This is a genomic window from Catenulispora sp. EB89 (assembly GCF_041261445.1).
Taxonomy (GTDB): Bacteria; Actinomycetota; Actinomycetes; order Streptomycetales; family Catenulisporaceae; genus Catenulispora.
Window position 1 is genome coordinate 1 of the sequence record NZ_JBGCCU010000039.1, and the last position, 92,813, is coordinate 92,813.

Genomic DNA, 92,813 nt, shown 5'->3' on the forward strand with positions numbered 1-92,813 from the left:
GCTGCACCGGCCTGGGTAGCCGCGCCAGCCTGGGCAGCTGCACCGGCCTGGGTAGCCGCGCCAGCCTGGGCAGCTGCACCGGCCTGGGTAGCCGCACCAACCTGGCCAGCTGCACCAGCCTGGCCAGCCGCGCCAACCTGGGTAGCCGCGCCAACCTGGGTAGCCGCGCCGGCCTGGGCAGCCGCACCAGCCTGGCCAGCCCTACCAACCCGGCCAACCCGACCGGCCCGGCCGGGGCGCCAGCACTCCCACGTCGGGCTCGTGGGCAGCGCACCGATCGCCTCGGTCCCGGTCAGCAGCCTGAAGTAGAGCTGCTCGAGTTCCGCCTGGCGCGCCGCATCCGCCGACCGCCAGTGTCCGCCGAAGCCCGGGACGGCCATGTCGGCGTGGAATCCGACCAGACCCGTGCGCGCGTACAGCGCCAAGTGCAGCAGCGAGACGTCGCTGTAGCCGAGGATCGGTTTGGGGTCGGCCCTGATCGCGTCGAGGTCGATCAGGTCGAGGTAGCCGAACACCGTCTGGCCGCCGTCGCTGGCGACGATCGCGCGTACCTCGGGATCCCGCAGCAGGCCGTTGAGTTCTTCGGCGATCTCCGCCGGCGAGGCCGCGCTCCACCAGTGGTTCCGTCCCACTTCGTTGAGCGGAGCTCGGCGCACGCGGAATCCCATCCGCTCGAACACCGCTACCGTCTGCTCGACGTTGGGCTCGTACTCGGCCGGTAGCGGACCGGACAACGCTGCGATGACGACCAGGTCTCCGGGTCTCAGGGCACGTGGTCGAAGCAGGCGGGGCAGTGCGGAGACGGTCATCGCGCCAGTGTTGCCGGTGTGATCTGTGGGGTCACCTGACTTTCGCCGGTGTTGATGCCCGGGCTGACACGGGACTTGACACCAGAGTTAAGACTGGAGCTAAGAACAAGCCGAAAAGCCGAGGCCACCGCGAGAAAATCCCCGCGGCGGCCTCGGCTCTGAGCCGCTGTCGACTAGCTCAGCGTCCACTGCTGGAGCGCGGAGCCGGTGTCCGTCTCCTGCGTCACCGGCGCGCTGGCGGCGGTCGACGCCGTCGTCAGCAGCAGTCCGGTGTGGTTGTTCTTCAACGTCCACGAGCCTGACGGCAGCTGCGTCGCCGTCCAGCGCTGATTCACCGCCCCGGAGCACGACCACTGGATCACCGCGGTCCCCGGCGCCGTGTTCCCGCCGTTGTCGTCCGCGCACAGGCCCGAGTCGCCGTTCGTCAGCGTGTAGCTGCCGTCGGTCTGGCGTGCGAACGTCCACTGGCTCGTGGTGCCCGAAGCGGCGCCGGTCACCAGCTGGTCGCCGCCGTTCTTCGAACCGTTCGGCGTTTCCAGTGCCTGCCCCGAATTCGTCAGCGTGTGCACGCCTGACAGGTCCACCGGCTTCGGGCTCACCGCGTAGGTGAACGTGGTGCTCGCCGAGGCGTGGCCGGAGGAGGCGGTCACGGTAACCGGGGACGTCCCCGGTTCCGTCGGCGTGCCGCTGACCAGGCCGCTGCGGGCGTCGATCGTCAGGCCCGCGGGCAGGCCGGTCGCCGAGTAGCGCAGCTGCCGGCCCTTGGAGTCGCTGCCGTTGACCTGCACGCTCGTCGCGGTCCCGACCACGCCGCTCTGGTTCCCCGGCGTCGCCACGTGCACGACCTCAGGCCCCTGCCCCGGGTGCGCCGGCGTGAACGTCAGCGTCTGCTCCGAGGGCTGACGCCCGCCGCCGACCGCGCTGCCGGAGGTGTCCGTCCACGTCCGCACCGGCGTGGTCTCCGCCGAGCGCGACGCGTCCCACGCCATCCCCAGCGCCAGCCCGCTGTCCCGGTTCACCAGCCGGAACGAGCCCGGCGAGCCGGCGTTCGGCACCGCGAACCACTCCTGGCCCACGCTCGGGCCGGACGCGCCGATCGCCGTCGCCGACGGATCCGTGCCCCAGGCGCGCGCCGCGGTCTTGGCGGAGTCCACCCCGAGCGCGTCCCCGGTCGCGGCGTTCACCACGGTGTACGACCCGTCGCCGGTCGGCGCGATCGACCACGCCGCCTGGGCCCAGCCGTAGTACGCGTCCAGCGACGTCACCTGCGAGCTGCCTGCGGTCTGCGCCAACACCCGGCCGTTGCCGCTGTTGATGACCACGTTCTGGCCCTGCGGCACCACCGGACGCGCCGGGGCCGAGCTGCCGATCGTGACGTCCGCGTACTCCCCGTCCGAGGTCGCGCAGGCGATCGAGCAGTACGAGCGGAACGTCTTGCCGACGATCGTCGGGCTCCACTGGTTCGCGCTGTCCGCGAACCACCGGTACCAGGACCCGGACACGTAGCTGCCCGAGTCGCCGATCAGGCGCCACTTCTGGGTGGCGAGGTTGTCGGTGGCGTAGAACTGTTGCGGCTCTTTGCCGGTCTGGCCGACCGTCTCCGGCTCGCCGATGTAGAGGCCCAGGTAGGCGTCGTAGGTGATGTTCATGATGAACAGCGGCGACTTGGTCGGCAGCTTCCCGGCGGCCATCTGCTGGTCGGCGGTGCCGGTGTTGGCCGGGTTGTAGTCGTGCGCCGGGTCGGTGTAGCCGGTCGGGTTCGCGGCGTCCGCCGGCTCCATGTTGCTCTCCAGCCCGCCGATGCCGGGCTGCGACCAGCTGCCGTTGTACCACTTCTGCCAGGTCCCGGCCGCCATCTTGCCGCTGATCGGGGCGCGCGCGACGTGCGCCAGGCCGCCGTTCTGCTTGCCGCCGGTGCCCGGCTTGTTGACGATGCGAGAGCCGTAGAACACGTAGAAGTAGCCGGACGCCGGGTCCACGAACAGGCGCTGGTCGCCGTCGCCGTAGTCGTACGTCTGGTTCGGGAAGGCCTTGGTGTCGTTGCGGGCGGTGCTGTACGGCGAGGTGATCGCGTGCCCGAGGATCGACCAGGTCTTGCCGTGGTCGTGCGAGACCGCGTAGTCGATGGCGTCGTAGTGCAGGCCGTCGCCGAAGGGCTGCGGGGTGAACTCGTTGTGCACCAGGCCGTACCAGTCGCCGGTGTCCGGGTCGACCCACGTCCCGGACAGGTCGCAGTAGTTGCGCTGCGAGTAGTAGCCGGTGCCGTTGTTCATGTAGGTCGACTCAAGCCCGGTCGGGCTGTTGTTGCAGCGCCAGGTGGTGTCCTTGTTCGAGTCCTGGGCGTTGGCCGGGTTCACCGCGTTGCTCAGGCCGGTGTCCAGCGTCGCGTCGTCGAAGCTCGTGCCGCTGTAGAACTCCCACGAGCGCGGGTCGGTCTTGGCGTACAGCGAGTACGACTCCTGGAAGTGGAACGAGCCGTCGGCGTCGAGGTAGGCCGACGCCGGGGTGTCGTCCGGGTACGCGAAGCTGTTCACGGCACCGATCGAGATCTGGTACGTGGGCTTGGCGCCGGACGCCGCCGACGCCGCCGACGCTTGGCCCGAAGGCAGCAACGCCATGGCGGCGACCGCTGCCACAGCGGTCGTCACGGCGAGGGATTTGCGCGGGTGTCGCACAGGTACTCCGTTCAGTCCCCTACCAACCCCCGGTACGGGTCCTGCGGACCCTTGATCCGGGGGCGCGGCGTGGGCCCATGAGTTCATCCGATTGTCCAGATGGTTATCTCGCAAGATCGAGCAGACAGTCGAGCATTCTCAAGCAGAATCCAAGTCGGCGCGGAGAAAAGTGCAGGCGCCCGGACCGTTGTCGATCCGGGCGCCTGACGCGTTTCGTAACTACTTCACCGTTAGTTGACGGTCCACTGCTGAAGCGCCGACCCGCTGTTCGTCTGCTGCGTGACCAGCGCCCCGTTCGACGTCGAAGCCGTCGTCACCAGCAGCCCGCTGTTCACGTTCGTCAACGTGTACGCACCGCTGCTCAGACGCGTCGCCGTCCAGTGCTGGTTGGCGTTCCCGGTGCAGGTCCACTGGATCACCGACGTCCCCGGCGTCGTGAACCCGCCGTTGTCGTCCATGCACAGCTGCGACTGCTGGTTCTGGATCTGGTACGAGCCGTCCGACTGCTGTGTGAACACCCACTTCTGGTTCGATCCGCCGTTCGGCGACCAGGTGATCAGCTGCGTGCCGGCGGTCGTGGAGTGGTTCGGGTCGTCCAGCGCCTGGCCCGACGCGGTCAGCGTGTGCGTGCCGGTCAGGTTCGGCGGCGCCGACCCGACGGTCCAGGTGAACGTCGTCGATCCGCTCGCGGTCCCCGACGAGGCGGTCACCGTCACGTTCGACGAACCGGCCGTGGTCGCCGTGCCGGAGATCAGTCCGGAGGAGCTGATCGACAGCCCGGCCGGCAGCCCGGTCGCGGAGTACGTCAGGGCGTTGTTCTTGCTGTCCGAGGCGGTGATCTGCAGCGAGGCCGTGGTGTTCACGGTCGTGGTCTGCGTTCCCGGGTTCGCCACCGTCACCGTCTCGGCGCCCGACGACGTCACCGGCGTGAGCGCCAGCGCCTGCTCCGCCGCGGTCCGGCCGCCGCCGACGCTGCTGCCCGAGGTGTCGGTCCAGGCGCGCGTCGGGGTGGTCTCGGCGAGCCGCGAGGTGTTCGACGACAGTGCCAGCACCAGGCCGCTGTACCTGTTGACCAGCTTGTAGCTGCCGCTCGCGCCGGTCACCGGCACGATCCACCACTGCTGCCCGACGCTGCCGGTCCCGCCGGACAGCGTCGTCGCGGTCGGCGCGGTGCCCCAGGCCCGGCTGGAGGTCGTCGACGAGTCGACGCCGAGGGCCTGGCCGGTCGAGGAGTTGGTGATGCGGTAGGAGCCGTCGCCGTTGGCGGTGAACTGCCACGCCTCCAGCGTCGAGCCGGTCGCGGCGGCGTCGGAGGTGGTCGCCGTACTGCTCGCGACCTGCGCCAGCACGCGGCCCGCGGAGGTGCCGATCGTGTAGGACTTGGTGGTGTCCACCGGCGGCTGCGCCGGCGCGGTGGAGCCGATCGTCTCGTTGGTGTACAGCGAGCCGGCGTTGTTCACGCAGGCCACCGAGCAGTACGCGCGGAACGACTTGCCGACGATGGTCGGGTTCCACTTGTCGCCGCTGTCGGCGAACCACCGGTACCAGGACCCCTGGGTGTAGGAGGACCCCGAGTCGCCGACGTAGTACCACTTCTGTGTCGACAGGTCGTCGGTGACGTAGTACTGCTGCGGCTGCGTGCCGGACACGACCTCGGGCGTGCCGAGGTACAGGCCCAGGTAGGCGTTGTAGGTGATGTTCATGATGAACAGCGGCGACTTCGAGGGCAGCTGCCCGGCCGACACCTGCTGGTCCACGGTCCCGGTGTTGGCCGGGTCGTAGTCGTTGGCCGGGGCGGTGTAGCCGGTCGGGTTGCTGGAGTCGACCGGCTCCATGTTGCTCTCCAGGCCGCCGACACCGGGCTGCGTCCAGGCGCCGTTGTACCACTTCTGCCAGGTCCCGGTCGCCATCTTGCCGCTGATCGGGGCGCGCGCGACGTGCGCCAGCCCGCCGGTGCTGCCGCCGACGCCGCCCTTGGGGACCACGCGGGAGCCGTAGTAGACGTAGAAGTAGCCGGACGCGGTGTCCACGTACAGCCGCTGGTCGCCGTCGCCGTAGTAGTACGTCTGGTTCGGGAACGCCGTCGTGTCGTTGCGGGTGGTGCTGTACGGCGAGGTGATCGCGTGGCCCTCGATCTTCCAGGTCATACCCCGGTCGGTGGACACGGCGTAGTCGATGGCGTCGTAGTGCAGGCCGTCGCCGAAGGGCTGCGGCGTGAACTCGTTGTGCACCAGACCGACCCAGTTGCCGGTGTCGGGGTCGACCCACATCCCGATCAGGTCGCAGAAGTTCGGCTGGGTGTAGCCCGAGCCGGACCCGGCGCTGGTGCTGGACAGGCCGGTCGGGCTGTTGTCGCAGCGCCAGGTGGTGTTGTTGTTCGCGTCCTGGGAGTTGGCCGGGTTGACCGAGTTGCTGATCGTCGTGTTCAGGCCGGCGCTGTCGAAGTCGGTGCCGGAGTAGAACTGCCAGACCCGGCTGTCGGTCGACCCGTAGCCCGAGTAGGACTCCTGGAAGTAGAACGTGCCGTCGCGGTCGACGAACGCCCCGGCCGGGGAGTCGGACTGCGCCGAGAAGGTGCCGTTCGAGCCGATGGTGACGGTGTACGTGGCGTTCGGCGGCGTCGCCGAGGCGCTGCCCGGCGTCAGCGCGCCGACGCCGGCCAACGCGCCGGCGGCGAGGGACGCCAGGAGGGTTTTGCGGAGTCTCACAGGTACTCCTTCCGAGGGGTGGGGATTGCCCGAGAGTTATCTCTCACCGGCGGGCGCGAGTCGAGCTTTTCCGAGCAGAATCCAAGGCCGCGCGGAGAAAAACACAGCGGTGCGACGCTCGAAATGTAAGGTGTGAGACGTGACTTTGGATGTGACGATTCGCCAGGCCCGACCCGAGGAAGCCGCCGTGCTGACCGAGCTGGTCATGCGCTCCAAGGCCCATTGGGGCTACAGCGAGGAGTTCATGGAGAGCTGCCGGGAGGAGCTCAGGGTCCACGCTGACGAGATGGTTCCGGCGCGCATGACGGTCGCCGAGACCGCCGGCCGCGTCGTGGCCGTCTCGACGCTGGAAGGGGAGCCGCCGGAGGCTGAGCTCGGGAGCCTGTTCGTCGATCCGGACATGATCGGCAAGGGCGTGGGACGCCGGTTGCTCCAGCACATGCTCGAAACCGCGCGCGGCATCGGGGTCCGCACTGTCGTTCTCGATGCGGACCCCAACGCCGAGCCGTTCTACGAGGCGAGGGGCTTCATCCGGGTGGGAGTCGTGCCTTCAGGCTCGATTCCCGGGCGGACGCTCAACCGGTACGCCCTCGACCTCTGATCCGAGTGATCCAAGTGGTCCGAGTGGTCCGAGTGGTCCGAGTGGTCCGAGTGCTGCGTCGCCCGCTCAGATGATCGACCAGTGCTGCAACGCGCTGCCGCTGTCGTTCTGCTGCGTCACCAGCGCGTTGTTCGCCGTGGAAGCCGTGGTCAGCAGCAGGCCGCTGTTCACCGAGGCGATCGTGTAGCCGCCGCCGGTCAGTGGTTTGACACTCCAGTGCTGATTCGCGTTCCCGGTGCAGGTCCACTGGATCACGGCCGCGCCGGCCGCCGCGGAGCTGCCGGTCACGTCCAGGCACAGCCCGGACGCGCCGTTGGTGAGCTGGTAGGAGCCGTCGGGCTGCTCGGCGAACGTCCACTGCTGGTTGCTGCCGCCGTGCAGGACCCAGGTGATGAGCTGGGTGCCGGTCGCGGTGGAGGATCCGGGGTCGTCCAGGGCCTGGCCGCCGGTGGTGATGGTGTGGGTGCCGTTCAGTGACGCGCTCGTGTCGTCGAAGACCTCGAACTCCCACAGCGAGTAGCCCCACTGCGTGCCGCGCGCTGTGCCGTCCATGCGGATGTAGCGGCCGGTGGCGTTCGGGAAGGTGAGGGTCTCCGTGCCGCCGGTGCCTTTGGTGCGGGTGGCGACGGTGGTCCAGGTCGTACCGTCGTTCGACAGCTGGATCTGGTAGTTCTTGCCGTACGCGGCCTCCCAGGCCAGCACCACGCGGTTCACGGTCTGCACCGAGCCCAGGTCCACCTGCAGCCACGTCGGGTCGACGTACTGGCTGGACCAGCGGGTGCTCAGGTCGGCGTCGGTGGCGTCGGACGCCGGGAAGTTCGGCGTCTCGATGCTGGAGGCGGTGGTCGGCTTGCCCTGCGCCAGGTCGCCGGCGATGGAGGGCTTCGGGTAGAGCGGGTTGCGGCCGACGGCGTCCATGATCGGGACGAAGGCGGCATAGGTGGCGACCAGCTTGGGGGAGTTCCACGTCATCTGCGCGAGGTCGCGCATCGGGTACTTGATGCCGTCGGCGGTCTGGTCCTCGGTCTCGGAGCCCGGGTTGTCACACCAGACGTGGATCAGGGACCCGAGGTTGGCGGCGGCGTTGCTGATGGTGGTCGAGCCGTCGAACAGGTCCGGGTTCCAGGACTCGTACATGAACGTGGTGTCCGGCTTCGGGCCGCCGTAGACGTAGTACGTCGGGGTGTACGCCTCGTTGGCGATGCTGTGGCCGGCGTCGACGACCTGCTGCGGGGACAGGCCGGTGTTGCTCCAGTACTCGACGACGACGTCCGGGTTCACGGTGATCGTGCCGTCGCCGGACTTCAGGCCGTCGTTCCACATCCGCATCGTCTTGCCGCCGGCCCGGACGATGCCGTCGGCCCAGTTCACGAAGCCGTAGAAGGTGTCCTTCGCGGTGGCGTTGGCGCCGTAGTTCTGCTGGGCGTACGTGAGCAGCTGCGGGTAGGAGCTGTAGTTCGTGACGTACTCGTCGGCGCCCAGGTGCCAGTACGGGCTGTTGGTGAACAAGGGTTCGTACTCGGTGATCAGGTCGCTGATCAGCTGCCGGGCGCCGGGGATGGTCAGGTCGATGAAGCTGCTGCTGGCGTTGCCGCTGCTGTCCTTGAGCCGGTAGTCGTGGCCGATGCCCAGCTCGGCGGACAGGATCGCGTCCATGTGGCCCGGCATGTCGATCTCCGGGACGACGGTCACGTGGTACTGGTTCGCCAACGCGATGATGTTCGCGATGTCCTGCTTGGAGTAGTGCTGCGCGGAGGTGATCTCCGGGTGCGTGGTGCTCTCCAGCCGGAAGCCGTAGGTGTCGGACAGATGCAGGTGCAGGTAGTTCATCTTGAGGTAGGACATCTCGCGGATCTGGTTCTCCACGAACGCCACGTCGAAGAAGCGGCGGCCGGTGTCCAGCATCAGCCCGCGCTCGGACTTGTCGGGAGAGTCGGTCGCGGTGCCGGCCGCGATCGTCGGGCCCTGGTGCAGGAGCTGCAGCACGGTGCGGGTGCCCCAGAACTCGCCGGTGGTGGTGCTGCCCTGGATCGAGATGCCGGCGCCGACGGTCATGGTGTAGCCCTCGGAGGGCTGGCTGCCGCCGAGGGTCAGGGCGATGTCGCCCGGGCCTGCGGTGCCCTGTGCGACGCCGACGGTGCGGCCTTCCAGGGCGGACAGGTCGGCGGCGAAGGTACTGGCGTCGCCTTGGAGCTGCGCGGCGTACGCGGGGTCGATGACGACGCGGCTCGCCGAGGTCCACGTGTAGGAGGTGGAGCCGGAGCCTGCGGACCAGGCGCGGACCGCCGGGATGGTCTGCGGCGGGCCGGAGGCGGTGGCGGCGCGCGCGGTGTGCGGCGCGGTGACCAGGGAGACGGGGACGACGGCGGCGATGAGGGCGGCCGCCGGGAGGATACGGAGGGATCGCATGGGTCGCATGGACCTGCCAGGTTCACTAGGTGGGAGCGGTGCATGGTTTTGAGCGAAAGGTGCGTGGTCTAGACCGCTGGCGCGCGCTAGTGCGCAGTATTGAACAGGGATCAGCGCTTGGCAAGCGTCTCCACGAACTCCGACAAGAAGTCGGCGACCGGTTCGGGCCCGGTGAAGACGGCGAGGTGGTCGGCGTCCAGGCGGGTCGTGGGCCAGCCGAGGGCTGCGGCGCGGTCGGCCTGCTCGCGGTAGCCCTCGCTGAGTTGGAGGTACGTGCACTGCGTTGCGGACCAGGACTCGGTGGGCGGAGCCGGCTCCTGGAAGTACGCGAGCGCGATGGGATGGAGCTCGGCCAGGAAGGCTTTTCGTTGCTCCGTATGCGGAATCAGCTCTGTCATGAGCTCCGGTGCGAACCACTGGTTCCAGGGCGGGAGCATGCCGTCGTCGGCCATCGCGGTCAGGGCTTCGCGGAAGTCCGGCGGGGAGGCGTCGAAGTCGCTCAGGCCGGGGCGGGGGAGCTGGGCGTCGACGAAGGCGATGCCGGTCACGCGACCGTCTACGGCGTCGACGATCGCGGGCAGGTAGGCGCCGGCGCCGCTGTGGCCGACGAGGACGATCTCGTCGAAGTGCGCGTTTCGCGCCACCTCCCTGGCGATTCGGCGCGCGTACGGCCCGGGACCGGTGGCGATGCCGTGCAGACTCGGCACAAGTACGTCGTAGCGGTCGCGCAGCAGTCGTGCGACCGGCTGCCAGGTCGCGGGTCCCACCAACGGGCTGTGAACCAGGATCAGGAGTGGCGCGTGTGACATGAGGCGATTCTCGCCGAGCCCGCTTCCGCGGACCTTCCGGTGCTTGTCAGAGGCGCCGCGTAATCTCTAAACCATGCGCCCTCTGTCCGAACTCACCCGCACCGTCGCGCCGATCGAGGTCGTCAGCGACTACCAGCCCGCCGGCGACCAGCCGGCGGCCATCGCCGAGCTGGCCCGGCGGATCGAGGCCGGGGAGAAGGACGTGGTGCTGCTGGGTGCCACCGGCACCGGCAAGTCGGCCACCACCGCGTGGCTGATCGAGAAGGTCCAGCGCCCGACCCTGGTCATGGCGCCGAACAAGACGCTGGCCGCGCAGCTGGCGAACGAGTTCCGCGAGCTGCTGCCGAACAACGCGGTCGAGTACTTCGTCTCCTACTACGACTACTACCAGCCCGAGGCGTACGTCCCGCAGACCGACACCTACATCGAGAAGGACTCCTCGATCAACGAGGAGGTCGAGCGGCTGCGGCACTCCACCACCAACTCGCTGCTGACCCGGCGCGACGTGGTCGTGGTCTCGACCGTGTCCTGCATCTACGGCCTGGGCACGCCGGAGGAGTACCTGAAGGCCTCGGTGCGGCTGCGGGTCGGCGAGGAGCACGACCGCGACAAGATGCTGCGCCGCTTCGTGGACATGCAGTACGCGCGCAACGACCTGGCCTTCACCCGCGGCACGTTCCGGGTGCGCGGCGACACCGTCGAGATCTTCCCGGTCTACGAGGAGCACCCGGTCCGCATCGAGATGTTCGGCGACGAGGTCGAGCGCCTGATGACGCTGCACCCGGTCACCGGCGAGATCCTGACCGTCGACGAGGAGCTGCGGGTCTTCCCGGCCACGCACTACGTCGCGGGGTCGGACCGGATGGAGCGCGCGCTGGGCAACATCGAGATCGAACTCGCCGACCGGCTGGCCGAGCTGGAGAAGCAGGGCAAGCTGCTGGAGGCGCAGCGGCTGCGCATGCGCACCACTTACGACCTGGAGATGATGCGCCAGGTCGGCTTCACCTCCGGCATCGAGAACTACTCCCGGCACATCGACGGCCGCGAGTCCGGATCCCCGCCGTCCACCCTGATCGACTTCTTCCCCGAGGACTTCCTGCTGGTCATCGACGAGTCGCATGTCACCGTCCCGCAGATCGGCGCGATGCACGAGGGTGACGCCTCCCGCAAGCGCACGCTGGTCGAGCACGGCTTCCGGCTGCCCTCGGCGATCGACAACCGCCCCCTGCGCTGGGAGGAGTTCGAGGAGCGGGTCGGGCAGACGGTGTACCTGTCGGCGACGCCGGGCCCGTACGAGTTGGCCAAGCAGGCCGACGAGCTCTCCAAGACCCCGGTCGAGCAGATCATCCGGCCCACCGGCCTGGTCGACCCGCAGGTGGTGCTCAAGCCGACGCACGGCCAGATCGACGACCTGGTCGCCGAGGTCCAGGCGCGGGCGGCGCGCGACGAGCGCTCGCTCGTCACGACGCTGACGAAGAAGATGTCCGAGGACCTGACCGACTACCTCCTGGAACGCGGCGTCCGCACCCGCTACCTGCACTCCGAGGTCGACACGCTGCGCCGCGTCGAGCTGCTGCGCGAGCTGCGGATGGGCGAGTACGACGTCCTGGTCGGCATCAACCTGCTGCGGGAGGGCCTGGACCTGCCCGAGGTGTCCCTGGTGGCGATCCTCGACGCGGACAAGGAAGGCTTCCTGCGCAGCGGGCGCTCGCTGATCCAGACCATCGGCCGCGCGGCCCGCAACGTCTCCGGCGAAGTGCACATGTACGCGGACACGATCACCCCGTCGATGCGGCTGGCGATCGACGAGACCAACCGCCGCCGGGACAAGCAGATCGCGTACAACGAGGCCCACGGCGTCGACCCGCAGCCGCTGCGCAAGCGCATCGCGGACATCACCGACCTGCTGGCCCGCGAGGACGCCGACACCGCCGAGCTGCTGGGCGGCTCCGGTCGGCAGCAGTCGCGGGGCAAGGCCCCGGTGCCGGGCGTCGCGTCGAAGGGGACCATGCGGTCCCTGGACGTGGCCGGGAAGCCGGCGGAGGAGCTGCTGGGGCTGATCGAGGACCTGTCGCAGCAGATGCACGCGGCGGCGGCGGAGCTGCAGTTCGAGCTGGCGGCTCGGTTCCGGGACGAGATCGGGGAGCTGAAGAAGGAGCTGCGGGCCATGCAGGCGGCTATGGGGTAGGGGCCGGCGGTTGGGCTCTGGGAGCTGGACGGCATGTCGGCGCGCTGGGGCGGTCTGCGGCGGGAGGTTGCTGCGGGCCGCCTTTGGCGTGTCGGGCGGGTGGTTGGGGCTGGGCTGGGCTGCTTCGGTGTGGCGATGCTCGAGGGAGACCGGCAAGGTCGCCAGGCGGTGCGGCGGTGCGGCGGTGCGGCGGTGGCGGTGCCTGATGCTCGGCTTTGAGCAGCGGCTCGGCGTGGCTGATGGGGTGGTGGTTGCGGTGAGCGACCATGGCGACCGCGGCGACGGCGACCGCGGCGGCCAGGTGTGTCGGTGATATCCCCGCCTCTCCACCGGGCATTACTCTGGAAGAGAGGAGCGAAACATCGCGATGGCCAAGTTCGATCCGCACCGGATCCGCAGCGGCGACGAGCCCATGCACGCGCGCAGCCCGCTGCGCATGCGGCTGGCGATGGCTCTGATCGGGCTGGCCAGTGCGATCGGCGGGGTGGTCTTCTTCATCACCCAGCACGCCGTCGGCTTCGTCGTCTTCTGTGCCGTCGTCGGGCTCGCCGCGCTGGTCGACGCGGTGGTCGTGGCACGCCACATCCGGCAGGGGCCGCACTGGCAGCCGGGGCGCGACATCCCGCCGTACCGTCCCGTCGAGGAGCCCGAGGACTGGCCGGAGGACCGCTCGCCGCTGTCACAGCGGACGCGTGAGCAGGTCTACCTGATCATGATGGGGACCTGCCTGGTGCTCGTCATCCTCGCGTGGACCGTCGTCCGGCTGTTCTCGCCGGGGCTGGCGATCGCGATGAGCGTCGTGGCGGCGTTCATCCCGCCGTTCGCGGTGATGGTGGCGAACGCGCGGGGGCGCAATTGGTGAGCTTGGCGGCGCTGGGGATGGCCGGCGTCCCGGCCCTGGACCCGCTCAGCTATCCCGGCCGGACGATCGGCGGGCCCGCGTTGCTCAGCGGTTCGCAGTTGTTTGCGATGACGCCGGTGGCACGGCAGTACCTCGGCAACTGGTTCGTTGACGGCGGCGCGACTCTCGACGACACACTCGACCAGGCCGGCAGACCGTCGACCGGCAAACGCCATCCGGTGATCGCGGTCGGCTCCAACGCCGCACCCGGCCAGCTGCACCACAAGCTGAGCCGCCTGGGCCTGCCCGCAGTCGTCCCGATGACGACGCTGCGCGTATCAGGGCTCGGCGTCGGCGTCTCAGCACATGTCGCGCGGAACGGCTATGTGGCCAACTCCCCGTTCGTCGACCCCGCCGGTCCCGGCAGCGAGGCGGAAGTGGTCCTGACCCTCCTGGACGCCGACCAGCTCCAAGCCGTGGACGCCACCGAGCTGCCCCGCTACCGCAGGGTCCTGCTGTCCGGCGCGGACGCGGACTTCCCGATGACGCTGCCGTCGGGGGAGCGGCTGGACGCTGCGTACCTGTACGCCAACGCCACAGGCGTGCTCGCCGACGCGGCCGGAAAGCCGCGCCTCCCCGGCGCCCAGACCGCGCTGCTTGCCGAGCTCCTGCAACGCTCAGCGCGTCTACGCCGGCTGTTCGACTCCCCGCAGGACTGGGTCACCAAGGCGCGCGCCGACTCCGGCCTTCGCGATGCCGTGAAGCGGATCTTCCACGAGTCCGGCTGGGTCCTCCCGCAGGACGCCTTCATCCGCGACGTCCACGAAGGCAGCGCTCCTCCCGTGTTCACCTACGACGAGCTCTCGCCTCTGGCAAGCAGCAGCGAGCGCACGTAGGCTGCACTCTGCTGCCCCATTACTGTAACGTGTTCTAGTTCCGTCCCAGCCCCCGGCGAGGAGCCCCCATGACCGCGGACCTCAAGCTCGGCCTCCAACTCGGCTACTGGGCCTCCACCCCGCCCACGTACGACTGGGTCGGCCTAGCGCGCCAGGCCGAGGACCTCGGCTACGACTCCGTCTGGACCGCGGAGTCGTGGGGCTCCGACGTGTTCACCCCCCTGGCGTACCTGGCGGCCAGCACCAGCCGCATCCGCCTGGGCACCGGCATCGCGCAGATGGCGGCCCGCACGCCCACCGCCACGGCCATGCACGCCATCACGCTCGACCACCTCTCCGGCGGCCGCGTGATCCTCGGCCTGGGCCTGAGCGGCCCGCAGGTGGTCGAGGGCTGGTACGGCCGGCCGTACCCGAAGCCGCTGGCGCGCACCCGCGAATACGTCGAGGTGATCCGCAAGGTCCTGCGCCGCGAGACGGTCGCCAACGACGGCGAGTACTACCCCCTGCCGTATCAGGGCCCGGACTCGATGGGCCTGGGCAAGCCCCTGCGCACCAACCTGCGCCCGCTGCGCAAGGACCTCCCCCTCTTCCTCGGCGCCGAAGGCCCCAAGAACGTCGCGCTGACCGCCGAGATCGCCGACGGCTGGCTGCCCCTGTACTACGTCCCGGAACGCCCCGAGGTCTACGCCGACCAGATCGCCGGCGCCAAGGCCGGCTTCGAGATCACCGCCATGGTCCACCTGGCCTTCACCGGCGCCGCCGCCGACGACATCGAGCAGGCCCTGTGGCCCATCAAGGGCGCCCTGGCCTTCTACATCGGCGGCATGGGCGCCAAGGGCGCGAACTTCCACAAGAACCTGATGGTCCGCATGGGCTACGAAGCCGAGGCGGACCGCATCCAGGAACTGTTCCTCGACGGCAAGCGCGACGAGGCCGTGATGGCGGTCCCGAGCGCCTTCGCCGACGAGATCTCGCTGGTCGGGCCGCCCGAGCGCATCAAGGAGCGGCTGGTGGCGTGGCGGGAGTCTCCGGTGACGACGCTGCTGGTGACGGCTCGGGAGGGGGAGACGCTGCGGGGGTTGGCGGAGCTGGTTTTTTAGCCTTAAGGGCGGCGAGGCGGCTGTAGAGCTTGCGGATTCGTCGCGAGTCACCCCACGTCTTGTACATCTCGATCGCCAGCGCCTCCAGCCGATCACGGGTGTCGGCCGACACCCTGTTCAGCTCAACCGCGTTGATGAACAGGCCGAGGCAGAGTGCGTTGAAGGTGAACGCCTCGTTCTGCGGCAGCCGCAACGGGACGTCCGGAAGCGCGTTCGCGAGATCGAGGAGCGCGTCGTCGGCGGGTTTGGAGGTGTACGGCGCCACGAGCGCTGCGGTCAACAGCGCGCTCGCTGTCACGAGCCGGCCGTCCGCTGTGTTGTAGAGGGTGTTCGCCAGAGTCGGCAGTGCGTCGGCTATCGGCATCATGTTGTGCATCGCCATGTCCAGGCGCCGGTCCGCGAGGAAGTTCGCCCGCAGCGTCAATGCGCCGTGGGAGTGCGAATTCCATCGTCCGCCGTTCTGCCACTGTGATCCCGCGAAGTGGTACGGCCACTTCATGTCGGGCCTGCCCCCGACGACGCCGGGAAGTCCGAAGCGGATGACGATGTCCTGGTGCTCGTCGATCCATGCACGCTCCACGGTCAGGCAGTCGGCGAGGCCGTTCCACCCCTCGCCGCGTACGCAGCTTCGCCACAGGTTCACGAACCGGCGCCATTGGTTGACCGCGCCGTAGCCCTGGTCGGGATACATCTCGCGCATGCTGATGCGGCCCCGGGTCATGGCCATGAGGAGGAACAGGTTCGCGTGCCAGCTTCCGGCGCGCGTCACCACTTCCGTGACGACCGGCTGGTAGCCGGCAAAGGTGTGGTCGGTCCGCTCCATGAGGCTGTTGTGGAACAGTGTCGTGACCACCTCGGCCATGGCCTGGCGGACCTCCGGGTCGCGCTGGGCCGTCAGCTCGGCCAGGAAGTCGACGATCGGCGCCCGGGCCGCCAGGGCGTCGAATGATAACAACGTGTAGAGCAGCGTGTCGTTGATCGTGGCGGACATCGCGTAGGCCGAGGCGAGGTGCTGCGCGGCGAGCTCGTCGAGCAGGAGGACGACGAGCCGCGCGATGAGGTATTCGCTGAAGGTCGCGTGCAGGAACTCATACGTCTGCATCTCCTCGCCGTCACGCGTCGCGCGCACGTCGTGGATGAAGAAGAACCTGCCGATCATCTGCTGGCCCGCGGTGAGCGTCGAACGTATGGTGTTCGGGGTGCGCTCGGCCTTCCAGATGTTCAGACTGCCCAGGTCCGCGGTGACGCTTTCCGCGTCGATCCACTGGGTGCCCCGGTTGAACATCGCGAAGGCGACGATCGACAGCCGCAGCAGCTCCTGCTCGACCCGGCGGTCCAGGTCGGTCACGTCCGGGTCCTTCATCAGCTCGCGGCGGGCGAAGTCCTTGAGCAGCTGTTCGTAGACCGTGCTCAGGCTGACGCCGGGATCCAGTGCGCTCAACGCGTTGTCCGAGGCGTCGTACAGAGCCAGCATCAGCAGCAGGAGCGGCTGCTCGGCGAGCGTGCGGTAGCGGAGTACCGTTGTGAGGGACAACGGCTGCACGCCGCGGTCCATGAGTGAGGGCTCGTTCGACCGATTCCAGACGTCGACCCACGCGGCGATCTGCTCGTCGTCGAAGGGCTCCAGGCGGATGATCGGAGTGTGGGCCGGAATCGTCGCCCGATCGGCGACTGCCGTCCGGCTGGTGACGATCACCGCGACCGAGCGGCCCTGGTCGCGTTCGCGTTCCTGGAAACGCTCGATCCGGAACAGGAAGTCGGTCTGGGCGACGCCAGTGGCCTGGAGGAGTTCGTCGAAGCCGTCCAGGATCACCACCGGGGTCAGGTTCGGGTCGGCGGCCGCGAACCGGGGCCACTGCACGCGCTCACCGGTCTGTTCGCGGATCGCGGACTCGATGTAGTCCTGCAGATCGCCTTCGGCGTCGACACGCCGCAGCTCGACCCGGATCGGCAGGAAGTACTCGGTCGGCAGGCGGGCCGCGAGGATGCGCGAGAGGACGGACTTGCCGGAGCCCGGTTGGCCGAGGATCAGCATCGGCGTGCTCAGGGCGTCCTCGGACATCAGGTAAGAACTCAGCAGCGAGGGCAGGTCTTGGCGGAGCTTGTGCTCGTGCCAGCTCCGGCCCTTGGGAAGGCCGGCGAACGCGAGTCGGAAGCTGTGGTCGATGTACCCCTCGCCGAGCGATGGTAGCGTGAGGTGGGAGTCCGGACCGTCGGTGACGATGATCGGCTTGGCAAGAGCCGCGCGGTAGCTGCGGGCGACGGACTCCTGGTGGTGTGCCGCGGATTCGGCGGCGAGCGGTGCCAGCAGTGCTTCCAGATCGGCCAGACCGGCGCCCAGCTGTTCGCGGGTCGTGGCGTGGGCTTGGAGGTTGACCCAGACTCCGAACTCGGGGCAGTCCGTCGACAGGCGCCTCAAGCTCTCCTCATAGCGCGCCGCCGCCTCGCGAGGCACTCGATCCGCCAGGAGCCCGGCGAGACGGTCTTGCTCGGTTTCGTCGAGCGCGTCCCAGAACGCCAATCCCACCAGGTGCTTGTGTAAGTATTCGGAGAGGTTCGCGAAGATCCTCACCGAGGTGTTGTCCCACAGCGGTAATGAGAAGAGATTCCGTTCGCTCAGTTCCACATAGAGATCGCGCCAGCCGAGGTTGGCATCGGTGGTGAGAGCCAGCGATGTCTGCTCGGCGGCTGAGAACCGCGGCGCTTCAGCCCGCTGGAACTCGCCCATCGCCTCGCCGAGGGCATCAAAGTACGCAGTAGTCCGTATGATCTCGTGCGCCGCGTGAATCCGCTCGGTCCGCGTCAGCCGATCGACCCCGCGCAGCTTCTCCCCGAACTTGTCGAGCACCTTCGCCAGCAGCCGCAGCGCCTGCTCACGCGCCTCGAAGAGGTCGAAGACCCCGGCGCCGAGCAGCATCGTGGCGCTCGCCTCGTCGAGCAGCTTGACCAGCTGGTTCTCGCCGCCGGCCAAGAGCTTGACCGCGTCCATGTACCGCAAAGACCGCCGCATCCGACCATCATGTCGGGCGCGGCGGCCTCTCATCCACTTGAATCAGGGTTCTGGCTGCTGCCTGAAGCCCACCGCCTCACGGGCTCGGCGGCGGCCCGTCCTGGTCGGCCAGGAACCGCTCGAACTCCGCCGCCAGCTCATCGGCGGTCGGCATCTTGCCGTCGTTGTCGCTCAGCAGGTTCTTGCGATCCGTCACGTTGAACGCGTCGTACTGCCGCTCCAGTGCTCGCACCACGTCCTCGACCTCCGAGGACTCCTGGACCTGGCGGTCGATGTCCTCCGAGGCGCGGCGGGCCGCGTCGCGGAGTTCGACGTCCGGCAGGACCAGGCCGGTCGCCTCCGAGACCGCGCGCAGGAGGCGGATCGCAGCCTGCGGATACAGGGACGAGGCCAGGTAGTGCGGGACGTGGACCGCGAAGCCGGCGGCGTCGTGGCCCCACTCGCCGAGGCGGTACTCCAGCAGGGATGCCGCGCTGCTGGGGACCTGGAGGCGGTCCAGGACCGGCTGGTCCGTGGTGTCGACCAGGCCGGGGTTGGTGGCGTGCGCGGTGATGCCCAGGGGGCGGGTATGGGGGATGCCCATGGGGATGCCGTGCATGCCGACGGTGATGCTCACGTCGAAGTGCTCGACCAGGCTGCGGACCGCCAGCGCGAACAGCTCCCACTCGCGGTCCGGTTCCAGGCCGTCCAGGAGCAGGAAGCGCTTGCCCGCCCCGTCGGTGAGCAGGTGCAGGTCCAGGGCCGGGTCTTCGTAGTGGTCGTAGTGGTCCTTGTCGAAGGTCATCGTGGGGCGCCGGCTGCGGTAGTCGATGAGCCGGTCCACGTCGAAGGACGCCACCAGGCGGTGGTCGAACTGGTCCAGCAGGTGCTCGGAGGCCAGGCGGCCGGCGCCGCCGGCGTCCATGAAGCCCTCCATCTGGTGCAGCAACACGACGCCGGCCAGGCCCGGAGTGCCGGGCGCCAGCTCGTAGAGAGCCTTCGGATCCTTGCGCGCGACCACTGTGAAGCACCCCATCCGTCTTGTCGTGGCTGTCCGGCGGTTCACGTCCAGCCTAACGAAGAGCGGCGAACCGGTGGTGATCTATTCCATCCCAATGCGATTGTGACGCGAAGCGTCTCCATAACGGGTGGTGGTGGGAGACGGGTGGGCGCACAAAGTTGCGGCTATTGGTGCGATGCCAGTGGTGCGTCGCTGCCGCTTTCAGGACGCCGAGCGCCGGATCCGCCCCGCGTACCGAGCCTCCAAGGCGTCGTTGTGGCCGTCGCTGCCGGTGGCGTTCGCCGAAAGGTACATCGGCGCCTCGACACCGCGCTCGGCCAGCAGGCGCACCGATTCGGCGATCACCATCTGCGCCAGCACCGCGTTGCCCACCGAGGAGATCCCGCACACGTTCGCGCCGAACGACGGCAGCGGCAGCACCGCGTCCCCGTACGGCGCGCCGTTGTCCAGCACCACGTCCGCGAAGTCCTTGAGCACCTTGCCGGAGGAGTGGCGCGACGTGATGCGCGACGTGTGCTCCAGGGAGGTGATGGCGATCAGCTTGTGACCCAGGGAGGTGACGTGCTCGGCCATCTCCACGATCACCCCGTTGCCGCCGGAGTTCGACGCGATCACGAACACGTCCTGCGGCTCGACCGGCGCCAGCTCGTAGATCCGCTTCGCCAGCCCCTCCCGCCGCTCGACCTTGGGGTCGTCGAGCAGGTCCACCGGCTCCCCGCCGAACAGGATCAGGTCGCGCAGCGCCAGCTTGTTGCTCGGCACGAACCCGCCCGCACGCCCGGAGACCTCCATCGCCAGCGCCTCGGAGTGCCCGGTCCCGAAGGCCTGCAGCACGCCCTCGGCGGCGATCGAGTCCGCGATCAGGGCTCCGGCCGCCACCACCGCGTCGGCCTGGGTCTTCTCGATGTGCTCCAGGACCCGGCGCACCTCGGCGAGGTATCCGGTCGGCGACAGCTCCGGCGGCAGGGACTCCATGGGCTTCTCCCTCGATGCGGTGCGGCGTGGTGCAGTTCGGCCATGTGGTCTACACCACAAAGATCCGGCTCCATCAAAGCAGATCGGCGCCCGCCGGACGAGGGGTCGGGCCGTCGGTTTGCACGATCGGCCCGCCAGCTGGGAGCATGGAAGCATCGAAGGGGAGTACTCCTCAATCGGACGGGTCGTCATCACGGAGCCCCCGGCTCCCGGCCCCCCGGCCTGACCTGCGGTTTCGCGGGTTCCAGGTGGAGAAGACTTTCGGCGCTTGTGCACGCCCTGACAACGCCGGAGGAGTCCCGCCATGCACGTCACCCTGACCGTCTGGATCGCCACGATCGCCGTCCTGGCCGTGGCCGTCGGCCTGGACCTGTGGCACGGCATCCGGTACCCGCACGCCATCAAGACCCGCGAGGCCGCGGTCTGGGTCGCCGGCATCGTCGCGGCCAGCATCCTGTTCGGCGTCGGAGTCTGGTACTTCACCGGCCACCGCTACGGCAGCGAGTTCTTCGCCGGCTGGATCACCGAGTACAGCCTCAGCGTCGACAACCTGTTCGTCTTCGTCATCATCCTGACCAAACTCCGCGTCCCGCGCGCCTACCAGTCCCAGGTGCTGCTGTGGGGCGTGGTGATGGCGCTGGTGCTGCGCGGCATCTTCATCGGCGTCGGCAGCGCCGTGATCAACCAGTTCAGCTGGATCTTCTACGTCTTCGGCGCCTTCCTGGTCTACACCGCGGTGAAGCTGGCCACCGGGCACGGCGGCGAGGAGGAGTTCAAGGAGAACCGGCTGCTGCGCCGGGTCCGCACCGCCGTGCGCACCACCGACGACTACGACGGCGCGCGGCTGGTCAGCCACGTCGACGGCCACCGCCGCTTCACCCCGATGCTGATCGTCATGGTCGCCATCGGCTCCACCGACCTGCTCTTCGCCCTGGACTCGATCCCGGCCATCTTCGGTCTGACCAAGGAGCCGTACATCGTCTTCACCGCCAACGCCTTCGCGCTGCTGGGCCTGCGCCAGCTGTACTTCCTGCTCGGCGCGCTGATGGACCGGCTGGTGCACCTGTCCTACGGCCTGTCGGTGATCCTGGGCTTCATCGGCGTGAAGATGGTCTTCGAGGCGCTGCACGGCTCCGGGGTCGAGCACGTCGGACCGGTCACCGTGCCGACCATCGGCATCGCCACCTCGCTCGGCGTCATCATCGGCGTGCTGGCGATCACCACGGTGACCAGCCTGTGGAGCACGCGGCGCGCGCAGGACGCGGAAGGGGCCGCGGAGGAGCCCGAGGCAGGCACTGTGGCGGCGTCCATGGAGGGGCCCGCGGCGGAGTCCGAGGAGCTGCCCGAGCAGCAGTCGGAGCAGCAGTCGGAGCAGCGGCCGGAGCAGCAGCCGCAGGGGTGAAAACCCCTGCTGGCGTCCCGGTTTTCACAGGTGTCCACTGAATGTGGCATGCTGCCGCGCGCACGTTTCGTCAGGATCCTGTCCAGACCCAGGGGGGTCAATGAACGGCTTCGTGAAATTCGTCGTGCGCGGCAACGTCGTCGGGCTCGCCGTCGGCGTGGTCATCGGCGCCGCGTTCGCGACACTGGTCACCGCGTTCACCGGCGCGTTCCTCACACCGCTGATCGGCTGGGCGACCGGCGGCATCGGCGACTACAGCAAGAAGGTGTTCACGCTCGGCAAGACGACGTTCCCCTACGGGACGTTCATCAACGCCGGCATCAGCTTCCTGCTCACCGCCGCGACGCTGTACTTCCTCATCGTGCTGCCGGTCAACAAGATCACCGAGGAGCTGAACCCGCACCACGACCTGTCGCATGCCAAGCGCGCCTGCCCGGAGTGCCTGCAGCAGATACCGGCGCGGGCCCGGCGTTGCAGCTTCTGCACCTCGGCTGTCTCCCCGATCCTCGACGAGGACTCCCCGGCGCTCACCGATGAGATCCCCGGTGAGATCCCGTTGCACACCGACCTGCCGGAGATGAAGCTGCCGGAAGCCGCCCCGGCGTCGTCCTCGGCCGCCGGATCCTCCGGGGGCACCGGGACGAGCGGGACGAGCGACGCCAAGCCGGCCTCCGGCGCCGTGGCCGCCGGGGCGTAAAGAGCCCCTCCCTCATGCGGCGACCAATAAGGTCGCCGCATGAGCTACTTGCAGGGGCCGCTGTTCGTCCTCACGTGGATCCTGACGGTGGTCGTGCTGGCCTCGGTCGTGCGCCGCCTGCTCGGCGTCCGGTTCTCGGCCACCCGGCTGGTCCTGGCCGCCGGGATCTCCTGGGCCATGTCGGGGCCGATCCTGACCGCGATGCTCGGGCCCAAGCTGCCCGACGGCAGCCTCGCGGACTCCAAGAAGCCGCTGCTGCTGGTCCTGTCGCTGCTGGTGATCCTGTTGCCCAGCATGGTGTTCCTGGTGGTCGCCGAGGCGCTGGCGCCCAGCGGCAGCCTGCCGACGCCGCTGGAGTGGATCAGCGGCCTGCGACAGCGGGTGGCGCGCTCGCGCCGCTACTGGCGCTTCACCATGATCCTGATGCGGCACGGCCTCGGGCCGTACCTGCGGGGCCGACGTCCGCAGGCGAACATCGGCCGGTCGTTGCGCGGCGCGCTGAACGAGGGCGGGCTGACGTTCATCAAGTTCGGGCAGATCCTGTCCACCCGGCGCGACCTGCTGCCGGCTGAGGTGGTCGAGGAGCTGTCGCTGTTGCAGCACGAGGCCGCATTCGTGCCCTGGCCGGAGATAGAGGCCGTCCTGGTCGCCGAGTACGGCACGGTCGCGTCGGTCTTCGCCCGCTTCGACCGGGAGCCGATGGCGGCGGCGTCGGTGGCGCAGGTGCACTCGGCGCGGCTGGTCTCCGGCGAGGAGGTGGTGGTCAAGGTGCGCCGGCCCGGCGTGACCACCGTCGTGGAGCGGGACCTGGACATCATCCGGCGGCTGGCCCGGACGCTGGAGCGGCGCACGTCGTGGGCCCGGTCGCTGGGCGCGGTGGCGCTCGCCTCGGGGTTCGCGGCCGCGCTGCGCGAGGAGTTGGACTTCCGCATCGAGGCGCGGAACCTGGCGGCCGTCGCGGTGACGCGGGTCGAGGGCGTGGCGGTGCCGAAGGCGTTCACGGAGCATTCGTCCAAGCGGGTGCTGGTGATGGAGCGGTTCGAGGGCGTGCCGCTGCGGCGCGCGATGCCGCAGCTGGCCGAGCGCGGGATCTCGTCGCGGGAGCTGGCCGAGCGGCTGCTGGACTACCTGCTGCGGCAGGTGATGATCGACGGCGTCTTCCACGCCGATCCGCACCCCGGCAACATCCTGCTGCTGACCGACGGCCGGCTCGGGATGCTCGACTTCGGCTCCGTGGGGCGGCTGGACTCCTCGCTGCGGTCGTCGATGCAGCGGCTGCTGGCCGCCGTCGACGCCGGGGACCCGCTGTATCTGTGCGATGCGGTGCTGGAGGTCATGACGGCGCCGGAGGAGATCGACGAGGCCGCGCTGGAGCGGGACCTGGGGCGGTTCACCGCGCGGCATCTGCGCGGCGACTCAGGGTTCGACGTCGCGATGTTCACCGATCTGTTCCGGATCGTCAGCTCATATGGTTTGGCGGTCCCGGCCGAGGTCGCGGCGGTGTTCCGGGCGCTGGGGACGTTGGAGGGGACGCTCACCGAGCTGGCGCGCGACTTCGACATCGTCACCGAGGCGCGCAAGCTGGCCGGCGGGTACGCGGCCGAGCGGCTGACGCCGTCGGCGCTGAAGCGGGAGGCGGTCACCGAGCTGGCGGCGCTGGTGCCGATGCTGCGGCGGTTTCCGCGCCGGATGGACCGGCTGGTCGGGGCGCTGGAGAGCGGGAAGCTGAGTGTGAACGTGCGGTTGTTCGCCGATCGGCGGGACCGGGATGTGGTGACCGGGCTGGTGCACCAGGTGCTGATCACGGTGATCGCGGCGACGTCGGGGTTGATGGGGGTGTTGTTGGTCGGGCGGCAGAACGGGCCGATGGTGGGGAAGGCGGTGAGCCTGTACCAGTTCCTTGGGTACAGCTTCCTGGCAGTGGCGAGCGTGTTGGCTTTGCGGGTGCTGGTGGTGGTTTTCCGGCGTCCGGAGGAGTGAGGGGATTCTCTTCCTTATCGCTGACAGTTGATGTCAGCGATGCTGCCGACACTGGTCGGTATGGAACTCGCAAGCGCCACGCGGCGGGCCGAGCGGCTGCTCGTGCCCGCCGCTTTCGTGACCGCCCTGGGGAACAACGTGCAGTTGATCGCCGGGGCGCTGCTGATGATCCGTAGCGACAGGACGATGCTGTCGGTCGGGCTGCTGTTCGTCGCGGTCGCGGTGCCGCAGGCGGTGCTTTCGCCGTACTTCGGGCGGCTGGCGGACCGGTACGACCGGCGTCGGCTGTGGATCGGGTGCGACGCGACGTCGGCGGTGCTGGCGTTGGCGCTGCCGGTGTGGCTGACGTTCGGGGGTGCGAAGGGGCCGGGGGTGTACGCGGCGAACTTCGCGCTGGCGGTGGTGGCGGCGCTGTTCTTTCCGGTGAGCAACGCGATGGTCAAGGAGCGGGTGCGGGCTTCGCAGGTGCGGCGCTTCAACGCGAACTACGAGATGGCGACGCAGGCCGGGATGTTGTTGTCGGCGACGGTCGGTGGGTTGTTGGTGCAGCGGTTGGGGGCTTCGCCGTTGTTGGTGTTCAACGCTGGAACGTTCGTGGTGTCGGCGGGGTTGGTGGCTGCTGTGGGGCGGCGTCCTGTGCTCGGGCTGGAGGTAGAGACAGGCGCTGATTCGGTTGTGGGCGCTCGGATTCCTGTCGGGTCGGGTGGCTCGGGATCGGTCTCGCACCCTCCGCTCGTTCGGCTGATCGTGCTGTACGCGCAGGGCAGCGTGGTGGTGACGGTGTTCAACGCGCTGCTGCCGAAGCTGGTCATGGGGGAGTGGGGGCGCGGGGCGGGGTTGTTCGGGCTCGTCGATGCCGTCGGGAGTCTGGGGTTTCTGGCGGCGACGGTGTTCTACAAGGCTGTGGGGCGGCGGTTCGGGGATCTGCCGATCGCGGTCGGCGGGTTCTTGGCGTGCAACACGGTGTTCGTGCTGGAGCCGCAGTTCGGGCCGGGGTTTTTGGCGGCGGGGGTGACGATCGGGGCGTTCACGTTCGGGACGGCGCGGATCGCTTCGCGGTCGTTGGTGCTGACGAGCGTGGACGAGGCGCACGTCGGGCGGGCGTTCGGGCTGGCGAACGGCGGCGGGTTGGCGGCCACGGTGGTGGTGATGCTCGGGGTCGCGGAGCTCACCGATCACACCGACAGCCGGTGGGGGTTCGCGGCGACGGCTGCGGTGAGCGTGGTGGCGGCGGTCGTGGCGGGGGTGCTGCTGCGGGGGACGGGGGTCGGCGGGGTGCATGGGTCTGATGGGGCTCCTGCCTCTGAGGGTGTCTGTGAGCCTGATCGGGCTTCTGAGCCTGGCATGGTTGATGATGTTGGTGGTATCAGTGACCCGGAACCCTCCGACGGCTGTCACATTCCCGCGAACGCTGACGTCAGAGTGGTGACCGCCTGAACCTGACCGCAGAATGTGGAGCCATGACCGACGCCGATCAGCTCGCTCAGTTCTTCCAGTCGCAGCGTCCGCACCTGAAGGCGGTGGCGTACCGCATGCTCGGGTCGCTGGCCGAGGCGGACGACGCCGTGCAGGAGGCGTACCTGCGGCTGAACCGTTCGGACGTGGCGGAGGTGGAGAACCTGGCCGGGTGGCTCACCACGGTGACCGGCCGGGTGTGCCTGGACGTGCTGCGGGCACGCCGCAACCACGGCGAGGAGGACCTGGAGGGGCCGGCCGGCGCCGAGGCGGTCGAGGCGTCGGAGCGTGACGCGCTGGCCGACCCGGAGCTGGCCGCGGAGCTGTCGGACTCGGTCGGGCTGGCCCTGCTGGTGGTGATGGACACGCTGAGCCCGGCGGAGCGGCTGGCATTCGTACTGCACGACATGTTCGCGGTCCCGTTCGAGGAGATCGCCCCGATCGTCGGCAAGTCCACGGCCGCGGTACGCCAACTCGCGAGCCGAGCCCGCCGCCGCGTCCAAGGCCAGGCCGAAGAGGAATCGGAAGCCGACCGCGCCCGCCAGCGCGAAGTGGTGAGCGCCTTCCTGGCGGCCTCCCGCGGCGGCAACTTCGCCGGCCTACTGAAGCTCCTCGACCCGGACGTGGTCCTCCGCACCGACCTGACCGCCGCCGGCTTCGGCGCAACCGACGCCCGCGGCGCCCGCGACGTCGCCGAGGTCTTCTCCGGCCGCGCCCAAGCCGCCCAGCTGGCCCTCCTCGACGGCAGCGCGGGCCTGGTGTGGGCGGTGGCCGGAACGCCGCGCGTGGTCTTCGACTTCACGATCATCGGCGGCCGCATCGCCGGCATCGAGATGCTCGCGGACGCCGGCTTGCTGGGGGAGATGGTGGTGGAGGTCGTGGGCGCGGTGGGGGAGTAGATAACTGGCCCCATGAGACTGGGCGCGGAACCGCTTCAGCTGCCGATAGGCGACCGCTGCTGTCTAGCGAAGGCAACGACCGGATGGCAGTAGTGCCGGGTTGGCGAGTGCTGCGGAGGTGAAGGAAACGACCGCATGGTGCTAGTGCCGGATTGGTCGGTACGACGGTCGCAGAGCCCGAGTGCCTAGTCGCGGTGCCGTTGCGGTGCTTGAGCACATAGTGCCGGACCGTTTGGCAGCCGTGCCGAGCGATTGCGGTGCTCGAGCGCTGGGCGGCAGTGCCGGGCATGCCCGACTGTTCGACACTGGTATTGCGGCGGCTGCCGGGCCCGCCGTGGTGTCTCGCTGCCGGGCGTTTGCGGCGCCTGACCGCTGGGCGGCAGTGCCCGGCCTACCGCATGCCCGACTGTTTGGCGCAGGTACCGCCCGATCGTTTAGCCGTGATGGCGGGTCGGTCGCTGTGCCTCGCTGCTTGGCAGAGGTGCCGGGTGATTGCGGTGCCTGACCGCTTGGTGGCAGTGCCCGGCCGACGGTATGCCCGGCTGTTCGGCACTGGTATTGCGGCGGTGCCGGGCCCGCCGTGGTGTCTCGCTGCCCGGCAGCGGTGCCGCGCGATTGCGGCGCCTGACCGCTGGGCGGCAGTGCCCGGCCTACCGCATGCCCGACTGTTTGGCGCAGGTACTGCCCGATCGCTCAGCGGTAGTGGCGGGTCGGTCGCTGTGCCGTGCCTGATAGCGCGGCGGCGGGTGCCGGGCCCGCCGTGGTGTCTCGCTGCCTGGCAGCGGTGCCGAGCGATTGCGGTGCTCGACCGCCGCGCGGCGGTGCCGAGCTGTTTGGCGCAAATGCTGCGCGATCGTTTAGTGGCGGGGGGTTGGTCGCCGTGCTCGAACCGTTGGTGGCCGCGCCGAGTGGTCTCGGTGCTAGGTGCTGGCGCTGCTGCCGTGCCGGCGGTGGCCCCAAACCAGCCCCCTAACTCCCTAACTCCCGTCCGCGCCGTCCACCGACACCACCACCGTCCGCGACCATCCGCTGGCGCTGTCTGGCGGGCACGGCCGCAGCAGCGTCGCGCCCGATACCGCCAGGAGCGCGACCGGTAACACTGTGGCCACTGTTGTTGTGGCGATGACCAGGGCGTGGCCGCGGCGGGTGAGGGGGTGGTCCAGGCGGAGGAGGCGGCGGATGCGGCGGAGGGTGGGGGAGGAGTCGATTGCCAGGGCTGTCTCTGGGACCGGGTCGTAGTGCGGCGCCGGGTCGGTGCCTTGGGCTGTGCCGATGACGGCGAGGGCTGCGGCGACGGTGGGTGCTCCGGTGTGGGCGACGGCGGCGTCGTCGGCGATGAGTTCGACCAGGCGGCGGGTTTCGCGTTCGGCGTAGGCCAGGAGTCTGATGTGGGGGATGGTGCGGCGGATGGCGGTGGCCAGGGCGATGATCAGGTGGTGGCGGCCTGACAGGTGGGCGCGTTCGTGCAGGAGGACGGCTTCGACCTGCTTGGCGCTCAGGCGCTCCAGTGCTCCGGTGGTGATCACCACGTCGCCGGGGAGGCAGTAGCAGGCCGGGGCGGGGTGGTCCAGGATCAGGACGCCGAGTTCGTCGTCGCGGGTGGCGAGTATGCGGAGCATTTCGCTGTGTGTTCGGCGGCGACGGCGGGCTGTGCCGAAGGTGGCGGCCAGGCAGTAGAGCAGCCGGGCGGAGAGCAGGACCGCTGAGATCCAGCCGAGGTGGCCTAGGACCGTGCCGACGGAGCCGTGGTCGGTCACCGGGAGTTGGTCGGCGCACGAGTCCAGGGCCGGCGACAGCTCCGACAGCCCCTCGACCAGCGTGAACGCCAGCGCCAGGCCGACCGCGACCGCTGCCACCAGGAACGAGCACGTCAGGATCTGCAGCAGCGCCACCGTCAGCCGGGGAGCGCGGTCCGACGGCCAGTGCCGGGCGAGGAGCGGCGGTGCGAATACCGCCACGGAGAGCGCGTAGACGACCAGGATGAGCGCGGCCGTCACTGCGTCTGCTCTTCCTCCGGGGCCGGGGGGGACGACGCCGGGGGACAGATCTCCAGCGCCGCGCGCAGCGCCTTGGCTTCCTCGTCGGACAGCTGCTCCAGGAAGTGGACGAACGCCACCGCCTGGTTGTCGCTCGTCGCCCACGCGTCCCGCATCAGCCGCGCCGTGTACGACTCGCGCGAGGCGACCGCTTCGTAGACGTACGCCCGCCCCTGTGGCTGGCGGCGCAGCCAGCCCTTGCGGTGCAGCTTGTCCATGACGGTCATGACCGTGGTGTAGGCGAGGGACCGGTCGGTGTTCAGGTCGTCGAGGATGTCCCTGACCAGCACCGGGCGGTTGCGCCGCCATATGCGGTCCATGACCGCCGCTTCGAGGTCCCCGAGTTGTCGCATCGCCACGGCCGTCAGCCTAGACGTTCTTCAGGGGTACAGACCAGCAGAGACGCTGCCGGAATCAGTGCTTCGGCGGGTGGGCCGGTGGAGGTGCGGGTTCCGGCGGCAGCACCGAAACCACATGCCGGCCATGCGACCGCGGCTTCGAATGGGTCTTGGCTCCGACACCCGGCACGCCGGCCGGAACCGGCACCGGCACCGGCATCGGAACCCGAGGCGCGAAGCGCACCAACGGCGCCGCCGGAACCGTACCGCCCGCACCGCCCGCCGCCCCGCTGCTCCCGCCGCTCCCGCTCACCACACTGTCCGCGGTCCGTCCCAGCACCGGCGCCGTCCGCGCCGCGCTCCGTTCCCCGGAGTTCCCCGCCGCGATGAGGATGACGCCGGTCACGGTCATCCCCACCGACAGCGCGAGGTGCACGCGGCGCGTGGGCCGTGCCCACGCCATGTACGAGCCGTCGACGGTCATGCGGCCACCATCGCCGACGCCGGTGCGGATTCCTGCCCTCCGCACCGTGGGGTGCGGCGTGGCGTCATGCATTCGGCGTATTCGTCCGATCTTCCGCGCTCTCGGAGTGTTGGGTCGGAGCGTGCTGAGATGTCGGTCTTGACAAGGGTCCGGCACGGGGCGGCCGATGCTCAGTGAGCCGTTTCTTCCGCCCCTGGTGGGGAGGGTCGACTTGAGGATGCGTTGAGAAAATCCACACGCGCGGTATTGCCTTCCGGCACGCTGGGTGAGCAGAATGGCAGGACCCTGGTAAACATTGTTAATAAATTGCCGGATTTTTGCTGGTTTTTGGTCGTAACGGGCGCACTTCGGCGCTGTGAGGTGACGGGCGAATGAGGCTAGTGGTGGCCGGCCGCAGGGACGACCGGGTGCAACCGGCGTTGGACAACGCACTGCGCCTGGACGGGTTCGCGGTCCGGCGGCTGCGCGCCGACGACCTGCCGGGCATGGCGGCGTTCTCGCCGCACGCGGTGCTGCTGGATCTGGGCCTGCTCGACGAGGAGGCGCTGGCGCTGTGCGAGCGCATCCGCCGCCAGACCGAGGCCGCGCTGGTGGCGATCACCGCGCGCGCCGACCGCGGGCTGTGGATCGAGGGCCGGCGGATCGGCGTGGACGACTTCGTGGTGAAGCCGTACGGCCTGACGGAGCTCTCGACGCGAATACGCGCGGCGGTGCGCACCCCGACGGAACGCCCGGACCACCTGGGCGTCGGCCCGGTGGTGGTGGACGCCGACGAGCGCCGGGTGAACGTGCACGGCCAGCCGGTGGTGCTCACGCGCAAGGAGTTCGACCTGCTGCACCTGCTGGCGAGCACGCCGGGCGCGGTGCTGTGCAGGGAGCTGATACTGCGCAAGGTCTGGCACACGACGGAGAAGTCGGCGAACCGCACGCTGGAGGTGCACATCGCGACGCTGCGCGCGAAGCTCGGCGTGCCGGATCTGATCCGGACGGTGCGGGGGATCGGCTACGTGGCGGACGCGGAGCTGCCGCGGAGTATTCGCGTGTGAGGCGTCCGCCGTGTTCTCAGCCGCCCGTGCTCTCAGCCGCCCGTGAGGCGGGTCGCCATCCGTTGTGCCACGGTGTCGATCCACGTCGTGCCGGCCTGGCCGGCAGGGATGAGGCTGACGACGGCCGAAGCCACTCGATCGCCGCTCCGGACCAGGATGTTGCGCGAGTCTCCGCCCACGGTGAACACGATCGCCTCGTCGGCGACGGTCGGTGGGGAGTCGAGCAGCTTGATCTCCTGAGGCCGTCCGCAGCCGGTCTTGAGCGCTGTGCGTGCGTCCGCCATCATCGTCGGCGCGTTGCCCGGGGCGTAGGTGTATACGGCTTCGAGCATCGAGTTCCCGGACGCGGTGTACGAGTAGTTCGGGGCGGGCTTGATGGGCATCGGCGGCTTGAAGGCACCTGAGAGCCCGCATTGGGAGCTGCCGAGAATCGGCGCGGGCCGAGTCCCGGCGCCGACCGGAGCGTGCCATCCGGGTCCCAGGTCCGAGGCCTGCAGGTAGTTGGCGATCGAGGTAGTGGGCGCCGATGTGGTGGGTGCCGACGTGTGCGTCGGTGCGGGCGTGAACGAAGTCGCCGGCCCGGGGCTGCTGTCGGCACCCCGGCTCGGCGACAGGGCGATGACTCCGGCGACCACCGCACAGGTGGCCGTCACACCGGACAGGCCCTGGACCAACCGGCGCCGCTTCCGGCGCTTTTGCGCTCCCTGCCGCACTTCGGCGATCGGCGGCCGAGAGATGGTGACGAGGTCGGCGCGGGCGTGCAGTCCCGCCTGGAGTGCGTCGGTCTGGTATCCGGTGGTGTCGTCGATGGTCATGCCACTCCCTCCCGCGTTCCCGATGTTTTCGCCGGCGTCGGTGCGAAATCCGTGATCTGGCCGTGCCGCCGGAGTCGGGCCAGGGCCTTGGCCGTCTGGCTCTTGACGTTCCCGACCGAGCAGCCGAGGACGTCCGCCGCCTGTGCCTCGGTCAGGTCTTCGAAGTACCGCAGGACGATGACGGCCCGCTGGCCGGGCGCGAGGTCGGCCAGCGCCGTCAGCAGCGCGTCGCGCCGGCCGTGCGCCTCGGCGTGGTCGCCGACCAGCCGGAGCCCCTCCGGGACGACGGCGACCGGGTGCTCGGCCACCCGGCGCTTGCGGAACCGTCCGCGATGGCAGTTCACGAGCACGCGCTGCAGGTAGGCCTCCGGGTTGTCCGCGCGCCGGACCTTGTTCCACGCGGCGCACGCTCGCTCGAACGTGGCTTGGGCGAGGTCCTCGGCGTCGTGCCGGTCGCCGGTGAGCAGGAACGCCGAGCGCAGGATGTGCGGCCAGCGTTCGGCCATGAAGCGATCGAAGCCGTCGTCGGACGGTTTCTGTCTTTGAAGCATGCCAACCCCCTTCACCCCCGCACGATGCGGGTGGCGGGCGGATGGTTGCCGTCCGGGCGATCCGGTGCCGTCACATCGGCGCTACCGGCCGCGATGCCGCCTAGTTCGCTCCCGCGCCCGACCCTGATTCCGACTCAGCCCTTGGCCCTGATTCCGGCTCGGCCCTTGACCCTGATTCCGACTCGGCCCCCGACCCCAGCGCCCGAGCCACCGCCGCAGCTCGATCCCCCTCGGCGCGCAGCTCCGCGCGCCGCACCTGCCACCGCTCCAGCATCCCCGAGAGCTCCCCGCGCAGGAACTGGAACATCATCACCGACTCGGTCAGCCGCCGCCCGGCCGGCGTCTCCGCGCCGACCACCGCGACCCCCTCGGCCAGGCTGCCTTCCCACCGCGCCATGATCGTGTCCCGTTCGAACAGCGCGTCCTGCCACACCTCGTCCAGGACGCGGTAGCGGTCGCGGCGGGTTCCGGGCTGACGTTCGCGGGTGGCCAGGTTGATCTGTGTCAGGTAGCGGATGGCGCCGGAGACGGCGGCCGGGGAGATGTCGAGCATCTCGGACAGTTCCTGGGAGGTCAGACGGCCGTCGTCCTGGGTGATCAGCGCGGCGAAGACGCGGGAGGGCATGCGCGGGATGCCGCTGTCGGTCAGGACGCTGGCGAGGCGGTCGATGTAGACCAGCAGCGGGTCCGGGGCTCGCCGGGCGTCGTGGTCGGCGTCGGGCCCGGCGGGGCGGTCGTCCTTGCGCATCTGTCCACGGTAGCGGTTCCGCTTGCACTTTCATAACATTCACAAAACTCTGAAAGTTCGGAGTAGGATCGACCCCATGACGACTGCGATCAGCGCGTCCGGCCTGGTGAAGACCTTCGGCCGGACCCGCGCGCTCGACGGGCTGGACCTCACCGTCGCCGAGGGCGAGGTCCTGGGGTTCCTCGGGCCCAACGGGGCCGGCAAGTCGACGACCATCCGGGTGCTGCTGGGCCTGATCCGGGCCGACGCCGGCGCCGCGACCCTGCTCGGCGGCGACCCCTGGCGCGACCGGGTGGCCCTGCACAAGCGCCTGGCCTACGTGCCCGGCGACGTCACGCTGTGGCGGAACCTGTCCGGCGGGGAGGTGATCGACCTGCTCGGCGGCCTGCACGGCGGGGTCGACGCCCGGCGCCGCGCCGATCTGCTGGAGCGCTTCGAGCTGGACCCGACCAAGAAGGGCGGCCAGTACTCCAAGGGCAACCGCCAGAAGGTGGCGCTGATCGCCGCCCTGGCCTCCGACGTGGAACTGCTGGTCTTCGACGAGCCGACCTCCGGCCTGGACCCGCTGATGGAGGACGTCTTCCGCCAGTGCGTGGCCGACGAGCGCGAACGCGGCCGCACCATCCTGCTCTCCAGCCACATCCTGTCCGAGGTCGAGGCGCTGTGCGACCGGGTGAACATCATCCGCGCCGGCAAGACCGTGGAGACCGGCTCGCTGGCCGAGCTGCGGCACCTGACCCGTACCACCGTCGAGGCCGAACTCGCCGGACCCCCGACCGGCCTGGCCGACCTGCCCGGCGTGCACGACCCCAAGGTCGAGGCCAGGGCCGGCGCCGAGAAGTTCACCGCCCAGGTCGACACCGACCACCTCGACGGCGTGCTCAAGGCGCTCAGCGCGATCGGTGTGAAGACGCTCGTCAGCCGGCCGCCGACGCTGGAGGAGCTGTTCCTGCGGCACTACGAGCCCGAAGGGGCGCAGCAGTGAGCACCGCGACGACCTCGGAGGCCTCGAAGAACGCTCCGAAGAAGAACTCGAAGAAAAACCCGAACAAGACCTCGAAGTTCGCCACCGAACCCGGCACCCAGAAGAACTCCGACGACGGTCTCCGCACCCTGATCAAACTCGCGTCCCACCGCGACCGCATCATGCTCCCGGTGTGGATCTACGCGCTCCTGGCGACCGTCGGCAGCACCGCGTACTCGCTCAAGAAGCTCTACCCGGCGCAGTCCGATCGCGACAAACTCGCCAGCAGCATCGGCACCAACCCCTCGCTGCGCGCCCTCTACGGCCCGCTCTACGACACCCACAGCCTCGGCGCCCTGACCGCCTGGCGCACGCTCGGCTTCGGCGGCCTGCTGATCGGCATCATGGTGGTCCTGCTGATCACCCGCCACACCCGGGCCGAGGAGGAGTCCGGGCGGCTGGAGCTGCTGGGATCGGGCGCCGTGGGACGCAACGCGCCGTTGACCGCGGCGCTGTCGATCGCCGTCGGCGCGTGCTTCGGCATCGGGCTGCTCTCGGCCGTGGTGATGCTGGCGCTGGGCCAGAGCGTGGGCGGCGCGCTGGCGTTCGGCGCGTGCCTGTTCGCCGTCGGCGTGGCGTTCGCCGGGACGCAGGCGGTCGCGGTGCAGCTGACCGAGACCGGCCGCGCGGCCAACGGGATCGGCGCGCTGATCCTCGGCGTGGCGTACCTGCTGCGGACGGTCGGGGACGCGGCCGGGAACAGCGGCGGCGCCGGGTGGGTGGCGTGGCTGTCGCCGTTCGGCTGGATCGAGCGCGTGCACCCGTGGGCCGGGAACCGGTGGTGGGTCGTCGGCGTGGCGCTGGCCGCCGGGGTGGTGGCCGCCGCCGTCGGCTACCGCGTGCAGAACGCCCGAGACCTGGGCAGCGGGCTGTTGCCGCAGCGTCCGGGGCCGGCGAGCGCGGGGCCGGGGCTGCGCGGCGTGTTCGGCCTGGGACGGCGGCTGCAGCAGCCGACGCTGCTGGGCTGGATGGCCGGGATGTTCGTGTTCGGGATCGTCATGGGCTCCATCGCCAAGGGCATCGACCAGCTGCTCAACGACAACCAGCAGGTCGAGAAGATCATCGGCCGGTACGGCGGGGCCAAGGGCCTGACCGACTCCTATCTGGCGACCGCGGTGAGCTTCCTCGGGATGGCCGCCGCCCTCTACGCGGTGCAGGCGGTGCTGCGGCTGCGCGGGGAGGAGACCTCCGGACGTGCCGAGCCGGTGCTGTCGGGGTCCGTCGGGCGGGTGGCGTGGGCCGGCAGCCATCTGGTGTTCCCGGCGGTCGGCAGCGCGCTGGTGATGGCCGCCGGCGGGCTCGGGGTGGGGGTCGGCGCCGGGGCGGTGCTGGGCGACTTCTGGGGCTACGTCGGGCAGATGGTGAAGGCCGGGCTGGTCACCACGCCGGCGCTGTGGATCATCGCGGCGGCCGCGGTGGCGCTGTTCGGGCTGGTGCCGAAGTGGACGTCGGCGGCGTACGGGGTGTTCGGCGCGCTGGTGTTCATCGCGTATCTGGGGCCGTTGATCGACGCCGGGCAGTGGTTCCTGGACCTGACGCCGTACACGCACATCCCGAAGGTGCCCGGCGGGGTGTTCCACTGGGCGCCGCTGGTGTGGATGACGGCGGTGGCCGCGGTGCTGACCGTCGCGGGGCTGGTCGGCGTGCGACGCAGGGATGTGTCGTCGGCGTGAGATCTGCTACCGTTGATCACATGAAGCGCGCCATGCAGACGACGACGCCGGACACCGTCCCGGCGCGCTGATTCCTGAACCAGCTACGAAGCCCCGGGGCGAGTGCCCCGGGGCTTCGTCGTTCTCCCGGGACCCTCGCCCCTCCCTGATCCGATGCGAGCGAGGAGAGGTCCCATGAACGAGGTCCAGCACGAGATCCAGCACGACCACCGCAGGCTCGGCCGCGAGCTCGAACTGTTCGACACCGACCCGCTGATCGGGGCCGGGCTGCCGTACTGGCTCCCGGACGGCGCGGTCGTGCGCCACACCGTCGAGGAGTACATCCGCTCCGTCGAGCGCCGCGCCGGATATCAGCACGTGTACTCCCCGGTGCTCGGCAAGCGCGAGCTCTACGAGATCTCCGGCCACTGGCAGCACTACAGCGACGACATGTTCCCGCCGATGGACCTGGGCGCCGAGCAGGTGGTGCTGCGGCCGAGCCTGTGCCCGACCCACGCGCTGATCTACCGCTCCCGCGCGCACAGCTACCGCGAACTGCCGTTGCGGATGGCCGAGATCGGCGGCATGTACCGCTCGGAGATGTCCGGGGCGCTCGGCGGGCTGACCCGGGTGCGGGCCATCACTCTGAACGACGCACACATCTTCTGCACCCTGGACCAGGTCCCGGCCGAGGCACAGGCCGCGTTGCAGCTGATCCGGGACGCCTACGCGGCGCTGGGGATCGAGGCCGCGCGGTTCCGGCTGTCGCTGCCGGGGCCGGGCGGGAAGTACGTCGACAAGCCCGAGATGTGGGAGCGGGCCACCCGCATGCTGCGCGAGGTGCTGGACGCCTCGGGGCTGGAGTACGAGGAGGCCGAGGGCGAGGCGGCGTTCTACGGGCCGAAGATCGACGTGCAGATCGCCGACCCGGCCGGGCGCGAGTCGACCCTGTCGACCGTGCAGATCGACTTCCACCAGCCCGAGCAGTTCGGGCTGGAGTACATCGGCGCCGACGGGGCCCGGCACCGGCCGGTGATGGTGCACCGGAGCATCGTGGGCAGCCTGGAGCGGGTGATGGCGCACCTGATCGAGCAGCACGGCGGGGCGTTCCCGGCGTGGCTGGCCCCGGTGCAGGTGGCGGTGCTGCCGGTCGGGGAGGACGAGGCGGGCGCGGCGCGGGCGTTCCACGAGCTGTGCCTGGACCTCGGGCTGCGCTCGGAGGTGCGCGACCCGGAGCGCGGCAGCCTCGGGGCGCGGATCCGGGAGGCGCGGCTGGTGCCGTACCAGGCGGTGATCGGGGGCCGGGAGGCGGCCGCGGGGGCGGTCGCGATCCGGCTGCGGGACGGCCGGAAGCTGGAGCCGATGTCGGTCGCCGAGGCCGGGAAGCGGATCGGGGAGCGGGTGGCGGCTCGGGGGAGGGGGCTGTGGGACGAGTAGGCGGGGCGGCTTTTCGCGCGCTAAGAAACCTGCGCGGCCGGGGTCGGCGCCTCGTCGGGCTCCTCCAGGGTGCTGCCCCCGGTGTCGTTCTGAGCCTCGACCTGAGCTTCGACCTGAGCTCCGACCCGGGCCTCGACCCCCGCCGCGATCAGCACCTGGTCCGGCAGCACGATCACCAGCGACGCCGGGTCGGCGTCCGCGGCGGCCAGCGCGGCCTCCCGCCACAGGTCGGCGGCCGGCAGCACCTGATGCGTGGTCAGGGTCAGGGCGCTGCCGTCCCAGCCGAGGTAGCGCGCGCCGTCCACCCAGGGCAGCGCCGCCTCCTCGCCGAGGACCACCAGGTACTCGGGGTCGGCCACCAGGCGCAGCGCCGCGCCGTCGGCCACGAGCGCCCGCGCCGCCTCGGCCAGCGCGTCCGCCGCCGGGCCTATGCCCAGCACCGCGACCGCCGGGAGCGCCGGCTCGCGCCGCTGCCAGGACTCGACCGTGTGCCGGTCCGCCGCCTGCCGCACTTCGCAGATCGTCATCGTCCCGCCCCCGTCGCTCGGTTGTTCACCGCAAAAGGATACGCAGCGCGGCGGCGCCGCGGCGGTGTCCGACCGGCATGCGAGCATGGTCACATGCTGCTGCGCATCGAAGCACGCGACCTGCCCGGGACGCCGGGCGTCGTGGTCGCGGTCCAGGCCAGGGCCAAGCCGTACGCGATGCTGGACCCGGTGCCGGCCGACGCCGCCGAGGCGTCCTGGGACCTGGCGGTCGAGCTGTTCACGAACAAGCGCGGCGAGCGCACGTTGCGTGGCCGCCACGTGCAGGACGGCATCGGCGGACGCTTCGTGTACCTGTCGTGGTACCGGCTCGGTGAGGACGGCGGGTACGCGATGTACTGCCGGTCGAAGCTGATGCTGTTCGGGATCCCGCAGGACGTGTTCGAGGCCGGCGTCGCCTCCGGCCGGCTGCTGGCCCGGTTCGGGCTGACCGACGCCAAGGGGAACCCGGTCGTGGCCCGGCTGCTGCCACCGGCGGTGGAGTGGACCGCGGGCTGACCGGCGCCGGTATTAGACTCCTGACACGTTGTTGCCGCGCGGCGGACTGGCGGACTGGGAGTGGGTTGTGACGGACGAGCCGATCGAGTCGATACCGCCGCCGCGACCTGGGACGGTACCGGGCTCGGGGCACGCCGCCGGGTTGTCGATGAGCGGCAGTCCGTTCGTCACGCCGATGCGGTCGATCCCGCCGGAGATCCGGGCGATCCCCGCGCGCACGCCCGGCTTCGCGCCGCGTCAGCGATCCGCGGTGGCCGAGCCGGCCGCTCTGCGACCGGCCGAGGCGCCGACGCCGACGCCGCCGCCGACGCAGTGGATCGCGGCGGAGGTCCCGGAAATCTCCTGGGAACCGGCGTGGGAGGGCCCTGAGATACCCGACGGCGGCCGGCGGCGGAACAACCTCATCATCGGAGCCAGCGCCGCCGCGGCGGTGGCAGTGGCGATCGGCGCGATATCCCTGACCCACGGATCCTCCCCGCCGACCTCCGCCGCCGCCGACGGGAAGTCCAACGCGGCCTTCGGGCCCGGCGCCGGCGATCCCACCGCGGGTGCGCAGAACGGTGGCCGGCCGTTGGACGGTGTCACCTCGGCGCCCGGCGGTCAGAGCGCCACCAGCAGCGGCATGCAGGGCAGCGCCTTCGGGAATCAGGATGCGAATCCACCCGCCACGTCCGCGCCGCCGCCGAAGCCGAGCTCCTCGGCGCCGAAGCCGCCGCCGCCCGCCAAGCCTCCCGCGGTCTGCACCGGCTGGCACACCACGCACGTTCCGGCCCAGGACGGCAAGGGCTACGCGGCCGGCGCGTCCGTACTGCGTGCGGGCCCTTACGACACCTGCGGCAGCCTCGGAGCGTTCCGCAGCGGTCAGCACATGTACATCTGGTGCCACGCCGTGAACGCCTACGGCGCCACGTGGGTCTACGGCCGCATCGACAACGCCAGTCCCCCCGGATGGCAGGCGCTCACCACGTTCAAGCCCGGCGCCAAGCCCGGCCCGGTCTGCTGACGCTCAGAAACCCCGAGGTCCCGCCCCGCGCTGGAGCACCACCCGAGCACCACCCGAGCAGCCTCCAAGCGGCGGCCGGCCGGCCCGGCGGACGGGCGGCCGACCGCCACGGCCGACGCCGGCGGCCGCGCAAACCTGCGCCCCGCCCGCATCGACGCCGCCGGACAGTACCTGCAGGACACCCGGCGGCAGTCCATCCTCTTCGAATATACGCGCGAATGAGGCCTCTTCGGCGGATGTCCCCCCGGCATATTGCGTACCGTTCTGGCCTCCGTCCCCCATCCGGTGGCAGGAGTTCCCCCCGTGCGGAAAAATGCCCCATATGTACGACTGGGACGAAGTCCTGCGCGACGCCGAGCGCCAGCCCGGGGCCGGCCCCGGCGGCGAGGACCGGATCATCGTCAACATGGGCCCGCAGCACCCCTCGACCCACGGCGTGCTGCGGCTGATCCTGGAGATCGAGGGCGAGAGCGTGGTCGAGGCCCGCTGCGGCATCGGCTACCTGCACACCGGGATCGAGAAGAACCTGGAGTACCGGAACTGGACCCAGGCGGTGACGTTCCTGACCCGCGCCGACTACCTGATGCCGCTGTTCAACGAGACCGTGTACTGCCGCGCGGTCGAGGCGCTGCTCGGGGTCGAGGACGAGGTGCCGCCGCGCGCCAACGTCATCAGGGTCCTGCTGATGGAGCTGAACCGCATCTCCTCGCACCTGGTGGCGCTGGCCACCGGCGGCATGGAGCTCGGCGCGATGACCGTGATGACCAACGGTTTCCGGGACCGCGAGCCGATCCTGGACATCCTGGAGGCGGTCACCGGCAACCGGATGAACCACGCCTACGTCCGGCCCGGCGGTCTGGCGCAGGACCTGCCCGACGGGGTCGTCGACGACATCAGGACGCTGATAGCCGAGTTCCCGAAGCGGCTGCTGGACTACGAGCGCCTGCTGAACGCCAACCCGATCTTCATGGGCCGGACCAAGGGCGTCGGGTACCTCGATCTGGCCGGGTGCATGGCCCTGGGCGCCACCGGCCCGGTCCTACGAGCCACCGGCCTGCCGCACGACCTGCGCAAGTCCGAGCCGTATCTGGGCTATGACACGTACGACTTCGAGGTGCCGACCGAGACCGGTTGCGACGCCTACGGCCGCTACCTGGTCCGCCTGCACGAGATGGCCGAGTCGCTGCGCATCGTCGAGCAGGCCCTGGACCGCCTGGAACCGGGCCCGGTGATGCTCGCCGACCCGAAGATCGCCTGGCCGGCCCGGCTGGCGCTCGGCGCCGACGGCCTGGGCAACTCCGAGCAGTGGATCCAGCACATCATGGCGCAGTCGATGGAGGCGCTGATCCACCACTTCAAGCTGGTCACCGAGGGCTTCGCGGTGCCCGCCGGGCAGGTGTACTCCTGCGTGGAGTCCCCGCGCGGCGAACTCGGCGCGCACGTGGTCAGCGACGGCGGCACCCGGCCGTTCCGCGTACACCTGCGCGACCCGTCCTTCACACACCTGCAGGCGGTGTCGGCGATGGCCGAGGGCGGGATGCTGGCCGACGTCGTGGCGGTGGTGGCGTCGGTGGATCCGGTGCTGGGCGGGGCCGACCGCTGACCGGCTCCCGCGACGACTTCACACAGGTATTGACTGCGCACGTCCCGTGACTAGGTTCGAACCAATCGGACTCTGCAAAGGGGACGCACATGAACCAGAAGCACAAGTTGCGGCGACGCCACGGCAAAATCCGCCGCCATCGTACGATCGCCCACATCCGCCACCACCACCTGCAGGGCAGGCACCTCGGTTAGCGACGCGCCGGAATCTTCTTTACACAAACCCTTGTCGCGTAAAGCATCGTCGGCCACACTGAGGGACATGGAGCATTTCGACGTGGTCGTAGTCGGCGCGGGCCTTTCCGGGATCGGCGCCGGGTACCGGCTGCAGACCGAATGCCCGGAGCGCAGCTACGTGATCCTGGAGGCGCGCGCCGCGATCGGCGGTACCTGGGACCTGTTCCGGTACCCCGGCGTGCGGTCCGACTCGGACATGTTCACGCTGGGATACCCGTTCCAGCCCTGGCGCGGCGCCGATTCGCTGGCCGACGGCGCCGTGGTGCTGGACTACGTCCGGGAAACCGCGCGGCGGTACCGGATCGAGGAGAAGATCCGGTTCCGGACCAAGGTGGTCGGCGCCGACTGGTCGAGCGAGCAGGCGCGCTGGACCGTCGCCGTCGAGCAGACCGGGGACGACGGATCCGTCGAGCGCCGCACGCTGACCTGCGACTTCCTCTACTCCTGCGCCGGCTACTACAACTACGACAGCGGCTACACCCCCGACTTCCCGGGCGTCGAGGACTACCAGGGCACGGTCGTGCATCCGCAGCTCTGGCCGGAGGACCTGGACTACGCCGGCAAGCGGGTCGTGGTCATCGGCAGCGGCGCGACGGCCGTCACCCTGGTCCCCGCCCTGGCCGCGGACGCCGGGCACGTCACCATGCTCCAGCGCTCCCCGACCTGGATCAGCCCGCTGCCGGGCCGGGACAAGGTCGCCGACCAGCTGCGCGCCGTGCTGCCGTCGAAGGTCGCGCACCGGATCATCCGCGCCAAGAACATCGGGCTCACCGTCGCCGTCAACCAGTTCTGCCGCCGGCGTCCCCAGGCCGCGCGCAAGCTGTTCACCAAGCTGGTCTCCCGGGTCGTGAAGGACGACGAGATGGTGCGCGAGCACTTCACGCCGAGCTACAACCCGTGGGAGCAGCGCGTGTGCGCGGCGCGCGACGCGGACTTCTTCCGCGCGATCCGCTCCGGCAAAGCCGACGTGGTGACCGACCACATCGAGGCGTTCGTGCCCGAGGGCATCCGGCTGAAGTCGGGCCGGGTGCTGGCGGCGGACGTCGTCGTCACCGCCACCGGCCTGCGGCTGCTGGCCTTCGGCGGGATCGCGCCGAGCGTGGACGGCGTCGAGGTGCCGCTGGCCGAGCAGTTCGTGTGGCGCGGGGCGATGGTCACCGGGATCCCGAACTTCGCGGTCTGCGTCGGCTACACCAACGCCTCCTGGACGCTGCGCGGAGACCTGAGCTCGCGGCTGGTGTGCAAGATACTGAACCACATGGCGGCGCGCGGGTACTCCTCGGTGGTCCCGGTGCCCGACGGCACGCTGCGCGAGCGGCCGCTGCTGGATCTGAGCTCGGGCTACATCCAGCGCTCGATCCAGGAGTTCCCGCGAGCCGGGCACCGCAGCCCGTGGCGGGTGCGGCAGAACTACATCCTGGACGCGGCGACCACACTGCGGAACGACCTGGACCGGACGCTGCGGCCGACGCGGCGGGAGAAGGCGGGAGTGGGTTCCTGATGGCCGACGGCGGTGCTTCCGGTTCGGGCTCTGGTTCTGGTTCTGGTTCTGGTTCGGGTTCCGGTTCTAGCTCTAGCTCTAGTTCGGGCTCTGGTTCCGGTTCTCGTTCTAGCTCTAGTCCTAGTCCTAGTTCGGGCTCTGGTTCCGGTTCTCGTTCTAGCTCTAGCTCTAGTCCTAGTGCTAGCTCGGGCTCCGGTTCTAGCTCTAGCTCTAGCTCTAGTGCTAGCTCGGGCTCCGGTTCCGGTTCTCGTTCGAGTGCTAGTTCGGGCGCCGGTTCCGACCAGGCGGCGCTGGGAGCCCTACCCGGCGTCCGCGTGACGCCCAAACTCACGCCGTTCCGCTTCAACGGCGCGGTCGCGGTGGTCACCGGCGCGGCCGGCGGGATGGGGGAGCAGCTCGCCTACGGCCTGGCGCTGCGCGGCTCGCACCTGGTGCTGGTCGACCGGGACGCCGACCGGCTGGACGGCGTCGCCGCCACCCTGGCTCGGCGGCGTCCGGAGACGAGGGTGCGGACCTTCGTCGCGGACCTGTCTGACGCCGGCTCGGTCGCCAAGCTCGCCGCCGCTGTCCTGGACGCCGAACCGGTCCTCAACCTGCTGATCAACAACGCCGGCGTGGCGCTCGCCGGGACGTTCGCCGAGACCACGGCCGAGGAGTTCGACTGGGTGATGGCGGTCAACTTCGCCGCGCCGGTGGCTCTGACCCGGGCATTGCTGCCGCGGCTGCGGGAGTCGGCCGGCAGCCACATCGTCAACACCTCCAGCCTGTTCGGGCTGATCGCGCCGCCCGGTCAGACCGCCTACTCGGCGAGCAAGTTCGCGCTGCGCGGCTTCACCGAGGCGCTGCGGCACGAGCTGGCCGGCGAGGTCGGGGTGACCAGCGTGCATCCCGGCGGCATCAAGACCCGCATCGCCCTGGACGCGCGGGTGGCCTCCGGGGCCGACAAGGAGCAGAGCGAGAAGGCCATGCGCGCCTTCAACAAAGTTCTGACGTACCCGGCCGACCGCGCCGCCGCCCGGATCATCGAGGGCGTGCGGCACCGGCGCGGCCGCGTGCTGATCGCGTTGTCGGCGCGGGTGCCGGACGTGCTGGCCCGGTTGTTCCCGGCAACGTACTGGGAGTTCTTCGTGCGGCTGAACCCGCGTGCGGGCCGGCGTCGCTAGTGGCGCCGGTCCTGGCGCGGCCGCTGGTCGCGGCGCGGGCGTCCGCTCAGCGGTCCGAGCGTGCGTCGATCAGACAGATGAACGCCAGCGCGACGGCCACGATGGCGGCGATGAGGATGACCAAGCCCATGGGGAACATGTGCGACTCCTCGGATCGGTGCGGTTTTCATTAGAGCTTCGATCCGGCGCGGCGGATCGTCCAGAGCTGAATACCTGGCGATCCGCGGGAATTGATCGACGCCCGAAAACCTATCAACAGCTGAATACGTAGTCGGTGAAGTACCGACCCTGATTCGCTCCGTGTCGCCGCCCCCGTACGGTGTGCTTATGCCGCTTCGGTTGATGTGGTCCTGGACGCGGGCGCGTGGTGAACTACGGGCCATGCTGCGATCGAGGGGACATATCCACGCCGCCGTGCACGCCGCCGCGCTGTGGTTCTGGGCCCCGGTGGCGGCCTTCGGCTCCTGGGCGCTGTACCGGGCCCTGGGCTGGGGTACCGGCGGCATGGGCGGGGACGTGCGCGGTGCGGTGCTGGGCTGGGTCGGCGCGAGCCTGGTCGTGCTGGCCGTGCAGGGGGCCCGGCGGGGGGAGGTGGCCGACCGCGAGTTCGAGGCGGCCGCGCCGCCGCATCCGGTGCGCTACACCGTGCGGTACGCGGCGATCTTCAGCGGCTACCTCGTCCTGGTCGTGACATTGGTCCTGGTACCACTGGCACTTATCCTCAGCATCTGATCGGCCGCTGATCTATCCTCGACGCATGCGCGCGGCCATCCTCGTCGAGGGAGTGAGCGACCAGGCGGCGCTGTGCGCACTGGCCCGCCGCCGGGGCCGCGACCTGGACGCCGAGGGCGTCGAGGTGGTCGCGATGGACGGCGCCACCAACGCCGCCCGCTACCTGCACGATTACGGGCCCGAGGGGCGCGCTGTGTTGCTGGCCGGGCTGTTCGACGAGGCCGAGGAGCGCTTCTTCCGCCTGGGCCTGGAGCGCGCCGGCCTGGAGCCCGGCCCCAAGACCGAGGACCTGGAGGAGTTCGGCTTCTTCGTCTGCCGCGCGGACCTGGAGGACGAGCTCATCCGCGCGGTCGGCGCGGCCGAGGTGCTGCGCCTGGTGGCCGCCGAGGGGGAGGAGCGCTCGTTCCGGACGCTGCAGCGGCAGCCGGCGATGCGCGACAAGAGCCTGATCCACCAGCTGCGGCGGATGATGGGCGGCCGCAGCGGGGGCAAGGAGCGGTGGGCGCGGTTGTTGGTGGAGCGGGTGCCTTTGGAAGCGGTGCCTTATCCGCTTGATGCGGTGCTTGCTTGGGTGTGAGCTTGGCCGGCTGTGAGCCTTGGCTGGCTGTGAGCCTTGGCCGGCTGTGAGCCTGGCTGGCTGTGAGCTTGCCCGGTGGTGACTTTGCTCGGCTGTGGCGGAAAGCCTGATGCCCCGCAGCGGGGTCAGCGAGGCGGGGCATCAGGGTTCTCGAACGGGCCGGATCAGCCGGACCGGCGGCCGGACCGGCCGGGTCGGGCCCGGATCAGCCGGACTGTCGCGACCTCAGCAGGGCCCGTCGTCCGTCCACACGCCGGCCGCGCCACCGGGGATGTCATTCTCGGTCCACCACTTCGCCGTCCACTGGTGGCCGTTGTAAGACACCACTGCGCCGTTGGTGTACACGGACTGCGAGTTCCACGCCGCCGCGGTGCACGTTCCGCCGCCGCCCGAGGACGAGGAGGACGACGTGGGCGGGGTGGTGCTCGGCGTGCTGGACGTCGGGGGCGGCGGGGGCGGGGTCGCCACGCCGGCGAACTGCGCCGTGTACTTCGTGAAGTCCCAGTCGTTCTGCGGGACCGAGGAGCAGCTGCCCGACAGCGTGCCGTTGTTGTCCGGCGGGTTGCACTGCCGGTCGCGGTTCACCGACCAGTAGGTGTAGCGCGCCAGGCCGTGGCTGGTCGCGTAGTTCAGCACCGTCTGGAAGTCCGACTGGTAGAAGAACTCCGCGGAGTCGGTGCGGCCGTTCATCATCGACACGCCCTCGTGCTGGTAGGCGGTCGTGGAGTCCCAGCCCATGTGCGTCTGCAGCAGGCCGTGGAACGCCTCCAGTGCGGAGATCTGGGACGCCGCCCCGCTGAAGCCGCCGTCGAACGGCATGATGGAGAAGTTGTTCGGCGTGAACCCGATCGAGTGCGACTGGTCCAGCAGCTGCGTGCCGAACCAGCCGGTGCCGGCGCTGGTGCCCGGCATCGTCACCGAGACGTAGAGGCCCGGGTTGTTCTGCTGCAGGGTCTTCGCCGCGCCGAGCTCGTTGGCGATGGCCGAGGTGTTCTCGTACTCCGGCTCTTCGAGGTCGAAGTCGATGGCGTGCAGCCCGTAGGTGGTGATGACCTGCTGGTACGCCGCCGCCGTGGCCGCGACGCTGCCGCAGGTCTGGCCCAGCTTCGTGCCGCCGTAGCCGCCGACCGAGACCGAGACGTCGCCGCCCTTGGCGCGGATGGTGTTGATGACCGCCGGGATGGTGGTGTCCGAGCCGATCGGGCTGGTGCCGCCCCAGGTCGCGGAGCAGCCGCCGCCGTTGGGCGCCAGGATGAACGCCAGCTGGAAGGCCTTCTGGCCGGTCGCGTCCATGACCGCCGAGATGTCCGGCGGCGAGTTGTCCTCGGGCATCAGATAGGGCGCCGAGGCGTACCAGGTGCTGCTGAGCGGGGCCGTGCCGGGCGCGGCGTGGCCGGTGGCGGCGAGTGCCATGGTGGTGCCGGCGGCGATGGCCAGTGCCGCTGTGGGCAAGGCTATTTGCCGCTTCAAGCTCGCGGTTGCCATGGGGTCTCCGAACGGGTGGCGGGGGAGGGAAAATGCTGACTCCGGAGTCGCGAATCATGATTGGACTAGACCAGCTTCCCGTCAAGGGTTACGGGTAAAGGCCCGGCAAATAAGGGTCAAGCGTGGGTGATCGCTCGGCTGACCTGCGAGAAAAGATCAGTGGTGTAGACCCTTGACAGAACTCATTGGTCTAATCCACTTTGTGTGTCAGGGCGATTACATCGCCTCATGCTGTCACCTTCCTGTCCCCACACGGAAAGGTACGACCCTCCCATGACGACTCCAGCCCCGGGCCGTCGCCGCATGGCGATCCGGACCGGCGCACTGCTGGCCGCGGCGATAGCCGCGACCGGGACGGCGCTCGTGCACAGCGCCTCGGCCGCGCCGAAGGCGGCTTCCGGCGCCAGTGTTTACTCGGTCGCCCCGTACGTGGACATGTCCAACGGCCAGGAACCGGTTCTGGACACCGCGATCACCGGGCACGGCCTGAAGGCCTACACCGCGGCCTTCATCATCGGCGTCGGCTGCAACCAGGAGTGGGGCGACACGCTCCCGGTCGGCAACGACTCCTATACGGACCCTGAGATAGCCCGGGCCAAGTCCGAGGGCGCCTCGGTGATCATCTCCTCCGGCGGTGCCGCAGGCGAGGCGTTGGCCTGGACCTGCACCGACCAGTCCACGATCCAGGCCGGCTACCAGGCGATCATCAGCGACTACGGCGTGAACCGGCTCGACTTCGACGTCGAGGGCGCCGCGGTCGCCGACCAGGCGGCGGCCACGCGGAACTTCACCGCGATGAAGGCGCTGGAGGCCGCCAACCCGGGCCTGCAGTTCTCGATGACGATCCCGGTGCTGCCCTCGGGCCTGACCCAGGACGGCGTCAACCTCTTGCAGAGCGCCAAGAACGTCGGCGTGAAGATCGACGTGGTCAACATCATGACCATGGACTACTACCAGGGCCAGCAGGACATGGGCGCGGCGGCGATCAAGGCCGCGCAGAGCACCCTGGCGCAGATGCAGTCCGTCGACCCGAGCTACACCTACGCCAACCTCGGCATCACCCCGATGATCGGCGTGAACGACGACGGCTCGGTGTTCACCACCGCCAACGCCGCCAGCGTCGAGCAGTTCGCCGCCTCCAACGGCGTCGGCCGGCTCGCGTACTGGTCGGTGGACCGCGACCAGCCGTGCCCCGGCGGCGCGGGCGGCGGCGCTTCGTCGACCTGCTCAGGGGTCGGCGACGCGAAGCTGGCGTTCGCGGACGCGTTCGTGCCCTACACGGGCAGCGGCGGCGGGACCGGCGGGACGACTGGCGGCACGACCGGTGGTACGACCGGCGGGACCACTGGTGGGACCACCGGCGGCACGACGGGAGGCACCACCGGCGGGACGACCGGCGGCGGTGGCTGCACGGCGGCGCCGTGGAGCGCGAGCACGTCGTACGTGCCGAACGACGTCGTGTCGTACAACGGGCACAGCTGGACGGCGACGTACTGGTCGACCGGTGTCACGCCGGGCTCTGCCATCGCCTGGAACATCTGGAAGGACGACGGCGCCTGCTGAGACGCTTCGCGCTGTCTTTCGCACGTCTGTAGCGCCGTTTTTCGACTGCTGCCGCCGCCCGGTGTGGGTCACACCGGGCGGCGGTGGCTTTTGCGCGTGGCTGTGACCAGGCGACCTCACATTTCGGGGCCCTGCGGTGTCGTATCTATAAGCCGGTTTCACGAGCCGGACGGACGAGCCGGCTTCACGAGCCGGACGACGGACACCTGGAGGACGACATGACCACCGCGACGCGAATACCCGCAGCCGACATCACCGGTCTGTACGGGGCCCTGGTGAAGATCATGACCCGCAAGATGCTCGGGCGGGTCCCGGACTCGGTCGGGGTGATGTGGCACCAGCCGAAGGCGTTCAAGGCGCTGATGGGGTTCGGACGCAAGGTCGACAAGTGGCGCGCGTTGTCGGAGCCGCTGGCGACGTACGCGACGATGGCCGCCGTGGCGTGCGTCGGGTGCGGCTTCTGCCTGGACTTCGCGTACTTCATGGCACACAGCCGACATCTGGACGAGGCGAAGGCGCGCGAGGTGCCGCGCTGGCGCGAGTCCGACGTCTTCAGCGTGCTGGAGTGCCAGGTCATGGAGTACGCCGAGGCGATGAGCCAGACCCCGCCGACGGTCACCGACGAGCTGTCGGACGTGCTGCTCGCCCAACTGGGGCCGGCGGCGATGGTGGAGCTGGCGGCGCGGGTAGGGGCGGCGAACCTGACGGCGCGGGCGAACATCGCGCTGGGGATACGGTCGCAGGAGTTCTCGGCGGCCTGCGGCCTGGCGCCGCTGGCCAGGCCGTCGGCGGACATAGCCTCGGCTTCGTGAGCGAGGCGGTATGAAGACGGCTGCTACCAGAGGCGCCGCGAACCAGGGCGTTGCGCGCGAAGGTGCCCCCAGCGCCGGCGATGGCGCCGGTACCGGGACTGGCACCGCGACTGGCACCGTCGGCGACTCCGATCCCTTCCTCTCCCACCGGGGCCTGTTGTTCACCGTCGCCTACGAGATGCTCGGCTCGGCCGCCGACGCCGAGGACGTGGTGCAGGAAACGTGGCTGCGGTGGGCCGAGGTGGACGCCGGGCTGCGCGCGACGGTCGCGGACCCGCGTGCCTACCTGGTGCGCATCGTGACCCGGCTGGCGCTGAACCGGCTGCGCACGCTGTCCCGCCGACGCGAGGACTACGTCGGGTCCTGGCTTCCCGAGCCGCTGCTGACGAGCCCCGACGTGGCCGAGGACGTGGAGCTGGCCGAAAGCGTGTCGGTCGCGATGCTCACGGTGCTGGAGACGCTGAAGCCGGTCGAGCGCGCGGTGTTCGTTCTGCGGGAGGTGTTCGACACGCCGTACGCCGAGATCGCCCGAGCACTCGGCAAGACCCCGGCCTCGGTACGCCAGACCGCGAAGCGCGCCCGGGAACACGTCGCGGCGCGCCGGCCGCGCATGCGCGTCGACCGCGCCGAGCAGCGCCGCGTCGTCGAACGCTTCCTCGCCGCCCTCGGCGACGGCGACCTGCGCGCCCTGATGGCGGTACTGGCTCCGGACGTGGTGGTCGTCGCCGACGGCGGCGGAGTGGTGCCCACGGTGAGCCACCCGGTCACCGGTGCGGAGGCGGCGGCGGCCTACCTGGTCGCGGCGGTCACGTGGGCGGGGGAGCGCTTCGCGGTCGCGACGATGTGGCTGAACGGGGCGCCGGCCGCGCGGATCGAGGTCGACGTGACGACGGCGCTGAGCTTCGCGGTCGAGGACGGGCTGATCAGCCGGATCTACGCGGTGCGCAACCCGGCGAAGCTGGCTCGGCTGGAGGCCGAGACGGTGTTGGTGCGGTGAGCCGGGAGGCGCTCCGGGGCCGGCCCGGCCCGGCCAACTCACACCGGCGCCCTGAGTCCTCAGCCCTCACGCACTCGCGACACCGTCCCGCAACCGCCCCCGCCGCTCCGACCACACCGCGACCGCCACCAGCCCCACCGCCGCCGCGGCCAAGCCGTGCACCGTCCCGATCGACCAGGTCAGCCCGGCCGCCGCGCCGCCCCAGGCGCCGACCGTGTAGGCGAGCCACACCAGCGTCAGCAGCGCGATGCCTTTGCGCGCGCGCCGTCCCGGCTCCTCGGCGAAGGCCGAGATCAGCGCGACGAGGGTGCCGGTCAGCGTCGTGGTCGAGATCCCGCGGATCGCGACCTTCGCCGCGTACACGCTCTGCACCCCCATCGCCGCGGCCGCCACGCCGAGGCGCAGTTCGCGCGGGGCCGCGGCCAGCACGATCACCGATGCGAGCAGCAGCGCCTCGATCACCAGCAGGACCCACGGCGGCTCCCGGTCGCCGCTGCGGCGCGAGCGGCGCAGCGGCAGCACCGACACCGCGACGCCCACACAGAAACCGAGCAGCGACGAGAACGGGCCGTACGTGTCCGCCTCCGCCACCACCCCCGCGTGGTGCACCCCCGGCACCCAGCGCTCGGCCACCTGCACCGCGAGGAACACCGCGTTGCCGGTCTGGTTGGCGACGAACACCGACCCCGAGCGCACGTACGAGACCGAGTCCACCCACCCCGCGACCGCCGTCAGCAGCACCACCAACCCCGCAGTCCCGCGCACCTCCCGCAACCCCGCGGTGCCGTGCACCTTCCGCCCTCGCGCCACGGCTACCAGGATGGCGCGGCGAAGCGCGCGGACGTCGCAGGCGCGCCAGCCCGACCAGAGCAGGTCACGACGTCGGCACCCAGAATCGCAGCTTGTGATCCTGCTCGTCGGCGAACCGGCCGCCGCAGGCCTCGATCACCCGCCGCGAGCCCACATTGGTGTCGTCACACGTCACCAACGCCTCGGCGACACCCAACCCGGCCGCGACCGGCAGCGCCGCCCGCAGCATCGCCGTCGCGTGCCCCCGCCGCCGCGCACTCGGACGGACGTCGTACCCGATGTGCCCGCCGACGCGCTCCAGCTCCGGGATCAGCCGGTGGCGGATCGCCAGCCGCCCGAGCATCTCCTCGCCCTCGGTCCACCACAGCGTGGTCATCGGCACGAACCCGGGCTTGGCCCCGGCCTCGGTACCCTCGGCGATCACGCGCGCGACGTACACCTCGAACGCCGCCTCGTCGGAGTCGGACAACGCCGCGTCATCGACATCGGTGATGAACCACGAGGGCTCATACTCGGTGTCGGCGTGGAACTCCTTCACGGCCTCCAGGAACGAGCGCCGGAAACGTATCGAAGGATCTGTCAGCACAGGCATGCGCCCATGATTCCAAAATCCCGCGCCGGCCCGACAGAAATAACCGGCCACACAACCGGCCGAGCAGCGCGATCCGACGCGCCTCAACCAGCCGTCGCGACAGCCCGCCGCGCCAGCTCGATCATGCCGTGCATGACCGCGACCGGGATGGCAGGGTTCTGAGCGGCGGCGCGCGCATGGCGCCCGTCGAGCAGCAGCCTGACGAGCGCGGCGGGGGAGATGCGGGGGTCGACGGCGGCCGCATTGCGGACCTGGGGATCCGGGTCGTCCGCGAACCGATCGACCAGCTCGGGGGTCGAGGCCTTGTCGGTCAGCGCGAGCAGCCGCAGGCGCGGATCGGGGTCGTCGACGAACCGGAGCAGACCGTCCTTCGGGAAGTTCGGGTGGTTGCGGGGGCGGCCCGGGAACGTGAAGCTGCCGGACCACCAGGTCCAGACGCTGAGCAGCGTCTCGGCGGGCGTGTCGTCGCAGGATTCCGCCAAGAACAGGTGCACCACGCGGTCCTCGTCGCGTGCGAGCCGGTCCAGGACGTCCGGCGGCAGGTGCCGAGCCCGCGCGACACTGCGCCGGACCACCAGCTTGGGGGACGCGGCAAGCTGGCGCATGGCGTCGGGATCGTCATGGAGCGCGCCGACCCACCACAGGGCCTTGGGTGTGGTGGTTCGCTGATGCCCTGGCCTTCGAGCGGCCACGGCCGCCTTGTCGCCAGCTCGCTGCGCGCCTCGGCCAGCATGGTCCGGGTCTGGTCGTCGGCGGTGGCGGCGATCAGCCGATCCCACTGCGCGGCGGTCAGGTTCCCGCTCTCCGCCGCAGTCAACCTGACCCGGCGGTCCGCATGGCCTATGGCCGCATCGACGATACCGCTCGACACGTCCCGCCCGTAGAGAAAGGAGAGCTGGTGCGGTGAACGTCGCGCCCCTGGCCGCCGCGTCGAGCGCGGACCACTCACCGCTCACCGGGCCCGCCACCCCTACCAGCCCCGAGCCCGCCACTCCGCCAGCTGCGGACGCTCCGCGCCCAGCGTCGTGTCCTTGCCGTGGCCGGGGTAGACCCACGTCTCGTCGGGCAGCCGGTCGAAGATCTTCGTGACCACGCCCTCGTAGAGCGAGTCGAACGCCTCCTTGTCCCCGAACGTGCCGCCGACGCCGCCGGGGAACAGGCAGTCGCCGGTGAACAGGTGCGGGGTGCCGGTGGGGTCCCGGTAGAGCAGGGCGATGCTGCCGGGCGTGTGCCCGACCAGGTGGATGGCGGTGAGTTCGATGTCGTCGAAGCGCAGGACGTCGCCGTCGTCCACGGGGACGTCGGTCTCGACCGGGATGCCCCCGGCGTCGGCGCGGCCGGCGTGGGTGCGGGCCGCGGTGGCGGCGACGACGGCTTCCAGGGCCTGCCAGTGGTCGCCGTGCTGGTGGGTGGTGATGACTGCCTGGAGGCCGTCGGGCACCAGGGCCAGGAGGGTCGGGGCCTCGTTGGCGGCATCGATCAGGACCTGGGTGCCGGTGCTCTTGCTGCGCAGGAGGTAGGCGTTGTTGTCCGTGGGGCCGACCGAGACCTTGGTGATGGTCAGGTCGGGCAGGTCGCGGACGGCGGGCGGTCCGCCCTGGGTGACGTCGCCGGTGTAGTCGGGCATGGGTTCCTCCGGGGTCTGAGACGGGTCTGGATCGGATCAGGAGGCCGATGCACCTCGGCGCCGAGATACATCGATGGCGAGGTACATCGATGGCGAGGTACCTCGGCACCGAGGTATATCGAATCGAGGCGGCCATGTTGGTTCTGGTCTGCGTCGGTGCCGAGTACATCGATGGCGAGGTACCTCGGCGTCGAGGTATATCGATCGAGGTGGGCGTGTCGGCTTTGGTTCGCGTCGGTGTCTGTCGGCGCTGAGATGCATCGATGGCGAGGTACCTCGGCGTCGAGGTATATCGAATCGAGGTACGCGCTACGCCCCGATCCCGGCCCGCTCCGCGCCCAGCGTGGAGTCGTTCCCCCGAGCCGGGTACACCCACGTCTCGTCCGGCAGCGCGGCCAGCGCCCCGGTCAGCAGCTCGGCCGGCGTCGGGCCGGCCCCCACCCCCGCCCCCGACAACAAGTCCCCCGTGAACAAGTGCGGATGCCCCTTCGGATCGTCATACACCAGCGCCACCGCCCCCGGCGCGTCGCCGGCCAGGTGCATCGCCGTCAGCAGGGAGCGCCCGAGCCGGATCTCGTCGCCGTCGTGCAGCGCCACCTTTGTCGGGACCTCGATCGCGCCCGCGTCGTGGGCGCCGGCCATCGTCACCGCGCCGGTGGCGGCTACCAACTCGGCCAGTGCGCGCCAGTGGTCGCGGTGTGGGTGCGTGGTCACCACTGCGGCCAGTTCGCCGTTGACGAGTTGGATCAGGGCCGGGGCGTCGTCGGCGGCGTCGATGAGGACCTGGTCGCCGGTGAGGCGGTCGCGCAGGAGGTAGCAGTTCGCCGCCTTCGGGCCGACCGCGATCTTGGTGACGATCAGCTGTGCCAGTTCGTGGACGGCCGGCGGGCCGCCGACGTGGACGATGCCGTGGTACGTCATCGGCTCTCCTTCAGGCCCAGGCCGGCAGCTTCGGCAGCGGGCCGCGGCCGCCGGCCGGGATCACCGCGACCAGTCCGTCGCCGGAGGCGCGGCCGAGGAGCCAGGCCAGTAGGGCGCGCTTCGGGCCGCGGACGATCACCACGCCGGGGTCCTGCGGGTCCGCCTTCACGCCGTAGACCTGGTCCTCCTCCTCGACGTCCAGGCGTAGTGCCGGGAACTCCGGTCGGGTCTGGAAGCGGGCCAGTGCGTCGGTGAACCAGCGGTCGGTGAACGGGTCCGACCAGTGCGCCGGCGTGAAATCCAGGTCCAGGTCGACGTGGTGGATCAGGACCTCGCCGAGGCGCTTGCCGGGCAGCTGGTGCGCCGGGTACGGGGTCGCGTCGGCCGTCCGGTACACCGGGGCGTTCCAGTGCCCGGCCGCCTGCGCCGCGGCGTAGGCTTCGACGAAGCGGCCCGCCGATTCCCGCAGGTCCGCCAGCTGCTCCTGGACCGGCCGGGAAGAGCCGGCCTCGATGTCGGCGTTGCGCTTGTCGTCGGATTCGTACATCGGCGTGACCTCACCGGTCGCCGCGGTGTTGAGCATGTTGGACAGGCCGTCGGCGTTGCGGGCGATGTGGGCCAGGACGTGCCCGCGGGTCCAGCCCTCGCACAGCGAGGGCTCGCGCAGTTCCTCCTCGGCCATGGCGGCGACGGTGGCCAGCAGGTGCGCCGTGGCCTCGGTGATCTGCTCGAGGTCCGCGGCGGCGTCGAAGGAGGCGGGGATGGTCGGTGATTCGGTCACGGCGGTAACTCTTCCGTACCGGACCCCCGTCTGCCACACGGATCTTGAAGTAGGCGGGACGGATCGTGCGCCCGGCGCCGGGTCGGCGCGCGGACCTGCGCGGCGGGGCGGAATCCGGAACTTGTCGGAGGGCCCGTCTAGCATCGGTGCGAGTCATGTCTTCAGGAAGGTTGCACTAGTGGATCGGCTGATCGTCCGCGGCGCGCGGGAGCACAACCTCAAGGACGTCTCGGTAGACCTCCCCCGGGACGCCCTTATCGTGTTCACCGGCTTGTCCGGCTCGGGCAAGTCCTCGCTGGCGTTCGACACGATCTTCGCTGAGGGCCAGCGGCGATACGTGGAGTCGCTGTCGGCTTACGCGCGCCAGTTCCTCGGGCAGATGGACAAGCCCGACGTCGACTTCATCGAGGGGCTGTCCCCGGCGGTGTCGATCGACCAGAAATCGACCTCGAAGAACCCGCGCTCGACCGTGGGCACCATCACCGAGGTCTACGACTACCTCCGTCTGCTCTACGCCCGGGCCGGCCGCCCGCACTGCCCGGTCTGCGGCCGCCCGATCGCCCGGCAGAGCCCGCAGCAGATCGTGGACCGGGTGCTGGAGCTTCAGGAGGGTACCCGCTTCCAGGTCCTGGCCCCGGTGGTCCGCGAGCGCAAGGGCGAGTACGCCGACCTGTTCGCCGAGCTCCAGACCAAGGGATACAGCCGGGCCCGGGTGGACGGCGTCGTCGTGCAGCTCACCGAGCCGCCGACGCTGAAGAAGCAGGAGAAGCACACCATCGAGGTGGTGGTCGACCGGCTCTCGGTCAAGGCCAGTGCCAAGCGCCGGCTCACCGACTCGGTCGAGACCGCGCTCCAGCTCGGCGGCGGCATGATCACGCTGGAGTTCGTCGACCTCGCCGAGGACGACCCGAACCGCGAGCGCATGTACTCCGAGCACCTGTACTGCGTCTACGACGACCTGTCGTTCGAGGAGCTGGAGCCGCGCTCGTTCTCCTTCAACTCCCCCTTCGGCGCCTGCCCGACCTGCTCGGGCCTGGGCGTGAAGCTGGAGGTGGACACCGAGCTGGTGATCCCGGACCCGGACAAGACCCTGAGCGACGGCGCGATCACCGTCTGGGCCGCCTCCGGCATGGGCGCGAGCTGGTTCGGGCACATGCTGGCCTCCCTGGGCCAGGAGATCGGCTTCGACATGGACACGCCCTGGGGGCGGATCCCGGCGAAGGCCCAGAAGGTCATCCTCGAGGGCTACAAGAAGAAGCTCACGGTCCGCTACACCAACCGGCACGGCTCCAAGCGCGCGTGGGAGACCACCTACGAGGGCGTCAAGCCGTGGATCACCCGGCGCTACGCCGAGTCCGACAGCGACAGCGCCCGCGAGCGCCTGACCGGCTACATGCGCGAGGTCCCCTGCGAGGCCTGCGACGGCACCCGCCTCAAGCCGGTCATCCGCGCCGTCACCCTGGGCGGGGAGCGCTCCGAGGGCGGCCGCTCGATCGACGAGATCGCCGCGCTGCCGGTCGGCGAGTGCGCGCAGTACCTGCGCGAGCTGGCCCTGACCGACCGCGAGGCGCAGATCGCCGCCCGGGTGCTCAAGGAGGTCAACGAGCGCCTGCAGTTCCTGGTCGACGTCGGCCTGGACTACCTGTCGCTGGACCGCGCCAGCGCCACCCTGGCCGGCGGCGAGGCCCAGCGCATCCGGCTGGCCACCCAGATCGGCTCGGGCCTGACCGGCGTGCTGTACGTGCTCGACGAGCCCTCCATCGGCCTGCACCAGCGCGACAACCACCGGCTGATCGAGACCCTGATCCGGCTGCGCGACCTGGGCAACACCCTGATCGTGGTGGAGCACGACGAGGACACCATCGCCATCGCCGACTGGGTGGTGGACATCGGCCCGGGCGCCGGCGAGCACGGCGGGCAGGTCGTGGTCTCCGGCACCGTGGAGGACCTGCTGGCCTCCGAGGACTCGCTGACCGGCCAGTACGTCTCCGGGCGGCGCCGGATCGAGATCCCGGCGACGCGCCGGCCGATCGACCCCGAGCGGCAGCTGGTGGTGCGCGGCGCGCGCGAGAACAACCTGCGCGGCATCGACGTGGCCTTCCCGCTCGGTGTCTTCGTCGCGGTCACCGGCGTCTCCGGCTCCGGCAAGTCCACGCTGGTCAACGACATCCTGTACTCGACGCTGGCGCGCGAGCTGAACGGCGCCCGCACCGTCCCGGGCCGGCACACCCGGGTGGACGGCGTGGACCTGCTGGACAAGGTCGTGCACGTCGACCAGTCGCCGATCGGCCGCACCCCGCGTTCCAACCCGGCCACCTACACCGGCGTGTTCGACCACATCCGCAAGCTGTTCGCCAACACCACCGAGGCCAAGGTCCGCGGCTACCAGCCCGGCCGGTTCTCCTTCAACGTCAAGGGCGGCCGCTGCGAGAACTGCCAGGGCGACGGCACCATCAAGATCGAGATGAACTTCCTGCCGGACGTGTACGTGCCCTGCGAGGTCTGCCACGGCGCGCGCTACAACCGGGAGACCCTGGAGGTCCACTTCAAGGGCAAGAACATCGGCGAGGTCCTGGACATGCCGATCGAGGAGGCCGCGGACTTCTTCGAGGCGGTCCCGGCGATCTCCCGGCACATGCAGACGCTGGTCGACGTGGGGCTGGGCTACGTGCGCCTGGGCCAGTCGGCGACCACGCTGTCCGGCGGCGAGGCGCAGCGCGTGAAGCTGGCCGCCGAGCTGAAGCGCCGGGCCACCGGCCGGACGGTCTACGTGCTGGACGAGCCGACCACCGGGCTGCACTTCGAGGACATCAACAAGCTGCTCGGGGTGCTCCAGCGGCTGGTCGACCAGGGCAACTCGGTGATCGTGATCGAGCACAACCTGGACGTCATCAAGACCGCCGACTGGCTGGTCGACATGGGTCCCGAGGGCGGGCGCGGCGGCGGGATCGTGGTCGCCGAGGGCACGCCGGAGGACGTGGCGAAGGTCGCGGCCAGCCACACCGGCCGGTTCCTGGAGCCGATCCTGCACGGCGAGGCGAACGCCGCGACCGCGGCGCTGACGGCGGCGCAGGCGCGCAAGCCGCAGGTCGCCGAGGCGATCGAGGCGGCGAAGCGGAGCAACGCGCCGAAGGCGGCGGCCAGGACCGCTGCTTCGAAGACCACCGCGGCGAAGGCTCCGACGGCGGCCAAGACCGCGGCCGCCAAGACCACGGCGGCCAAGACCACGGCCGCGAAGACGGTCGCGAAGAAGGCGCCCGCCAAGAAGGCCGCCGCGAAGAAGTAGGGGTGTGGGTAGGGGTACGGGCCCGTGCCGATCGTGCTGATCGGCGCGGGCCCGCCGTATATCCAGTGCATGTTCACCACACGTCCGGGCCTCAAAGAATTCTCACAGACGGGCATGATGGACTACTCCCCATGTCTGATCATGTTGAGGTCGAGGAGTCGGGGCCGGACCGCCGGTCCGTCATGAAGGCCGCCGCCCTGGTCGTGGTGCCGGTGGCCGGGGTCGGAGCGGTCGCGGCGTGCTCCAGCTCGTCGTCCGGCGGCGCGTCCAGCGGGAACGGCACGGTGGTCGTGCCGTCCTCCTCGGTGCCGGTCGGCGGCGGCTACATCGACAAGTCGAACCAGGTCGTGGTGACGCAGCCGCAGGCCGGGGTCTTCAAGGCCTTCACGGCGGTGTGCACGCACCAGGGCTGCACGGTCGGCGGCGTCACGAACAACCGCATCGTCTGCCCCTGCCACGGCTCGGTGTTCAGTGCCCAGGACGGCTCCGTGCTGAACGGCCCCGCGGCCTCGCCGCTGGCGGCGATGACGGCCAAGGTGAACGGCGCGAACGTGGACGTCACCGGCTCCGCGAACTGATTCGGGACTGCCCGCGCCTATCGGAGAAACATCCTGTCATTGGCCCTGATCGGGCGACCCGCGGTTGTCTTCAGCGCCCGCGTCGCCCGACCGATATCCCTAGTGATCGTGCTCGCCGACCACTATTCAAGGGAGAACATCGCAGTGAGCATCCGCAGGTTCCGCAGGGTCTTCGCCGTCGGGATGACGCTGGTCGGAGCGGCATTGCTGGGCGCCGGTCCGGTGTCGGCCAGTGGCACCGGACCGGCCGCCGGCCCCGCCAGCGGCCCCGCCGCCGGCCCCACCAACGCCCCCATGGCCATCACCCTGTGCCACGGCTACGGCACCTACCTCGGCCTCGGCCTGCACCGCGTCGCCGCCGGCAAGAACCTCCTCGTCGTCGAGGTCTGCGGCGACCCGGCCAAGCGCACGATCAGCATGGTGCGCGACAGCTACATCAAGGTCGACGGCCAGCGCGCGGACAGCCTGCGCTTCCACTGGCGCTGGGCCGACAAGACCGGCGCGGTCAAGGGCGGCGGGGACGACGACAACGGCGCCTTCGCCCTCGGCCCGCAGAGCGAGAACACCTTCGCCTGGCCCTACTCCCAGCCGGTCGCGCCGCTGGCGCCGAGCGCGCGCTGCGTCGTCGGCGTCCTGAGCGAGGGGACCGCGCAGTTCGTCACCGAGCCCGTCTGCCCCTGACCCCGACGCGGGCCGGGGGGACGTCGGGAGGATGCCGGGGGACCGGCGCGACAGCCCGGGGTCGACCCCCGGCCACCGGATCGTGTCCCCCCGGCCGCGTAGGCTTTCCCTGTGGCAGACCCGGCAACCTATCGCCCGAAGACCGGCGAGATCCCGACCTCGCCCGGCGTCTACAAGTTCCGCGACCCGCACGGCCGGGTGATCTACGTCGGCAAGGCCAAGAACCTGCGCTCGCGGCTGACGAGCTACTTCCAGGACCTGGCCAACCTGCACGTCCGCACCCAGACCATGGTGACCACGGCCGCGAGCGTGGAGTGGACCACCGTCACCACCGAGGTCGAGGCGCTCCAGCTGGAGTACACCTGGATCAAGCAGTTCGACCCGCGCTTCAACGTCAAGTACCGCGACGACAAGTCCTACCCGAGCCTGGCCGTCACCGTCGGCGAGGAGTTCCCGCGCGCGCAGGTCATGCGCGGTCCCAAGCGCCCCGGCGTCCGCTACTTCGGGCCCTACTCCCACGCCTGGGCGATCCGGGAGACGCTGGACTCGCTCCTGCGCGTCTTCCCGATCCGCACCTGCTCCTCCGGCGTCTTCAAGCGCGCCGCGCAGACCGGCCGGCCGTGCCTGCTCGGCTACATCGGCAAGTGCTCCGCGCCGTGCGTCGGCCGGGTCAGCGCCGAGGAGCACCGGGAGATCGTCGAGGACTTCGTCACCTTCATGGCCGGCCGCACCGACCGGTACATCAAGGGTCTGGAAGAGGAGATGAAGGAGGCTGCGAAGGACCTGGAGTTCGAGAAGGCGGCTCGCCTTCGCGACGACCTCCAAGCCCTGCGGCAGACTCTGGAGAAGAACGCCGTCGTCTTCGGCGACGGCACCGACGCCGACGTCATCGCGCTGGCCGAGGACCCGCTGGAGGCCGCGGTCCAGGTGTTCCACGTGCGTGGCGGCCGCATCCGGGGCCAGCGCGGCTGGGTCGTGGACCGGGTCGAGGACGTCGACACCGCCGGCCTGGTCGAGCACTTCATGCAGCAGCTGTACGGCTCCGAGCAGGGCGTGCAGGGGATCGACACGGAGACCGTGCCGCGGGAGATCCTGGTCCCGGAGCTGCCGGGCAGCGTGGAGGCCATAACGGAGTGGCTGTGCGAGCGCCGCGGCTCCAAGGTCGAGGTGCGCGTCCCCCGGCGCGGCGACAAGGCCGCGCTGATGGAGACCGTCGCGCAGAACGCCAAGCAGGCGCTGGCCCTGCACAAGACCCGCCGCGCCTCGGACCTCACCACGCGCTCGGTGGCCCTGCAGGAACTGGCCGACGCCATCGGCATGGACCAGGCCCCGCTGCGCATCGAGTGCTATGACATCTCTCACCTCCAGGGCACCAACGTGGTCGCCTCGATGGTGGTCTTCGAGGACGGTCTGCCGCGCAAGAGCGAGTACCGCCGCTTCACGATCAGGGGCTCCGAGGAGACCGGCGGCGCGACCAACGACGACGTGCGCAACATGCACGAGGTCATCACCCGGCGCTTCAAGGCCTTCCTCAAGGAACAAGAGGAAGAAAAGCTCATCGACGAGACGACCGGTGAGCGCCGGAAGTTCGCCTACCCGCCGCAGCTGGTGGTCGTCGACGGCGGCCAGCCGCAGGTCGCGGCGGCCGCGCGGGCCCTGGCCGACCTGGAGATCAGCGACGTCACGCTGGTCGGCCTGGCCAAGCGCCTGGAGGAGGTCTGGCTGCCGGACGAGGACGACCCGGTCCTGCTCCCGCGCAGCAGCGAGGGCCTCTACCTGCTCCAGCGGGTCCGGGACGAGGCGCACCGCTTCGGCATCGCCTTCCACCGCCAGAAGCGGTCCAAGTCGATGGTCGCCAGCGCGCTGGACGACGTGCCGGGGTTGGGGGAAGTACGGCGTAAAGCGCTGTTGGCCCATTTCGGAACTCTTCGCAAACTGCGCGCGGCGGATGTGGCAGAAATCGCCGAAGTACCTGGTATCGGGCCCGCTACGGCGCGCCAGATCCACAGTGCTTTGGCCGAGCTTCCGGTAAGTCGTGCGGTGAACGCCGCCACAGGTGAGATCCTGGAGGGGGGAGAGAGCAGGATCGGGCCGGACGAGGAGTGACGGGCGTGAGGGAGAACAGACCGAGCGAGCAGGACGCGCACGGGGAGTCGGAGCCGGTGGCCGGCGAGCCTGAGGGCTCCCAGGCTGCTCAGGGCGCCGACGAGCCCGACGCCGCGCAGGACGGCCCGCACGCGCCGGAGCTGGTGATCGTCACCGGCATGTCCGGGGCCGGCCGCTCCACCGCCGCCAAGGTCTTCGAGGACCTCGGCTGGTACGTCGTGGACAACCTGGCGCCGACGCTGATCGCGCCGATGGTGGACCTGGTGATGCGCGAGTCGCGCAGCACCGACCGGCTGGCGTTCGTCGTCGACGTGCGCGGCCGGGCCTTCTTCGACACGCTGCGCAGCACCCTGGACGAGCTGGACTCGGCCGGGCTGAACCACCGCATCGTGTTCCTGGAGTCCGACGACGACGTGCTGGTGCGCCGCTACGAGGGCGTGCGCCGGCCGCATCCGCTGCAGGGCGAGGGCCGGGTCACCGACGGCATCGAGCGCGAGCGGGAACTGCTGCGCGAGCTGCGCGGCGAGGCCGACCTGGTGATCGACACCTCGGCGCGCAACGTGCACGAGCTGCGGACCGCCATCGAGTCCGCCTTCGGCGACACCGACGACGTGCCGCTGCGGGCCACCGTCATGAGTTTCGGATTCAAGTACGGATTGCCCGTCGACGCCGACCTCGTCGCGGATGTACGGTTCTTGCCAAACCCGCACTGGGTGCCCGAACTCCGTCCGCGCACGGGTCAGGACCCTGAGGTGAGCGGGTACGTGCTGTCCCAGCACGGTGCCAAGGAGTTCCTGGACCGGTACGCGGAGGTACTGAACATCGTCACCGAGGGATACCGCCGCGAGGGCAAGCGCTACCTGACCCTGGCGATCGGCTGCACCGGCGGCAAGCACCGCAGTGTCGCGATGTCCGAGCAGATCGCCGCGCGGCTGTCGGCCGAGGGCGTGGACACCGTGGTCGTGCACCGCGACATGGGTCGCGAGTGACGGCGGCTGATCGGGCGGCGTCCAGGCGGGTCATACAGAACGAGGTGGTTCCGACCATCTCCGGGAACCTGTTCCGGCCCGAGCCGGCGGGATCGCCGGCTCATGCGGCCCCGCCGATCCCCGGTGGGCCGATGGGTCCCGGGGGTCCCATGGCTCCCATGGCTCCGATGACTCCCGCGGCTCCGCCGGCCGGGGCGGCCGGCGACCAGCTCGGCGGCCTGGCCGCGCCGCAGGGCCCGTTCGCGGCCACCGCTCCCGCGCAGCCGGCCGTGCCGATGATCGGCGCCGCGGTGGCCGCCGCGAACTGGGTCGAGCCGCCGCTGGAGGACGCCCCGACCGTCGAGTTCAAGGCCTTCAACAACGCCGCCGACGGCCGTCCGGCGCCGCGCGTCGTCGCCCTCGGCGGCGGCCACGGCCTGTCCGCGACCCTGGCCGCGCTGCGCACCGTCACCGACGCGCTCACCGCGATCGTCACCGTCGCCGACAACGGCGGCTCCTCCGGCCGGATCCGCCGCGAACTCGGCGGCCTGCCGCCCGGCGACCTGCGGATGGCGCTGGCCGCGCTGTGCGGCGACGACGAGTGGGGCCGCACCTGGGCTGACGTCCTGCAGCACCGCTTCGGCGGCCCGGCCGAGGGCGGCCTGCACGGCCACGCCGTCGGCAACCTGCTCATCGCCGCGCTGTGGGAGCGCCTCGGCGACCCGGTCCGCGCCCTGGACTGGGTCGGACGGCTGCTCGGCGCGCGCGGCCGGGTGCTGCCGATGTCGACGGTGCCGCTGGAGATCGAGGCCCTGGTGGCCGGCGTGGACCCGGCCAACCCGGGGGCGACCGACGTCATCCGCGGCCAGCACGAGCTCGCGGTGACGCCCGGCCGGGTGCTCTCGGTGCGCCTGAGCCCGCCGGAGCCGCCGGCCGCGCCCGAGGCCGCCGCCGCGATCCGGGCCGCCGACTGGACGGTCCTGGGCCCCGGCTCCTGGTTCACCAGCGTCATCCCGCACCTGCTGGTGCCCGAGCTGTGCGCGGCCCTGGCCGAGACCAAGGCGCGCAAGCTGCTGGTCTTCAACCTGTCCCCGCAGCCCGGCGAGACCGACGGCTTCTCCGCCGAGCAGCACATCGAGGTCCTCGCCGACCACTGCCCGGGCCTGCGCCTGGACCTGGTCCTGGCCGACGAGGTGTCCTGCGGCGCGCCGCGCGTGCACGGTCCGCTGGAGAAGGCGGCCGCCGCGCTCGGGGCGCAGGTCGTGCTGGCTCCGCTGGCCGCGCCGTACCGGGCCGGGGACAAGAGCCCGCGGCACGACCACGCGCTGCTGGCGCGGGCGTTCCGCGGGGTGTTCGCAAGGGTCTGATCACGGACTCTGATCGGCGCGGGCCGATCAGGGATTCGATCATCGAGATCTGAGCTCAGGGGTATGATCACAAGAATCTGATCACCCGTCAGGGTGATTGTCGCGGCCTCGGCGCCGCAGCATACTGACTGGTCGGTAACAAAGGTGTTCCCGATCGCCTAAGGGGTCTTCCATGCTGCGCACGCCGAACCGCCGCAAGACCGTCTTCTCCGCCGCCCTCGCCCTCGCCGCCGCGAGCCTCGCCGTGGTCACCGCCCCGGCGCAGGCCACCGCCGCCGGCTTCCACAAATACGTGGCCCTCGGTGACTCCTACACGGCGGTCGGCGACCTGCTCCAGCCGGCCGGCGGTCCGCTGGGCTGCTTCCGCAGCAGCGTCAACTTCCCGCACGACCTGGCGGCCCGGCTGCACGTCGACCTCGTCGACGCCTCCTGCGGAGGCGCGGTGACCGCGGACATGACCGGCCCGCAGTCGGTCATCGGCGGCACCAACCCCGCGCAGTTCGACTCGCTGACCCCGGACACCGACCTGGTGACCGTCGGGATCGGCGGCAACGACATCGGCTTCGGCGACATCGTGACCACCTGCGGCGAGCTGTCGCTGAACGTCTTCGGCAACCCCTGCCAGCAGCACTTCACCGTCAACGGCACCGACCAGCTCGCGGCCCGGATCGACGCGCTGGCACCGACCATCGACGCCGTGATCCAGGGCATCCACCAGCGCGCGCCGCACGCCACCGTCGTCGTGGTCGGCTACCTTCCGGTGCTGCCGGCGACCGGCGGATGCTGGCCGAGTATGCCGGTGGCGATCGGGGACGTACCGTGGCTGCACGGGATCGAGCAGAAGCTGAACGACATGCTGTCCACCGAAGCCGCCGCGAACGGAGCGCTCAGTGTCAATCCCAACGGCGTCACCGGCCGTGACGCCTGCCAGTGGCCGTGGACCCGCTGGGTCGAGCCGGTGATCCCGGCGCAGCCCGCCGCGCCGGTGCATCCCAATCCGGCGGGGCAGAGTGCGGTGGCCGCCATGATCGCCAGCAGGCTCTGATCGGTCGCACTAGGCCGAACGAGCGTCATCCAACCTCGTGAATGCGCGGGTGGAAGCACACGGCGCCGGTTCGCGTTGGTTAGGGTGGACCGCTGACGGGAACGGTTCCGGCTCGGCACTCTGAGCTGCGATGACAGGCGAAAAAGGGGTAGCGGCGCGATGGCGATGACGGCGGCGGTCAAGGACGAGCTGAGCCGCCTGGCGGTGACCAAGCCCTGCTGCCGCAAGGCCGAGGTGGCCTCGGTGTTCCGGTACGGAGGCTCCCTGCACATCGTGTCGGGGCGGATCGCGATCGAGGCCGAGCTCGACACCGGGGCCGCGGCCCGGCGCCTGCGCAAGGACATCTGGGAGGTCTACTCGCACCGCGCCGAGCTGGTCATCCAGTCGCCCGGCGGCCTGCGCCGGGGCCACCGCTACCAGCTGCGGGTGACCGCCGGCGGGGAGGCGATGGCCCGGCAGATCGGCATGGTCGACGGCCAGGGCCGCCCCGCCTTCGGCTTACCGCCGTACCTGGTCAACGGCCCGCTGTGCGACTGCGAGGCGGTCTGGCGCGGCGCGTTCCTGGCGCACGGCAGCCTCACCGAGCCCGGCCGCAGCTCGGCCCTGGAGATCAACTGTCCGAACATGGAGTCGGCGATCGCGCTGGCCGGGGCCGCGCGCCGGCTCGGCATCCCCGGCGCCAAGCACCGCGAGGTGCGCGGCAGCGACCGCGTGGTGCTGCGCGACGGCGACGCGATCAGCGCGCTGCTCACCCGGCTCGGCGCGCACGAGGCGGTGCTGGCCTGGGAGGAGCGGCGGATGCGGCGCGAGGTGCGCGCCACCGCCAACCGGCTGGCCAACTTCGACGACGCCAACCTGCGCCGCAGCGCCCGCGCCGCGGTCGCCGCCGGGGCCCGGGTCTCGCGGGCCCTGGAGATCCTGGGCGAGGACGCCCCGGACCACCTGGCCGCCGCCGGCCGGCTGCGCCTGGACCACAAGCAGGCCTCGCTGGAGGAGCTGGGCACGCTGGCCGACCCGCCGCTGACCAAGGACGCGATCGCCGGCCGGATCCGCCGGCTGCTGGCGATGGCCGACCGCCGGGCGTTCGAGCTCGGTGTGGACGGTACCGACGTCCCGGCGTCCGCGGGGTCATACGGACCGCCGTCCGTTTCTTACAGGGACGACTCACTCGGCGCCCGGCTGAGCGTCCCCGCGCAGGCTGGCGCGGGTTCGGCGGAATTCGTCGGTCAGACGTCCGACGACCTACCGGCGAGTACGGATTCTGCCATCGTCTCGCAGGTCGGGCCGGGTGCGTTGTCTTCCCCGGGTTCGCGATAGGCTCGTGACCGTGCGCGGTCCGAATCGAATGATTCGGTGAATCGCCACGTTATGCGTCGACTCTCGACCGGGTGTGCACAAGAGCGCCCGGCAACCTGAAGGGAGCCCTGCGACAGTGACCGTCCGGGTAGGCATCAACGGATTCGGCCGCATCGGCCGCAACTTCTTCCACGCGATCGTCGCCTCCGGTGCTGACGTCGAGGTCGTGGGGATCAACGACCTCGCTGCCGCCCCGATCCTGGCGCACTTCCTGAAGTACGACTCGATCCTGGGCCGCTTCGACGGCACCATCGAGGCCAATGAGGGCGAGCTGGTCGTCAACGGCCGCGCCATCAAGGTGCTCTCCGAGCGCGACCCCGCGGCGCTGCCGTGGAAGGAGCTCGGCGTGGACGTGGTCGTGGAGTCCACGGGCCTGTTCACCAACGGCGACGACGCGCGCAAGCACATCGAGGCCGGTGCCAAGAAGGTCATCATCTCGGCGCCCGCCACGAACGACGACATCACCATCGTGATGGGCGTCAACCAGGACAAGTACGACGCGGCGAACCACGCGATCATCTCCAACGCGTCCTGCACCACCAACTGCCTGGCCCCGCTGGTGAAGGTGCTGCTCGACGAGTTCGGCATCGAGCGCGGCTACATGACCACGGTGCACGCGTACACCACCGAGCAGCAGCTGCTCGACCAGATCGCGCTGACCCGCAAGGGCACCATCGACCTGCGCCGCGCCCGCAGCGCCCCGCAGTCGATCATCCCCACCTCCACCGGCGCGGCCAAGGCCATCGGCCTGGTCATCCCGGAGGTCAAGGGCAAGCTCGACGGCTTCGCGATGCGCGTGCCGGTCCCCACCGGCTCGGTCACCGACCTGACCGTGGACCTGGGCCGGGAGACCACCAAGGAAGAGATCAACGCGGCGTTCAAGAAGGCCGCCGAGACCGGTGCGCTCAAGGGCTTCCTGAAGTACACCGAGGACGAGATCGTCTCCCGCGACATCGTCACCGACCCGCACAGCTGCATCTTCGACAGCAAGCTGACGATGGCCAACGGCAACCAGGTCAAGGTCGTCGGCTGGTACGACAACGAGTGGGGCTACTCCAACCGCCTCGTCGACCTCGTCGCGTACGTCGGCGCCTCGCTGTAGCCGATCGCTGTAGCCCGATCACTGATACAGATTCCGTGCCCGCACGAGCCCCGTTCCGGGTTCGTGCGGGTTTCTCGTTGACAGAGAAGAAGGACTTATGAAGACCCTCGACGACCTCGACGTCGCCGGCAAGAAGGTCCTGCTGCGCTCGGACCTGAACGTCCCGCTGGACGGGGACCGCATCACCGACGACGGCCGCATCCGGGCCTCGGTCCCGACCATCAACGCGCTGCTGGACAAGGGCGCCCGGGTGATCATCACGGCGCACCTGGGCCGCCCCAAGGGCGAGCCGGACCCGAAGTACAGCCTGGCCCCGGTGGCCAAGCGGCTCGGCGAGCTGCTGGACGTCCCGGTCACCTTCGCCTCCGACACCGTCGGGGAGTCCGCGCAGGCCGCGGTCGCCGCGATGACCGAGCGCTCGGTGGTGCTGCTGGAGAACGTCCGCTTCAACGCCGGCGAGACCGCCAAGGACGACGCCGCCCGCGGCGCGTTCGCCGCGCAGCTCGCGGCCCTGGCCGACGTGTTCGTCTCCGACGGCTTCGGCGCCGTGCACCGCAAGCACGCCTCGGTCTACGACATCGCCAAGCTCCTGCCCTCCGCCGCCGGCCTGCTGATCCAGACCGAGGTCGCGGTCCTGAAGAAGCTCACCGAGAACGTCGCGCGCCCCTACGCGGTGGTCCTGGGCGGCTCGAAGGTCTCCGACAAGCTCGCGGTCATCGAGAACCTGCTGGAGAAGGCCGACCGGATCCTGGTCGGCGGCGGCATGGTCTTCACCTTCCTGAAGGCGCAGGGCTACGAGGTCGGCCGCTCGCTGCTGGAGGAGGACCAGATCCCGACCGTGCGCGGCTACCTCCAGCGCGCGGCCGAGCGCGGCGTGGAGTTCGTGCTCCCGATCGACATCATCGCGGCCACCGAGTTCTCCGCCACCGCCGAGCACGAGGTGGTCTCGGCCTCGGAGATCCCGGCCGACCGGCTGGGCCTGGACATCGGCCCGGAGTCCGGCAAGCTGTTCGCGAACAAGCTCTCCTCGGCCAAGACCATCTTCTGGAACGGCCCGATGGGCGTGTTCGAGATGGAGCCGTACGCCGGCGGCACCCGCGCCGTCGCGCAGGGCCTGATCGACTCCGAGGCGTTCACCGTGGTCGGCGGCGGCGACTCGGCGGCCGCGGTGCGGCAGCTGGGCTTCGACGAGGCCGCGTTCGGCCACATCTCCACCGGCGGCGGCGCGAGCCTGGAGTACCTGGAGGGCAAGACCCTCCCGGGCCTGGCCGTGCTCGAGGAAGGGAAGTAGGTCTCCATGGCTGAGCGTAAGCCGCTTATGGCCGGCAACTGGAAGATGAACCTCAACCACCTGGAGGCGATGAAGCACGTCCAGGAGCTGGCGTTCTCGCTGAACGACAAGGACTTCGACGCGGTCGACGTCGCGGTCCTGGTGCCGTTCACCGACATCCGCTCCGTCCAGACCCTGGTCCAGGGCGACAAGCTGCGGATCCAGTACGGCGCGCAGGACGTCTCCGAGCACCCCTCGGGCGCCTACACCGGCGACATCTCCGCGCCGATGCTGGCCAAGCTGGACTGCCACTACGTGGTGGTCGGCCACTCCGAGCGCCGCCAGTACCACGGCGAGACCGACGCGCTGGTCGCGGCCAAGGCCGTGATGGCGCGCAAGCACGGGATCACCCCGATCATCTGCGTCGGCGAGCACCTGGACGTCCGCAAGGAAGGCGCGCACGTGGCGCACTGCGTCGAGCAGACCCGCGGCTCCCTGGCCGGCCTGACCGCCGAGCAGGTCCAGGCCTCGGTCATCGCCTACGAGCCGGTCTGGGCGATCGGCACCGGCGAGGTCGCGACCCCCGAGGACGCCCAGGAGGTCTGCGCCGCGATCCGCGCGGAGCTGGCCGTCCTGTTCGACGAGAGCGTGGCGGCCAACACCCGCATCCTGTACGGCGGCTCGGTGAAGGGCGCCAACGCCGCCGAGCTGATGGCCCAGGCGGACATCGACGGCGCACTGGTCGGCGGGGCGTCACTGGACGCCGCGGACTTCACCCGCATCGTGCGTTTCCGCGATTCCGCAGTTGCCGCTGGCTGAGCGCCGCTTCCATTGCGTAATGTAGGGGGCGGGGTGCCCTGGCATCCCGTCCCTGTCCTTATCGGAAGAGCGAGTGGACCGCCGAAGTGACTCTTTACCAGTGGATCGTCTCGGGTATCCTGACTGCGACCAGCCTGCTCCTCATCATGTCGGTGCTCCTGCACAAAGGTAAGGGCGGTGGCCTGTCCGACATGTTCGGCGGCGGCGTGTCCGGCGGCCTGCAGGGCTCCTCGGTGGTGGAGCGCAACCTGGACCGGATCAGCGTCGTCCTGTCGGTGATCTGGATCTCGTGCATCGTGGGGCTCGCGCTGCTCTACAAGCACAACGTCTGAACGGCAGCAGGGTAGGAGTACTGGCGCCCGCCCGGATTCTTTCCGGGCCGGCGCCTTTTTGACCCTCACGCCACGTCAGGGCGCACAGTAGGCGGCATGAACGGCAAGCACATCGACGAGGGCATCGACGAGCGCACCGGCGAGTACACAGTAGGCGTCGCAGCCGACCTGACCGGCATGTCGGTCCGCACCCTGCACTACTACGACCAGATCGGCCTCGCCCGCCCCAGCACCCGCAGCGCCGCCGGCTACCGCCTCTACACCGACGCCGATCTGGCGGTGCTCCAGCGCGTCGCGTTCTACCGGGAGCTGGGCTTGGAGCTCGGCGACATCGCGGAGATCTTCGCCGCCCCGGATGCCACCGACGAGGACCACCTGCGGCGGCAGCGCGAGCTGATCGAGCAGCGGATCGTCCGGTATCGCGGCATGCTCACGGTGATCGACAAGGAGCTGGCGGCGCGTGCCGTCGGCATCGCGTTGACGCCGGGGGAGCGGCGGGAGGTGTTCGGGGAGGGGCAGTTCGTCGAGCGGCTGCTGGACCACGCCGCCGACGCCGAGCGGGAGTGGGGCGGCACGCCGGAGTTCGTGCAGCGTCGGCAGCGCACCGCGCGCTACGGGGAGCAGGACTGGCTGCGGCTGCGCGCCGAGCTGGCGGCGATCAACCAGGGGTTGGCCGACGCCATGGCGCGAGGCGTTCCGGCCGCGGATCCGGCGGCGACGGAGCTGGCCGAGCGGCTTCGGCTGCACACGGATCGGTGGTTCCACGACTGCGACTACGAGACGCACCGGGAGCTGGCCGAGCACTACCGCGCGAACCGGCGCAGCGGACGGAACTACGACGACATGGTGCCGGGGCTGTCGCAGTACGTCCACGACGCCATCGTGGCGAACTGTCGGCGGGTCGGCTGAGGGGGAGTTGTCCGGCTGATCAGCGTTCGCGCTCGCTGCCGTCGCCGTCGCCGTCGCTGTCGCCGACGTCGAGGAAATCCAGCAAAGCCGCAAGAAACGCAGGCTCCGCCACCGCCCGCCCATGATCCCCAGGCACCATCACCTTCGTCGCCCGCGGTAGCGCCACGACCAACTCGTCCACCGACTCAGCCCGCTCGTCCTCACTCCCCATCACCACAAGCGTGGGCACCTGCACACGCCCGAGCTCCGCCGCCGGCGTCGCCGCGAGCGAATCCAGCGCGTGCAGCAGCGCGACGGTGTCCATGCCCCCGCTCTCCAGCCACTGCGCAGTGCGCTCGTCCGCCGAGCCCGGCTCGAACGGCTCCGTCGCCGAGACGATCCGCCGCAGCATCCGCGCCACGCCGCCGCCGAAGCCCTCCACCTGCCTGAGCCCCTGGCCGCCGACCACCGCCCGGCGCGGCGTGGCGCCGCGGACCAGCATCCGCACCACGATCCGCGCGCCGAGGGAGTACCCGCCGAGGTCGTAGTCGGCTCCCGCCAACCCGAGGTGGTCCAGCAGCGCGAGCGCGTCGTCGGTGAGGACGTCGCTCGGGTAGGCGGCGGCGTCGTGCGGCTTGTCGCTGCTGCCGTGGCCGCGGAAGTCGGGCAGGATCACGTGGTGCCCGTGGGCCGCGATCGTGGCGGCACGCTCGTCACGGAGCCACAGTGTGCTGTCGCCGAGTGCGCCGTGCAGGAGCAGCAGGGGTCTGCCCTCGCCGAGCTCGCGGTAGGCGAGGCGGACTCCGTCGTGGGCCGGGAAGAAGGACACTGTGGGGTTGGACATGTGCGGGAGCGTATACCGGCCCGCCCGACTGTTCCGCCGACGTCCGGCCAAGCGTGAAAGCGATCTGTAAGTGCCCGCATACACACTGGCTGCATGATGAGTACCAGGATCGCCGCCAGCCTCTTCGTCGCCGTCGCAAGCCTCGGCGGCGTCGCCGCGCTCGCCGCTCCCGCCTCCGCGGCTCCGGCGGCTCCAGCGGCTTCGGAGGCTTCAGCCGCCTCGGGCAGCTGCTACTTCTACGACAACCTGAACAATCAGCCGGGCGCCTGCGCCGATGAGACCACCAACTACTTCGAGGGGAACGTCGGCGTCTGGAACGACCCGAACGACCCCACCACGCAGGTCGCCACCGGCACGGCCGGGCAAGTCTTCAAGAGCATCGACTACGTCTCCAACGGCCGGTCGACGACCTGCGACAACGGCGTGACCACGACGTACTGGTACCACGGCATCGACGCGGTGAGCAGGCAGACCGGCTGGGTCCCCGACTGCTACCTCAACGGCGAGCCCAGCTGACGAAGGAGCACGCAGGAGGGCCGAAGGAACGGCCCTCCTTTCCCATCGAATTCCATCAAACCAAGTAGTACGTCCGGCTAACCCTCCGCCTACTCCGCACCCGCGAAGTAGTGCCCCGCATCGATGTCCGCGATCAGCCCCGGCTCCTGCGGCTCCCACCCCAGCAGCTCGCGCGTCGCGGCGTTCGGCATCGTGATGTCCATGGCGGCGAACGGGAACCCGGCGAAGTGCTCCGCGACCCGCTCTGCGGGCACGCTGACCGCCGGCACATCAAGGTGCCGCGCGATAGCCTCCGCGACATCCCGCACCGCGATCCCCTCCTCGGCCGCGGCGAACAGCTGCGTCCCGGCCGGGGCTTTGTCCAGGGCCAGCCGGTAGAGGCGCGCGACGTCCAGCAGGTGACCGGCCGGCCAGCGGTTCGCACCGTCGCCGACATACCCCGAGACGCCGCGTTCCCGAGCGATGCGGATCATCTGCGGGATGAACCCGTGCTTGTCGCGGGAGCTGTGAGTGGCCGACGGGATGGCCATGAAGATGGTGTGTACGCCGCGCTCGGTGTACTCCTCCAGCGCTGTGGTGACGATCGAGCGCGGGTTCGCCGCGAAGGCGGCGTCGCGCTGCGCGTCGCCGGTGCGGCGGATGCCGATGCCGACGAGGATCTTGCCGGTGCCGACCAGCGCGTCGCCGAAGGCGCGGATGACGCTCAGGTCGGTGGCGGCGGCGTCGGGGAAGCGGCCGGCCGCGATGGTGGCGTGGTCGAAGGCCAGGTGGACGACGGCGTCGGCCTCGGTGGCCGCGGCCTGGAGCAGGTCCAGGTCGGTCATGTCGCCGCGCCGGACCTCGGCGCCCATCGCGGCGACCGCGGCGGCCGAGGCGTCGGACCGCGCCAGGCCCGTGACCTGGTGTCCGGCCTGCAGAAGTTCGGGGACGACGGCGGAGCCGATGTAGCCGCTGGCGCCGGTGACGAAGATGCGCATGGGGACTCCCGGGGGAAAGTGATGTGACTCGGTAACGTCACTACGACTGTAGCGCAGTGATGTGACCAAGTCACATCAACTAGGCTGTCCCCATGGCCCGATGGGAACCGAACGCACGCGAACGCCTGGTCCGCGCCGCCGTCGACCTGTTCACGGAGCAGGGCTACGACGCGACCACCGTCACCCAGATCGCCGAGCGGGCCGGCGGCCTGACGAAGACCACCTTCTTCCGCCACTTCCCGGACAAGCGCGAGGTCCTGTTCGCCGGCCAGGAGCTCCACGCCCGCCTACTCGCCGAAGCCCTCGCCGCCGCCCCACCGGACGCCACACCCCTGACCGCGGTCGGGTCCGCCCTCGACGCACTGGCAGGCTCGTTCCACGAGGACCGCCGCGAACTCGGCGCGAAGCTGTTGGTGCTGATCGCCGGCAACACGGAGATCCAGGAACGCTCGGCGTTCAAGCACGCCATCCTCACCGCAGCCATCACCGACGGCCTGCGCAAGCGCGGCGTCGCCGACCAGATCGCGGCGCTGGCGGCGGAGGTGGGGATGCTGGCCTTCGACGAGGCCTTCGCGCGCTGGGTCGCTTCGACGGATCCGTCCGCTCCAGCCGACCGCCGCAGCCTGGTCGACTACACGCGGCAAGCCCTCGCAGAGCTGCGCGAAGCGGCAGCAGCGCTCGACTGAGTACGAGCACTGAACATCGAGCGTTAACGCCGCCGCCTCCCGAACCTCGGGAGACGGCGGCCCGCCCGGGACGAGGGATGAACCCGGGCGTGCGGCGGGCCTGCTGATGGGGGTGGGGGACCCGCCGCCGGTGGTGCCGATCGTGAAGCCCTCGCGTCGCGAGGCGGAATGCGACCGCGAACGCCCGGTTCCGGCCCCGGGCGCCAAGTCGCCGTTGCCGATTGTGAACTTTTCACGGCCGTTCAACAAGGGTGCCCGCAGATCTTTCCGGGTCGTGACCGGATCGTGATCCCAAATGCCCCAAACGTGCTCTGACCAGGCGTGAGCTAAATGAGCAGAACCCTTTCCAACGCACATATCGCGGCTTAGCGACGAAACGAAGACGTAACACAGGTCACGTCCTAGCGTCTGCATTCCGTACCCCGGAACGAAACCCCGATATGAGAAAAGGAGCGGATTCGATGGCTGCACGAAGCGCTTCCGCGACAGCCCCGGCCGCCGGCCGAACCGATCGGGAGAACGCTCGCATCGAGATCACCGGCGTCACCAAGCGGTTCCTCACACCGTCCGGCGACGCTTTCACGGCCCTGCGCGACGTCTCCTTCACCGTCGAGCCCGGCCAGTTCTGCGCCGTCGTCGGACCCACCGGCTGCGGCAAGTCCACCACGCTCGGCCTGGTCGCGGGCCTGGACAAGCCCAGCGAGGGCTCGGTCAGGGTCGGCGGCAGGGAAGTCACCGGCATCACCGACGGCACGAGCTTCATGTTCCAGGCCGACGCGCTGCTGCCGTGGAAGACGGTGCTCGGGAACGTCGCCATGGGCCCGATCTTCAAGGGCGCCAACAAGAAGGACGCGCAGGCGCTGGCCCGCGACTGGATCCGCCGCGTCGGCCTGGCCGGCTTCGAGGAGCACCACCCGCACCAGCTGTCCGGCGGTATGCGCAAGCGCGTCGCGATGGCCGCCGCGCTGATCAACGAGCCGTCGATCCTGATGATGGACGAGCCGTTCGGGGCGCTGGACGTGCAGACCAAGGCGATCATGTCGAACGAGCTGCTCGGGCTGTGGGAGCAGCTGCGCCCCTCAGTGCTCTTCATCACCCACGACCTCGAGGAGGCCGTGGCGCTGGCCGACCGCGTCGTGGTGCTGTCCGCGGGCCCCGGGACCGTCAAGGAGATCTTCGACATCGACCTGCCGCGGCCGCGCGGCTCGGTGCAGGAGATCCGCTTCGACACGCGGTTCCTCGAACTCCACCACCAGATCTGGGAGACGCTGCGCGAAGAGGTCGAGCGCTCCTACGCACGCACGACGGGAGAGAAGGCATGAGCGCGGACACCTTGGCGTCCACGTCGGTCCAGCCGGCCACCAAGCGCCGCGGGCTGAGCATCCGCCGCAAGCGCAAGCTCAAGATCCACGCGGCCCAGATCGGCTTCGCCGTCGTGATGCTCGGCGGCTGGCAGCTGTTCGCGACGAACAAGTGGCTCGGGGTGGACCCGTTCACCTACGGCAAGCCGACCCTGATCTGGGACAGCCTTTACGCCTACTTCACCAAGGGCGACCAGGCCACCGAGTTCGGCTCGTACTGGCTGCAGATCGAGACGACGCTGCGCGAGGCGGGGCTCGGCTTCCTGCTGGGCACCACGGTCGGTGTCGTGCTCGGTGTCCTGCTCGGCATGAACCGCTTCCTCGCCGAGGTCATGGACCCGTACATCAAGATCTTCAACTCCATCCCGCGCATCGTGCTCGGCGAGATCTTCCTGGTCGCGCTGGGCCTGGGCGAACTCCCGCACCTGCTGCTCGCCGCGGTCCTGGTGTTCTTCGTGGTCTTCTTCAACGCCTTCCAGGGCGTCCGCGAGGTCGACCGCAACATCCTGGCCAACGCCAAGGTGCTCGGCGCGAAGCGGTTGGCGATCGTCCGGCACGTGATCCTGCCCTCGGCGCTCACCTGGATCATCGCCAGCCTGCACAGCGCCTTCGGCTTCGCGCTCACCGGCGCGATCGTCGGCGAGGTCATCGGCGCGCAGCGCGGCCTGGGCCTGGTCATCGCCACCGACCAGGGCAAGTTCGACTCCAACGGCGTGTACGCCACGATGCTCGTCATCGCGGTCCTCGCGCTGGTCGCCGAGTGGATCATCACCCAGGTCGAACACCGGCTGCTGTCCTGGCGCCCGCCGTCGCCGTCGGAGACCGCGTCGATCTGATCCGGCGCCGGTCCTGATTCTGCTCCGGTCCTGATTTCGCACCGTTCACCACCACCGTCCGCGGGTTCCCTCGCCGGCGGATCCCCACCCCGAATCCCCACCCCGAATCCAGCGAAAGGTACGTCAGCCATGTTCAAGCGGACACTCATCGGCGCGGCGGTCTGCGCCCTCGCCGTCACCACCGTCACCGCGTGCTCGAGCTCGAAGAGCAGCGGTTCCGGTTCCTCCTCCACCGGCGCCGCCGGCGGGAGCCTGCCGACCGTGAAGCTCATGGTCGGCGGCATCGACAAGCAGATCTACCTGCCCTACAAGCTGGCCGACCAGCTGGGCTTCTACAAGAAGTACGGCGTCAACGTCGAGCTGAGCACCGAGACGCAGGGCGGTGTCGGCGCGGAGGACGCGATGATCTCCGGCAGCGTCGACATGGCCGGCGCGTGGTACAACCACACGATCGACTTCCAGGCCAAGGGCAAGGCCGTCGAGGACATCGTCAACCTTTCCGGCGCGCCGGGCGAGCGCGAGATGTGCGCCACGAACAGCGGTGTGCACTCGGCGGCCGACTTCGCCGGCAAGACCCTGGGCGTCACCGACCTGGGCTCGGGCACCGACACGCTCACCACGTTCCTCGCCGCGCAGAAGAACCTGGCCCCGAACCAGTACCACAAGCTGGCCGCCGGCGCGGGCGCGACGGCGATCGCCGCCCTGCAGCACGGCACGGCGGCCTGCGTCATGACGACGCAGCCGACGGTGCTCGCGATGGAGAAGCAGAAGATCGGCTACTCGGCGATCGACCTGGCCACCGCGCAGGGCGCGACGGCGGCGATGGGCGGCACCTGGCCCTCGGCCGGCGTCCTGGCCCAGACCAGCTGGGTCAACAGCCACAAGACCGAGGCCCAGGCCGTGGTCAACGCCCTGGTCGCGACCATGCACTGGATCGACACGCACAGCGCCGCCGACATCGCCAACGCGCTGCCCGCGACCTACGTCCAGAACAGCACCATCACCAAGGCCGACTACATCGCGGCCCTGACCCAGGACAAGGGCCAGTTCCTCCCGGACGGCATCATGCCGGCCGGCGGTCCGAAGACCGTGCTCGCGACCGAGAAGATCGTCGGCGTCGACACCTCGAAGATCAACCTGTCGGCGACCTTCACCAACGACTTCGTGACGGCCGCGAACAAGCTGGAGGGCACGCAGATCACCCAGACGCCGGCCGGCGCCGACGGCTGAGCAACCGGCTGGGCAACCGGCTGAGGCCACCGCGACCGGGGTGTCCGGAACGGTTCCACGGCAGCGGACGTCCGGGTCTGTGACCCGGGCGTCCGCCGTGCGCGAACCAGCCTGTGAAGTTCAAGAAACACTCAAGATCCTTGATCATGGCTCCCTTTCCGATCGACAATCTGAGCGTTCGCGAAATCTCTGCCGGATATGCAAAGGGGAACCAGATGGGCATTCTGAAAAAGGTGGCCGCAGTCGGCGCCGCGACGGCAGCCATTTCTGTGATATCGGCAGGAGGGGCGTTCGCCAACGGTCCGACGTACGCGTTCCAGTCCGGCGTGCACACCGTGGACCGCTGTCAGAACTCCACCAGCGGCGGCACGGCCGTCGGCGGCTGGGCGCACGGCCAGTTCGTGGCCAACTCCGACGGCGGCGGCGGGTGCAGCGTCACCTACCTGGAGCTGGTCTACGTGGACAACAGCGGGAACGAGCAGGCCAAGTACGTCCAGTCGAACTGGGGGAGCGGGTCCGACACCTGCGGTGCCTCCTGCGACCAGATCGTCTGGCCGACCAGCAGCTACCAGCGGATCGTCGAGGTCGTGGGCTCTTCGCAGTCCGGGCTGACCGGTAACAGCACCGGCGGCATCTACCTCTACTACTGATCCGATCCGCCGCGCCCCTTTCGGGGTCAGCACCCTGACGGGGCGCGGCGGCGTTCACCTGCCGAGGGCGGACAAGCCGCCGCAAGGACCGCTGATGACACTTCGTACCGACACCAGACCACTTCGACTTCAGGGACTCTCCGACCGCCGCCGACGACGTTGGTGGATCGTCGCAGCCGTCGTCCTGGCCATCGTCGGCGTGGCAACCGCGGTCGGCGTGGTCACCCATCGTGGCAGTGGGCGTTCCGTGTCGGTGCTGGCGCCGGCTCGCGGGGACGCCATGCCGTCGGACACGGCTGCTGTCGGCTGGGTTGAAGGCGGCCAAGCCTGCTACGGAAGCGCGGTTCCCGCTGACTTCGCGCGGACCGAGCGGCACCACTGCGTGGCTGAGCCACCGGCGGGCAACGGCTCGCCGTCGCTGTGGTCGAAGCCGCACTTTCTAAGCGAACCGCATCCTGCGGACGGGAAATCCATCCTGGCCGTCGGGTTCGTCACCGGAGGCGTTTCCTCGGTCGAGGTCACCATGGCCTCGGGCGACGTCGTCACCTCCCAGGTGGTGACGTTGCGCGGGGGCGGTTCCACCGGGGCCTACGCGCTCTGGCTGCCGATGACCGCGCAACACGGCATCAGCTGGACGGATATCGCGGCGGTCACGGGGCGTGACTCTGCGGGGAACGCCGTGGCCCGGCTGAGCTAGCAGTTCGGCGCTTTGTCGCAAAGCAAGGTCATGAATCACGATGCGGGCGTGCTCCACGTCCGTGGTCGACGGGGGGATCATCGTGAAGTGTCTGCTGGTCGAGGACGACGCACGGGTCGTGGCACTGGAGCGCCGACTCCTGGCAGCACACGGGATCGAGGTGATCGTCGCCGGCACGATCCCGCAGGCGGTGGCCGCGCTGTCCGCCGATCCCGGGATCATCCTGCTAGACCTGTCGCTGCCGGGCGCGGTCGGCTTCCAGTCGCTGCGCGAGATGCGGAGGGTCTCGCAGTTGCCGATCATCGTCGTCACGGGTCGGTCCGACGGCGATTCGGTGGTCCAGGGGCTGAGCCTCGGGGCGGACGACTATGTCGTCAAGCCATTCGCCACTCGTGAACTTGTCGCGCGGATGGCTGCGGTTCTGCGGCGCTGCGCGATGAGAACGGGCCTCGACGGCAGTGTCGCATTGGTGAGCGGGGATTTGCAGATGGACTATACGACTCGGTGTGTCACCGTGAAATCGGAGTCGATTCAGGTCACTCGCAAAGAATTCGAGATACTCGCGATTCTGGCGAGGCTGCCCGGCGCGGTCATTCGGCGCGAACAGCTGCTGGGCGAGATCTGGGGCGTGTTCGACCCTTCGGCGGCGCACAGCCTCGAATCACACGTCACGGCGCTGCGCCGAAAGCTCCGGCCGCACTGCGAGATCAAGGCCGCGCGGGGGATCGGGTACAAGCTGCTCGTCGCCGGCGGCGTGCCGAGCTGAGGCGCGGGGTGCCTTCGTTACGTCGACCTTTCGTGTGCGAACCGCGTTTGCCGCGTTACTCGCTGTTTTGCTCGTTTTGCTCAGCGGGCGAGCCCTTGTCTGATCTGCGGAAACGGCACACAATCTGACCAATGCGACAGGGATCGGGACGACGGCTGAGCAGCCAGATCTTCGTCAGCCAGGTGTCGATCCTGCTGGTGGTGGTGCTGGTGGGATTCGGGCTGTTCGCGGTCCAGGAGCGCAAGCAGGTCGACCGGCAGTACATGGACGAGGCGTTGCAGATCGCGCAGACCGTCGCCGACACGCCGGAGGTCAAGTCCTGCATCGGTTTCCCCTCGACGAACTGCGACGGGACGCTGCAGAACATCGCCGACCGGCTCCAGCGCGACACCAAGACCGACTACGTCGTCATCGTCGACCAGAACCGGATCCGCCACACGCACCCCAACCAGTTGCTGCGCGGCCAGCCGATCGAGGAGCCGCTGGTCACCAAGCCCGACGTCCGGTTCGACCCAGGCAGCGTCGGGGAGTCGGTGAACGGCCGGGTCCCGCTGTACGGCCCGCTCGGCAACCAGATCGGCGAGGTGTCGGTCGGGCGCAAGGTCACCTCCGTGACCTCCGTCTTCGTCGGCCAGCTCCCGGTCTACGCGGCCTGGTTCGGCGCGGCGCTCGGCGTCGGCGCGCTGGCCTCCTACGCCCTGGCCCGCCGCCTGAAGCGCCGCACCTTCGGCCTGGAGCTCGACGAGATCTCCAAGCTCCTGCAGGAGCGCGAGGCCGTCCTGCACGGCATCCGCGAGGGCATGATCGCCTTCGACCGGGCCGGCCGGGTCAGCATGGTCAACGACGAGGCGCGGCGGCTGCTGGGCCTGCCGATGTTCGGCGGGGTCGGCGGCTACCTGGAGGACGTCGTGCCGCCCGGGCGGCTGCAGGACCTGCTCTCCGGCGAGATCGAGGGCAAGGACCAGGTCGTGCTGACCGACGATTACTACCTGACGGTGAACCGGATGCCGGTGACGCTGGCCGGCCGGCCGCACGGCGCGGTGGTCACGCTGCGGGACCGCACCGAGCTGTCCGGGCTGCTGCGCGAGCTGGACAGCGTCACCAGCCTCACCGACGCGCTGCGGGCCCAGCAGCACGAGTTCTCCAACCGCATGCACACCGTCGCCGGCCTGCTGGAGCTCGGCGAGACCGACGAGGCGCTGCAGTTCCTCACCGACCTGTCCGGGGCCGAGGCCGCGTTCGCCGAGTCGGTGCGCTCCCGGATCGCGCCGTCGGTCCTGGTCGGGCTGATCCTGGCCAAGGCCGCGGTCGCCGGGGAGCGCGGCGTGGAGCTGGAGCTGACCGACGACACCTGGCTCGGCGACACCCCGGACAAGGTGCAGGCGCTGACCACGGTGCTGGGCAACCTGATCGACAACGCCTTCGACGCCGTCTCCGGGCCCGGCGTCGACCCCGGCAAGCAGGGGCGGGTGCTGGTCTCGATCGTCGAGGACGACGACGGGATCGGCGTCCGCGTCGCCGACAACGGCCCCGGCGTCCCGGCCGGGGCGGCCGAGCACGTCTTCACCGACGGCTTCACCACCAAGCCGGCAACGGGTTCGATGCGAAGGGGTCTCGGTTTGGCCCTGGTGCATCGGCTGGTGCAGCGTCTCGGGGGTAGCATCACGGCGTCGGAGGGGCCCGGCGCGGTGTTCACCGTGCGGCTGCCGAAGGCTGCCGAGAACCGGGGGACGCTGCTGAGCACCGGAGGAGGCACGAGACCACGATGAGCGCCGCCATGGCCGCTGCCGGCCCGCCTTCACCCCAGTCGTCGCACGGCGCCGTCGCCGGGACCGTGCGGGTCCTGGTCGTCGACGACGACTACCGGGTCGCGAAGATCCACGCCGCGTACGTCGACCGCACCCCCGGCTTCGCCGTCTGCGGCCAGGCGCACTCCGCCGAGGCGGCCCTGGACCTGATCGAGGTGCTGCGGCCGGACCTGGTGCTGATGGACGTGTACCTGCCCGACGGCGACGGGCTCGGGGTGATCCGCAAGCTGCTGGAGGCGCCGGAGTCGGGCGAGTCCGGCCCGCGCCCGGACTTCGTGGTGATCACGGCGGCCCGCGACGTGAGCACGGTGCGCACCGCGATGCAGCTCGGGGCCGTGCACTACCTGGTGAAGCCGTTCGGCTACCCGGCGATGGCCGAGAAGCTGACCTCCTACCTGGACCTGCGGCGCCGGATGGAGACGCTGGACGACGCGGACGCCGACCAGGCCGACGTGGACGAGCTGTTCGGGCTGCTGCGCGGCCAGCCGGCGCTCCCGGCGCTCCCGGCCAAGGGGCACTCGGCGCCGACGCTGGAGCTGGTGCGCAACGCGGTGCGGGCGGCGGGCGGCGACGTGTCGGCCTCGGAGGTGGCCGAGCGAGTGGGGATCTCACGTCCGACGGCGCAGCGCTATCTCAGCTATCTGACTCGGCACGGGGTGGTGCGGCTGCAGCTGCGCTACGGGACGACCGGGCGTCCGGAGCACCGGTACTCGGCGGTGGGGTGAGGCGGGGGTCGGGTTTTCTCCGGCCGTGTTCTCCCGCTGCGTCTCCTGACGCGTTTTCCCGACGCGTTCCCCGTCACGCCGCGCGCCGACCCGGATTCGCTCGCACAGGGTGTCCGCCAGTGCGTGCCGCGTGGTCGAAAACCCTTGCGGGCCCTCGGAAACCGCACACGCCGCGTCATCGGCGCCAGTCCGCACGGACGCCACCAGCAGTCGCGCTTCGATAACGAAACCCTGACTTCCGCCCCTATTTGTCCGTTTATCGCAGCGCCAAGGCGGCGATTTCCGGCTGGTCCTGCTGAATCGTGCATCAGCACATGCCTACACTGTCTGCACCGCATCTCCACGGGCGCTCGGGCACCCAGGGGCGGCGGGGCGTGTAGATCGGAACCCAAGGGAGACCAGACAGTGGCAAGTGGAAACGCGATCCGAGGCAGCCGCGTCGGTGCGGGACCGATGGGGGAGGCCGAGCGCGGCGAGAGCGCCCCTCGGGTGTTCGTCTCTTTCTGGTGCGTGAACAAGCACGAGACCAAGCCCTCCTTCGCCAGCGACGCGCAGATCCCCGACACCTGGGACTGCCCCCGCTGCGGCTTCCCCGCCGGCCCGGACAAGGACAACCCCCCGGCGCGCTCGCGCACCGAGCCCTACAAGACCCACCTGGCGTACGTCCGCGAACGCCGCTCCGCCGAGGACGGCGACCAGATCCTCGCCGAGGCCCTGGCCAAGCTGCGCGGCCAGATCTGAGGACCAGCCGGTCCGGGCCCCGACGCCCCGATCCGCGCGGAACCGCCCGCACCACCGCACCACCCGCGTCACCGCCCGGCCGCGCTCCACTCGGTCCTCGGGCGATGGGCGCTGGCGTGCTGCGCCGGCGGCGCTGAGCTGCTGACGTGCCGAAGCCCCGCCTTCCGGATGCGGAGGGCGGGGCTTTCGCGCGCGATGCCGGGCTGCCCGCTGTCGGTGAGCGGACAGCCGATGTGTGGTCAGGCGGGCAGGCGGCCGAGCTGGTGGGCGGGCGGCGGGCGGCGGTCGGTCGGGCAAGCGGTCAGGCAGTCGGTCGGTCGGTCAAGCGGTCAGGCAGTCGGTCGGTCGGTCAAGCGGTCAGGCCGTCGGGCCGTCGGTCGGTCGGGCGGTTGGGCAAGCAGTCAGGCGGGCGTGTGGTCGGGCGGTTGGGCAAGCGGTCAGGCGGGCGAGTGGGCGAGCGGGCGAGCGGTCGGGCGGTCGGGCGGTCGGTCAAGCGGGAAGGCAAGCAGGCGGTCGGGCGAGTGGTCGGGCCGTCGGGCAAGCGGTCAGGCGGCCGGGCAAGCGGCCGGGCGGTCGGGCGGTCGGCTTGGTGGTCGGGCAAGCAGTCAGGCGATCAGGCAAGCAGGCGGTCGGGCAGGCCATGTGGTCAGGCGGTCAGATCTCGTTTCGGCGGCTCCCACTTCAGCGCGAGCTCGATACCCTCCTCGATCCGGCCCAGCCGGAGCAAAGCCTCGGCGCACTTCAGCGATGCCCAGCGCAATCTCCCACTGAGCGGAGCGAGCACGCCGACCGCGTCCTCCCACCGCCGGGCACGCGATAGGAGCAAGGCACTGTGGAACGCCGCCGCGGTCGCGTCACCGTCGCCGCCGGGATGCGCCCGGAGCTCGGCGATCGCCTGGTCCACGCCGTCCCGGTCGGCCAACGCGGTCGCGCGCAGCGTCAGCAGCCCCATCGTCATGCCTCCGGCCCGGTCCGCGACGTCGTCGATCAGCGCCAGGGCCTCCGTGTGCCGACCGTGCTTGGCCAGGGCCCGGCACAAGGCGTGCAGCCCGAGGCCCGGGACGGGCCCACTGTCGAGAGCCGCCAGCACCTCGGTCGCCTCCTCCAGGCGACCGGCGCGGAGCAGCATCTCGCCGTAAGCGAGCTGACGGTCGTGATCGACGGTCCCGAAGGGAGCCAGTGTCGCCAGGGCCGCATCCCGGTCACCGCGGTTCTCCAGGATTTCCGCGAAGCGCACAGCGGCCCACCTTCCGGCCGGGCCCGCTATGAGCTCGCGGACCGCGTTCTCCCGACCTTGCACGACCAGGAGATCAACGAGCTTTCGCAACGGGCCGGTGTACACCAGATCGTTGATCATGACGCGCCGCCGGAGCGCCTTTTCCGCCTCGGCGGCCCGACCGCTCCGGATCAGCGCCTCGGCGAGGTCCTCGGTTTTGGCACCCGAGGGCCCCGCGGCCGTCGCGATCAGCCGCTCGGCCACCTCCGCGTCCCGGCCCAGGCCTTCGGCGGCCGTGATCCACGCTGCGGTCAGCTTCCAGTGCCCGGCATAAGGCAGAAGCAGCTCGAACGCCTCGTGCCGGCGGCCGTGCGCGACCAACAGATCGGCCTGGAGCTTCAGCGCGGTGTGCTCCAGAATCGCGGCCTTCTCCGGGTCGTCCGGCAAAGCCCGTGCCAGAGCCAGTGCCTCATCGACACGTCCGGCGGCGGCCAGTGTTCGGGCGGTCAGATCGGTCACCGACCACACCCCGGCGTCGGCGAACGGCAGCAGCATCTCCACCGCCGCGTCCGCCTCGCCACGTTCGACCGCCGCTGCCGCCCACGCCGAAGCGCAGTTCCAGTCACCGGCGGCTGCGTGTCGAAGCACCACGTCCGTGTGCCCGAGCCGGATCAGCAGCGTGACCAGCGCCGGCGGGATCCCGCCTGCGCCGCGTGCGGAACGCCGCCTGAGCTCGCTCGCATCCATGTGCGAGATCTTATTCAGGCGTTACCGCACGGCCGCCGGAATTCATGCCGCCTATGCAGCCGCAGCCTCCAACCGCACCACAATCGCCTTCGAAGTAGGCGTATTGCTCACCTCAGCCGTCGAATCCAACGGCACCAGCACATTCGTCTCTGGGAAGTAAGCCGCCGCGCACCCCCGGGCCGTGTCATACGCCACCACCCGGAACCCCGGCGCGCGCCGCTCCGAGCCGTCCGTCCACTCCGAGACCAGGTCCACCATCGCCGCGTCGCGGATGCCGAGGGCCTTCAGGTCGTCCGGGTTCACGAACACCACCCGGCGCCCCTGGTGGATCCCGCGGTAGCGGTCGTCGAGGCCGTAGATCGTGGTGTTGTACTGGTCGTGCGAGCGGATCGTCTGCAGCAGCAGCCGTCCCTGCGGCACCACCGGGGCCTCGAAGGCGTTCGCCGTGAAGTTCGCCTTGCCGGTCGCGGTCGGGAACGTGCGGGTGTCGCGCGGGGCGTGCGGCAGCGCGAAGCCCGAGCCGCGGCGGACGCGGGCGTTGAACTGCTCGAAGCCGGGGATCACGTGCTCGATGCGGTCGCGGATGCGGTCGTAGTCCGACGCCAGCTCCTCCCACGGCACCGGGTGCTCCGCCCCGAGGACCGCGCGCGCCAGCCGGGCCACGATCGCGACCTCCGACAGCAGCGCCTCGCTCGCCGGGTCCAGTCGGCCGCGCGAGGCGTGCACCAGCCCCATCGAGTCCTCGACCGTGACGAACTGCTCGTGCCCCTCGGGGTTGCGCGCGTCGGCGCCCTGGCGGTCCAGCTCCGTGCGCCCCAGCGTGGGCAGGATCAGCGCGCGCCGCCCCGGCACCACGTGCGAGCGGTTCAGCTTCGTCGAGACCTGCACCGTCAGCGCCGTGCTGCGCAGCGCCGGCTCGGTGACGTCCGTGTCCGGGGTCGCCGCGACGAAGTTGCCGCCCATCGCGAAGAACACCTTCGCGCGGCCGTCGCGCATCGCGCGGATCGCGTCGACCGTGTCGAAGCCGTGCGCGCGGGGCATCGGCACGCCGAACTCCGCCTCCATCGCGTCCAGGAAGGCGTCCTTCGGTTTCTCGTAGATCCCCATCGTGCGGTCGCCCTGCACGTTCGAGTGCCCCCGCACCGGGCACACCCCGGCGCCGGGCCGCCCCACGTGCCCGCCGAGCAGCAGCACGTTCACCACCTCGCGGATCGTCGGCACCGCGTGCTTGTGCTGCGTCAGGCCCATGGCCCAGCACACGATCAGCCGCTCCGAGGCCCGCACCTCCTCGAACGCCGCCTCGATCTCGGCGCGCGTGAGGCCGGTGGCGTCCAGGATCTCCGGCCAGTCGGTGTCGCGCGCGGCCTTCGCGTAGTCGTCGAAGCCGTGCGTGTACGTGTCGATGAACGACCGGTCCAGGACCGTCCCCGGCGCCGCCTCCTCCGCCTCCAGCATCAGCTTCCCGAACGCCCGGAACAGCGCCAGGTCGCCGCCGACCTTGATCTGCAGGAACCGGTCGGCCAGCGGCGTGCCCTTGCCGACCACGCCCGACGGCGACTGCGGGTTCTTGAACCGCAGCAGCCCGGCCTCCGGCAGCGGGTTCACCGCGGTGATCCGCGTCCCGCCCCGCTTGGCCTTCTCCAACGCCGACAGCATGCGCGGGTGGTTGGTGCCCGGGTTCTGCCCGACGACCAGGATCAGGTCCGCCTTGCCCAGGTCGGCCAGCGACACCGAGCCCTTGCCGACCCCCAACGTCTCGGTCAGCGCCGAGCCCGACGACTCGTGGCACATGTTCGAGCAGTCCGGCAGGTTGTTGGTCCCGAAGGAGCGCACGAACGCCTGGTACAGGAACGCCGCCTCGTTCGAGGTACGGCCGGAGGTGTAGAACACCGCCTCGTCGGGCGAGTCCAGCCCGCGCAGCTCCTCGGCGATCACCCCGAACGCCTCGTCCCACGTCACCGGCCGGTAGTGCGTCGCCCCGTCGTCCAGCAGCATCGGCGTGGTCAGCCGCCCCTGCTGCCCGAGCCAGTACCCGCTGCGCTCGGCCAGCTCCGCGACGGAGTGCGAAGCGAAGAACTCCGGCGTGATCCGCCGCAGCGTCGCCTCCTCGGCGACCGCCTTCGCCCCGTTCTCACAGAACTCGGCGATGTGCCGCTTGTCCTCCTCCGGCCACGCGCAGCCCGGGCAGTCGAAGCCCTTCTTCTGGTTCAGCCGCAGCAGCGTCTCCGCCGAGCGCTTGACGCCCATCTGGTTCACCGCGTCCCGCATCGCCACCGCGACCGCCGGCACCCCCGCCGCCCAGTCCTTGGCATGGCCGACGGACAGGTTCTCGTCGCCGGGGTCGGTCTTCGGCGCTTTGCGGGCCATGATGCGGGCTCCTTTGCCTCGGTGGTTCCCCGCCATTGTCGCGCCACGGACGCCGACGTGGAAATGTCCGCCCCGGCACTAGGGTGGACGGCATGGTTGGCGCCACCGAGCTTCAGGAACGCGCGGCACGCGCCGTGCCCGCCGAGTACGTGACCCGGATCGGGCCGTGGTGGCTCCGGCACGCCCCGGGGTGTTCGTGGTGGATCGGCTCGGTACTGCCGCATATGCTGCAAACAACCCATAACGGCAACGCCATCGTTTCCCGCGCCGAGCTGGACGGCCTGATCTCCGCGGCCGAGGCCTACACGGCCGAGCGCGGCATCCCGACGCTCATGCAGATGACTCCCGGAGCCGTGTCGCCGGACCTCGACGCGATCCTGGAGGCGCGCGGCTACGAACGTCAGACCTCTGTGTCGCTCCAGACCGCCACGACCGCCGAGGTCCTGGCCCTGGCCCCGACGGGCTCGCTGCGCGCCCGGCTGACCGAGGAGCCGACGCGCGAATGGTTCGACGCCTGGCGCGGCGTCATCGGCGGCGACCCGGATCCACAGTGGCGGCTGCTGCGACGCGTTGCGGAACCCAGCGCCTACGTGCGCGTGGAGCTCGGCGACGAGACCGTCGCCGTCGGACGCGCGGTCGCCGACACCGGCTGGGCCGGCGTGTTCAACATGGCGACCCGCCGCGAGGCCCGCGGCAAGGGCGCGGCCGGCGCCGTGCTCGCGGCGCTGGCGGGCTGGGCCGCGGCGAACGACGTGCCGCGGATGTACTTGCAGGCCGAGCACGAGAACGAGACCGCGATGCGGTTGTACGGACGCGTCGGGTTCAGTGAGCTGGTCCCGTTCTACTTCCGGGTGCTGGAGCGGTAGGCCGCGCGGACGCTCGGCCCGGCGCGCGCGGTGTGAACAGGCGCCGAGCGCCGGGCCCCACAGCGTCTCACGCGATCCGCAGCCCCAGGTGCGCCGCCATCGCCGGCGCCAGATCCACCAGCTGGCCGCCGTCGATCGTGGCCCCGCGCAGCGCGTCCAGCCCGGCCTTGAAGTGCAGCCGGGCCCCGCGCAGGTCGACGTCGGCGAGCTTGGCGCGGCTGAAGTCGGCCTCCTCGAACGTGCAGCCCGGGAAGCGCACGCGGGTCAGCTTCGCGCCGCCGAAGTCGATCTCGCGCAGCATGCAGTCGGTGAACACCACGTCGGTCAGGGCCGCGCCGCGGAAGTTCACGGCGTCCAGCTTCACCTGGTCGAAGTGCACGCGCCGGATGTCGGCGTCGTGCCACTGCACGCCCGAGGCGATGCCCCGCACCAGTTCGGTGTCGCGCCAGTGCGAGGCCGACAGGTCCGGCCCGAGCAGCCGCGAGTCCTCCAGCCGGACGTCCGAGAACGTGGTCTTGCTCCACTCGCCGCCGACCAGCGTCACCTCGGCCAGCAGGCACTGGCTGAAGCGCGCGTGGCTGGCGAAGACGTCGTCCCAGCTCAGGTCGGCGGCACGCTGGTACTCGTAGTGGCCCTCGTCGCGCACCCGGGAGTCCAGGGGCGTCAGCTCGGCTAAGGGCGGCAGGTCGGGGCGGGGCGGCGGGATCGGTTGTGAAGATGGCATGCGGATCATTGTGGCCCACTGCGCGATTCTGTTGCCGGGCCACCGGTACGCGCACTTTCGCGCATAGCCTGGCAGACATGCCCGATCCGATCTTCGCCCACCCGCGGCTCGCAGAGATCTACGACACGTTCGACGGCGACCGTTCCGACCTGGACGCGTATGTCGCGCTGGTCGGCGAACTCGGGGTCGAGCCTGGTGCCGATGCGAGTACCGATCCGAGCGCCGATACGAGCACCGATCGGAGCGCCGACGCGAGTACTGCCGCGGGTACCGCCGCGAGCGCCGACCCCGGCGCGGCCACGATCGTGGACGTCGGCTGCGGCACCGGCAACCTGGCGGTCCGGCTCGCCGCGCTCGGCCACCGCGTCGTCGGCGCCGCCCTGCGCCCCGGCGGCCACTTCGTGTTCGAGACCCGACGTCCCCAGCGGCGCGCGTGGGAGCAGTGGGCCGCCGACACCGCGCCTGTGGTGCGTGAAGTACCCGGAATCGGTCTGGTCGAGCAACGGAACGAGGTGTTCAGTGTCGACCTGCCGTACGTGTCGTTCCGCTACACCTACCGATTCCCCGACGACAGTGTCCTGACTTCGGAGTCGACGCTGCGCTTCCGCGAGCGCGATGAGCTGGAGTCGTCCCTGGGGGAGTGCGGATTCGACGTCGTGGACGTCCGTGAGGCCCCTGACCGGATGGGAAAGGAGTACGTGTTCATCGGCCGCAGGCGGGATCGCTGAGCCATCAGAGTGGTTGTCATCAACCTGAACGGTACGTACCGCGTCGTACGAAGCATGAGTACCAAAACTGTGAGCAAAGCGATGGCCGTAGCGGCCTGCGCAGCGATGCTCGGGATGCCGGGGAGTGCCCGTGCCGCCGGCGCGCCGTCGGATGCGTCGCCGATCACCGTGCAGGTATGGCTGAAGCCTGATCTCGCGGGCGCCGCGGCGTTCGCCGATGCCGCGGCGACACCTGGGACGTCGGGATACCACCACTACCTGAGTCCGAACGCTTACACCGCACGGTTCGGTCCCTCGGCCGCGCACGCCAAGGCGGTCGGCGACTGGCTGACCAGTGCGGGGCTGAAGCAGGTGCACGTCAGCAGCGGCCGTGACTACGTCTCGGCGACCGGTGCGGTGACGAAGCTGACGCCGCCGGCTTCGGTCGCGCCGTACGTGCTGGGTGTGACCGGGCTTGCCGACGACAGCGACGGCGGCAGCGCCACGCCGGCCCAGGCCAAGCCTGCCGCAGCGCCGACTTGCTCGCAGTACTGGGCTCAGCACGTGCAAAGTCTCCAGCCCGCATACCAGGGCTTGACCAAGGCCTCGCTCCCGATCTGCGGCTACTCCGCCGATCAGCTGCGCGCCGCTTACGGCGTGACGTCGGCGAACACCGGCAAGGGCGTCACCGTCGCGCTGACCGAGGACTCATCGCCGTCCGCGATGTTCGCGACGCTGACCGAGTACGCCAAAACCAATCACCTGCCGCTCCCTCGCAGCTCCCAGTTCCGGCTGGTGCAGGACGGAACGTGCAACGACCTCTCCGTCGCTGCTGGGAAGTCCGCCGCCGGCCACGCCACCGCCCGCGCCACCGCCGACTTGACTCGCGTCGACGACGAGGCGCAGATGGACTCCGAAGCCGTCTACGCGATGGCCCCCGACGCCGACCAGCTGATGGTCGTCGGCGGCGGCTGCAACCAGGGTCTGCTGGACGCGGCGCTCTCGGTCCTGGTCGGCGACGGTGCCCACCCCAGCGCCACCATCGTCTCCAACTCCTGGCAGATCCCGCTCGGCTCCGAACCCAAGCAGGTCATGCACGCGATCGACCTGCGGGCCGCGGCCGAGGGCGTCGGCATGTACGTCGCCTCCGGTGACACCCCCGGCCTGACGATGCCGGGCTCCGACCCCTACGCGACGGTGGTCGGGGGCACGACTTTGGGCCTCGGCGCGCGCAACGAGCGGGTCTTCGAGACCGGTTGGTCCACCGACACCGGCTCACTGGACGACGGGAAGTGGGACGACATCGGGATCGCCAGTGGGGCCGGCGGCGGCGCCAGCCTGGACTGGTCGCAGCCTGCGTACCAGCGCGGCGTCGTCCCGGCGTCCATGTCGACCGTCCAAGTCGGTGGCAAGGCGGGTGGCAAGGCAGTCGTCAACCGCGCGGTGCCGGACATCGCCGCCGACGGGGACCCGGACACCGGCATGCTGGTGGGGTACATCCAGACCGGGACGGACGCCAAGCCCGGGCCGTACCAGACCGCGCCGAACGCCGGCACGAGCTTGGCGACGCCGCTGGTCGCCGGGCTGGTCGCGGACGCCGAGCAGGGGCAGCACGCTGCGTTCGGCTTCATCAACCCGCTGCTTTACCGGCTGGCCGGCACGTCGGCGGTGCGCGACGTCCTGCCCCCCGGCGCCTCCGCGCCGCAGCAGGATCGGGCCGCCTACCTTCCCGCCGCTGACGGTCTCACTCCCAGCGTGGACGTCTTCGGCGCGGCGGGGCCGGGGCAGTCGCAGGTGATCGCGAAGGGGTACGACACGGTGACCGGCGTGGGTTCGCCGAACGGATGCGCGTTCATCGCCGGGCTGCGTAAGGCTTCTCGCTGAGGGGTGCCCGAACGTCGCTCAGGCCCACGGAGCCAGCGCGACGTCGGTGGCCTCGACCAGCACGCGGTGGAACTCGGCCGGGTCGTCGGGGCGGTCGGCGCCGTCGAGCAGGACTTGCAGCGCAGCGGTGATCGCGCCGATGAAGGCCCCGGTCACGGCGGCGGCGGTGACCCCGTCGAGGGTGTCGGGGTAGGCCGCGACGAGGTGGTGGGCGATCTGGCGCTGGGCGTCGAGCTGGATCTGGAGTGCGCGGCCGCGTACCGCCGGGACGGTGCGCATCAGCTTCAGACGCAATGCCGCCTGTGGGCTCGCCATTTCGTCGCTGACGGCGCCGACACTGCGTAGCGCGCGCAGTAGTACGGCGGTCGGGGCTTCGCTCTCGTCCCGCTCGGCGATGGCTTCGAGCGTGGCTTGGACGCGTGCGTCGCTTTCCGGGAAGAGGAGGTCTTCCTTGCTGGCGAAGTAGTTGAAGAACGTCCGGGCGCCGACCTCCGCGGCGGCGGCGATGTCGGCGATGGTCGTCTGCTCGTAGCCGTCGCGGTCGAACAGCTCGATCGCGGCGTCGACGAGCGCTTGACGGTTGCGGGCCCGCTTCCGGTCGCGCAGGGACGGCGGGGCCGCAGGCTGGTCGCTCACGGGCTGATCGATCACCGGGCCAGTATACGCAGCCATCGCAACTTTGCAGCGATTGCATATTTGCAGCGATTGCACATACCGTGGAGCCATGACCGACGTGCTGATCTCCGGAGCCGGTGTCGCCGGCTCGACCCTGGCCTACTGGCTCGCCCGCGCCGGGCTGAAGCCGACCGTCGTGGAGCGTTCGCGGGGCACGCGCTCCAGCGGCAACCCGGTGGACGTGCGCGGACCGGCCGTGCCCGTCGCCGAGGCGATGGGCGTGATGCCGGCGCTGCGGGAGGCGGCGACGACCGCCACCACGATGAGCCTGCTGTCCACGTCCGGGCGTCCCGTCGCGCGCCTGGCCACCCCCGCCGCACGCGGCCGCCGCGACGAGGTGGAGATACCGCGCGCCGACCTGGCCGCGATCCTGGTCGAGGCCGCGCGCCCGCACGCCGAGTTCCTGTTCGACGACACGATCACAGCGCTGCACCCCGACGCCGACGGGGTCGACGTGCACTTCGACCGAGCCGCCCCACGCCGCTTCGACCTCGTGGTCGGCGCCGACGGCCTGCACTCCACCGTCCGCCGCCTGACCTTCGGCCCCGAACAAGACCACGTCCACCACCTCGGCCTCTACGTCGCGACGCTCCCCCTGCCCCGCCCCGCCGACAACCCGCACGAGATCGCGCTCTACAACATCCCCGGCCGCCTCGCCTCGATCCACCCCGCCCGCGGCTCAGCGATCGCCGCCTTCATCTTCCGCGGCCCCCCGCACCCCGACCTCGACTACCGCGACACCCCGCGCCACCGCCGCATCGTCCTCGACGCCTACGCCGACACCGGCTGGCGGGTCCCCCACCTCCTCGACGCACTCCGCGAAACCGACGACTTCTACTTCGACGCGGTCAGCGCAGTCCGCCTCCCGACCTGGACCCGCGACCGAATCACCCTCGTCGGCGACGCAGCCTCCTGCGTCTCCCTCCTCGGCGACGGCTCCACCCTCGCCATGTCCGGCGCCCACACCCTCGCCGAAGCGCTGACCACCCACGCCGACATGTCGGACGCCCTGCGCGCCTACGAACAACGGCACCGCAAACTGGTGGCGCCGAAACAGCGCAACGTCGGGATCGCCGCCGCATGGCTGGTGCCGAAGACGCGGCTGGGCATCACGGCGCGGAACCTGAGCGCCAAGGCGATGCGTGGTTGAGCACGCGCCCGGCCGGACGAGTCATCATGGCGGCCGAGAACGCCGCCGGGCCGCAGGCTGCCTTGCTGGCCTGCCGAAGATCCGGCTTGGCGGCAAGACAACCGGCCCGCCCCGCGCCGGCATCGCCACCACCACCAACCGGCTGGCCCCGCTGCGCCTCGCGCCGAAGACCTGACTCGGCAACGAGATAGCTGGTCCGACAGCTCCGCCACTGCCACCGCCATCAATGAGCCACCGGTCATCCCGCCGGCTTCCTGCGGCTCGCGCCGAAGACCCTGCTCGGCGTCGCGGTGCGGAACCTGAGCGCCAAGGTGATACCGGGCTCAGCGCGCCCGGCGGAAGCAGTCATTGTTGCCGCCGGCCTCCTGCGGCTCGTGCCGAAGACCCGGCTGGGTATTGCGGTGCGGAACCTGAGCGCCAAGGTGATACCGGGCTGAGCGCGCCCGGCGGCAGCTGTCATTGTCGCCGCCGGCCTCCTGCGGCTCGGGCCGAAGACCCGGCTGGGCATCGCGGCGCGGAACCTGAGCGCCAAGGCCATTCCTGGCGGTAGGCGGCGAGGTACCTGACCCCACGGCCAATAATCACACCGCCGCCCGAATACCCCCGCCTGCCCCGCCATCACCCTTACCGCCGCCGCCACCAACGCCGACGGGCCGCCGGTCACCCCGGCGGCCCGCCTGTCCTTACGCCTACTGCCTTTCAGCGCCTGTTCTTAACTTGTCGTTTAACCTTTTCGGCGGGGTTTGGTGCCCTTCTTGTGGTGTTCGGGTCTGGCGTAGGCCTCGCCGGTCGCAAGGACCCGGCCGACGTC

The 92,813-nt window shown here is 70.3% G+C and carries 80 protein-coding genes and 1 pseudogene; 53 read left to right on the forward strand and 28 right to left on the reverse strand.

What is annotated here, in order from left to right; translation table 11 throughout:
• From ABH920_RS46095 to ABH920_RS46105, 3 genes are all read right to left on the reverse strand, one after another.
• Positions 1-809: LD-carboxypeptidase (locus tag ABH920_RS46095; protein ID WP_370355707.1), on the reverse strand; the 809-nt coding region annotated here is incomplete at its 3' end.
• A gap of 173 nt (positions 810-982) precedes the next feature.
• On the reverse strand, positions 983-3,427 hold the full coding sequence (locus tag ABH920_RS46100) for an RICIN domain-containing protein (RefSeq protein WP_370355780.1): 2,445 nt from the start codon (positions 3,425-3,427) through the stop codon (positions 983-985).
• Between the two features lie 287 nt (positions 3,428-3,714).
• Entirely contained in the window at positions 3,715-6,192 is a 2,478-nt protein-coding gene (locus ABH920_RS46105; RefSeq protein ID WP_370355708.1) for an RICIN domain-containing protein, read from the reverse strand.
• Between the two features lie 205 nt (positions 6,193-6,397).
• Here ABH920_RS46105 and ABH920_RS46110 point away from each other — a divergent pair, with 205 nt between their 5' ends.
• Positions 6,398-6,793 (forward strand): GNAT family N-acetyltransferase, encoded by a 396-nt coding sequence (locus ABH920_RS46110; protein WP_370355781.1) that lies wholly within the window; start codon positions 6,398-6,400, stop codon positions 6,791-6,793.
• A 66-nt stretch (positions 6,794-6,859) separates the two neighbouring features.
• On the opposite strand, the gene ABH920_RS46115 is transcribed toward ABH920_RS46110, so the two are convergent.
• Together ABH920_RS46115 and ABH920_RS46120 are read right to left on the reverse strand one after the other, a co-directional pair.
• On the reverse strand, positions 6,860-9,202 hold the full coding sequence (locus tag ABH920_RS46115) for a family 20 glycosylhydrolase (RefSeq protein WP_370355709.1): 2,343 nt from the start codon (positions 9,200-9,202) through the stop codon (positions 6,860-6,862).
• A gap of 110 nt (positions 9,203-9,312) precedes the next feature.
• Entirely contained in the window at positions 9,313-10,011 is a 699-nt protein-coding gene (locus ABH920_RS46120; RefSeq protein ID WP_370355710.1) for an alpha/beta fold hydrolase, read from the reverse strand.
• 73 nt (positions 10,012-10,084) lie between these two features.
• Here ABH920_RS46120 and uvrB point away from each other — a divergent pair, with 73 nt between their 5' ends.
• The 4 genes from uvrB to ABH920_RS46140 all read left to right on the forward strand — a co-directional run bounded on the left by uvrB (position 10,085) and on the right by ABH920_RS46140 (position 15,036).
• Positions 10,085-12,199 carry an excinuclease ABC subunit UvrB gene (gene uvrB, locus ABH920_RS46125; RefSeq protein WP_370355711.1) on the forward strand — a complete coding sequence of 705 codons (2,115 nt, stop codon included), beginning with the start codon at positions 10,085-10,087 and terminating at the stop codon, positions 12,197-12,199.
• Positions 12,200-12,566: 367 nt separating this feature from the next.
• A complete protein-coding gene (locus tag ABH920_RS46130) occupies positions 12,567-13,061 on the forward strand; it encodes a DUF6343 family protein (protein ID WP_370355712.1) in 495 nt (164 codons plus the stop codon).
• A complete protein-coding gene (locus ABH920_RS46135; RefSeq protein ID WP_370355713.1) occupies positions 13,058-13,936 on the forward strand; it encodes a hypothetical protein in 879 nt (292 codons plus the stop codon). Before ABH920_RS46130 ends, ABH920_RS46135 begins: the two co-directional genes overlap by 4 nt.
• 68 nt (positions 13,937-14,004) lie before the next feature.
• Complete coding sequence (locus ABH920_RS46140) at positions 14,005-15,036, forward strand: LLM class F420-dependent oxidoreductase (protein WP_370355714.1); 1,032 nt, start codon at positions 14,005-14,007, stop codon at positions 15,034-15,036.
• Here ABH920_RS46140 and ABH920_RS46145 read toward each other — a convergent pair.
• From ABH920_RS46145 to ABH920_RS46155, 3 genes are all read right to left on the reverse strand, one after another.
• The gene (locus ABH920_RS46145; protein ID WP_370355715.1) at positions 14,933-18,046 is read right to left on the reverse strand and encodes an NACHT domain-containing NTPase; all 3,114 of its coding nucleotides are present in this window, start codon (positions 18,044-18,046) and stop codon (positions 14,933-14,935) included. The two genes, ABH920_RS46140 and ABH920_RS46145, sit on opposite strands and share 104 nt — an antisense overlap.
• A 76-nt stretch (positions 18,047-18,122) precedes the next feature.
• Positions 18,123-19,046 carry a proteasome assembly chaperone family protein gene (locus ABH920_RS46150; RefSeq protein ID WP_370355716.1) on the reverse strand — a complete coding sequence of 308 codons (924 nt, stop codon included), beginning with the start codon at positions 19,044-19,046 and terminating at the stop codon, positions 18,123-18,125.
• A 201-nt stretch (positions 19,047-19,247) separates the two neighbouring features.
• Positions 19,248-20,021: a sugar isomerase domain-containing protein gene (locus ABH920_RS46155; RefSeq protein WP_370355717.1), complete on the reverse strand. Its 774-nt coding sequence runs from the start codon at positions 20,019-20,021 to the stop codon at positions 19,248-19,250.
• 304 nt (positions 20,022-20,325) lie between these two features.
• Here ABH920_RS46155 and ABH920_RS46160 point away from each other — a divergent pair, with 304 nt between their 5' ends.
• From ABH920_RS46160 to ABH920_RS46180, 5 genes are all read left to right on the forward strand, one after another.
• Positions 20,326-21,423, forward strand: a complete 1,098-nt coding sequence (locus ABH920_RS46160; protein ID WP_370355718.1) for a TerC family protein — start codon at positions 20,326-20,328, stop codon at positions 21,421-21,423.
• A 100-nt stretch (positions 21,424-21,523) separates the two neighbouring features.
• Entirely contained in the window at positions 21,524-22,120 is a 597-nt protein-coding gene (locus tag ABH920_RS46165) for an MscL family protein (RefSeq protein ID WP_370355719.1), read from the forward strand.
• Positions 22,121-22,159: 39 nt separating this feature from the next.
• The gene (locus tag ABH920_RS46170; protein ID WP_370355720.1) at positions 22,160-24,100 is read left to right on the forward strand and encodes an ABC1 kinase family protein; all 1,941 of its coding nucleotides are present in this window, start codon (positions 22,160-22,162) and stop codon (positions 24,098-24,100) included.
• A gap of 60 nt (positions 24,101-24,160) precedes the next feature.
• Positions 24,161-25,537 carry an MFS transporter gene (locus ABH920_RS46175; RefSeq protein ID WP_370355721.1) on the forward strand — a complete coding sequence of 459 codons (1,377 nt, stop codon included), beginning with the start codon at positions 24,161-24,163 and terminating at the stop codon, positions 25,535-25,537.
• Positions 25,538-25,560: 23 nt separating this feature from the next.
• Positions 25,561-26,454 carry a sigma-70 family RNA polymerase sigma factor gene (locus ABH920_RS46180; protein WP_370355722.1) on the forward strand — a complete coding sequence of 298 codons (894 nt, stop codon included), beginning with the start codon at positions 25,561-25,563 and terminating at the stop codon, positions 26,452-26,454.
• A gap of 977 nt (positions 26,455-27,431) precedes the next feature.
• On the opposite strand, the gene ABH920_RS46185 is transcribed toward ABH920_RS46180, so the two are convergent.
• The 3 genes from ABH920_RS46185 to ABH920_RS46195 form a co-directional block, all read right to left on the reverse strand.
• Positions 27,432-28,451 carry a M56 family metallopeptidase gene (locus tag ABH920_RS46185; RefSeq protein ID WP_370355723.1) on the reverse strand — a complete coding sequence of 340 codons (1,020 nt, stop codon included), beginning with the start codon at positions 28,449-28,451 and terminating at the stop codon, positions 27,432-27,434.
• Entirely contained in the window at positions 28,448-28,843 is a 396-nt protein-coding gene (locus ABH920_RS46190; RefSeq protein WP_370355782.1) for a BlaI/MecI/CopY family transcriptional regulator, read from the reverse strand. Before ABH920_RS46190 ends, ABH920_RS46185 begins: the two co-directional genes overlap by 4 nt.
• Before the next feature lie 61 nt (positions 28,844-28,904).
• A complete protein-coding gene (locus ABH920_RS46195) occupies positions 28,905-29,312 on the reverse strand; it encodes a hypothetical protein (RefSeq protein WP_370355724.1) in 408 nt (135 codons plus the stop codon).
• 371 nt (positions 29,313-29,683) lie between these two features.
• On the opposite strand from ABH920_RS46195, the gene ABH920_RS46200 reads away from it, so the two are divergent.
• Entirely contained in the window at positions 29,684-30,358 is a 675-nt protein-coding gene (locus ABH920_RS46200; protein WP_194922138.1) for a response regulator transcription factor, read from the forward strand.
• A 32-nt stretch (positions 30,359-30,390) separates the two neighbouring features.
• On the opposite strand, the gene ABH920_RS46205 is transcribed toward ABH920_RS46200, so the two are convergent.
• The 3 genes from ABH920_RS46205 to ABH920_RS46215 all read right to left on the reverse strand — a co-directional run bounded on the left by ABH920_RS46205 (position 30,391) and on the right by ABH920_RS46215 (position 32,472).
• Positions 30,391-31,173, reverse strand: coding sequence for a hypothetical protein (locus ABH920_RS46205; RefSeq protein WP_370355725.1), 783 nt, complete (start codon positions 31,171-31,173; stop codon positions 30,391-30,393).
• Positions 31,170-31,724 (reverse strand): SigE family RNA polymerase sigma factor, encoded by a 555-nt coding sequence (locus ABH920_RS46210; protein WP_370355726.1) that lies wholly within the window; start codon positions 31,722-31,724, stop codon positions 31,170-31,172. Before ABH920_RS46210 ends, ABH920_RS46205 begins: the two co-directional genes overlap by 4 nt.
• Positions 31,725-31,824: 100 nt before the next feature.
• On the reverse strand, positions 31,825-32,472 hold the full coding sequence (locus tag ABH920_RS46215) for a GbsR/MarR family transcriptional regulator (protein WP_370355727.1): 648 nt from the start codon (positions 32,470-32,472) through the stop codon (positions 31,825-31,827).
• A gap of 76 nt (positions 32,473-32,548) precedes the next feature.
• On the opposite strand from ABH920_RS46215, the gene ABH920_RS46220 reads away from it, so the two are divergent.
• From ABH920_RS46220 to thrS, 3 genes are all read left to right on the forward strand, one after another.
• Positions 32,549-33,457 carry an ATP-binding cassette domain-containing protein gene (locus ABH920_RS46220; RefSeq protein ID WP_370355728.1) on the forward strand — a complete coding sequence of 303 codons (909 nt, stop codon included), beginning with the start codon at positions 32,549-32,551 and terminating at the stop codon, positions 33,455-33,457.
• The gene (locus tag ABH920_RS46225; RefSeq protein WP_370355729.1) at positions 33,454-35,169 is read left to right on the forward strand and encodes an ABC transporter permease; all 1,716 of its coding nucleotides are present in this window, start codon (positions 33,454-33,456) and stop codon (positions 35,167-35,169) included. Before ABH920_RS46220 ends, ABH920_RS46225 begins: the two co-directional genes overlap by 4 nt.
• 174 nt (positions 35,170-35,343) lie before the next feature.
• Positions 35,344-36,585: a threonine--tRNA ligase gene (thrS, locus tag ABH920_RS46230; protein ID WP_370355730.1), complete on the forward strand. Its 1,242-nt coding sequence runs from the start codon at positions 35,344-35,346 to the stop codon at positions 36,583-36,585.
• 20 nt (positions 36,586-36,605) lie between these two features.
• Here thrS and ABH920_RS46235 read toward each other — a convergent pair whose 3' ends face one another.
• Positions 36,606-37,112: a hypothetical protein gene (locus tag ABH920_RS46235; protein WP_370355731.1), complete on the reverse strand. Its 507-nt coding sequence runs from the start codon at positions 37,110-37,112 to the stop codon at positions 36,606-36,608.
• A gap of 93 nt (positions 37,113-37,205) precedes the next feature.
• Between ABH920_RS46235 and ABH920_RS46240 the strand changes: the two genes are divergently transcribed.
• From ABH920_RS46240 to ABH920_RS46270, 7 genes are all read left to right on the forward strand, one after another.
• Entirely contained in the window at positions 37,206-37,628 is a 423-nt protein-coding gene (locus ABH920_RS46240) for a DUF5990 family protein (RefSeq protein WP_370355732.1), read from the forward strand.
• Between the two features lie 67 nt (positions 37,629-37,695).
• On the forward strand, positions 37,696-38,631 hold the full coding sequence (locus ABH920_RS46245) for a hypothetical protein (protein WP_370355733.1): 936 nt from the start codon (positions 37,696-37,698) through the stop codon (positions 38,629-38,631).
• Positions 38,632-38,953: 322 nt separating this feature from the next.
• The gene (locus ABH920_RS46250) at positions 38,954-40,234 is read left to right on the forward strand and encodes an NADH-quinone oxidoreductase subunit D (RefSeq protein WP_370355734.1); all 1,281 of its coding nucleotides are present in this window, start codon (positions 38,954-38,956) and stop codon (positions 40,232-40,234) included.
• A 261-nt stretch (positions 40,235-40,495) separates the two neighbouring features.
• Positions 40,496-41,971 carry a flavin-containing monooxygenase gene (locus ABH920_RS46255; protein ID WP_370355735.1) on the forward strand — a complete coding sequence of 492 codons (1,476 nt, stop codon included), beginning with the start codon at positions 40,496-40,498 and terminating at the stop codon, positions 41,969-41,971.
• A 314-nt stretch (positions 41,972-42,285) separates the two neighbouring features.
• Entirely contained in the window at positions 42,286-43,134 is an 849-nt protein-coding gene (locus tag ABH920_RS46260) for an SDR family NAD(P)-dependent oxidoreductase (protein WP_370355736.1), read from the forward strand.
• A 381-nt stretch (positions 43,135-43,515) separates the two neighbouring features.
• Positions 43,516-43,866: a hypothetical protein gene (locus ABH920_RS46265; protein WP_370355737.1), complete on the forward strand. Its 351-nt coding sequence runs from the start codon at positions 43,516-43,518 to the stop codon at positions 43,864-43,866.
• 25 nt (positions 43,867-43,891) lie between these two features.
• A complete protein-coding gene (locus ABH920_RS46270) occupies positions 43,892-44,443 on the forward strand; it encodes a TOPRIM nucleotidyl transferase/hydrolase domain-containing protein (RefSeq protein ID WP_370355738.1) in 552 nt (183 codons plus the stop codon).
• A 225-nt stretch (positions 44,444-44,668) separates the two neighbouring features.
• Here the strand turns inward: ABH920_RS46270 and ABH920_RS46275 are convergent, their stop codons facing one another.
• Positions 44,669-45,928, reverse strand: a complete 1,260-nt coding sequence (locus tag ABH920_RS46275; RefSeq protein ID WP_370355739.1) for a chitinase — start codon at positions 45,926-45,928, stop codon at positions 44,669-44,671.
• A 273-nt stretch (positions 45,929-46,201) separates the two neighbouring features.
• On the opposite strand from ABH920_RS46275, the gene ABH920_RS46280 reads away from it, so the two are divergent.
• The 3 genes from ABH920_RS46280 (at position 46,202) to sigJ (ending at position 49,300) form a co-directional block, all read left to right on the forward strand.
• Positions 46,202-47,491, forward strand: coding sequence for a chitinase (locus ABH920_RS46280; RefSeq protein ID WP_370355740.1), 1,290 nt, complete (start codon positions 46,202-46,204; stop codon positions 47,489-47,491).
• A gap of 218 nt (positions 47,492-47,709) precedes the next feature.
• Complete coding sequence (locus tag ABH920_RS46285; protein WP_370355741.1) at positions 47,710-48,303, forward strand: carboxymuconolactone decarboxylase family protein; 594 nt, start codon at positions 47,710-47,712, stop codon at positions 48,301-48,303.
• 178 nt (positions 48,304-48,481) lie between these two features.
• The gene (gene sigJ / locus ABH920_RS46290) at positions 48,482-49,300 is read left to right on the forward strand and encodes an RNA polymerase sigma factor SigJ (RefSeq protein ID WP_370355783.1); all 819 of its coding nucleotides are present in this window, start codon (positions 48,482-48,484) and stop codon (positions 49,298-49,300) included.
• 66 nt (positions 49,301-49,366) lie between these two features.
• Here the strand turns inward: sigJ and ABH920_RS46295 are convergent, their stop codons facing one another.
• From ABH920_RS46295 to ABH920_RS46320, 6 genes are all read right to left on the reverse strand, one after another.
• The gene (locus tag ABH920_RS46295; RefSeq protein ID WP_370355742.1) at positions 49,367-50,110 is read right to left on the reverse strand and encodes a YoaK family protein; all 744 of its coding nucleotides are present in this window, start codon (positions 50,108-50,110) and stop codon (positions 49,367-49,369) included.
• Positions 50,111-50,174: 64 nt separating this feature from the next.
• The gene (locus ABH920_RS46300; RefSeq protein WP_370355743.1) at positions 50,175-50,702 is read right to left on the reverse strand and encodes a GNAT family N-acetyltransferase; all 528 of its coding nucleotides are present in this window, start codon (positions 50,700-50,702) and stop codon (positions 50,175-50,177) included.
• Between the two features lie 83 nt (positions 50,703-50,785).
• Complete coding sequence (locus tag ABH920_RS46305) at positions 50,786-51,307, reverse strand: hypothetical protein (protein ID WP_370355744.1); 522 nt, start codon at positions 51,305-51,307, stop codon at positions 50,786-50,788.
• A gap of 365 nt (positions 51,308-51,672) precedes the next feature.
• A complete protein-coding gene (locus ABH920_RS46310; RefSeq protein ID WP_370355745.1) occupies positions 51,673-52,329 on the reverse strand; it encodes an MBL fold metallo-hydrolase in 657 nt (218 codons plus the stop codon).
• Positions 52,330-52,638: 309 nt separating this feature from the next.
• Positions 52,639-53,250, reverse strand: coding sequence for an MBL fold metallo-hydrolase (locus tag ABH920_RS46315; RefSeq protein ID WP_370355746.1), 612 nt, complete (start codon positions 53,248-53,250; stop codon positions 52,639-52,641).
• A gap of 10 nt (positions 53,251-53,260) precedes the next feature.
• Positions 53,261-54,031, reverse strand: coding sequence for a maleylpyruvate isomerase family mycothiol-dependent enzyme (locus ABH920_RS46320; protein WP_370355747.1), 771 nt, complete (start codon positions 54,029-54,031; stop codon positions 53,261-53,263).
• A 178-nt stretch (positions 54,032-54,209) separates the two neighbouring features.
• Here ABH920_RS46320 and uvrA point away from each other — a divergent pair, with 178 nt between their 5' ends.
• The 13 genes and pseudogenes from uvrA (at position 54,210) to ABH920_RS46385 (ending at position 69,850) form a co-directional block, all read left to right on the forward strand.
• Positions 54,210-57,317: an excinuclease ABC subunit UvrA gene (gene uvrA / locus ABH920_RS46325; RefSeq protein ID WP_370355748.1), complete on the forward strand. Its 3,108-nt coding sequence runs from the start codon at positions 54,210-54,212 to the stop codon at positions 57,315-57,317.
• Between the two features lie 131 nt (positions 57,318-57,448).
• Positions 57,449-57,895 (forward strand): Rieske (2Fe-2S) protein, encoded by a 447-nt coding sequence (locus ABH920_RS46330; protein WP_370355749.1) that lies wholly within the window; start codon positions 57,449-57,451, stop codon positions 57,893-57,895.
• 144 nt (positions 57,896-58,039) lie between these two features.
• Complete coding sequence (locus ABH920_RS46335; RefSeq protein WP_370355750.1) at positions 58,040-58,576, forward strand: hypothetical protein; 537 nt, start codon at positions 58,040-58,042, stop codon at positions 58,574-58,576.
• Between the two features lie 111 nt (positions 58,577-58,687).
• A complete protein-coding gene (gene uvrC / locus ABH920_RS46340) occupies positions 58,688-60,682 on the forward strand; it encodes an excinuclease ABC subunit UvrC (RefSeq protein WP_370355751.1) in 1,995 nt (664 codons plus the stop codon).
• 5 nt (positions 60,683-60,687) lie between these two features.
• Positions 60,688-61,671, forward strand: coding sequence for an RNase adapter RapZ (rapZ, locus tag ABH920_RS46345; RefSeq protein ID WP_370355752.1), 984 nt, complete (start codon positions 60,688-60,690; stop codon positions 61,669-61,671).
• A gap of 158 nt (positions 61,672-61,829) precedes the next feature.
• A complete protein-coding gene (yvcK, locus tag ABH920_RS46350) occupies positions 61,830-63,017 on the forward strand; it encodes a uridine diphosphate-N-acetylglucosamine-binding protein YvcK (RefSeq protein WP_370355753.1) in 1,188 nt (395 codons plus the stop codon).
• 172 nt (positions 63,018-63,189) lie between these two features.
• Positions 63,190-64,062, forward strand: coding sequence for an SGNH/GDSL hydrolase family protein (locus ABH920_RS46355; RefSeq protein WP_370355754.1), 873 nt, complete (start codon positions 63,190-63,192; stop codon positions 64,060-64,062).
• Between the two features lie 159 nt (positions 64,063-64,221).
• Positions 64,222-65,172 (forward strand): annotated as a pseudogene (gene whiA / locus ABH920_RS46360) (DNA-binding protein WhiA); the annotation flags it as partial.
• 322 nt (positions 65,173-65,494) lie between these two features.
• Entirely contained in the window at positions 65,495-66,520 is a 1,026-nt protein-coding gene (gene gap, locus ABH920_RS46365; RefSeq protein ID WP_370355755.1) for a type I glyceraldehyde-3-phosphate dehydrogenase, read from the forward strand.
• A gap of 97 nt (positions 66,521-66,617) precedes the next feature.
• A complete protein-coding gene (gene pgk / locus ABH920_RS46370) occupies positions 66,618-67,811 on the forward strand; it encodes a phosphoglycerate kinase (protein ID WP_370355756.1) in 1,194 nt (397 codons plus the stop codon).
• Positions 67,812-67,817: 6 nt separating this feature from the next.
• Positions 67,818-68,609, forward strand: a complete 792-nt coding sequence (tpiA, locus tag ABH920_RS46375) for a triose-phosphate isomerase (protein ID WP_370355757.1) — start codon at positions 67,818-67,820, stop codon at positions 68,607-68,609.
• 86 nt (positions 68,610-68,695) lie between these two features.
• Positions 68,696-68,941 carry a preprotein translocase subunit SecG gene (secG, locus tag ABH920_RS46380; protein ID WP_370355758.1) on the forward strand — a complete coding sequence of 82 codons (246 nt, stop codon included), beginning with the start codon at positions 68,696-68,698 and terminating at the stop codon, positions 68,939-68,941.
• A gap of 96 nt (positions 68,942-69,037) precedes the next feature.
• Positions 69,038-69,850 carry a MerR family transcriptional regulator gene (locus ABH920_RS46385; protein WP_370355759.1) on the forward strand — a complete coding sequence of 271 codons (813 nt, stop codon included), beginning with the start codon at positions 69,038-69,040 and terminating at the stop codon, positions 69,848-69,850.
• Between the two features lie 19 nt (positions 69,851-69,869).
• On the opposite strand, the gene ABH920_RS46390 is transcribed toward ABH920_RS46385, so the two are convergent.
• Positions 69,870-70,673 (reverse strand): alpha/beta fold hydrolase, encoded by an 804-nt coding sequence (locus tag ABH920_RS46390; RefSeq protein WP_370355760.1) that lies wholly within the window; start codon positions 70,671-70,673, stop codon positions 69,870-69,872.
• 93 nt (positions 70,674-70,766) lie between these two features.
• Here ABH920_RS46390 and ABH920_RS46395 point away from each other — a divergent pair, with 93 nt between their 5' ends.
• Positions 70,767-71,189 carry a hypothetical protein gene (locus tag ABH920_RS46395; RefSeq protein WP_370355761.1) on the forward strand — a complete coding sequence of 141 codons (423 nt, stop codon included), beginning with the start codon at positions 70,767-70,769 and terminating at the stop codon, positions 71,187-71,189.
• Positions 71,190-71,278: 89 nt separating this feature from the next.
• On the opposite strand, the gene ABH920_RS46400 is transcribed toward ABH920_RS46395, so the two are convergent.
• Positions 71,279-72,166 (reverse strand): SDR family oxidoreductase, encoded by an 888-nt coding sequence (locus tag ABH920_RS46400; protein ID WP_370355762.1) that lies wholly within the window; start codon positions 72,164-72,166, stop codon positions 71,279-71,281.
• 92 nt (positions 72,167-72,258) lie between these two features.
• Between ABH920_RS46400 and ABH920_RS46405 the strand changes: the two genes are divergently transcribed.
• The 10 genes from ABH920_RS46405 (at position 72,259) to ABH920_RS46450 (ending at position 81,666) form a co-directional block, all read left to right on the forward strand.
• A complete protein-coding gene (locus tag ABH920_RS46405) occupies positions 72,259-72,852 on the forward strand; it encodes a TetR/AcrR family transcriptional regulator (RefSeq protein WP_370355763.1) in 594 nt (197 codons plus the stop codon).
• 461 nt (positions 72,853-73,313) lie between these two features.
• On the forward strand, positions 73,314-74,174 hold the full coding sequence (locus ABH920_RS46410) for an ABC transporter ATP-binding protein (RefSeq protein WP_370355764.1): 861 nt from the start codon (positions 73,314-73,316) through the stop codon (positions 74,172-74,174).
• The gene (locus ABH920_RS46415) at positions 74,171-75,049 is read left to right on the forward strand and encodes an ABC transporter permease (RefSeq protein ID WP_370355765.1); all 879 of its coding nucleotides are present in this window, start codon (positions 74,171-74,173) and stop codon (positions 75,047-75,049) included. The genes ABH920_RS46410 and ABH920_RS46415 overlap by 4 nt, the downstream gene beginning before the upstream one ends.
• 129 nt (positions 75,050-75,178) lie before the next feature.
• Positions 75,179-76,279: an ABC transporter substrate-binding protein gene (locus tag ABH920_RS46420; RefSeq protein ID WP_370355766.1), complete on the forward strand. Its 1,101-nt coding sequence runs from the start codon at positions 75,179-75,181 to the stop codon at positions 76,277-76,279.
• A gap of 215 nt (positions 76,280-76,494) precedes the next feature.
• Positions 76,495-76,929, forward strand: coding sequence for a hypothetical protein (locus ABH920_RS46425; RefSeq protein WP_370355767.1), 435 nt, complete (start codon positions 76,495-76,497; stop codon positions 76,927-76,929).
• 94 nt (positions 76,930-77,023) lie between these two features.
• Positions 77,024-77,626, forward strand: coding sequence for a hypothetical protein (locus tag ABH920_RS46430; RefSeq protein WP_370355768.1), 603 nt, complete (start codon positions 77,024-77,026; stop codon positions 77,624-77,626).
• Positions 77,627-77,687: 61 nt separating this feature from the next.
• Entirely contained in the window at positions 77,688-78,392 is a 705-nt protein-coding gene (locus ABH920_RS46435) for a response regulator transcription factor (RefSeq protein ID WP_370355769.1), read from the forward strand.
• A 131-nt stretch (positions 78,393-78,523) separates the two neighbouring features.
• On the forward strand, positions 78,524-80,161 hold the full coding sequence (locus tag ABH920_RS46440) for an ATP-binding protein (protein WP_370355770.1): 1,638 nt from the start codon (positions 78,524-78,526) through the stop codon (positions 80,159-80,161).
• Positions 80,162-80,169: 8 nt separating this feature from the next.
• Positions 80,170-80,925 carry a response regulator gene (locus ABH920_RS46445; RefSeq protein ID WP_370355784.1) on the forward strand — a complete coding sequence of 252 codons (756 nt, stop codon included), beginning with the start codon at positions 80,170-80,172 and terminating at the stop codon, positions 80,923-80,925.
• A gap of 405 nt (positions 80,926-81,330) precedes the next feature.
• Entirely contained in the window at positions 81,331-81,666 is a 336-nt protein-coding gene (locus ABH920_RS46450) for an RNA polymerase-binding protein RbpA (RefSeq protein WP_194895803.1), read from the forward strand.
• A gap of 646 nt (positions 81,667-82,312) precedes the next feature.
• On the opposite strand, the gene ABH920_RS46455 is transcribed toward ABH920_RS46450, so the two are convergent.
• On the reverse strand, positions 82,313-83,629 hold the full coding sequence (locus ABH920_RS46455) for a hypothetical protein (protein WP_370355771.1): 1,317 nt from the start codon (positions 83,627-83,629) through the stop codon (positions 82,313-82,315).
• A gap of 51 nt (positions 83,630-83,680) precedes the next feature.
• On the reverse strand, positions 83,681-85,996 hold the full coding sequence (locus ABH920_RS46460; RefSeq protein ID WP_370355772.1) for an FdhF/YdeP family oxidoreductase: 2,316 nt from the start codon (positions 85,994-85,996) through the stop codon (positions 83,681-83,683).
• A gap of 92 nt (positions 85,997-86,088) precedes the next feature.
• Between ABH920_RS46460 and ABH920_RS46465 the strand changes: the two genes are divergently transcribed.
• Complete coding sequence (locus ABH920_RS46465; protein ID WP_370355773.1) at positions 86,089-86,862, forward strand: GNAT family N-acetyltransferase; 774 nt, start codon at positions 86,089-86,091, stop codon at positions 86,860-86,862.
• A gap of 67 nt (positions 86,863-86,929) precedes the next feature.
• Here the strand turns inward: ABH920_RS46465 and ABH920_RS46470 are convergent, their stop codons facing one another.
• On the reverse strand, positions 86,930-87,586 hold the full coding sequence (locus tag ABH920_RS46470) for a pentapeptide repeat-containing protein (protein ID WP_370355774.1): 657 nt from the start codon (positions 87,584-87,586) through the stop codon (positions 86,930-86,932).
• 77 nt (positions 87,587-87,663) lie between these two features.
• Here ABH920_RS46470 and ABH920_RS46475 point away from each other — a divergent pair, with 77 nt between their 5' ends.
• Both ABH920_RS46475 and ABH920_RS46480 read left to right on the forward strand, forming a co-directional pair.
• Positions 87,664-88,314 carry an SAM-dependent methyltransferase gene (locus ABH920_RS46475; protein WP_370355775.1) on the forward strand — a complete coding sequence of 217 codons (651 nt, stop codon included), beginning with the start codon at positions 87,664-87,666 and terminating at the stop codon, positions 88,312-88,314.
• 54 nt (positions 88,315-88,368) lie between these two features.
• Positions 88,369-90,177, forward strand: coding sequence for a protease pro-enzyme activation domain-containing protein (locus ABH920_RS46480; RefSeq protein WP_370355776.1), 1,809 nt, complete (start codon positions 88,369-88,371; stop codon positions 90,175-90,177).
• An 18-nt stretch (positions 90,178-90,195) separates the two neighbouring features.
• On the opposite strand, the gene ABH920_RS46485 is transcribed toward ABH920_RS46480, so the two are convergent.
• A complete protein-coding gene (locus ABH920_RS46485; protein WP_370355777.1) occupies positions 90,196-90,828 on the reverse strand; it encodes a TetR/AcrR family transcriptional regulator in 633 nt (210 codons plus the stop codon).
• A 73-nt stretch (positions 90,829-90,901) separates the two neighbouring features.
• On the opposite strand from ABH920_RS46485, the gene ABH920_RS46490 reads away from it, so the two are divergent.
• Together ABH920_RS46490 and ABH920_RS46495 are read left to right on the forward strand one after the other, a co-directional pair.
• Positions 90,902-92,002 carry an FAD-dependent monooxygenase gene (locus ABH920_RS46490; protein WP_370355778.1) on the forward strand — a complete coding sequence of 367 codons (1,101 nt, stop codon included), beginning with the start codon at positions 90,902-90,904 and terminating at the stop codon, positions 92,000-92,002.
• Positions 91,995-92,177, forward strand: a complete 183-nt coding sequence (locus ABH920_RS46495) for a hypothetical protein (RefSeq protein WP_370355779.1) — start codon at positions 91,995-91,997, stop codon at positions 92,175-92,177. The genes ABH920_RS46490 and ABH920_RS46495 overlap by 8 nt, the downstream gene beginning before the upstream one ends.
• Positions 92,178-92,813 lie beyond the last annotated feature (636 nt).

Bases quoted from the DNA above. Each gene is read 5' to 3' on its own strand.
- ABH920_RS46100 (WP_370355780.1), bottom strand. From the start codon at position 3,427: ATGGCGTTGCTGCCTTCGGGCCAAGCGTCGGCGGCGTCGGCGGCGTCC.
- ABH920_RS46110 (WP_370355781.1), top strand. From the start codon at position 6,398: ATGCGCTCCAAGGCCCATTGGGGCTACAGCGAGGAGTTCATGGAGAGC.
- ABH920_RS46115 (WP_370355709.1), bottom strand. From the start codon at position 9,202: ATGCGATCCCTCCGTATCCTCCCGGCGGCCGCCCTCATCGCCGCCGTC.
- ABH920_RS46120 (WP_370355710.1), bottom strand. From the start codon at position 10,011: ATGTCACACGCGCCACTCCTGATCCTGGTTCACAGCCCGTTGGTGGGA.
- uvrB (WP_370355711.1), top strand. From the start codon at position 10,085: ATGCGCCCTCTGTCCGAACTCACCCGCACCGTCGCGCCGATCGAGGTC.
- ABH920_RS46130 (WP_370355712.1), top strand. From the start codon at position 12,567: ATGGCCAAGTTCGATCCGCACCGGATCCGCAGCGGCGACGAGCCCATG.
- ABH920_RS46140 (WP_370355714.1), top strand. From the start codon at position 14,005: ATGACCGCGGACCTCAAGCTCGGCCTCCAACTCGGCTACTGGGCCTCC.
- ABH920_RS46145 (WP_370355715.1), bottom strand. From the start codon at position 18,046: ATGCGGCGGTCTTTGCGGTACATGGACGCGGTCAAGCTCTTGGCCGGC.
- ABH920_RS46155 (WP_370355717.1), bottom strand. From the start codon at position 20,021: ATGGAGTCCCTGCCGCCGGAGCTGTCGCCGACCGGATACCTCGCCGAG.
- ABH920_RS46160 (WP_370355718.1), top strand. From the start codon at position 20,326: ATGCACGTCACCCTGACCGTCTGGATCGCCACGATCGCCGTCCTGGCC.
- ABH920_RS46165 (WP_370355719.1), top strand. From the start codon at position 21,524: ATGAACGGCTTCGTGAAATTCGTCGTGCGCGGCAACGTCGTCGGGCTC.
- ABH920_RS46170 (WP_370355720.1), top strand. From the start codon at position 22,160: ATGAGCTACTTGCAGGGGCCGCTGTTCGTCCTCACGTGGATCCTGACG.
- ABH920_RS46175 (WP_370355721.1), top strand. From the start codon at position 24,161: ATGGAACTCGCAAGCGCCACGCGGCGGGCCGAGCGGCTGCTCGTGCCC.
- ABH920_RS46180 (WP_370355722.1), top strand. From the start codon at position 25,561: ATGACCGACGCCGATCAGCTCGCTCAGTTCTTCCAGTCGCAGCGTCCG.
- ABH920_RS46190 (WP_370355782.1), bottom strand. From the start codon at position 28,843: ATGCGACAACTCGGGGACCTCGAAGCGGCGGTCATGGACCGCATATGG.
- ABH920_RS46195 (WP_370355724.1), bottom strand. From the start codon at position 29,312: ATGACCGTCGACGGCTCGTACATGGCGTGGGCACGGCCCACGCGCCGC.
- ABH920_RS46200 (WP_194922138.1), top strand. From the start codon at position 29,684: ATGAGGCTAGTGGTGGCCGGCCGCAGGGACGACCGGGTGCAACCGGCG.
- ABH920_RS46205 (WP_370355725.1), bottom strand. From the start codon at position 31,173: ATGACCATCGACGACACCACCGGATACCAGACCGACGCACTCCAGGCG.
- ABH920_RS46210 (WP_370355726.1), bottom strand. From the start codon at position 31,724: ATGCTTCAAAGACAGAAACCGTCCGACGACGGCTTCGATCGCTTCATG.
- ABH920_RS46215 (WP_370355727.1), bottom strand. From the start codon at position 32,472: ATGCGCAAGGACGACCGCCCCGCCGGGCCCGACGCCGACCACGACGCC.
- ABH920_RS46220 (WP_370355728.1), top strand. From the start codon at position 32,549: ATGACGACTGCGATCAGCGCGTCCGGCCTGGTGAAGACCTTCGGCCGG.
- thrS (WP_370355730.1), top strand. From the start codon at position 35,344: ATGAACGAGGTCCAGCACGAGATCCAGCACGACCACCGCAGGCTCGGC.
- ABH920_RS46235 (WP_370355731.1), bottom strand. From the start codon at position 37,112: ATGACGATCTGCGAAGTGCGGCAGGCGGCGGACCGGCACACGGTCGAG.
- ABH920_RS46240 (WP_370355732.1), top strand. From the start codon at position 37,206: ATGCTGCTGCGCATCGAAGCACGCGACCTGCCCGGGACGCCGGGCGTC.
- ABH920_RS46250 (WP_370355734.1), top strand. From the start codon at position 38,954: ATGTACGACTGGGACGAAGTCCTGCGCGACGCCGAGCGCCAGCCCGGG.
- ABH920_RS46255 (WP_370355735.1), top strand. From the start codon at position 40,496: ATGGAGCATTTCGACGTGGTCGTAGTCGGCGCGGGCCTTTCCGGGATC.
- ABH920_RS46265 (WP_370355737.1), top strand. From the start codon at position 43,516: ATGCTGCGATCGAGGGGACATATCCACGCCGCCGTGCACGCCGCCGCG.
- ABH920_RS46270 (WP_370355738.1), top strand. From the start codon at position 43,892: ATGCGCGCGGCCATCCTCGTCGAGGGAGTGAGCGACCAGGCGGCGCTG.
- ABH920_RS46275 (WP_370355739.1), bottom strand. From the start codon at position 45,928: ATGGCAACCGCGAGCTTGAAGCGGCAAATAGCCTTGCCCACAGCGGCA.
- ABH920_RS46280 (WP_370355740.1), top strand. From the start codon at position 46,202: ATGACGACTCCAGCCCCGGGCCGTCGCCGCATGGCGATCCGGACCGGC.
- ABH920_RS46285 (WP_370355741.1), top strand. From the start codon at position 47,710: ATGACCACCGCGACGCGAATACCCGCAGCCGACATCACCGGTCTGTAC.
- sigJ (WP_370355783.1), top strand. From the start codon at position 48,482: ATGCTCGGCTCGGCCGCCGACGCCGAGGACGTGGTGCAGGAAACGTGG.
- ABH920_RS46300 (WP_370355743.1), bottom strand. From the start codon at position 50,702: ATGCCTGTGCTGACAGATCCTTCGATACGTTTCCGGCGCTCGTTCCTG.
- ABH920_RS46305 (WP_370355744.1), bottom strand. From the start codon at position 51,307: ATGCGCCAGCTTGCCGCGTCCCCCAAGCTGGTGGTCCGGCGCAGTGTC.
- ABH920_RS46310 (WP_370355745.1), bottom strand. From the start codon at position 52,329: ATGCCCGACTACACCGGCGACGTCACCCAGGGCGGACCGCCCGCCGTC.
- ABH920_RS46315 (WP_370355746.1), bottom strand. From the start codon at position 53,250: ATGACGTACCACGGCATCGTCCACGTCGGCGGCCCGCCGGCCGTCCAC.
- ABH920_RS46330 (WP_370355749.1), top strand. From the start codon at position 57,449: ATGTCTGATCATGTTGAGGTCGAGGAGTCGGGGCCGGACCGCCGGTCC.
- yvcK (WP_370355753.1), top strand. From the start codon at position 61,830: ATGGCTCCGATGACTCCCGCGGCTCCGCCGGCCGGGGCGGCCGGCGAC.
- ABH920_RS46355 (WP_370355754.1), top strand. From the start codon at position 63,190: ATGCTGCGCACGCCGAACCGCCGCAAGACCGTCTTCTCCGCCGCCCTC.
- pgk (WP_370355756.1), top strand. From the start codon at position 66,618: ATGAAGACCCTCGACGACCTCGACGTCGCCGGCAAGAAGGTCCTGCTG.
- tpiA (WP_370355757.1), top strand. From the start codon at position 67,818: ATGGCTGAGCGTAAGCCGCTTATGGCCGGCAACTGGAAGATGAACCTC.
- ABH920_RS46385 (WP_370355759.1), top strand. From the start codon at position 69,038: ATGAACGGCAAGCACATCGACGAGGGCATCGACGAGCGCACCGGCGAG.
- ABH920_RS46390 (WP_370355760.1), bottom strand. From the start codon at position 70,673: ATGTCCAACCCCACAGTGTCCTTCTTCCCGGCCCACGACGGAGTCCGC.
- ABH920_RS46395 (WP_370355761.1), top strand. From the start codon at position 70,767: ATGATGAGTACCAGGATCGCCGCCAGCCTCTTCGTCGCCGTCGCAAGC.
- ABH920_RS46400 (WP_370355762.1), bottom strand. From the start codon at position 72,166: ATGCGCATCTTCGTCACCGGCGCCAGCGGCTACATCGGCTCCGCCGTC.
- ABH920_RS46405 (WP_370355763.1), top strand. From the start codon at position 72,259: ATGGCCCGATGGGAACCGAACGCACGCGAACGCCTGGTCCGCGCCGCC.
- ABH920_RS46410 (WP_370355764.1), top strand. From the start codon at position 73,314: ATGGCTGCACGAAGCGCTTCCGCGACAGCCCCGGCCGCCGGCCGAACC.
- ABH920_RS46415 (WP_370355765.1), top strand. From the start codon at position 74,171: ATGAGCGCGGACACCTTGGCGTCCACGTCGGTCCAGCCGGCCACCAAG.
- ABH920_RS46420 (WP_370355766.1), top strand. From the start codon at position 75,179: ATGTTCAAGCGGACACTCATCGGCGCGGCGGTCTGCGCCCTCGCCGTC.
- ABH920_RS46425 (WP_370355767.1), top strand. From the start codon at position 76,495: ATGGGCATTCTGAAAAAGGTGGCCGCAGTCGGCGCCGCGACGGCAGCC.
- ABH920_RS46430 (WP_370355768.1), top strand. From the start codon at position 77,024: ATGACACTTCGTACCGACACCAGACCACTTCGACTTCAGGGACTCTCC.
- ABH920_RS46440 (WP_370355770.1), top strand. From the start codon at position 78,524: ATGCGACAGGGATCGGGACGACGGCTGAGCAGCCAGATCTTCGTCAGC.
- ABH920_RS46445 (WP_370355784.1), top strand. From the start codon at position 80,170: ATGGCCGCTGCCGGCCCGCCTTCACCCCAGTCGTCGCACGGCGCCGTC.
- ABH920_RS46455 (WP_370355771.1), bottom strand. From the start codon at position 83,629: ATGGATGCGAGCGAGCTCAGGCGGCGTTCCGCACGCGGCGCAGGCGGG.
- ABH920_RS46460 (WP_370355772.1), bottom strand. From the start codon at position 85,996: ATGGCCCGCAAAGCGCCGAAGACCGACCCCGGCGACGAGAACCTGTCC.
- ABH920_RS46465 (WP_370355773.1), top strand. From the start codon at position 86,089: ATGGTTGGCGCCACCGAGCTTCAGGAACGCGCGGCACGCGCCGTGCCC.
- ABH920_RS46470 (WP_370355774.1), bottom strand. From the start codon at position 87,586: ATGCCATCTTCACAACCGATCCCGCCGCCCCGCCCCGACCTGCCGCCC.
- ABH920_RS46475 (WP_370355775.1), top strand. From the start codon at position 87,664: ATGCCCGATCCGATCTTCGCCCACCCGCGGCTCGCAGAGATCTACGAC.
- ABH920_RS46480 (WP_370355776.1), top strand. From the start codon at position 88,369: ATGAGTACCAAAACTGTGAGCAAAGCGATGGCCGTAGCGGCCTGCGCA.
- ABH920_RS46490 (WP_370355778.1), top strand. From the start codon at position 90,902: ATGACCGACGTGCTGATCTCCGGAGCCGGTGTCGCCGGCTCGACCCTG.